Here is an 84,767-nt window from a genome sequence, read left to right as displayed (position 1 = left end):
GATTCTAACTCCATCAGACCTTACTTACAAAGGATTATCATTCAGCACCATTGAGGAGATCAGTAAAGGGAATGATATAGAAGATATTTATGAGCTTTCCCCGATGCAGCAGGGCTTGTATTACCATTGGCTGGTAGACCCTCACGGCTCAATTTACTATATGCAGACCTCCTATCGTATTAAATCATCTGAACTGAACTTATCTCTGGTAGAAAAAGCATTTGGAATGTTGCTCAACCGTCATTCCATTCTTCGTACTTCCTTTGAAAACCGTTATGGAGAAGTGCCTTTACAGATTGTTCATAAAAAAGCTCATGTAGACTTCAAACATTTGATATTAGAATCGGAACTTGAACTGGACAATATAAAGCAAGGGGATGTAAACCGAGGCTTTGTTTTAAGTGAACCTACACAAATGCGTTTGGTTATTGTGGAGTTACCGGATGGCTATTATGAATTCATCTGGAGTCACCATCATATCATTATGGACGGCTGGTGCCTCAGTATTCTGATCAATGATTTTTCCGCAATTTTAAGTTCTTTGGAACACGGAACAGAAATAAATCTGCCGGAAACCAAGAAATATTCGTCTTATATTGAGTGGTTAAGAGAAGTAGATGACCAGGAAACAATGAAATATTGGGAATCCTATCTTAGCGGTGTTAACGTGCCAGCAGTAATTCCGTTTGAACGAGACCGTGCTTCTGCCAACGAACCTAAGATAATTGTAAGCAATAAGATTAAAATTGAAGGAGATTCTTTCAAAGGAATTGAAAAATTATGCAAGAATATTGGAATTACGATCAACACGTATATTCAGGGAGTCTGGGGATATCTGCTTTCCAGATATAACGGATCAGAAGATGCTGTATTTGGAGCAGTAGTGTCTGGCCGCCCTCCTGCACTGGAAGATGTTGAAAATATTGTAGGACTATTTATCAATACCATTCCGATCAGAGTAAAATATAAAAAGGAAGATACAGTTAAAGAATTTTTCCTTGATTTACATACCAAGTCCATTCAAAGCAGTCCTTATCATTATTCTAAACTTTCAGATATCCAGACAATTTCGGGGTTAGGAAATAACATGATTAACAATATCATTGTTTTTGAAAATTACCCTGTTCAGGACTCTATCATGGACAACTATGTGGATAATGAAAGCAGCTCATCAATTGAAGAGATCAAAAACGTAGAAGTAGTTGATGAAACCAATTATTACTTTTTGATTACTGTATTCCCATCAGAAGACTCGGTAATGCTTGATATTAAATATGATGCTTCTGTCTTCAACAGAGTATTAATGGATAACATCGGAATGCATTTTACTAATTTGTTAAAAAATATATTCATTGATGGCGAAAGAAAAATTTTAGAAGCTGGTTATTTAGGCGAGAATGAGAAAAAACTTTTATTAGAAGATTTCAACAATACCACTTCTTTTTATCCTGAGAATCAAAGTATCGTTAGTTTATTTGAGGATCAGGTAAAGCAGACTCCTGATCATACTGCAATTATTTATGAGGATCTGAAATTAAGTTATGCCGAGTTAAATGATAGGGCGTCTAGCCTTGCCTGGGAATTGCAGAATACCCATGGAATAAAAAAAGGCGACCATGTAGGTGTGATGCTTAACCGTGGGGAAAATCAGGTCATTTCTATCCTGGGAATATTAAAACTGGGTGCAGTGTATGTGCCGATTGATGCCAACCTTCCTGAATCCAGAAAAGAAGTGATGACCTCCGGTTTGACTTTACTGATCACTGAATCTTACTACTTCTTTGATCTTGATTTTTATTCCGGTGGATCTTTTTCAATAGATTTAGAATTGACAGGAGAAATTAATTCAGAATTTAATTCTGAAGTTTTAGAAAAGGATGATATTGCCTATATCATTTATACATCAGGCTCTACTGGGGAACCAAAAGGTGTGATGAATACCCATGGAGGTATACTCAATATGACACAGTTTCAAAAGGAATTCTTTGGAGTCTCTGCTTACCACAATGTAGCGCAGTTTGCCTCTTTTTCTTTTGATGCATCTATTTTCGAGATTTTTATGACCTTACTTTGTGGAAAGTCCCTTCATATTCTTAGCGATGTAGTTAGAAAAGATTCCTTTGCCTTTGAAGAATATGTAGAGAAGCATTCTATTGATATAGTAACGCTGCCTCCTGCATTCTTCAACTTACTCAATGTAGAGAAGCTTCAAAACCTGAAAGCAGTAATTACAGCTGGAGAATCGGCAGTTATCGGGAAGACAAAAGAATTTCTTCAGCATGGTACTTTTTACAATGCTTACGGGCCTACTGAGACAAGTATTTGTGCTACTGTGCATAAAATAGAAAAAGGAAGTGATTTGGCATTATCAATCATACCCATTGGTAAGCCCATAGCAAATACGCAAATTTATATTCTGGATTCCGATAAAGACTTGGTGGCTGTGGGGGTAACAGGAGAAATTTATATCTCAGGAGCAGGTTTGGCAAAGGGATATGTTAATAATCCTGAACTTACCTCTGAGAAGTTTATAGAAAACCCATTTATACCGGGTACTAAAATGTATCGTAGCGGGGATACGGGAAGATGGCTTCCTGACGGGACTATTGAATATTCTGGCAGGATCGACCGCCAGGTAAAGGTTCGCGGACATCGTATTGAGTTGGGAGAGATCGACAGCCAGGTAATTTCTTACAGCCATGCCATTAAGACTGCCGTTACAGATGTGAAAGAGCATGAAGGTGATAAAAGCATTGTGGTATATTATGTAGCAGATACTGAGATTGACAAAGACGAATTAACCAAATATCTGGAGGAAAAATTACCACAGTATATGGTGCCGAGCTTTTATGTTGAGCTGGAAGATATTCCTTTAACCAGCAATGGGAAAATTGACCGTAAAAAACTGCCTGATGTTTCTTCTACCGACCTTATAAAGAATGAATATGTTGCTCCTGTTACACCAGCGCAATCTGCTTTGGTAGAAGTTTGTGAACAGATTCTGAAACACAGTCCTATCAGTATGAAGGATAATTATTATAATCTTGGAGGAGAATCCATCAAATCTATTCAGATTGTATCAAAATTAAGACAAAAAGGATATACCCTGAAAGTAGAGCATATTTTACAGTATCCTGTTTTGGAAGAAATGACTAAGCATATTACAAGCGAAGTCTCAGCAATAGAACAATCTGTCGTAAGTGGAGAGATCAGCCTGACACCTATTCAGCGTAGTTTTTTTGAGGATGAAAAGATTGTTAATAAAAATCATTTTAATCAATCCGTTGTATTAAAAAGCACTGAAAGACTCTCAGGTTCAATTTTAGAGAATTGTATAGAGCAGCTGGTCAATCATCATGATGCGATGAGGATGATGTATACTAATGAGGAAGGTAGTTGGAGACAATTCAATTCCGATATATCCGGTAAGCATTATCGATATGAGTATTTTGATATCACTTCAAGCACATCAGAAACAGAAGAACTTGAACGTTTAGAAGATATTGGAATAACACTTCAGACTTCAATAGACATCACTTCGGGGATTTTGTTCCATGTAGGACATGTGTCTATGAGTGACGGCGACAGAATTCTGTTAATCCTTCACCACCTGGTTGCGGATGGAATATCCTGGCGTATTCTGTTGGAAGATCTTAACAATCTGTATGATTCGGCTATATTAGGAAATGTATATATCCTTCCAGCTAAAACACATTCCTTCCAAAAATGGAGTAAAGTGTTGGAGGAATATAGTACCAGCTCTTCTCTAGGAAAAGAACGTGCTTACTGGGAGAGCATAGAATCCGTAGATTATCAAATGATTCCTACAGATTATCCTTTAGCAGAAAATCAGGTTTCTGATAGTAGTATGGGATTCTCTTTTGATCAAGAGCAGACTCATTTATTACAAACCAATGCAGGCAAGAAATATAATGCTGAAGTTAAAGATATTCTGTTAACAGCAATGGCTATGTCTCTGCAGGAACATTTTGGGATAAGCAAAACTAAGGTGCTGATGGAAGGACATGGTAGAGAGAACATTTCTGCTGATGTAGATGTAAGCAGGACAGTAGGTTGGTTTACAAGTGTTTATCCTTTTTCATTAGATATTGGTGATCAAACCAAACCTTTTATATTAAGTGTAAAAGAAGGCTTAAATAACATTCCCAAAAAAGGGATTGGATATGGAGTTCTTCACTACCTGAATGAAAAAATTAAATCCTCATCGGATCCGAGCATATGCTTTAATTTTATGGGAAGTTTTGATGATGCAGGAGGTGTTAACAACAAAAAAATGAGGCTTGATTTCTCATCAGAAAGCATAGGTACAGCGGTTTCTGCTGACAATTTGAAAACTTCTATTTTACTGGATGTTTCAGGGATCATAGTTTCCGGAGTGCTATCTGTAAATATCCTTTATTCAAAAAACATATTTCATGAATCTACAATCGAAAAACTATCTCAATTGTATAAGAAAAATATGATAAAGATTCTGGAAGAAAATGAAAATGAAAGCAGCAATGAATGGCAATATGGAGATACAATGACGTTGTCTCCTAACCAATATCATCTGTTCAGGAATAAATATTCATCAGTAAACTTTAATATAGACATACAAAGATTTGATGAAAATAATTTTGAACATACCCTTAGAAAGTGCTTTTCCAGATTTCCTTCTTTGATGACGAAATATGAGCAGGATCAGCTCCAGGTTTTACAACGATATATCTCCGAAACAGAAGTAGCTATAAAAATACATATTGAAAGCTTACAGGTGAGGTCAGAAGAGGATATTAAAGCTATTGGAAAAGAGTTTATATTCCAGCCGTACGACTTATTTGAGGGCGAACTGATAAGAGTTTTTGTTGTTAAAACCGAAACTTCCGGTACTCCACAAGCTTCGTTATTTTTCGGAATACACCACTCCTTATTGGATAATTATTCATCTAATTATTTAAAACATGAATTGGAGGCTTACTTTAATTCTGGTAAAGAAATTAGTATGCAACCTCACCATTTTACCTTTATTGATTCCCAGGAGAAATTTTTAAAATCCGATGACGGGATTGAACTTAGAAATAATCAGGTTAATTCCTTATTGACAACTCCTTTGTATGAAAATAAAGATTCCGGTAGTGACCATGTTTTCTTCCAGAATTTTATGATCAAGGAAGCTTTTATTAAAAATGAAGATTTCGTACATCTTAGGGTAGTATCTAAAAAAGCGTCTGTTCCTATGAATGCTCTATGCCTGTCGGTATTTTCCAGAATTATGACCGATTATAAAAGTCCAAACAAAAATTTATTCGGAATGCTAAGCAGTAATAGAGAAAGTTCGGAGTATGGTAATATGATGGGGGTATTAACTAATCTTGTTATGGTTTCACATGCTGATTCTGAAAATTATTCAATTGAGGAAATGATGAAGAACTATGTAAGAATGATTGAGTGCAGATCAGTGCAAAAAATTCCATATCAAGTCATTAGACAGGATATAGAATCCATGGAAAGTAAAGATATCGAAAAAAATATTTTTGGATTTTATAGCTATTTAAGCCAGAATGAAGAAAAAGAATATGATTATTTTAATGAATACATGGAAGAAATGACAGAATTTGACGGAATTAATCTGAAAGCCTTTGAATATTCTAATGGAGTCTTAATTCAATTATCACAACCCGCATCTACTGCCAGTATTGATTTTCCAAAGTATATTAAAGAATTCACAGACTTTTTAAAAACGCAGTAATTACATATTTATGAAAAACGTTAAACTACTACATCTTTTAATTTTACTATTTCCTGTTCTACTTTATTCGCAATATAAAATAGAAGGAAGGGTATTAAACAAAGAAAAAGAACCTGTAAAAAATGCAGAACTTCTTTTTAAAACTACTCCTTCAAATAATAACAGGAAAGTAATGACAAATGATGGAGGAAACTTTAGTATAGAGCTCATAAAAGGTAAATACATACTGACCGTTAAAAACTCCGAGTATACCTCTTTTGAAAAAGAAATAATCATTAATTCGGATACTAAATTGGCTGACATAGAGTTGGTAACCGTATCTAAATTAATAGAAGAGGTTAAACTGACTTCTTCACCCAAAATGATCACCCATAAACTGGACAGGACCGTGTTTAATGTTGAAAACAATGCTCTTGCGAACAAGGGGAATATTTTCGAGACGATGAAATCTGTACCGGGGCTTGTTTTGAAAAATGATCAGATATCAATGCTTGGAAGGGACGCTGTTAAAGTAATGATTGACGGGAGAATGATCAATTTAAGCGGAGATGATTTGAAAAACTTTTTAAAATCTATACCAAGCGAAAACATTAAATCTGTAGAAGTCATTAGTAACCCATCAGCCAGGTATGAAGCCGAAGGAAACAGTGGAATTGTGAATCTTGTTCTTAAAAAGACCAAAAAGAATTCATGGAATAACAATACTACTTTGACAACTGATGTTGCAAAAACAAAATATATCTTACAGACGGTAAATAACAATTTTACCTATCAGAAGAATAAACTCAGTTTTTTACTCAACACGGGATATAGCTACGGTGATACCTTTACAAAACAGATGTCGGATATTTTCTTTTCGGATCCCTATTTCTTAACGACAGAGCAAAAGTGGAATTATAATCAGTTCTCCGGGAGGTTTTTGATAGATTATGACATAATGCCCAAAACAAAGATTGGATTACAGTATCTGGGAGGAGTATACAACAATTACGTTGACGATAATGTAAATACAGCTGTAGTTAACAAAGCAAACGTGCCTCTTTATTTTCTGAAAGGAGATGGACATATCCGTGATAAAAATAATAATCACTCATTGAACCTTCATTTGGAACAGAAGTTAGATACCCTGGGAAAAAAGTTAAATATAGACTTGGATTATCTTAGCTATGTAACAGATAGGAATAATACCATCCTTTCCAATCAATATAATCCGGATTACAGTTTTGAGGGAATTAATTTCTTTAATAGAGGGATTTCAAACCAGGATATTAATAATTATAGTTTAAAATTTGATATTGAACATCCCGGAAAATTCATGAATCTTAACTATGGAGGTAAAGTAGGATTTACAGGAACCAATTATTTACTCAATAATTATGATCTTACTTCCAATAATACTCTAACTCAATCAGATCAGTTCAAATATGATGAAGCGATTCAGGCTCTCTATTTTAATGCAACAAAGAAGTTTTCTGATAAATGGGAGGGACAAATAGGATTGAGAACAGAATATACACAGACCAAAGGACATTCTGTCATCTTAGATCAGACTGATTATAATAAGTATTTGAAATTATTTCCGTCAGTATTTATCAAAAATACAATTAATGAAAATAATAGCTTATTATTAAACTATTCCAGAAGGATACAAAGACCATCTTATGGGCAGCTAAACCCGGCAAGATCCTATATCAACAGCCAGATTTCTTCTATGGGTAATCCATATCTGAAGCCATCTTATGTAGATAATATTGAACTTTCCCATACTTATAAGAGCCTGACTTCCAAATTGGCTTTTAATGTAAATTCAAATGCATATAATGTGTTCTTTAAAATGAATGATGAAACTAAAGAGCAGATCGTAACCTTTGATAATTATTTTAAAAGTTATGGCTATTCTTTATCGGAAACGTATGAATTTAATGCCCTTGCATGGTGGAAAAGTTATGTTACTCTTTTCCTGAATTATTCCCAGTCAAAAAAGACCCAGGATATTAATCTAGTTTTGAGGAACGGATTTGAGTTTTTTGGAGCCCTTAATAATTCATTGACTCTTAATCAATCAAAAACCTTGACCCTGGATATCAATTACTGGTACGGATCATCATCTAATCAAAATTTGTTTCATTACTCTGATGCCAATTCATTAGATATGGCTCTTTCTTACAAGACGCCCTATAAAGGATTAAATCTAAGCATTGCAGCGTACGATATATTTAATTCCAGTCCACGGACCATGCTGTCGGAAATTAACGGGATCGCACAGACTTATAAATCGTTCGCCAATAATAGATTCTTTAGATTTTCCATCAACTATAGTTTTGGAAATGATAAAATTTCCAAAGGAGAAAGAGCACTTGGAAATGAAAGTGAAAGAGAGAGAAGCAGATAACCATAAAAAACAATAACCTTATGAAAAAAATATTGGTTTATACGGATGCATTTAGAGGAAATATAATTCCTACGCTGGGAATCAGTGAAAAACTTCATCAGATGGGGGCCCATGTTCATTATATCGGTGTACCTGATGTGACAGAAATAATATCCGGGACATCATTTCCATACACATCTATTTTTGGGGATTATTATCCGAAAGGCAGCAAATATGAGTCTGGTAAAATCAATGCGGATGTTATTCGTACAATTATCGATGGTGGTCTTGATGAGCTGATGCAGGATTTTAATCCGTCAGCTATTCTTTTTACAGCCTATAATCCAATAGAAGCAGCCACTTTCTATTTGAAATATAAGATAAAAACATTCCTGGTATATTGCCACTTTCCTGTTGATAACGATTTCAGTAAAACATCATTTACAGAAAAGGTAAAAGAATGGAGCATCAATATGCTTATGGATGATGCCAACCTGGAATCTACTAATCTTCTGATTAATTACCTTATCGATAAAGGATATGCAATGAATTCTCTGAACGATGTTTTATGTGTTTTTGAAAACTTCTATAATGTAGTACCTGCCTCAAAAGAATTCTTAATAGAAAATGCAGTGGTTAATGGAAATGATATGTATGTAGGACCTTGTATCCCTGAGCAGAATATATTTCATTTACATTATGATATGGATAATCTTGAAAATGAGATTTCTAAACAGAAGAAATCTGGAAAAAAGTTGGTTTATTGTTCATTAGGTTCATGGGCCGAACAAATTGATAACGAAAAAGCACAATACATTACGCAAACACTTATCGATAGTTTTCGACAGGAATCTATGGAAGATTATATCCTTAATATATCGGTCGGAAACTTATTTGATAACTATAAATCTCAGGCTTCAGATAGCATAAGAATTCACCATTGGCTTCCTCAGGTGGCCATGCTTCAACATTCAGACCTTGCCATCATACATGGCGGAATGGGGGGGGTTAAAGAATGCATCATGCATGAAATTCCGATGGCTGTTATTCCATTAGGGCTTGACCAGTTTGAAAATGCAGATAGGATAGCTGCCCACCAATTAGGAATAAAAATAGAAACTCATTCGATAAATAATTCAGGAATCATTTCAGCAATCAACAAGCTTCAGAATGATACCATTATAAAAGATAGTTTATCTAAAATGAAATCCAGTTTTGAAAAAGCATCGCAAGATGATGCATGGACAAAGTTTAACCCCTAAACACCAACCCCTAAATAATGAATAAACAGCTTTTTTTGCTACATTTTGCAGGCGGAAATAAATATTCTTACAATTTTTTACAAAAAACAATAACCTCCGACATCGAATTTATTCCTATAGAACTGCCGGGTAGAGGAGAAAGATTTAGAGAAAGTTTAATAACCGGAAAAAAAGAAGCAATTGATGACCTTTTTCTGCAGATAAAAAAAAAGAGGAATGGTTCTCCTTTTATCGTATTAGGACATAGTATGGGAGCCTTGCTTGGCCTTTCTGTTACCCGGATGCTTGAAGAAGATCATGATTTCCCGGAGTTTTTAATGGTATTAGGAAATCCGGGGCCTTTAAAAAATCATAAAATTCCTATCAGATACAATTTAGATGATGATACTTTCAAAAAAAGAATATCAGAGATGGGTGGAATTCCAATCGAAATCCTTGAAAACCACGATGCATTTTCTTTTTTCGCTAAAATCATGAGGGCTGATTTCGAATGCATAGAAAAAGAACAGGGTTTTGAAAATGATGTCGTCATTAAAACACCCATTTATGCGATGATGGGCAGCGAAGAATCACTCAATACAAAAATTGAAAATTGGAGAGGATTTACAGAGTCTCAATTTCATCATTCAATATTGCCTGGAAATCACTTTTTTATTCATGATAACGGACCAGAAATAGGAAAACTCATTAACCATTGTTTTAAATTAAAAGAATCAAATTATGTTAAAAATAAAATCTAAACACATCATCTTAATATCTGTATATGCGGTTATAAGCAGTTTACTGAGTTTTGCTATTATTTATATAATAAACAATACACTGTCTAATCAGCTTTCGGCAAGCAGCTATATTTATATAACCTTTTTTGCTTTTGTTGTCTATGCTTATTTATTAAGTATCTTTTTTCAGAGAGAGCTCAATAAAATAACCTTTGAATTGCTTTCCCAATTAGAAAAGAAATTATTCCAGAAAATACTGGATACACCATTGATAAAAATCGAGAAATTAGGAACTCAGAGGTTTTATACAGCTGTGGAAGATACAAGAACATTTTATTCACTGCCGGCTGTGGTAACTGCAGCATTCTCCTCTTTACTGATGGTAATATTATGCCTTTTCTATCTCGTCAAATTATCTCCGGTATCTGCGGTAATTATTCTTGTTGCGATTTTGATAATTGCTGGAATCTATTATTTAGTAATGAATTCCTTATCAAAGTCGATAGAAAAGGTGAAAAAATATAATGAGCATTATTTCGGGTATGTACAGGACGTGATCAGTGGTTTTAAAGAATTAATGATCAGTGATAAAAGAAGAAAGAAACTGCTTGAAAACTATGTATATGAAAACAGGACTGCATCCTATGCGTTGGATTTTAAAATTAGTTTTTCCTTTTTATCAATAGGGCTTATCAGTCAGTATGGGATGTACATTATAATGGGTATTATTCTTTTTATATTACCTGAATTAGGATGGCTGAAAAGAGAATTTGTAATTCCATATGTACTGGTTTTATTATTTATTGCTGGTCCTATTAATAACCTGATCAATCTTCAGGATGTGGTCACCAGACTGTTTGTAGCGAACAAACGTCTTGAAACATTTTATGAGGATTTTAAAAATGAAAAGATTGTTAATGTACATAATAAAGAACTGGCTGCCGACTTTTCAAAATTAAATTTTAGGAATATTCATTTTAACTATAAAAATGATAATGCAGATGCTAATTTTGAGTTAGGGCCTATCAACCTTGAAATTAACAAAGGAGAAGTTATCTTTATTGTAGGAGGAAACGGAAGCGGTAAAAGTACTTTTATCAATATTCTTTCAGGTTTGTATGTTCCTGACCAGGGGGATATTTTTTTTGACGGTGAAAAAATAAATTCAGAGAAGGAAATCCAGAATCTTATTTCTGCTGTATTTACCAGCAATCACCTCTTTTCACAAAATTATGATGATTATATACTGGAAAATAATCCAAAATATAAAATATTACTTGAAACATTTAAACTTGAAAATATCGTAAAAGACGATTCAGAAGAATCTGCCAGAAGAAGTTTTTCAAAAGGTCAAAGCAAAAGGATGGCGTTGATATTTGCTTTATTGGAAGACAAACCGATCGTAGTACTGGACGAGTGGGCGGCAGATCAGGATCCGTATTTCAGAAAATATTTCTATGAAGAATTGATTCCCAAATTGAAATCACAAGGTAAAACCATCATTGCTGTTACTCATGACGATAGATATTTCCATTACTGTGATAAGCTTTTGAAATTTGATTACGGTAAAATCGTGAAAGAAGATATTCCTGCAAATTTTCAAAATGCTTACTTTTAATACCATAGGTTTATGAAACTGACACTTCCCCAACTGGATGTTTTCTTTGAACAACTGCTGTATCCCGATACTCCGATCTATAATATAGGGGCCAAAATAGAAATTAAAGGTGAAATTCAGATTGAAACTTTTAAGAAGGCCTATCGTGAGATGATCAATCAGCACGATGCCTATCGAAGTTTTTTCAGACAATCTGAAGATGAGGTAAAAAAGCATATAAAAGAAGAAGAACCAAGACATTTGGAATGGATCGATTTTTCAAATGAAACTGATGCTGTGAGTAGCGCTGAACACTTTATGGAGAGGGAGTTTTTAATACCTTTCAATGTGTTGGAAGATGATTGTCTGTATCGATTTGTTCTTATTAAATGCAGTAATGTTCACTATTACCTTTTCTCAGTATACCATCACATCATCACAGATGGATGGGGAACCTCTCTTATGTTCCAGAGATTGATTAAAAATTATAATGACATCCTGAAATTTGATATGGTTCAAGACCAATACCCTTACGAATATAGTACGTTTGTAACTCACGATCTGGCTTATCAGGATTCCGATGAATTTTATAAAGATAAGCAGTATTGGGCTGAAAGATATTCAACACTACCTCCGGTTGTTTTTAACAGGAAAGATAATAAAGAATACGCTGTTCATGAAAGCGACAGGAAAGAACTAATAGTTCGCAGGGAAGATTATAACAAACTCATAGAATTGGGTAAAAAGCATAATTTCTCTACATTTCACGGATTTTTAGGGTTGTTTTTCTTGTATTTTGGAAGAATTAATCAGAGTGATGATCTAGCTATTGGAATTCCTGTGCTGAACAGAAACACCAAAGTCTTCAAAAAAACAGTTGGATTATTTATGGGAGTTTCACCCTTAAGGATGAGACTGGATTATCAGGCTAATTTGTTGGATCTGATCAATAGTACAAAAAAGCAACTGATGTCCGACTACAGGCATCAAAGATATCCGTTGGGAAAAATTGTAAGTGACCTGAAACTTTTTAATGAAAAAAATAAGCTTTTTAATATTACCCTATCTTACGAGAAACATAATTATGCTGATCACTTTGAAGGTACTCAAACTACAGTGATTCCGCTTACCAATAAATCTGAGAGGTCTGCTTTAGCCTTGTTTGTAAGGGAATTCGATGATAATGAGGATATTAAAATAGATTTTGATTACAATACCGATTATTTTGATGACCAATATATTGAACAGTGCGTACGACATATTCACTATATGATCGTTAACATCGAAACATTAGCAGCTGAACCTCTGTATAAAATTTCATTTTTGTCTGAGGAAGAAAAAGAAAGTCTCTTCTTATTTAATGAAAGATTCTCATCTAAAGATGAAAATCAAGACCACAATAAAACATTCCTTGATCTATTCAATGAGAAGACTTTAGAATTTCCTGATAAAGTTGCAATTGCCGATGAAAACTTTTCTTTATCCTACACTGAGACTAATAAGATCTCTACACAGATAGCTGATTACCTTCTCCATCATCATAACGATGAAAAGACGGTTGCTGTTTTATTGAACCGGTCGGCTTATATGATTTGTGTTTTGCTGGGAATAATGAAAGCGGGGAAGGCTTATATACCTCTCGATCCTGAATTTCCTGTACAAAGATTGCAGTATATTTTACAGGATAGTAAGGCGCAGCTTTTAATATCTGAAGAAAATATTTCTCTTAATCTTACTGATATCGAGAGTATTTTAGTTTCAGATATTGTAAACAAAAGTCTTTGCAATAAAGAAGTATATGTTACTCCAACAGATACTGCATATATTATTTATACATCGGGATCTACAGGAAACCCTAAAGGGGTTGAAATTGGGCATGCTTCATTGTTAAACCTGTTAGAAAGTATAAGTGAAAAGCCGGGAATCGACGATCAAGACACAATGTATTCAGTAACTACTTATTCTTTTGATATTTCTATTCTGGAGTTTTTTACCCCTCTGATTAATGGTGCCACACTATACATTGCCAGTGAAAAGACCTTGAGAGATCCAGTGGCTACAATACAGGAAATTGTCGAGGTGAAACCCTCTGTTATTCAGGCGACCCCAAGTTTTTTCAAAAGACTTCTTAGTGTAGGCTGGGAACCAGATTCGGAATTAAAAATAATGTGTGGTGGTGATTTGATCAATAATGATCTTATTGAGGAATTGCTTGCATCATGCAAAGAACTTTGGAATATGTATGGACCCACAGAAACTACGATCTGGTCCTCAACAAAAAAGATTGAATCCGGAACGTTGCCTCAGAATATTGGTCAACCTATTAAAGAAACTTCTTTCTATATTTTAGATACAGATTTAAATTTACTTCCGGTAAATACTGTTGGTGATATTTATATTGGAGGTAAGGGGATTGCCAAAGGATATTATAATAATGAAGACTTGTCCCTTGAAAGGTTTATAAAAAATCCTTTCAGGAAGGAAGAATTAATGTATAAAACAGGTGATGTAGGCAAATGGAATGAACAAGGTGAAATCTTGTTCTTCGGAAGAAGTGATAACCAGGTTAAGGTAAAAGGATATAGAATAGAGTTAGGAGATATTGAAAACCATCTGAATACGGTGGAGAATATTGAAGATTCTGTTGTAGTGGCTAAAGAAGTGGAGGGCGAAAATCAACTGATAGCATACTTGAAAACTCATGCACCAATTGAGATCTCTTCTCTATATGAGAAATTGCATGAAAAGCTCCCCTATTATATGGTTCCCCAATTTATTTTTCCAATAGAGGAATTTCCCCTAACTCCCAATCAGAAAATAGACAGGAAATCTCTTTCAATGAAAGACTTTCCTTCTGAAGAACCTGCTACAATCCAGATCATTAAAGATGCAGAAATGATGCAGGAATTAAAGGATGTATGGCGGGAAATCTTAAACTATAAGAAAGATATTGAAGATAAAGACAATTTTTTTGAACTGGGAGGCCATTCTTTATTGATTTCCAGACTAGTGAATGTGTTAAACAAGAAGTTTTCTGTCCATCTGACTATGAAGGACGTATTTGAAAATCCTGATTTATCTTCTTTATGTCATACTATTTTAAAGAAAAATGACAGGAACAGTTTGATCTTAAAAGCACCAGATCAGGATCTATATTTGGCAACACCTACACAAAAGAATATCTGGTTGGCCTGCCAGAGAAAAGAAGTTTCTCCTTCGTATAATATGTTGATGGAGTTCGATGTAGCCGGAACCATTAATGTTGTAACATTTGAAAAAGCAGTCAGACAAATAATATCTGCTTCTGAAATTGTAAGAACAAATTTTATTCTGGAGGATGAAGCTGTGATTCAGAAAATCCACTCTTCTGAAGATATTCATTTTGCATTAGAAATTAATGAGGTTGCAAACGAATCCGGATACAGGAAAGCTATTGATGACTATAAAGGCTATTGTTTTGATCTTGAAAAAGAATTATTACTCAAAATGATGATTTTGAAAGTCAGGGGAAAGTACAAAGTTATTTTCCTTGTTCATCACATTATTTTTGATGGAATATCAACAGGAATATTTATAAAACAATTGATATCTCTTTATAATAATCATTCAAATCAAACAGCGGAACTGCGGCCTGAGATTCAGTTCCGGGATTATTCAAATTGGTATTACCAGAATGCAGATCTTGAAAAGAATGACATTTTTTGGAAAAACTATACAAAAGGATATCCATATGAAGCTTTTGTAAAAAAAGAAACTGTAACTGCTGATTCGTATCAGGGGAATATATTTACAATTCCTCTGGATCTGGAAGTAACACAAGGATTATCTGATTTAGCAAAAAAGATGAAAACAACACCTTATCTGCTTATGTTAACATCTTTGTTGATATTTTTACGTAATATTTCCGGGAAGACAGATATCTGTATTGCTACAATAGATTCAGGAAGGTCTGTACCTCAGGTACAATCGCTTTTAGGTGTTTTCATTAAAAGTCTCTTAGTACGGGTAACATTCGGAGAAGAAGAATTAGGTGAAGTGCTTCATAAAGTGACTCAAGAATTTTTAAAAGTCACAAAATATGAAGAAGTTTCAGACCATTCTTTCGTGAAAAATAATATTGATATCCTTTTTGTAACCCAAGATCCTGAATTAAGTTATAATACAATAAGTGATTTTGCGGACTTTTCTTTACAAAATGTTTCGCAGGATACCACCTACAATAAATTCCCGCTTATCATGAATATCATTAATGAACCGCAAGGCATTCAGCTTGAGATAAGCTATAACAAAAGTCTGTATAAAGAACATATCATTGCAGATTTTTCACAGGCCTACACAGATTTTGTGAAATACCTGTCAACATTGAGATCTGAAGCTGAGCTTGGGTATAAGGATTTTTTCCACAGCAATAATCCGGTAGACATTGATTTTGACTTTTAAAGTTCGAACATGTTGATACAGTGACTCTATAAATAATAAAAAAATAAAAATTAATAATTCTATATGAAGACCCAGAAAGTAATTTTTTTACTACTCATGATGTTATCCTCATTTTTGTTCGCTCAGAAATGGGAATACACAATTACAAAAACAAAACCATTTTTTGACGTTGAAAACCTCAAAGATGATCAATCGGTTGAATGGGGATACCTCTCAGTTCCTGAAAACTGGATCGCTCCGTCAAGCAAAATAAAAATAGCATATGTTGTTTTAAAGAAGAAAAAACAATCCATTCAGAAACCTCTGTTATATATAGAAGGGGGGCCAGGACAATCAGGCATAGGTGCATTCGGGTATTTTAGGAACCATCCATTGAGGGATTACTCAGATATTGTATTGGTGGATGCAAGGGGAGTCGGGAACTCTTTACCGAAATTATGCCCGGAACTTGGAACGGAAATATTTAATATTTTATCTTCAAACGAATCTTCAACAGCAGATGAAAAAAACAGGTCATTTGCCGCAATGAACTGTAAAAATGAACTCATAAGAAAAGGCATTGACCCAGCTAACTATAGCAGTATCAATATTGCCAATGATCTTCATGCGCTTAAAAAGGCTTTACATTATGACAAATGGAATGTACTTGGAGTTTCATATGGGACCTATATTTCGCAGGTATATGCGAACTCATTTCCTGAAGATTTCAATAAAATGATTCTGGATTCTCCGGTTGATAATATCTCTGAATATTACAATAAAATCAACGATCATTATGTGAAAGAACTAAACCTATTTTTTGCAAAATGTAAGCAAAACCCGGCTGTAAATAAAAAATTCCCAAATCTTGAAAAGACCTATTATGAAGTAATAGAAGATCTGGCTAAAAATCCATTAACGGTAGGAGTTCCTAAAGATCTTCTGGAAAAAGGTAGCTTTACTTTTAATAGCGAAGATTTTAAAATTGTAATTCACCAGGCTTTATACACGAAGCAATTAATAGAGGTATTACCCGTTATCATTACCTTATTTCATAAAAGAGATGCCGAAACACTCAGCTCAATTGTAGGTGTATTTTCTGGTGTTTTTAAAGCATTGGACTTTGGGACCTATTATAGTATGGTACTTAATGATGCGGTTCCTTATAATTCATTGAAGTATTATGATGAGGATGCAGCGAATTATCCCGGATTAAAAGGGGGATTATCATTTTACAGAGCCGACTTTCTTGTGAGCAGCCAGTGGAATAATAATAAACAGGTTCCGCAAAATATATTAGACTATGGAAAGATGTCTAAAATTCCAACGATGATCATAGGAGGAGAATTTGACCCCATTACTCCTGTTTCAAATGCACAATCTCTGGCAGGATTACTGAATGCCCAACTGATCATCTTCAAAAATGAAGGTCATGCTCTCTTATTTGGAAAAGAAGGAAGTGATTTTATCAATAATTTCATCAATGATAAAATGCCTTTAAATTCAGGAAGTACACGAGTTATTAATTCTCCGGAAGTGAGGTTTATCACAGATATTCATATTAACTCAGGGATTACCAAATTAGCCATGTTATTATTTGGTGGTTTTGATATCTTGAAAGTTGCTCCGTTGATTCTGGCTTATGGAATTTTATTAGTTGCTATTATTTTCTTTTCTGTAAGTATATGGAAAAGACGAAATGTAGACAAGCTGATCATGAAAACTTTCTACATAATACTAATTATTAATTGTATGATAGGAATAGTACTTATGGCAGGGCTTATCTATGCAATAGTTTATTCTAATAATACTAATTTTTTTATATGTGCTTTTGGTATTCCCGAAAAGTTTGTCAATTTATTTTATTTGTTAAAAGTATATATGATCGTATCCGGGTTATCATTTATATTATTTTTTGTGACCTACAGACGACTTAGATACAAAATCATTGTCATTTCAGTACTATTTTCATTTATTTTAATACTTTCCTATTTCTACTACTGGGGGTTCTTTAGTTAATATCATTTCTAGCCTCTAATTATTATCCTAATTATTATGAAAAAAATAGCATTTATAAATTGTTTTTTCGGGAAAGCATGGCCGGACTATTTTGATTATTTCCTGAAAGGCTGTGAGTATAATCCAACTATTGATTTTTACATTTTCACCAATATCGCTCCTCAATATAAAATAAAGAATGTCCATTTCATTAAGTTTGATTTACAAAAGTTTAATGAAATGGCAACGGAAAAATTAAAAATTCCAGTTAATATAAAAGATGCCTATAAATTATGTGATTTCAAGTCTTTGTATGGGGTGATACTGCAAGAATATATTTCAAAGTATGACTTTTGGGGATATTGTGATGTCGATTTAATGTTTGGGAACATTCGTGCTTTTATTACTAATGAAATGTTAAATCAATATGATGTCATTTCTCCTGTTGATAAATATCCTGCCGGATTCTTTACCTTATATAGAAATACTCCTTTTATAAATAAAATATTCAGGTTAAGTAAAGATTTTAAGAAAATAGTACAAAGTGACCGTCACTTCTGTTTCGATGAATGTAATTTTGAATTTAATACCGTTCAGACTCAAGACATACAGTATATTGATTCTGAAATAGAAAGTATGGCCTTTTTATTAAGGAAGTTGGAATTAAGTAATAAAATCAAATATTTTCATGTAGACATGGCTCAGGAATTTTTATACAGCAGAAATACTCATATATGGAGAGATGGAAACATATACGATTTTATTACAGAAAAGCCTTATTTATTAATTCATTTTATTAATATTAAAGGTTTGCCCACCTTCCATATAGAAAAATACACTAAGAAAGAGGTAAACAAAACAGAGGTATTTTATATATCGCCTCAATTTCTTGGCCGGGATTTAAAACGAAAATTTAATTTTCAATTATTTATTAATCCTTATCAACGAAGAATTAAAAATATAATAACAAAGGCCAAAGCCATTACATTCGGAAAATCATTTTCTTTTCCTTTTGTAGAAGACTCTCCCTATAAGTCAGCTAATCGGGAAGTGTTCTTCTATAAAAAATCAGATAGAAGTGTTATCATGCTTACTTCAACTGGTAGTATAGATAATTATATATACAATGAAATTTTTCTTTATCAAATAAAAGGAAATCATTACTTCTGTTGGAATAAGATTGATAATATTCAATATTTCGCTAAGTTTTATTACTTAAAAGGTGATGAAAAAGCTTATAAAATTGAGATAGAAGATCTCAAATTCACAGAAAAAGGAACAATGTATTTACTCAATAAATAAAACTAATAGAATGATACCTGCAGATTACAATAAAACAAAAACACAAGAAATTTTTAAGACCTTTTTTCAATATTATAAACCGCAAAAAAATATTCAGAATGTCGATTGTGAAAATTTGGATTTTATAACCTTACATTCTATTTTGTCATCGACTTTTAAAATAGAAAATGAAGTAGGAAAAATAAATCTTGATGATTTAATCAATAGCTCCCTGCCTGCAATTACATTTTTACATATAAATGGAGGTTGTTTTGCTGTAATAAAAGAAATAACAGATCAATATGTAACATGGAAGTCTCCACAATATGGGGAACAAAAAAACAGTATGAACTTATTTAAGAAAATCTATAGTGGTTTAGCATTACGTATTGTCTGATAAGAGAAAAAATAAATTCAAAAATTTGATGCTGATATTGAGAAAAAGATAAACTTTCATTAATTGATATCAATGAAAATGTAAACCTTACAATTATGGACTTATAAAAAATTATCTAAAGTATTTAATCCATATCTTGGATATGAAAAGACCGTACATGATCTTAAAAAATTATTTTAAATATCAAGCTGCTTGAAACGTACTTAATTAATCTAAAACTTATGTGCGAGTCTACAATTTAAATAAATCAGAGTAAATTTTTTTACTCTGATTTTTGCTTTTTTATAGATTTAATATTGTCTTAACGTTTAACAGTAAAAAGGCTTTTCAATTTTAAAAAAGAAAATTATCAAGTAGCTCTATCTTAAAAGAAAACATAGACGGGATTGTTATCAAATAATTTTAACGACAATTGACTCCGATTGAATGAGTTAAACCGGAATGGAAATGTAATAATCGTTTTATCAGATATTTTTATTGAAGATTAAATTTTCCGTAACTGTAATTTTGAATATTTGTAATCGTAATGTACTATTAAATAATATTAATTGAATATATTGACGATGTTGTAAAAAAATAGTTTCCCATAATGATTTTATAACTATATTTAACATAAAACAAAATATTAGTTAATGTTATGGGGAATTATCCAGTGCCTAATAATGAACAGGGGAGAGTAAAAAAACTGGAACTATTTGATCTTCTGAATCTGCCAAAGGATCCTCAATTAGATATTTTTGCAGAAACTGCTTGTCTGGTTACCGACTGTCCCAGCTCTCTTATTGCTATTATGGAAAGTGATGTCCAGATGATACAGAGCTGTATTGGGATTTCTTTGGATAGTGTGGAGCGTGAAAATACACTTTGCCAGTATTCTATTGCAAACGGAGATGTGTTGGTGATCCCTGATACGCTCGCTGACGACAGATCATCCGGGAATTCTATAATTCTGGAAAGTGGTATCCGTTTCTATGCAGGGGTACCGCTGATAGATGATGAAGGATTTGCATTAGGTACACTGTGCGTTATTGATTTTAAGCCTAAAAACCTCTCCGACAACCAAATAGATACTCTGAAAAAAATTGGAGAAGCTATCACCAATTTATATATCGGCAAAAAAAAGAATAAACAGGCTGAATATTTCCAACAGACCTTTGATATTTCCAATAACCTGATTTGCGTTCTTGATAACAAATTTATCCTTAAAGAAGCAAATCCCTCCTTTGAAAAAATATTCGGAATAGCTCCAAAAAAAGCAGTTAATCAGAGTTTTTTAACGATTATAAAAAAGCAGGATGACGATTGGCAACTCAAACTCGAAAACTTTCTTAAGACAGATGAGGAACTGGTTTTTACTACCTCCACAAAAACTGAAGACGCTGGTGCTATAATTATAGAATGGTACCTGAAGCAAAACCATGACCATTCTGAGATTTTTTGTTTCGGCATTAATATTACCCAGCATATCGAAGAAAAGCGCCAGCTTGAAAGTTCCGAACGCCGTTTTAGAAGCTTCTTCGAAAATGCAATCGGGTTGATGAGCATGCACGATATGGAAGGAAATATTCTTGAGGTGAATCAAAAAGGTAGAGAAACCCTGCATTATTCTGCGGAAGAAGTAAACGGATTAAATCTGAAAGATCTCGTTCCTGAACAAAATAGTTCTTTGCTGCAAAAATATTTAGAACGTATCAATCAGAATAAGGAAGATTTCGGAACAATGATCCTCAAGTCAAAAGAAGGTGAAGAACTGATCTGGATGTACCATAATCTTGTGGAAATTGATAAAGACGGAAAACCGTATGTGGTAAGTACAGCGTTGAACGTAACGGAAAGAATGAGCCTGGAAAGAGATCTTCTTTATGCCAAGAAAATGCTTGAGCAAACGAGCTCGGTCGCTCAGGTGGGTGGCTGGGAAGTCAACCTTAAAAATAAATCTGTAATCTGGTCCAAAACAGCAAAAGAAATCCATAAAATAGATCAGGAATTCCAGCCCGACTTTGAAAATGCAATCGGTTTTTATAAAGAAGAAGATAAACAAAAAGTTGAGTTCTTATTTAACCGGGCTGTTTCAGAAGGTATTCCTTATGATGCGGAATTTCAGCTTGTCCGCAATGATGGAGTTACGATCTGGGTAAGAGTAAAAGGAATTCCGGAGTTTGAAAACGGAGTATGTACCAGGGTGTACGGAATCATTCAGGATATTGATGCTTTTAAAAATATATATCTGGAACTGGAGAAGAAAGAAGCAATGATGCAGTCTTTTGCTACTTATGTTCCCGTTGCAGTAGCGATGTTTGATAAAGAACTTAATTATGTTTCGGTAAGTACAAGCTGGAAGGAAGAATTCAATATGAATAATATGGAGCTGATGGGAGAGAATATTTATACCATTTCTCCTAACGTTCCTGAAGAAAGAAAGGCCATCTACAAAAATGCTTTAGAAGGCAAGGTCTATAAAAATGATGATTTTGCCATTGAAGTTCCACATAAAGAAGGCATCCAACATTATAACCTGGAAGTAGGACCATGGTATCTTTCTGATGGCATAATAGGTGGAATAATTGTCTCTGTACAGAATATTACCGATATTGTAAAAACCAACGAAGAACTCAAAAATGCAAAGAAAATGGCGGATATTGCAAGCAAAGCAAAATCAGAATTTCTTGCCAACATGAGTCATGAGATCCGCACCCCTCTGAATGGAGTGATCGGATTTTCAGATCTTCTTTTGAAAACTCCTCTCAATGAAATACAGACTCAATATCTTAATTATATCAATGAATCGGGGGAAAATCTACTCAATATAATTAATGATATCCTGGATTTTTCGAAAATAGAATCTGGAAAAATGGAACTCCTTATCGAAAGATCGAATGTTTATGATTTAGTTAGCCAGGTAATCAATGTGATCCTTTATCAATCACAGAAAAAAAACATTGAGTTGCTACTCAATATTGAACAGGGATTGCCGAAAGTACTTTGGCTTGACGAATCCAGAATGAAACAGATTCTCATTAACCTGTTGGGTAATGCCGTTAAATTTACACATCGTGGCGAGATTGAGCTTAAAGTAGAAAAGCTGAATATCACAGGACAAAATATATCATTAAGATTTTCCGTACGAGATACCGGGATAGGTATTCCACTTGAAAAGCAGCAGCATATTTTTGATGCCTTTACCCAGGAAAACAGTTCCATCAGCAAGCATTACGGGGGAACAGGACTGGGACTAACGATATCCAATAATATTCTGGGCTATATGGGAAGCCATCTTTCCCTGAACAGTATACCGGAAAAAGGATCCGTATTTTTCTTTGACATTGAAGTTCCCTATGAGGAATCTGAAGGTATTGAAGAAGAAGAACTGAAAATAGAAAAAGTTCTTATTGTTGATGATAATGAGGCGAACAGGATCATTCTCCAGCACATGCTGGCCTATAAAAATATTGGGTCAAAATTAGCAGCCAACGGGATGGAAGCTTTGCAGATTTTATTGGATGGAGAACATTTTGATGTTATTTTGATGGATTATCATATGCCCATTATTTCAGGGTTGGAAACTATTGAGAAAATTAAGGAATTATTTGCTCAAAAAAATGAAACTTCACCCCTGGTTATTCTTCATACTTCTTCGGAAGAGCATGATGTGCTCAACTCTTTCCGGCAAGAAGAAAATTCCTACTTCCTGTTAAAACCTATAAAATCAGAAGAACTCTACCGAACTTTAAAACGTGTAGTACATGATAATGTAAAAGAAATACCGGCAGCTGATGAGCAGGAAGCAGAAAATTTTTTATTTCCACCACATATTAAGGTTTTACTTGTTGATGATAACCCTGTGAATATGGTTCTTAACAACAAAATGATGAAATCTTTGATTCCCGATGCTGAGCTTACAGAATCGGTAAATGGACTGGAAGCAGTGGAACAATGTAAAAACAAACATTTTTCGGTGATACTGATGGATGTCCAAATGCCCGTAATGGATGGTATTGAAGCTACTAAACAAATTCGTCTTCTTCCAGGATATCAGGATGTTCCGATCATTGGTGTAACAGCAGGAACCATCATCGGGGAAAAGGAAAAATGCATCATGTCCGGAATGAATGATTTTCTTCCGAAACCCCTGAGACAGTCGGATCTTTTGGAAATGCTAGAAAAATACATCTCCGTTCAAACAATAGAAACCGGAAATACTGTAAAAACTGAGAAATATCTTGATCTGAATCTTCTCAATGATCAAACGGGGGACGATGATGATTTTAGAGCGATTTTCCTGGATCTGGTAATCCAACAGCTCTCTGAGGCGGAAAATAATGTAAGAACTGCATCGGCTGAAGAAAACAGAGATGAGTTGAAGAAAGTTCTTCACAAGCTAAAAGGTACAGCCGGAACTGCCGGATTGATAAAGCTGGCAGAAACTGCTTTATACTGGGAAAAGAAAGCGGATGAAACTATGGATTTCACCTCTTTACAGCAGGAAATTATCAATGAAATAACAATCGGATTAAATTTAATAAAAGGTTTAATAAAATAAAAACAAAAGACTATGTTGATTCTGATCGCTGAAGACGATGAACTGATTCTAAAAACGATAGAACACAAATTATTAAAAGAAGGGCATGAAGTAATCCTTACCCGTAATGGTAAAGAAGCCATCGAAACCTTAAAAGAGAAAGATGTAGACCTTGCCATCACCGATATCATGATGCCTTTTGCTTCAGGAATAGAAATACTTTCTGCCATACAAACCATGGGAAAGGAGATTCCTGTCATTATGCTATCCAGTATGGGGCAGGAAGAGGTGGTACTAAACGCTTTTGATCTGGGAGCTTCTGATTTTATTGTAAAGCCGTTCAGTCCCAATGAATTGATGTTGAGGATAAAAAGATTTACCCCTAAATAATAGAACGATGCTGCTAACCACTTCTGTACATTTTCTGTTTCTTATCTTCCTTGGGATGTTGTCTCTCGTATTGTTATTGATTACAGGGATTCTTGTTTACAGTTTTTTTCGGTACAAAGAATCTGTGAGAATCTCGGGGTGGATGAAGGTTATTAATAAAAAAATATCGGAAGTTATTGTTTATGAAGATGAAGAAGTTGCTCTTGATCAGAATTTTGTACTTCTTTCCAGGAGTCCTTCATTTAGAAATCTATTCCTGCAAAAACTGGTAGATTCCGAAAAGAAATTTTCAGGGGCTGCAAAAATTAAAATTAAAAACCTGTTTAAAGAATACAATCTCCGGCAGGAAGCCGCTAAAAAGCTTGATCAGAAAAAAACATATCTTATTGCCGGGGGGATACAGGAACTTACGGTCATGAACGCAATGGAGGACCTTCCCAAAATTTCCTCTTTTTTATCCCATCCTTCCGCACAGGTCTACCAGGAAGCGCAATATGCCATGGTAAGCTTTAAAGGTTTTGAAGGATTGGATTTTTTGAGTACCGCTTCGGGGATAATTTCAGAATGGCAACAGCTCCGGCTGCTTCTCTCCATTACCAGCATACCTGAAAACTCAGGAGAAGCTATTGAAGGCTGGCTTAGAAGTTCAAATAGCTCAGTTATCATTTTTACTTTAAAATTGGTAAGGAAATTTCAATTGCTTTCTTTTTATCCGATGGTGGCCGATCTTCTGGAGCATTCATCAGTTGAGGTCAGAATACAGGCCGTGCATACGCTTTTGTCATTGGAAGATCCCTTGACCATTCAGTTCCTTACAAAAGTGTATCCCGACCAGCCTTATGAAGTCCAGCTTGAAATTCTTCGTGTGATGAAAGTCTCTAAGGATCAGTCCTGTATAGGCTTACTCAAAAAAGAATTATTGGAAAATATCAATACAGGGATTAAGTTGTATGCAGCGGAAGCTCTTGCTGCATTGGGATATAAGGAATACTTATCAAAACTTTCGGAAGATGAAACGTCGTCCGAAGAATTAATTCAAATTATAAAACACGCAGTCCAGGAAAAAGTATGTTAGAATTCTCACACATTATCTATGAAGTTGTTATATGGTTATTCCTGCTGTATGGGACGGCAGTAGTTATTATTTACGGCTGGGTCGGAATATATGCGTTAGGAGCTGTAATACGTTATAAAAAAGAAAATACATTTACCGATTACAGCATTATTGCCGCTAATCCCAATTCGCCTACCTTCAGCCTTCTCGCTCCCGCTTATAATGAGGGAATGACCATTGTAGAAAATGTAAGGTCCCTGTTATCTCTCTATTATCACAACCTGGAAATTATCATCATTAACGATGGAAGTAAAGATGATTCCATGCAGAAACTGATCGAAGCTTATGAGCTTGAAAGAGTGTCTTTTTTTGTACAAGGTACAATTGAAACCAATAAAATAAAAGGCATCTATAAGAGTAAAAACCAGGCTTTTAAAAAGCTTATTGTCGTAGATAAAGAAAACGGGGGTAAAGCTGATGCCCTAAATGTAGGAATTAATGTTTCTTCAGGAAATTATCTGGTGTGTATTGATGTGGATTGTATCCTGGAACAGGATGCCATTTTAAAACTGGCAAAACCGTTTCTGGAACAAACCGATAAAAAAATTATCGCCTGCGGAGGTGTGATCCGTCTCGCTAATAATTGCGTTATTGAAGATGGAAAAGTAGTAAGTGTAAATATGCCAAAAACGCTCCTCGGTAAAACCCAGGCGTTGGAATATATCCGTGCTTTCGTTCTTGGAAGAATGGCATGGGCGCGGGCATCGGGATTAATCCTGATATCCGGGGCCTTTGGAGTTTTCGACAGAAAAATAGTTTTGGAATGCGGTGGATATGATAAAACTACGGTAGGAGAGGATATGGAGCTGGTAGTCCGTATGAGAAAGTATATGGAAGAAAAGAATGAGCCTTATGAAGTTCTTACAATTCCTGATCCGCTTTGCTGGACGGAAGTTCCTGAAAGCAAAGATATCCTGAAAAAACAACGTAACCGGTGGATGCGGGGAACCATCGAAACTTTGTGGAAACATCGGAAAATGATGTTTAACCCAAAATACGGAAAGCTGGGCATGGTAAGTCTTCCTTATTGGTTTTTCTTTGAATTTCTGGGGCCTTTGGTTGAATTTTCTGGATATATAATCTTTATTATTTTCCTTTTATTAGGAATTATCAATTGGCCGTTTTTCGTGATTTTGTTTGCCCTGGTCGTATCGATGGGATTTCTTTACTCTATTTATGGGATTTTGGTGGATCTTGTTAGCTATCAGGTTTATACCAAAAGGAAAGATTTTCTAACCTTGATCGGTACTGCGTTTTCAGAACCGTTTTATTTCCATCCCATCGTGGTGAAAGCCGGGGTAAAAGGATTTATAGATTATTTTAAAAAATCCCACGGTTGGGGTGAGATGACAAGACAGGGGTTTAATCAGAATACCAAAAATTTACCTTTAAAAGAAAGAATATCCGCGATTCTTAATAATGGGTTGAAAAAACTCGGAATGGTATCAGCCGTTTTTTTGCTTTTATTTTTGGTAGGCATCACAGCAGAATGGCTTTGGTACAAATATTCTTTCCCAAGACTGAATCCTTCTTCAATTGCAGGAAATCTTTTTTTTGAAAATATTTTGTTTGCGTTTAAACTAATATTTGGCTTTGGAATTATTTATTTAATTATCAATTCCGTAAAAGAAAATTGGGCCAACTTATCAGCTCTTGTCCTATTCGGATTGGTGACTGTAGCACAGTATATTCTGTTCCTATATTTCTCTGAGACCCAAAATATGCTTGGGGCAGATCTTTTTTATTACAACAAAGATGAGATCAAACAGATTTTAAGAGCAAGCGGAATGCTTAATTTAAAAAATATTGCGCTATTGATCGTTTTGATTGCGATATGTATCACTCCATTATGGATGGCCGTAAAATCCGCTTTGAAGTCGAAATATATCGGGATCGCTTTTTTAAGCCTTGGTCTGATTGCTTTTTTTGTTCCCAATAGTATGTTTCAGTCAAAGGAATTAAACCAGACAAATAATACCTTCGGCCAGACAGCTTCAAAGAGTAAATGGAACTATTTCTTTATCTCCAATGAAGAGAATTTTATCAGCGATCACCCGGAAATCGGAGAAATAATTAATGGGGAAGAAAGCTTTACAGCCGATGCTGAAATGCTCGACAAGTCATTTCCTTTCTGGAGAAAAGAGAATACTCCCGATTTTTTGGGATCTTATTTCAACAGATCCGATGAGGTTCCGAATCTTGTATTTATCGTGATGGAAGGTTTTGGACATGCATACACCTCTCCTAAAGGTTATGTCGGAAACTTTACGCCGTTTCTGGATTCTTTGTCTAATAAAAGTTTGTATTGGGAGAATTGCCTTAGCTCTGCAGGAAGAACATTCGGAGCCTTACCTTCGCTTACAGGATCACTTCCTTTCGGAAAAAACGGATTCCTAGAAATTGAAAAAACACCGGAAAATTTTAACCTTTTTAATATACTGAAAGCCAACGGATTTGAAACGGGATTTCACTACGGCGGAAATTTGTTGTTTGACGGATACCGAAACTTCCTCGAGTACAGTAAAGTAGATCATATTGTAGACATTGGATCGTATGGAGGGGCTTACAAAAGACTGCCGGCAAACAATGGAGACAGTTGGGGATATGAAGACCAGGCCGTTTTCAGAAAGATGCTGGAAACCCAGAAATTACAGCAAAGGCCTTATTTTAAAATGCTTCTTACCCTTTCCACCCATAATCCGTTTCTGATTAATAACAAAGAATATTATGAAAAACTTTATAACGAAAGGTTGCAATCCAATCTTTTAAATCCGGAGCAGAAAAAATGGGCGGCGGGCTTTAAAAACCAATTGGTTGCTGTGCTTAATGCAGATGATGCTTTGAAAAACTTCTTTGAAAACTACAGTAAACGTCCGGATTTTCAACGTACGATTTTTGTTATTACAGGAGATCATAGTATGCCGGAGATCACACTGGAGTCTAAGATTGACAGGTTTCATGTGCCGTTACTGATTTATTCACCATTACTGAAGGAAACAAAACGTTTTCACAAAACGGCAAGTCACTTTGATGTTGCTCCTTCTATTGTAGCCTATTACAGAAATAATTATAAACTCCGAACGACATCTACTGTTACATGGGTAGGACGGGGCTTTTCTCCGGATCTTCAACCAGGAAAAGCGGGAATTCCTATGATGCAGAGTAAAAATATGATGGCTGATTTTGTTTCAGATCAATATTATCTTCACGACGGGGAGTTGTTTACCCTTGAAAACTCAGAGGAAGAACCTTCTAATGATGCTTCTGCCCTGAATATGATCAATGGGCGTTTTAACCAGTTTAAAAGGATGAATTCAAGTTTTTATACCACGAAGAAACTAATGCCTGATTCTGTAGTTATTAATTTTATGAAAAAAAATAAATAAAACAGTTTAAAATTTTCTTGTGTAGCCTAGAGTAATATCAAACTGGTTTCCTTTTGTATTCGGAAGGTATTCCTGGTTGTAATACATGGTTCCCACAGAGAATATATTAGATTGTACTGTAAAATTATATTCAGCACCTACTTTAAAAGTTTTAAGTTTAAAAGTTTCATTTTCAAGAAGGTTATTTCGGTTTTCTTCAGGGCTTATTCCCGTGCCGATCTGAAAGCCAATATAATCCTGAGCACTTTTCGTATAATAGCGTACTGTTCCGGTATAGGAATGCGAGATATTTTTGTTATCCGGCGTAATGTAGGTTCTTATATTAAACCAGAAATTCTTGTAATATTTTCCGATAGATGCTGTGTACATCCAGATGCTGTTGCTGAAATAAAGCTGCCTGTATCCGATTTCTCCTTCGAAACTCTTAGGAAGATTAGCATAAAGGGATACCCCTGTACGGTATTTCGGGAAAAGCCCGACATCATTGGAATAGGCACCTCCCACATACAAGTAAAATGTTTTTGATAACCGTGGATAAGCTTCCAGCTCAATCTGGGTACCGTCTTGAGCAAATTTGTTGGCATAATTCCCTCTGATAATCACGGCTCCAATAGGGGTAGCCCTTTTATAGCTGATCCCTACAACATGCCAGTCATCATCAAACTGCTTATCAAAATGGGAATAGTTATAAAGAATGCTTATAGCGTTTTTAGAAGTAAACTCTTTCACTTTTACGGCAAGGCTGTTGGCTTCCGTGTTTTTCGGATCGATGGCTAGAATGGATTTAATGGCCTTTTCGGATTCAATATAATCTTTGTCTGCATAATTTACTTTTGCTTTTAAAAGTAAAAGCGCTTCAGATTGCGGATGAAAAGACAACCCTTTGTCGAGGATCTCTTTGGCTTTACTATACTGGTCATTCCAATATTCTAAGGATGCGTAGGCAATAAAATAATCTTCATCCTGTATATTTTTTTTTCCAAGTGCTTCAAAAACTGTTCTTGCAGACTCCAGATCCTTATTCCATGTATAAACTCTTCCTAAAAAAATTGAAATATCGGTATAATCGGGGGCTTTTTCCAGGGCTTGTTTAGCCAATACAATAGAGTTGGTATAATCCTTATTTTCGAATGCAGCAGTTCTTGCTTTTGCAAATAATTCGTCGGCTGACAGATTTTGCTGCGCATGTATTTGTAACGGAAATAATATCAGAAGAACTAAATAGCCAAAATATATTCTCATTGAGGTGAAATTCTTAATCAATATAAAGACGAATTGTATCTTTAACAAATATATTAAACTTTTTTAAGTAATTCATTGTAATTATTTCCATTAAATAAGGAGCGTAAAGTTGATAGGAGCCCCTGTCTCTCCATCTTATTACTACTATGAGATCAAAGCATTCATAAGATTCTTGTAAAGAAAGTTAATACAGAGAAGTTACAATACATATTCAATAATGTATTTTAGTTAAAATTCAAAATAATTAGATTGTTTTCAAATACAGTTCCTTCAGTTCTTCGGCAGAAAACGCTTTGGATGGAATATTTTGCACCAGTTCTCCCTGTTTCATAATTCCGATATTGGTAGCGACACTTACGGCGTTGAAAATATCATGGGTGGCCATTAAAACAGTTCGTCCTTCTAGGCCTAGCATTCTTACAATTTCTGTAAATTCAGCGGTGGCAATCGGGTCGAGTCCGCTGGTCGGCTCATCAAGGAGCAGAACTTTGGCATCTTTAGCGAGAGCGATAGCAATTCCGACTTTCTGCCGCATTCCTTTTGAATAACCTCCCAAAGGTTTATTATGAGCAGTTTCCTGTAAACCGGTTTGTTGTAAAAGACCAGAAAGTTCTTCTTTATTATAATTAAATCCCGCAATTTTTGAAAAGAAATCAAGATTTTCAATTCCGGTAAGATTCGGATAAAGTAATACAGTTTCGGGAATGTATGCCAGTTGTTTTTTAATTTTTTCGGGATGCTCTTTTACAGAAATATTGTTAATGAATGCATCACCGGAAGTAGCTTTAATCAGGCCTAAAAGAATATTGATAGTTGTACTTTTACCGGCTCCGTTCTGTCCGAGAAGGGCAAAGATTTCCCCTTCCTGAATTTCAAGATCAAGAGATTTTAAAGCGGTAAAATCGTTGTATTTTTTATGAAGTTTGATAGTTTTTAACATAGCTTTCTGAATTTGTTTTGTGAAAGGATTAGCAATAAAAAAATTACAATGAAATAGGGAAGAAGTAAGCTGAAAAGATTAATTTTCTCAGAATCCGTAAAGATTTTTACAGTCTGTTTTTTCCAGTCAATCATTTTTCCGTTTATATTTTCAAAAATATAAGGATAGAAATACAGCCTTTGTTTCTCGTGGAAATTTTTCAGACTTTCTGCGTAATTTAGCTGATTTTCCATTCCTGTTCCGGCAACATTGCTCTGAATCCATTGTGTTTGAATATTCGGTAAAATATACCCTAAGTAAATGGCTGCATTGTTTCTGCTCTGCATTTTTTCATGATATTTCTTTGAAGAAGCTTCTGATTCCACATCCGCCATGTGCTGCATTGCGTAATACCAGGCGTAAGAAAAGTCGCTGTTTTCCGCAATCTCGTATTGGCTGAACTGGGGATAGATTTTATAGAATTTTTGCATTGTAGGAACTTTCGGTTCATCCCACTTGTTGTGATAACCTTCCCGTTGTTCGATTTGTGCCTGCAATCCTTCTTTTACAGGAATCAATTTTTGTATCATCATATTTGCAGTCATCGGAATTACAAAATTCATGCTCAGCCAGAAAATCACCAGGGTTAAAGCATTCCACGAAGAGGACTTCTGGTAACCAATAATCCATCGACATAAGGCAAACCAGAAAGCCAAATATAGAAAACCGGACAAAGCAAAAATAGTGAAGGCCAGGTCTACCGGAATTTTAATGTAAAAAAGGGCAGCAATTAACAATAAAACATAAACCGAGCTTACGCCCAGGAAACGGAACAGCAACTTAGCATCAATCAGCTTTCTTACATTTTGACTTTGTACCGAAAGTAATTTCCAGGTTCCTTTTTCCTGATCTTCGGAAATGATATTGTAGCACAAAGCAATAATCACGAGTGGAAAAAGAAATATCATCACAAAAGAGAAATCGAAATTTCCAACCGCCGCATTCGCAGGGTTGAAAAAATCGGAATTGTTTTTCTGTTCTTCCAGGTTTCGTATCGTAACGCCCTGAATGGAAGGATTCAAATCTCTCATACCGATATTTAAAGCAGCCAGTCTGGGTATTTCATTCACGAGATTAAATTTCACATAATAGAGTAAAAGACCGATGTTATCGCTGTGCAATTCCACATTTTTAGCGATGCTGTTTTTTTGATAGGTTGCACTTTTAGCCATAATTTCTTCATTCCTGTCCAGAAATTTTTTACCGGTGTACAAAGAGCATAAACCGGCAAAAAGAAGAATCAACAAAGAAATAATGTAGGCTTTGTTGCGGTAAAACTGTTTAAATAAATAATGATTCATTAGATTAATTTTAAATTTTTTGCACTTAATTCAATCATCAGAACACAGGCAAGGAGCCAGAAAAGAATAGCAACCAGAGGAAGAATCTGGTTACCCAGACTTTCTTTAACTGACGTAAACTCATACTGAAAATCAGGAAATTCCTGCCAGTTTTTTTTACTTACCATTGCCTGTTTTTCACCTTTTTTTGGTGGGGTGTTGCGGATATGTTCAATCTGTAAATCATTCATTCGCTGGGCGAGTGTATAGCGGTATTTCTCTGCCTGATTCTGAAATTGCCGGTACGCAAAATAATCTGTTCCCGAAGCGGTCATTGAAAGATTTTTAATCGCCATCACAGGATTGATGAAACCGAAAATTTCATTCAGTTTTTGTTGTTGATCGTATTGATCCTGAAGTCTTTTTAAACGATCAACATAGAGTTTTGCACTGATTCTTTCTCCCTCTTTCATCACAATTCCACCGTAATTAACCGGAAGTTCATCCGTTGTTTTCACATTGTATTTTGCCAGAAGCGAATCTTTAATGTTTTTAAAATGCGGATCGTTGGGGTTGTGGCTGTCGCCTACTTTCATAACATCCTCTTCTACCTGGGTTTCAAAGGCAATTCTTGATGGAGTAGGATAGAGATTCTGCGCTGCAAACTGAATTCCTTTAGGTAAAAAAATCGACAGAATCATCCATGAGCCAATTAAACTGATTAAAGCGGATGACGAAGCTTTGCTATTTGCAGAAATTAAAACGGTCAATGTACTGAAGAAAAAATAATAGATCATATACGCCGGGAAAAGGACCAGTATTCTTGATAAAATATCAGTAAAATGGCTTGATTCAACCATAAGTCCCGCCACTAAAACGATGGCAATCACAGGAATCAGAAACAATAAAGAAAACTGCCAGAGACCAAGGATTTTTCCCCATACAATAGCTCGTGATGATGCTCCCTGAACGGTAAGGATTTTCAGTGTGGCCTCTTCTCTTTCACGGACAATCAGGCTGAAACCGAGAAATAAAATAATCAAAGGAACTATTGCCTGCAGAATGAATGCTGCACTGAACGCTCCGAAACGTACGAGAATCCCTGAACTTCCGGCTTCCGAAAGGTTAGCGGTATTTTGTTTATGGGCTTCAAGGAAAATAACATTTCCAAGGTAATCGTCCAATCCGTTATCAAAAATACTTAACGGATGCCCGATTCTGAAAACGAGATAACCATAGTGGGCCATTCTGTGCGGATGCTTATCAGGCCTGTGCTCCCAGTTTTCACGGGTTTCTTTACGGTATTCCTTTATCTTTGAATAAGTTTCACCGTATTTTGTAAACCCTATTCCAATGCTTATAAAGCAGAACAGGAGAACAGTAATGGCAATGAGCAGGTTTTGTTTACTTTTAAATAAATCCTGCCGGGTTTTTCTTACAATGAGTTTCAGGTTTGAAAAAGCCATGGTTTAAAATTTATAAGTTGCTGTAAATAGATAATTTCTTGGGGCACCGGGGAACAGTCTCAGGTAATTCTGAGCTCCTACCCAGTACGTTGTATTGGTCATATTGTTCACATTCAAAGCCAGCTGAAGCTTAGTTTGCGGTACGGAATAATAAATTGCCGCATCCACGGTAGCATAAGCGGGAAGCTCGAAACTTCTGGTGAACCAGGGAATTTTTTTACTTTGATAGAGCATTCCCGCACCCATTCCGAAGTCTTTTAAAAGCTGAATGTTGGTAAAATTATACCTCGTCCAGATATTGACGGAATTTTTTGAGGTATTTTCTTTAGCTAAACCAATTAAAGCAGGATTGGAATCATCCAGAACCCTTGCGTCGATATAGCTGTAACCAGCATAAATGTGCCATTGCGGAAGAATATGACCCGTAAACTCAGCCTCAAAACCACGGCTTCTGTCTGCGCCACGCTGGATCAGTTGATCAGGCTCTGCAGGATTATTGGCGTTCATCAGGATATTTTTCTGATTGATTTCATAGATGGAAAATGTGGCATTAATTTTTCCAAAAAGCTTGGTTTTGACCCCGAATTCTTTCAGATCGGAAAGCAGGGGTTTGTACAATGAGGCGGAAATTGCACCTGTAAAATTTACTGTTTGCGGCATCAGGGTGACCGTATTGGATTGTGGCTGATACCCTGTAAGATATGTTGCGTATATGTTTGTATTTTCTGTGATGCTATACGTCAGGCCGATACGGTAAAGCATCTTCTTATTTCTGAAAGAACTTTCTTCCGCTTTCTTATAATGGGTAATATCCTGAAACCATTCCTTTCTGAGTCCCGCCAGAAGTTTAAACTTTTTCCACGTCAGTAAATGTTGTACATATGCTGCATGAGTAGTTGTTAAAGCCGTTGGTAACGGGTTTATGATATTCAAAACAGTATAGTTATTCCCCTGATGGTTTGCCGCTCCGGGCGTCAGGTCGAATGGGCTCACATTGGGGGTGGGAAATATAATGCCATTATAAACCGATGTCTGATATAAAGCAGCATTGGCCGGATTATAAGATGAGCTTACTGTTCCATCCTTCATCATGAAACCTCTTGCGGCATCTTGTTTTCCGCCGCTTTTTTTCTCCCAGATATGGCTGTCATATCCTACTAACGTCTGATGTTCAAGGGATCCTGTTCTGTAAGTAAAATTAAAATAGGCATTAATATTATCTACCGACCAATGTTGAATTCTTTCCATATACTGCATCATCACCAGGCTTGAAATCTGGTTATTGCTGATATCCGGCACAAAAGAATTTGTAGTCCTCGTTTCATGGATGTCTTCGTTCCAGAACTATTTCATATAAGAAGCATTAAAGCTGATGTTTTTATTGAAATGGTGGGCAAGACTTCCCATCAGAGTAAGGTCTTTTGTTTTAAAATAGTCACCCGGAGCCCCGAGATTTAAACTGACAGGAGTACTGTTGAGATCGGTTTTTCCGGCAACTGCTCCAAAGATAGGCTGTCCTCTGTCGAGGTTTCCGTTCATTTCGTTGTAAATCATTTCTACATTCACCGAAGTTCTATCATTAGGGATAAAGGAGATCGAGGGAGCTATTAAAATTCCGTTATTTTTTACATGATCACGAAACGATTTGGCATGCTGATGAGCACCGTTGAAACGGTATAAAAGCGTTTTACTGGTATTCAAAGGTCCGGTTACATCTGTGGAAAGGCGATAGGTATCAAAGCTTCCTCCCGACAAACTTACTTCGTAACGGGAATTTGCCAAAGGTTTTTTAGTTACCATGTTGATCGTTCCTCCTGGGTCTACGCTGGACATGGTAATACTTGCCGGACCTTTAAAAACCTCCACACGCTCGATGTGTGGGGTCATCGGCTGAAGAAAATAATATTGCCTGGTGCGCATTCCATTAATGATCTGGCCTTCTTCATTCTGACTGATTCCCCGGATGCTGTACTGATTATAAAAACTTACATTGGAAACACCTGCAACATTTTTCAGTACATCTCCCAGCCTGAACGCCTGCCTGTCGTTAATAAGTTCTTTGGTAACCGTATTGAGCGTGAGCGGAAGATCTTTGTTTTTCATCGCAATCTTAGTGGCCGCAAATGAATAATCGGAAATATAATCTTTGGATTTTCGTCCTGTAATTTCTACCGTCTGAATAGTGACGGGAATTGAATCTTTTTTAATTTTCTGAGCATGGATTACACCTGAGAATATGATACAACCTAAGCCTGCTAAATGAAAAGTTTTAGTGGGAATAAAATGTATGATTCCAGGATTATAAGCATTAAATGACATAAATAGAGAGTAAAATGGGTATAGTTAAATACCTGGTGAGTAAAGAATATCTTATTCTACTTTTAAAATAAAATATCCCAAAAAGACAGTTACTGCAGATAACAAATCTGTAGCTAAAAGAGTTTAGTTTGAAAAACTAGAAATCAGGAGAGAACGGGAGGCGCCCTGGAAGAGAAAAAATCAAGGAGGCAACGGTATGATACGGCCTTTGGCTGAGGTATTTCGTTATCATTTGAATCGTTTATGGCAAAATTTAGATTCTGAATTTCCGGAAGAAGACTTGTATTCATCTGCAAATGGAGTGCACATTGGCAGTCGTCCTGGGAAACTGTTGGGGCTTTTTCCTCTTTAGAATCTTTTTTGTTGTCAATTTTGGTTGTTACATGTTTCGCATGTTCAAGACATATGCTTATTCCACTGACGTTCGAAAGAAAGATCAGTAACAGAGAAAAGGTAAAAAAGATTTTCAATGTTTTTTGCATAAGAAGCGGTAAAAGTAAGGATAAAATTTTATAAAATGAAACTTTGTTGCAATATTGAATGTCGGCAGCCTGGAAATAACAAGCAAAACATAAACTCTATGTTCGAGTAGTTGCTTGTTGGATATAGGAAAAGACCTTCTTATAGCAGTATTAAATGCTATAGGGGATAATAGTTCTGAAGAAGGTAAGGCACAAAACTGTAGAGTAGAGCTTGCGAAAAAATAATATAAATGCTGCAATATCGGAGAATTGTAGCTATTTGGCTTAAAAAAATCCCAACGAAAGCTGGGATTTTTTTATTGAAGTTTTATTAAAGAATAATTCTTATCATCCGGTATTATTCGCTTTTAGGAATATCAGGTTTAATAAAAAAGACACATGCGCCGGCAGTCAGAAATAATATTCCGGAGACCATAATGGCTGAAGAAGGATTACTATTCAGAAAGAAATTAAAAATAGTCCCGAAAGACAGGGTCTGAATCAGCATGGGAATAACGATCATCATATTGATAACGCCCATGTAGATTCCCCTTTTCCGGTGAGGGATAGAAGGGGAAACGATGGAGTAGGGCAAGCCCATCATGGAAGCCCATCCAATTCCAAGAGCCACCATTGGGATAAGAATAGCATATTCATTCCTGATAAAAGGTAGCGTCATTATTCCCAATCCTGTAAGGAATAAGCAGAAAATATAGGTGTTTTTTGAGCTGAATTTTTTAGCAAAAGGTACCAGGAGTAATGCGGAAATCATGGTCACAATATTATAAGAGCCATTCATAAGTCCCGTTTGTCCTACTGCTACTTCTACCTGGTGCAATATGTTTTTTGCCCAAGTCAGGTCGGATGCTGCAATGGGTATTCCGCTTTTAGTGCTTTCCAGAAGATGATGGGCTTTCATTTCATCAGCTTCGGAAACTCCGTACAGTGACCATTTCAGCATGGGCGTGATAAACTGCCAGTATACAAAAAGGGCATACCACTGGAAAAGGTACACCAGGGCCAGTTGCCAGAGAATTTTCGGCATTTCTCTGATGGCAATGATTATTTCTATAAAAGGAGTAAAAAACGTGCTGCTTTCTTTGGCTTTTTTTATGTCCTTAAGCTCATCTTCGGTGGGCGGAATCTCCGGTGTCTTATACACAGACCAGGCTACCGATGCAATGGAGCAGAAGGAACCTAAGAAAAAAGAATAGTAAACCCAGACCGGAATACCGCCGTTCGTGGAATTTCCTGCGAGATATTTCTGAAAAACAAACAGTGAAAGATTTGCCAGAGTAATACCCGCTCCTACAAACAGGCTCTGCATCTGAAAGCCGAATGTCTGCTGGTCTTCAGGGAGCTTATCACCAATAAAAGCACGGTAAGGCTCCATAGCTGTATTATTCGCCGCATCCAGGATCCATAACAAACCTGCTGCCATCCAGATGGTAGAACTGAAAGGGAATAAAAATAGAGCAATGCTGCAAAATAGAGCACCGAGCAAAAAGAATGGCTTTCTTCTTCCCCACTTAGGACTCCAGGTTTTATCGCTGATGGCTCCTATCAGAGGCTGTATCAATAACCCTGTGATAGGCCCGGCCAGATTCAGGATAGGAAGCTGCTCAGCATGGGCACCCAAAAAAGAATAAATAGGATTTACGGCCGTCTGCTGAAGTCCGAAACTGTACTGAATACCAAAAAATCCAACATTCATGTTCCAGATCTGCCAGAAGCTCAGATGGGGAATGATTCTTTTTGCTTTCATAAACCGGTATTTAAAATTTCATAGTTTTTCCCCAGAATAAGATCTGCTTTATTTTTAAAATTTCTGATAATCTGATGTTCTATTTCCAATACTTTTTCTATAAAATCACTTTGTTCATCCCGGTTACGGTTCATCCGGTTTCTGTAAGTATCCTTATAATCCCTGTCTATGAAAATTTTAAAATCAAAAGCTTCAATTTCCAGGACGTAAGTGCCTTCTGCAATAATAATACTATATTCTGATGTATCCACTATTTCATTGCTTATAGTGTTCTCACCGTAGTTCACTAAAGGTTTTTCTATTTCCGGATCTCCATTTTTAAAGTCCCTTATATTTTGAGAAAGTGTATCGAGATAAACCTCATGTATGCCTACGTTGTCCAGAGATTTCAGACGGTTTTCGTGATTTGTTTTCGGGGGGAGTTTAAAGTAATCATCCATTTGCAGAACGATGCTCTTCAGGTTTTCCTGTTCCAGGATCTTCTGAACGGCAAAAGCTGTTACGGACTTTCCGCTTCCGCTTTCTCCTGCAATTCCTATCGCTATTTTCTGGTCTTTATGTAAAGTGAAACGTTTTTTCAGTATTTCTGTGATCTCTCTGGCGGTGGCCAGATGTTTTTCTTTCAGTTCGATAATATCTCCAATCATTTTTTTAATTTTTTGAACCTATCTTGGTTATTTGAAACAATGCTTTACAGCGACATGAAAAGATATCCGGATGCAGAAAAACAAAGCTGCCCGGTTCCCAGTGGCAAGAGCTTGTCTGTTGAATAATATTCTCTGAAATGCTCACCCTTTTCATGCATTGATGTTTCGTATTCCGTCATAATTTTTTCAGGAATTTCCCTGATTCCCTTTTTCTTAAGCCCCAGGCACAGCCATCCTAAAAATATAGGCCACGATCCTCCGTTATGAAAATGGTAGGGTTGGTTTTTAAAGCTGTAACTGTAGTTGTTTTCCAGTAAACGCCAATCGTCATCTCCAGGAAAAATAACCGGGTAAAAGACAGGAAGCATCCAGTGCTTAAACTCATCACGGATACCCTTTAGGAATTCTGAAAAAGCCTGCATATCCATTTCAAAATCTAAAAGTAGAGCCAGTGCATTCCCGGCCAGATCAAACCGTTCGTCGTATCCGTTTGCATTCAGTGACGCCCAGAAGTAGGGTTTTGCTGAAGCTTTTGCATAGGCTGTTTCATGATACCTGGCTACATTGGAATCATTTTTATAAAAATTCTGCTGGATGAGATCTTTTGTGTTTTCCGATACTGTTTTTAATTCGGGATCATTATAAACTTCTGAGGTGTTTTTCAATGCCCAGTATCTCAGTACATTATCATACAGTGTATATCCTGATGTCACATATTCATCTGCCCAGTTTCCTCCAAGGGGGCTGTAGACCAAACCTCTTTGATTGTATTCCCATGTCTTAAGGCATGAAAGCGCCTGATATATCTTCTCTTTCAGGCTGCTTTTAAGCGCATCATCTGATGTTGTTTTAAGGTATTCACAGGTCGTAACAATCCACCATGCCGTAGCATCCGTTCTTCCTACATGTGTTCCGTAACTCGCTTTGCCATTCACCACATTGGAAGGAATCTGTCCGTTTTCTGCCTGATGTTCGGCTAAGGTGAAAATAGATCTTTTAAGCCCGGAAATGATCTGCTCATCATGGATTAAAATTCCGGCATATCCTGTCATCATCGAATCCCTTGACCATACTCTTGCATAATTGTCTTTTTGCTGTGCAGAGGCCAGAATGCCTTCTTTTGTAATGGCTTTTCTGATGATCTCTATGGCTTCCTGTTTAAACATATTTTTTATTTTTTTTAAATACAGAGCGGATTAAAAAAAAGAGTCCGTCCATAACCAACTATTAAAAATCAAATTTCACACTTGCGCTGTAGCTGCTTCCCGGAAGTGTTCTGGCTCTTACAATTCCATTTCCGCCTGCGATGGATCCTTCTTCGGCCTCCGTAACTGCAATGGCGTTAAAGATATTATTGGCATTCACATTTACTGAAAGGTTTTTCATAATCTGATAAGAAATGTAAGGATTTACAATAGCATATCCCGGCATTACCAGCTTATTGGAATCCTGGGTGTATGCTTTTGTGGTTCCGATCAGATAAAACCCGACATTCACTTTACCCATATTGAAATTCGGGTTTACGGAATACATCAGCTTAGGGGTTCTTCTCGGCGTGTTCCCAATAATAGAAGGGTCAAGTGCATTTTTGATCTCAGCGTGGGTATAAGTAAGCCCTGCTTTTACTTCAAAACTTTTTGTAATTCTGTAATATCCATCCAGCTCTACTCCCAGAGATTGGTATTTATTTTCTGTTTTCCTCTGGGTGGTTGCTTCGTAATTCGCTTCTTTTGTTCCGGCGTAGAAAAGTGTGGTATTCAGGAAATATCCCGCTCCTCTCAGTTTGTATCCCGCTTCTATCTGGTTGACCTTATTTACTTTTACAGCATCCAGTGCAGGATCGTCATTATTAGTATAATTATATCCTGAAAACAGGATTCTGTCTGCAGAAGCGCTTCCACCCTGGCTTACCCTGGCAAATACAGCATTTTTATTGTTGAGCGCATAATTGGCCCCCACCGAATATCCGAAAATCCCGTATCTGTAGTTGACCGGAACATGGATATTATCATTGGATCCCACCATTTGTTCAGGAATATCAATGACGCCGTTTCCATTCATATCAAGGCTGGTATAGGTAACGGTGGCGCCTGAAAAAGTTCCCGTTACTTTTCCGATATCGTATCTTGCTCCGGCATCTATCGTCAGCTGATCTGTTGCATTGATTTCAATCTGGGCATGGGGTGCGGTGATATCATATTTGGTATTGTAATCCCTCTTCAGGTTTCCCCAGTCTTTCATTCCGTAATTCAGTAAACCATGGTCTGTGATCAATGCTCCGGACGTATCTTTTACATCAACCAACCGGGCATTGCTGTCATTGACTTCCTGAATGTAATTGTTCCACATCCAGGACATATTGATGTTTTGTGTAGATTTATATAAGCCTGCATTCAATTTTAATCTGTCCCATTTCTTGTTGATATTCAGGTCATTCACGAAGTTGTTGAAGTTGTTCAGCTTTACATTAAAAAGGGCCAGCTTCATATAATTGGCATTCATATCTACCGGAGTATTCGTCCCTGCATACACAGCACTTCCGAAATTGGTGAAATTAGCAGCAGTAAAGAAATCACTGCCTTTGCTTACACTGGCTGGAAAAGGGGCAATAAACTGTCCGCTGTTGGCTGCATAACGAATTTTTTCTTCCAGCTTCCAGCCTTCTCCAAGGTCATAATTAAACTCTGCCCCGATCACCTTTGAAAGGGAATGCATTCCATCCGAAACATCGCTGTTAAAAATATTTCCGTCATTTCCTAAGGTTCTGTCGTGTTGCAGATTGATGGTTTGTAAAGCACCTGTGAGAATATTGTAATTCGGCAGGGAAGACCATTTAGGATCTCCGTCGGTTCCTGTAACGCCTACCGGCATCGGCATATAAGCGGCTGTTCTGTCATCCAGGAGCTTTGCATATATTCTGAAGCTTCCTTTATCAAACTTTTTCAGTAAAGAAAGTCTGAACTGTCCGCCGTTATTGGAATTAAATCCGGTTTTTCTCGGTCCGTCCGATATCCTGTAAAACCCTCCTACTGCGATATAGGTATTTTCCGCTATGGATGTTCCGTAATCGAAATCTGTTCTGTAGTTTTTATAGTTAAGACCAATCTGCTGCGTAATGCTTCCACCTTCTTTTTCTCCTGTTTTTGTAATAAAATTGATGATCCCTGCCGGAGAATTGCTGGCAAAAACAGAAGCAGATCCACCTCGTAAGGCTTCTACTCTGGAAACAAAAGAATCAAATCGGGTAAACTGGTCCTGCGTTCCGAAAGCAATGTCTCCAAACTGCATCACCGGTAAACCATCTTCCTGGATCAGAAGGTATCTTGAACCTCCAGCCGAAACCGGAACTCCTCTTACCGTAATATTGGAATTTCCTTCTCCACCGGATGATTCCGAACGGATCCCAGGAATAGTACGGAAAATTTCCGCAGTTGTTCTTGGAGCAGCATTTTCTATATCTTTCATTTTTAATGTGGATATAGAAGTACTGGTTTTAATGGAAGCTTTAGGATTGGAATTTCCTGTGATCACCACTTCATCAATGGCCTTACTTTTTACAATCGTATCATTTTCTGTACTTTGGGAAAACATGAATGCAGCTGTATTCATCGTACCCAAAATAAGCAGTCTGGTAAAAATTTTTGATTCCATATCGTTTCGGAGTTTTTTTGTTATGATCCAAAAGTATTTTTTTTACCCTATGTAAAATGAGCTTTATCCCGTATGTTAAATGATAATTAAATTCAAACGTTTGCGCAATCGTTTGCGGTGGATAACTTATTTGAATTTTAACTTTTTAATAACATTTTTATGGTTAAAATTAACGTTTTTTTAACTTAGATTTGCTCCGAAAACAGTCCTGAATTAACCCAAAAATGGTCTCAATTAACTTATAATGAAAAGAGTCACAATAAAAGACATTGCCGAAATGCTGAACATTAGTGTATCTACAGTATCCCGGGCACTGAAGGATCATCCTGATATCAGCAATGCCGTAAAGCTTAAAGTAAAAGAGGCCGCAGAGACTTTTAATTACATCCCTAATGATTTCGCCATCAACTTCCGGAAGAAATCATCGAAAGTGATCGGGCTTATCATTCCTGAAATGTCAATGTTCTTTATTCCTTCTATTATTAAAGGAATATCTTCTGTGCTGCACAGAGAGGGGTACCATTTCTTTCTGCTCTCCTCGGAAGAGTCTTTGATGAGGGAAAAGGAAAATATTATAACCTGCATCAACTCCAGGGTAGACGGAATCCTGATTTCTCTTACGCGATATACGAAAGATCTTTCCCACCTGCAAAAAGCCAGAGACATTGAGCTTCCCGTTGTTATTTTTGATAAAACGATCTCGCAAAATCATTTCGATGAAATTATTTTCGATAATGGACTGAATGCCGGAATGGCTGCCGAAAAACTGATAGAAAGCCAATGTGAAAGCATATTGGCCGTTTTTGGGGATGAAAACCTGGAAATAACACAGACCAGAAGAGATTTCTTTCTTGAAAAACTAAAAGACAATCCGGATATACAGTGCAAAGTAATTTACTGTAAATCTGCCGATGAGGTAAAAGACAAGCTCAGTACCATTCTGGAGTATGAACATTTTGACGGCTATTTTGCCATGAGTGACGAAACTCTTGCAGGATTGCACAGTTCATTAGTTAAAAATAAATTACAGGCCTCTGCAGTAAAGGTAATTGCTATTACGGAAGGTATCCTTCCCAAGTATCTTGATGATTCTTATGAATGTATTATTAATGATGGATATAGCATGGGAACAATGGCAGCATCAAAAATTTTGGAGATAATAAAGGGGAGTTGAATTGGGAGTGTAAATGTTTTTTACTTACTGTAATTTTAATAAAAAGAAACGGTATTGAAGAATGGATTTTCAGCTGGGTGAAGTCTCCTGACTTTGAATTGGTAAACAATAAATTTATTTCAAAGTTAGGAGACTCGAAAGTGAAATTAAAATAAGCTCAGTTGTTCAAATTTTGACAAGTATTTAGGATTTGTTGTGAGATACCAGGCTTTAACTCCTATTTCCTCGCATTCCTTTTTTTCTACTTCCCACAGCTTCCCTGCTTTTTCTAGATGTCTTTTGTACCTACAAATATTCTTTTGAGGAATGCCTGTTGCTGTAGCTGTCATTGAAGCTGTTGCGATATTGTTTTGTAAATATTGAAATATTATTTTCAATTGATTTTCAAAATATAAATGCTGGTTACTCTTTTGATAAAATAAAACTTTTGGATTATCAAATTCTTTAGTTAGTCGCATTTCTGTTTTTTGGAAATGCTTAAATTTTAATGTTTTCATTGTACAAAGTATTTATTGTTTTATACTTTGCAATATTATAGGGGGCATTTAAGGGCAACAATATGGGCGTACTCCCTATTTTAATTCTTCATAGTCCCTTATTACTTTTTCTTTATGTTTAAAGGCTGTGTAACGTGTTTTGTTTTCGTTTGAACTTTTCAAAAGGCTATTAACATTACCTTTAATCGCTCTTCCTTCCTTATCACTATTAAACCATTTGGAAACTTCGATATGTAATCTATATTTAGTTTTAAAGTGGTTTCTCTCTAAATAGGTGAAATAATCTAAATAATCAAGCATAGCGACTACATAAGGTAATTTACTGTCACTTATCAATTGAACTAAAATATTCTGACTTTTTTCCGAAAGCTCTCTCAATTTTTCAAGTTCAAAAAAACCGTATTTATATAAGATGTCGTTCAAAATTTGCACTTTTGTTTTTAATTGTTCATCTTGTTTTGAATTGTAGTTTCTATCAAGATCTCTTTTCTTTAATCCTTCTAAAGTTTTTAAATGTATGTCTATATCAACTATTGACTTTTTATGAAACTCTTGTAATTCGTTGAACTTATTTTCAATAATAGAGCTACCTACACCTTCAATCGCACATCCTTTATCTATTTTCGAATTTAATGCAGTGGTAAAAATACTTTTTATCTGATTAAATTGGCGCTCTAATAAATCATATTCAGAGGTGTGCAATGGTTTCTTTGTCGCCGATAACATTTTTGAAACTAAATCTAAGAGTTGTTCTTCTTCATTTTTTAAATTCTTTTCATATCTCCGATAAATCGACTGGTTATGTATTTCACATTTCTTTTTCCGTGTATCCCAATCATCATCAATATTAAAATCATGAGGTGTAGAAAAATAACCAATGGTCTGCATGTTTTTTTTAAGGTAAATTTCTCTTTTTTCTTCTAACCATCCTTTATAAAGAAAGTACTTTGCATAGGTCAGTAAAGAATTGTTTTTTTGCCCATAGTTAAAGTATGTATAATAGCTATAGTATGGTAAATTAGCATTTTCATAATACCTATTTGCTAGTCGCAAGTATTCTAAATAATCTGATACATCTTTATTTTCAAAAGCGTCTAGAGTTGACAATTTATTTGCTTCTTCTATGAATTTGTATATGGGCTTTAGCTCATCTTCGATTATTTTTATATTTATGTTATTTCCATATTTCTGTGAAAAAATTTCTTTTAGATATTCAAATCTTTTCTGGGCATCATATTTTTTTAATCTCTCAATTGCTTCCTGTCTGTCTTTAGGTTCTGGAAGTTGAGAATATTCGTCATTGCTTTTTATTCCGATTTGTTTACCAAATGGAATTCTTTCAGTATCTTCTTTTGTTAGTTCTTTAAAAACTCTTTTCGAATGTTCATATTTCTGTGATTCTGACAAATTTTCAAATTCAATCGATTTTAATTTATTAATAGCATTTTGAATACCTTCTGTATCTAGGCTTTCAATAATAATTTTATGTCTATTAATCTGTATTTCTTTACTTTTCGCTATCTTCATTTTGTCATCTAAAGATAGGAATGGTTTAAAACAGTCAAATAAAGTTTCGTTAAAATCTTTAACCAAATCATAGGGTAAAAAATTATCTAAACTTAATTGTAGATTTTCAAAGATTGATATATACTTTTGTTTTGCTTCTAGGATTAATTGGACGTCTTCTTTATTATACTTTTGAGTTTCAACGAGTATTATTAATTCACCAATATTATAAAAGTGGTTATTGCCAATATTATTTAAATCGGTTATTTCTAGCTCATTTATTTTTGCATTAATTATATTTTTACATTCTTTACGAAAAATGTTGATAAGTTTATCTCCCTTTTCTACTATTGCTTCCCTTTCAAATTTGTGTTTATAGTCTATCTTAGGGTTTAAATCATTATATTCTCTTCTTAAATCAGCAATTTCATTGAGTAAAGACTTTTGTCTGTTGAAATTTTCAATATTTGAATATAAAAAATCGATAAAACAAAATATATGTTTAACCTTTTCTGTTATCATTTTCTTAGTTTTTACTGTTCAAATTTATCTAAAATATTATTTGCAATTAATTAAATATGTCAAATAGTGAATAATTAAGTACTTTAAATACCAAAATTAATTTACTGCCTTTTTAAAATAATAAATCCTAACTCTCGTTAGGATTTATTACTAAAATAAAATTTTTCAATAGGAAAATTTTCATTACTTTCCAAGATACTTTTGAACTGCAGCAGCAGAAACTCCAACTGCCTTAACAGCATTTTTCAATTGGTCTTTGGTAGTACCAAACTTTTTTGACCAATATTCTAGCTCCCAAGTCTCGTTCACATTCACTTTTGTTGCATCTTGTGGTCTTTTTTTACTTAAATCATCGCTCATAATAAATAATTTTGGGGTTAATGAGACCCAAAGGTAAATTGACATTAAGTCATATCCTTACGGATTTCCGTAAAAATAATAATCCCAACTTTCGTCAGTGTTTTCAGTTTTATTTTATTGAATATGATTTATTATCTTCTTCTCGGGGCACTTCTGGTATGTGGACTTACATAAGTTCCGTCTTTTCTTGTATAGCCTTTTACATGCACTGTTCCTCCGCTGCTTGTGTTAGGAGTGTAATTGTAGGAAGGAGTGGATGTATTGTAGCTTCTAGCCGATGTATAAGTGCTATAAGAAGTATAACTTGGATTATAGGCCAAGCCGTAATAATTTCCCCATTTTATTTTTTTGTAATTCTTCTTGTTTGCTTTATTGGAGATATAGACTTGAGTGTCCTTGGGGATTGTTGTTAAAAGATTTTCGGTATTGCTGCTAGCATATACACTGGTATCTTCAGTTAATAATACCGTATAGTAATTTGTACAAGACACCATTGACAATAGAATTATCAAAAAGAAAGTGATTTTTTTCATGGATTTATTATTTAGTTATAATTAAAATTATTTACTGTTTTATAGTACAAACTTATTTTATTATTTCTTTTGAATATTACGGTTTTCCGTAAAGTAAAAAATCCCAACTTTCGTCAGGATTCATTCATTTATAAGTTTAAAGAAATCGGATAAACTAAGTTTTCTTGCTTCACATATCCTGAAAAGAGTTTCAACAGGCACTCTGTAGGCTTCTTTACTTTTTATTTTTCTAATGGTACTTTCTTCTACACCATGATTTTTGGCAAAAGAAGTTTGTGACTTGCCTTCTTGAAGCCAAGGTATCAACCATTTTTTTGTAATGTATGAACAAATTTTTTCGTTTATATCTGTCATAGAAACAAATGAAATAATTTAATAATAAAAAATCACGGTCGATCGAACGTAATTGAATTTCTTTCATTACATTTATAAAAAAATACAAACAATGAAAAAGATAAAAGCACATTTCGATCCACAGTTTCGGGCAGACAAGAAGTCTTCCGGATTGCAGCTAATGGAAAATTTCTTTCAGTTCAATGAGCTGGATGTTTCCAAAGAAAGGCTCAGCAACTTGATGAATTATGCTGTAAAGAGAAATAGCTGGATCCATGAAGATCCGGCGGTCATCTTTGAGTTTTACCAGTCGATGAGGTCACTGATCCGGGCAGGTTATCTCATGATGCTGAAGGAAAGGAAATGGATGGTTGATACCCGGCCGGAAAAGATTTCCCCGTGGGTTCTTGGCCTGCTTTCGGAGAAGGAATACCGGAATCCGCTGCTGGTTTTCAAAACAGCATTCAGGGAATACACCCCAAAAGAATTTGATTATTTTATGTCCGGAATCGTCTATTTCTCAATGGGTGTCTATGAAAATCTACCGGAAAGGAATATCGTGATGCCATATATCCATACGGTTAAAATGCTGGATGCGGCACACCTTATCCTTGAAAGAAGGAGAGAAAAGAAAATGGCGGGTACAAATTCAGGATAAGAGGACTATGCTAAACTTCTGAAAATATCATTTGAGTATTTTCTTGATTATTTACATTTCAAAATTTAATGCGTCAATTTCTGTCGTTATACAGCAATACCTTTGCAGTATGCTAATCGTAACATTTTGTAAATGAATAATCAACATGATGTAATTCATATTAAATCTTTTTAAAGTGAAATTAACAAGTCATAAAAAGCGTTAAATTTGCACGCTTTTATATCAGACGGAATTCAACTAAAAAATATATACCATAAAGGATGAAAAAACTCTACTTCAGTGTACTTTCTATGTGCATTATTTCCGGGCTATCGGCCCAGGAAGTGGTTTGGCAAAAAGATATTAAATCTTCTACCCAGGATTTTCTGAGCCAGGTAACCACAACAATCGATCAGCAGTATTTGATAACAGGAAGTGTTATACAGTCAGGAAACCAGAAGAAGGATACTGGAAGCAATACCCAGCAAAATAATGGCTATGACTTTCATTTGGTGAAACTGAACCAACAGGGAGACCAGGTTTGGGAAAAATATTTCTCCGGAAATAATCATGATTATTTGTCTTCTACCGTAGCTACCCAGGAAGGAGGATTTTTAATTTCAGGAACCTCATATTCCGGAAAGGGAATAGATAAAAAAGATGACTCCAAAGGAGGGTCAGATATCTGGCTCATTAGAATTAATGAATTTGGAGATGAATTGTGGCAGAAGACCTTGGGAACAAGTGCTGATGAAGAAGCCAGGGCAGTTATCCAAACCACAGATTTAGGATTTGTTGTAGCCGGAAATGTTCAGAATGCATCCAAAGGTTACGGTTCAAAAGATATCCTGGTGATCAGACTCGATAAAAACGGAAAAGAACTCTCACAACTTATTTTAGGGGGAAGAGGATTAGACGAAGTGGAAAAGATGATACCCACAAGAGACGGTGGAGCACTTCTGGGAATCTATTCAAGAAGCTCTGAGTTTCGTGTTTCCGATTCCGGAAATCAAAACTCAGCTACAGGAACCTCAGATTCCGTATCCCGTTACGCAAAAAACACTGAAAACTTTGGCGAAGGAGATTACTGGATCATAAAACTAAACAAAGAAGGAAAGGTAGAATGGGAAAAGAACCTGGGAGGAAAAGGAGATGATCATCTAAGAACACTGGCTTTAACGTCAAACGGTTATATCATCGGAGGAGAATCCAGAAGTGAGAGATCCGGAAACAAAACAGTAGGAATAGAAGAAGGAACAGATTTGTGGCTGGTTTCTTTAAATGAAAGAGGAGATGAACAGTGGCAGAAGTCCTACAACTTCAAAAACAGGGATGTTTTGATGGGTATGAGTGTGATACAGAGCCAGGAATCAAGAGCCAGGAATCAAGAGGCTACTAAAGGAATTTTATTGGGTGGATATACTCAGGCAGAAGGAAAAATAGATAGAGACGATGAAACATTCTGGATGCTGTATCTGGACCATAATGGAAATGAACAGTGGAGAAAGCATGTAAGAGGAGAATCCAGAAAGAGAGAGGAAAGGTTATCAGATATTAAGCTGAACAGAGATGGTTCCATCATTTTAGCAGGAACCAGTGCAGAAGAATTAGGGAAGGAGAACTGGAAGATTGTGAAGCTGGGAGACAAGCAACTGGATCAGTTGATTGAAAAACAAGACATCAAGATCTATCCGAATCCGGTATCAGATTATGCTTATGTAGAAATAGGCTTTGATTTCAGGGAAGCTGATATTACTTTGTATGATATGGGCGGAAGACAGCTTCAGAATCTAAAAACCAAGAATAAGGTAACGAAGATTAATGCACAGCCGTTGATACAAGGTGCTTATCTGGTGGTGATCAAGACGGATACGAATAAAACGGCTAATGCTAAATTGATTAAGAAATAAACTAAGGATGAAAAGAAAAATTATACTTTTAGGGACATTGTTATTTTTAACCAATAAACTTGATGCCCAGTATGTTCCCAAAATACTTCCACCATCTCCAAATGCGACATCAATTGCAAAATTTGTAGAAAGTCCGGTTTCTTATTATAGAGGTTCAGCCAATATAGGTATTCCTTTAATTAGTGTTGATACTGGAGATATTCCTTTGAATGTATCCATACAATATGATACCAAAGGAATTCGTGTTGGTGAAGTAGCTTCATCTGTTGGGGCTGGTTGGAGTTTAAGTGCGGGAGGCTTAATAACCAGACAGGTAAGACAGCGTCCGGATGAATATACAAGAGGTTATCTGACTTATTCATATAATTCTACTTTTGAAACTAATGCAACCGTACGCCAACAATTAAATAATGAAAATGCAAGTAATGGAGACTCGGATACGCCTGTTGATGAAGATCCTGATTTATTTTTCATCAATTTTTTAGGAAGGTCTGCAAAATTCGTTATTGACAATGTAACTAAAAAAGCAGTTGTTCAAAGTTTTGATGATTGGAAAATAGACATAGATTATGAAGATGCGAGTGCAGGAAATTTTAGAATTAATAGAATTATAATCACAGACGAATCAGGAAATAAATATTATTTTGGAAAAGATTCTACAGGAACTAATTCTGCGTATGATGTAGTAACTTCTGTGAGTTCAGGAATAATCACAGATACTCCTAAAAATGAGGAAAATGGGTATAAAACGGCTTGGCATTTAAAAGAAGTTAAAACTCAAAAAGATACCTATGTATTTAATTATGCTTCTGAACAGGTGGTTACTTATTCAAAATCAGACCTTAACAAGGGTGATAATATGGGTTCTATTTCATTAAGTACGACAACAACAACCCAACAAATCCTTCAGACTATTTCTTTTCCTAATGGAACAGTTGAATTTATATTTAACCAGTCAGAGCGTGAAGACTTAAAAGGGGGCAAAGCTCTTAATAATATTATATTAAAGGATAAAATAGGAACGCAGATAAGAAAGGTATCTCTTGTTCAAAACTACCGTTTAGGAAACGGAGATAATAACAATATTCATCCTGTAGTGCTTAGTAAGGATACGAAATCCGATAAACGGCTATTTTTAAATCAAATCAATGAAGTTGGCAGGGATGAAAGTATAATTTCTACCTATAAGCTGGAATATAATCCAGGGGAACTTCCCAACCGACACTCTAATTCAATTGATTACTGGGGCTATTTTAACGGAAAACCCAATAAAATGAACATTTTTACTGATGTGGTAGAGGCAAACAGGGATGTTTACGGAAACTTTGCTGAAGCAGGCATTTTGACTAAAATTATCTATCCTACAGGAGGAAGTGAGAATTTTTACTATGAAGATAATCAAGTTTTAGTTCCAAACTATTTTTCACTTTTCATGCTATCTAATCCTTCTAGAATTGTATATGATGAAAAATCAACAGCAGTTGCTAAGACTTCAAATATTTTTGTATTAAACAATGGAAGTCCAACACTTGGTAAATATATAAAGGAATTTGAAATTCCTTCCATGTATGGAAGTAAGCTTTCTTTCAATGCAATGCTGGGAGTAGGATGTACTTCTGTAGAGACCGCAGACTGTAAAACGAAGGTAAGGCTTTATAGATATAATAAAGATACACGAGCTATATTAGCGACATATGTTATTACCCAGGGAAATAACGTTGATCTTATCAATCCACCTATTGAAAGTGGAAGCTATCGCCTGGAAGTATCGAACCCAAGTTTTACGCTAAGTGACTCTGAGAATTTTGAAACCAATCCATTTTCTATTGTACTGCGTTGGAAAGAACAAAAACCCAATATTCCGATCAATAGTTTTGTTGGTGGGGGACGAAGAATTTCAAGAATTGAAGTTAACGAAAATGGTAGAATTACAAAAAGAAAGTTTACTTATACTTTGGATGATGGAACAACTTCAGGAAAATTGCTAGGTATTCCTGATTATATGTGTGTCATAAAAAAATATGGTAATGTTCCTTTGGTGGCAGGGCAGTTATCAAACAGGATACAACCAATGTCGAGCTTTAATAATGCAGGACAAGTAGGTTATTCTCAGGTAACGGAGTCCTTTTTATCTGCCGATGATTCTGTATTATGGACTAAGAAATATACCTTTTCCAATTATTCTGATGGGGGAGAATATTACAGATTCCCATACCATCTTCCTGATGATACAGATTGGGCTAGAGGTTTAAATCTAAAAACTATAAGCTATGATTATTCTGGAAAAATAGTTGAGACATTGGAAAATAAATATAATTTTTGGGGTGAAGAATTTTCTCCATACAGGTTTTTTAAAACATATGACGGTACATTGACTACAAATGCACCATCGACTGAGTTGATCCCAACACCTCCCACCCAAGCTCCTTCCAGCTATATCTTATCTCATGCTATAAAAAGTGTCCCAATGTATAAATGGGGAAAATATCTTAGTGATCCTACTGATCCTAATCCTGCTGGTTCTAGTGATGTATACAGAACCGCTTTTTTCTATGGTGGAATGATCAGAAATTATCAGAAAATAAAGACTGAATATGTTAATGGATCTCCTATTCTAGTTACGTATGTAAATACTGTACAAGATAGTAACAGTCATCATCAGGTGACATCTCAAAAAACAACCTACCCAGATCAAACAATTGAGGAAACCATTTACCAGTATGCTCACGAAAAAGGGAATCAATTAATGATTGATAAAAATATGGTTAGTATACCTTTAGAGACCACAACTACCCAGACTACAGGAAGTGTAAATAAAGTAGTAGATAAAACAGAGACTATATATCCAACTGCTTTACCTCATGCAGTGACAGGAAATTTAGTATTACCATTATCAGTAAATTCATTTGATATAGTGAATAATACCCCATCCATAGAGATTACTTATAACAAATATGACTCAAAGGGAAACATTCAACAATACACAACAAAAGAAGGTGTTCCAACGACAATTATCTGGGGATATAACCAGACACAGCCAATAGCTAAAATAGAGGGTGCAAAACTATCCGATATATCACAATCATTGATTGACTCTATTGTAAATCCTTCCAATACGGACGCAGCAGCGGGTGTAAATAATGATGAAACATCATTTTTACTCGCTTTAGATAATTTTAGAAAAAATTCTGCTTTAACGAATTATCAGGTTACTACATATACTTATGATCCACTAGTTGGAGTACGAAGTATTACTCAACCATCAGGAATAAGAGAGGTTTATGTATACGATACTGCAAACCGGTTAAAGGAAGTAAGAATAAGAGAAAAAGACAGTACAGGCAATTATGTTTTAAAAACAGTAAAAGAGTTTAAATACAACTACAAACCATAAAAACACAACGTATGAATAGATATTTAATAACAAAAAAGTGGTTATTGCTGGGGTTAGTGTTTGTAGCTGGAACGCTTTATGCACAGAGTAATTCAGAAAACTATGTGTATTCTAAAACTTATTTAGCAGATCCCACAACTACAAATGCAAAAACATCAGAAACGGTTACTTACTTTGATGGATTAGGAAGAGCCAAACAAATAGTTAGCATTAAAGCAACTCCTTCTGGCAAAGATATGGTTACTCCAGTCACGTATGATGGATTTGGAAGACAGACAAAAAATATTTTACCTACTCCAATTAATACATTGAATGGGAATATTCATTCTGGAGTTACCAATGAAAATACCGCTAACTCTTATTACGGAGTATCCAATGCATACAGTGAGAAAGAGCTTGAAAAATCCCCTTTAGACCGGGTTTTACAACAGGCAAATCCTGGTGATGCCTGGAAACTTGGAGCAGGACATACGCAAACATTCAGCTATGGCACTAATGCTGCAAATGAAGTTATAAAGTTTGTCACTACTACTTCAACAAGCACAGTTAGTAATGTTACAACTATTTCAACTGCATTACCTGTAGGTAGCCTTGGATTCTATGGACTGGGTAGTTTTTATAAAAATACAATAACGGATGAAGATGGAAATCCTGTAACTCAATTTACCAATGGTCGCGGACAAACGATTCTTATCCGAAGAACAGATGGAACACAAAATATTGATACCTATTATGTGTACAATGAATATGGGCAAAAAGCGTTTGTCATCCCTCCAAAAGCAGTACAACAAATTGTGCAAAATGCAAATAAAGTTACTGCTGATATTTTAAATACACTGTGCTACCAATACCGCTATGACGGGCAAGGAAGGGAAGTTGAAAAAAAGCTTCCTGGGAAAGGCTGGGAATTGACCATTTATGACAAACAAGACAGAGCAGTACTTTACCAGGATGCTGTTTTAGGGACTGTAAACAATAACTTTGGCAGTAAAGGCTGGATATTTACTAAGTATGATGAGTTTAATAGGGTTGTTTATACTGGATTCTTTTCCAGCACTGCAACAAGGCAGTCTTTACAGAATACGCTAAATACTTTAACCACAAATACTTCCAATAATGAAAAAAGGACTTCAACCTTTTTTAATCAACAGGGAATTGATATTTACTATGATAAGCTGGCCTATCCAACATCGAATTTTGTTGTTTTATCAGTAAACTATTATGATTCTTATCCGCGTGATGCTCCTTCCGTTATTCCTGAAAAAATTCTTGACCAGTATGTTTTATTAGCAACATTTGGAACCGGTAATACAACTTCTACCAAAAGTTTGAAAACAGCTTCTTATCTAAAAAATATAGAAGATGATAAATGGACCAAAACATATCATTATTATGATTTCAAAGGAAGGCAGATTGCTACAAAAACTACTAATCATTTAGAAGGTTACACCAATAAGGAGTCTAAACTTGATTTTTCAGGATTAGCAACAGAAAGTTATACTTATCATAAAAGAACTCCAACTGAAACAGAAGTCAAAATAAAAGAACGTTTTGTTTATGATAATGGAAACAGGCTAAAACAACATTTCCATCAGGTAGATAGCAACCCCGAAGAATTATTAACGGACAATACCTATAATGAACTTTCACAGTTAAGCAATAAAAAAGTAGGAAACAATCTCCAAAGCATCGATTACAATTACAATATCAGAGGTTGGCTGACAGAAATCAATAAAAACCAGATGTCTGTAGCTGATTTAGGAGGGAAACTTTTTGCTTATAGAATCAAATACAATCAGAAAGAAGGAATCACTAATCCGGATCCAGTCTTATTCTCCGGAAAAAATGTTGAGGCAAAATACAATGGTAATATCGCAGAAGTAGATTGGAGGGCAGTGGAAACAATCGGAGCCAATCCTTCTCTTACTCCTAAGAGATATGGATATGTTTATGATAAGCTGAACAGATTAACAGCAGGATATTATCAAAATCCAAATAACCCCAACAGCAAAGAAAATACAGAATCTTTAACGTATGATTTGAATGGAAATATCACCAATCTTTATAGAACCTCAGTTCTGCAAGGGACAATTGCCACAAAAATTGATGATTTAGAATATACTTATTCAGGAAACCGGGCCACTACCATAAAAGATAACAGTGGTAACAAGACTGGTTATGAAGGGACATCAGGACTTCCTATAGGATATGATACTAATGGGAATATGATCAATATGGCGGATAAACAAATCAATGGAATAGTGTATAATTATTTAAATCTGCCCAATGCAATATCTGTTGGTTCTAGTCAGGCATATACTGATATTACTACAAAGTACGGATCAGATGGGACAAAGCTGAGAAAACAAGTAGTAAAAACACTTGTTGGAATAACGGGCACAACTTCTTCTACGGAAACTACAGATTATCTTGATGGATTTCAATATATAAATATAACAGGATCCGGAAATAATGGAGGAGGTTCAGAAATGTTTGCTGCCAGTCTGGAAACGAGCAGGGCTTTGGAAATGGAGGCCTATTCTGCAGAGACTTTAAATGTTGTTCCCGGTTTAGGGGCAAAGAATCCTGAGCTTCAGTTTTTCCCAACCGCAGAAGGATTTTATGATTATGGAAAAGATCAGTATATTTACCAGTATAAAGATCATTTAGGAAATGTAAGGATAAGTTTCGCAAGAAACAGCACAGGCGCTCTTGAGATTACAGATGCTAATGATTATTATCCATTTGGGATGAACCATTTAAAAACGGGATTCTCCTTTTTTAGTCCAAGTGCTTATAAGAACTACAAGTACAACGGCAAGGAATTGCAGGAGACTGGGATGTATGATTACGGGGCAAGGATGTATATGCCGGATATTGGAAGATGGGGTGTGGTAGATCCTTTAGCGGAAATGATGCGTCGTCATAGTCCTTATAATTATGCTTTTAATAATCCGATTAGGTTTATAGATCCAGATGGTAGAGCTCCTCTTACTGATTACTACAATTTGAAAGGGCAACTCACAAAACATGTTGAAGATGGTAAAACGGATAAGAAAATAGTATTAACTACTAGTAAAAAGGAAGCTGATACAGATGCTGCAATAAACAATGGTTATGTTGTTAATCAGATAACTAATGACCAGATTAAACAGATCGATGATATATATGCTTTTGGTAAAACAGACAAAACAGGTACTGAGAAAGGGTTTTATTTTGGGCAGAATGGAAAATCATCAAAAACTATAACAGGTGAAAAGACTGGAGAAGTAGGACCAAAAGCATGGGCCGAAGCTAAAAAAGATTTACGAGACAAAGGTGATACTGTTGCTTCTGATGCGCACTTACACCCTCTTGATTATGACAGTGAAGGTAATGTGGTTGCTTACGGAAAACCAACACCTTCAATGGGAGCAGGCAAAGATACAGATCCTAAAAATATGCAGGGAAATCAGCCATCTATGGTTTTGGGTTGGACGGAAATCCCAGGATCATTGCCTCCAGGTCAAATAGGAGGAACACCTTCTCCTAATACATATTCTCCTACAGTAGGATTTTATAATTCAGGAGGTTCTATTATTACAATAGATTATTCAGCATTTAAAAAAGCAATGGAAAAAGTAAATAAATAATTATGAAATATTCAATCTGTGTTTTATTGGTTTTGTTGATGAGTTCTTGTGTATCTTATATAGATGTGTCAAAAAATAGTATCAATAATAATAGTATGGTATTCGATTATGGTAGCAATGAAAATAAACTTAAATATATTAATAAAGTTAATGCTTCAGCTGATCAAGACATATATTACACAACGCACTTTTCAATAACGTTACCTAAAAATATTGTTAACTGGAATGTAAAAAGTAATAATTTTTTCTTTGAATATGATGACAAGCAGATATTTTATATTTACTCTTCTTATAAAAATGAAGGACAGGAATCTGAGAATTGGGAATTAAAAGATATTGATTATAATGAAGTTTTAAAATATATAGGAGAATATTGGGATAAAAGAAAATATAACGAAAATTATCTCTATGAAGGACATAATGGAAGAGTATCGAAGTTATACACAAATGGAAAATATAAAATATTGTTTTATAATATAAAAAAAGATAATCTTCAAACATTTATTGAGAGTGCAAAAACATTTAATACAAACTTATAAACCTCTCTCCCGCACGATTGCATTGTGTGGTGGATAATAAGTAACCTCGTATTTTATGAGGTTACTTATTATTATAAGTACAATGGAAAGGAACTTCAGGAGACGGGTATGTATGATTATGGGGCGAGGATGTATATGCCTGACTTGGGAAGATGGGGAGTGGTGGATCCGTTGGTGGAAAAAGCTAGGCGTTGGAGTCCTTATACTTATGCATTTAACAATCCACTGAGATTTATTGATCCCGACGGAAAGCAAGGAAAAGATATTATTATTTTAACAGCCAATGGATCTTTTAAAGCTTCAAAAGAAATACTTTATAAGACAGCAGAAGGCAGAAGGTTATGGGATAAATATGGAACCAGTAAAACAGAAGATATTTATATAAATTCTAAAAACTTTGGTTTTAGCTCATCTACAGTAGCAGAAGCAATTAATGATATAAAATCAATGGGGCTTGCTAAGGATGGGAAAGTATCAATACCTGAAGGTTATTCTAATTCTTCGGAATTTAACAATTTAGACATATCCAAATCAGGAGATAAAAAAGTTCATTTAGTTTCTTTAAATGAAAATTATTTTAAAGAAAATAGTAGTGATTCAAGATACAGTGCAACACATATGGATGATGAAGGAAATTCAAAAACTATTGGATATAATAATTATGATTTAGCAGAAACTATTTATCATGAAATAAAGTCTCACATAGAAGATGCTACAGGAGATGTTGATCAAGATCATACAAAATATGGATCTTCTGCTTTTAGATTAACAGCTCCAACTACTCCAGGGTCTCCTGCAGAGACAATTATAAACCAACTTGTTAAAGTAAGAGAAGATGCAAAAAAAGATAAAAATGAGAAAAAAAATTAATCTTATTCCTTTGTGTATAATAATTCTGAGCTTTGCTATCCCCGTAAAAGCTCAAATTTTAGAATTTTATAGACCTATTATTGTAACATATAAATCGGGAATATTAAATAATGAAAAAGTTAATTTAGGAGTATTTGATTATTTTAAGCAAGATATTTCTAAAATGAAATATGAATATTTGAAATATGATTCTGAAAAAGAAAGTTTATTTAAATATGATGATATAAATAAAGTTTTTCAAAAAATAATATGCTTAAAATCTGAAAATTTTAAATCTCAAGAAAAAGTCAAATTAGGAATATTTGATGAATTTAATTTATCAAAAGAAAATTCCAAAAGTTTTATTGCTTCTTCTCCTTATGGAAAATACCCTTCACACCATAAAATAATTAATTCTATTGAAGTTCTTCAAAAAACAAAAAAAACATTAATATTAAGGATTAATTATCAAGATGAGTTTGAATGGAAGTATTTTGGAATTTTAGTTTTAACAGACTATAAATATGAAAATTTAGAAGATGATGAATAACAAGATATAAGTTCAAGATAAAAAGCCAGCTTTAAAGTTGGCTTTTATGTATACTGATGCTTATAAGAACTAAAAGTACAACAGGAAAGAACTCCAAGAGACTGGTATGTATGATTATGGAGCGAGGATGTATATGCCGGATATTGGAAGATGGGGTGTGGTGGATCCTCTTGCCGAAAAGATGACAATGCATAGTCCTTATAATTATGCGTTTAATAATCCTATGAGGTTTATCGACCCCGACGGAAGAGCTCCTGTTGATGATCACTTTAATAAATTTGGTCGTTATATTGGAACTGATAATAAAAAAACGAATAATGTTGTTGTGCATACTAATAGTTCTGCTACAAAATTATCTCAATTAAATGGTAATACAGGAGCTGCAAGTCTTTCACAATTAGATTAACGCAAAATTTACTATCGAATTAGGAAAGAGAGTTGCAAGAAATACTGAGAATGGAGTTACTTTTGTTAATGGAGAAACAGTCCCTGATGGAAACATATATTATGGAACTGTAAAGTCTAAGGATAGCCCAAGAACTTTAGCTCATGAATTAGGACATAAGGCAGGTCTCCCACATATTTTTGATACAGAAAGTAAGGTTGAGAATACTCCAAAAAACAAAAAAAATCTAATGAATTCTGGAGCAAATACTATTGAGCCTTTGCAAGATCCAACTGGAACTGATTTAACTCCTTCACAAACAACTGATATTGTAAATCACATTAATATTACTAATGAAAATAGAGAAAGAAAAGAAAAAGAAAAAGAACAACAAAAACTAAATCAAAATCAAAATGCAAATCCTTAATAAATTATTTTTTTTATCAATTTTATTAGCTCTAAATTTTGTCTCATGTCAAAGTAAGATGGTTGTCGATTCGACTTCATATAAAAATTTAGACTCAGAAAAGAAACAGGACGTTGATGAATATCTTACAGATGCTAAAAAGATGATACCAAAAAAAGAAACTGAAATTATATTGATGTTTCAATACAATTGTTTTTTTCAAAAGAAAATAACTATTAACAACAGATATACTAAAGAATTTCCAAAAACTGACAAAATTCACTATGGGCAAAGTACTGTGAATTTTTCGAAGAAATTAGGTAAAATCAAAATAAAATTATCCAACGGGAAATATTTTACAATATTACAGAAAAAAGGATATGATTATATAACAATTTGTTACAACGAACAGTATGAAACTATATATATTCATTACTACGATTTTCCAAAAATTTTGATTGAAGAATAAGGCATGATAGGTTCCTTATAAATAGATTGACATATATTCGTAATAAATCAAAATGCAACTCCATAATAAATTATTTTTTTTATCAATTTTATTAAGCCTAAACTTTGTCTCATGTCAAAGTAAAAAGTTTTATTACTCCAAATATGGAGATTTATCTATTGAAAAGAAACAAGAAGTTAATGAATATTTAGAAGATTTAAAAAAAGATTATCCTAAAAAAGACAATGAAATATTATTGATGTTAGGTTACAATTGTTTTTTGAATCAATCTATTCTAATTAATAATAGTATTAAAAAAGATTTTCCAAAAACAAATAGTAATACTGATGGTAGAACTGTAATGGTTTTGGTAGAGAAAAAAAGAATAATATTATAGAATTTGAAATTTTGAATGGTAAAAAGGTTAAGATTATAACTAAAGAACATTATGATTATATTTCAATTTGTTATAATAAAAATTTTAAAGAATGGTACATAGAGTATTATGATTATCCTCATTTAAACATTACTGAATAATTCCATTCATAATTTTTTAGATGAAGATTAACTAGATGTTTTTATTAGAATATTTTAAACAGCATCATTTATAAAGTAAATGAAACGCCTTTATCCAATTCGGTAAAGGTGTTTTTTGTTATATTGTTAGTATGAAAATCGATTTAGAAGAACCCAAATAGATTACTCCTCAGATCACACTTGACAAAAACAATAGCTACTTGATATTTTATCCCTGTTTTATTAATTATTTTAAATTAAAAGATCGACTTAGTAAACAAGATTTGATTTGTGGTGCGTTTATGATCTATGGTTGGATGCCAACGATCTTAAAAAACATAGATTGTACTGATATAGATAAGATTGTTGATTTGTTTAATAAAGCAAAGTCAAGTGATAATATCCTGACCGAAATTGAGATTGAAAGCTTGAAACCTTTTACAAATAATTCTTTAGTTGGATTATCTAAACTTCTTCACTTTATCAATCCTAATGTTTATCCTATCTGGGACAGTAAGGTATGCAAATACCCCCCTGCTGGCGCGAGCGTCACGCTCGTGCCCGGATAAAGATTAACAATCTATATATAAAATATAAATCCGAGAAGGTACACTTTCTCGGATTTTTATTTTTAGTATTTAAGATTAATGGGCCTGAAAGTAGCTTTGTAGAGAAATATACAAATGGAAATATGGTAGTGTAATAAACTACTGTAATGACGGCCAGAAAATTCTGGAAATAGATTTAAATTTGTGATGTGAATGGCAACGAGTGTGACGCTCGCGCCAGCGGAGGGGGGCTTGAGGGCTAAACCAATAAATGATACAACAATTGAATGGAGGGTTAAAATTGATAATAAATATGGACGTGACTATAGCAAAACTCTTTTAGAAGATGCAGCGGGTATCTTGAGCCAAAATGGAGTAACTTATAAAATTATTGAGGATCCTAAGGCATTGTTTACAATAGAATTAGCTCCAGCAAAAGTTACCGAAGATCCAATTACAAAAGACCCGATTACAACAAATGGATATACTATACCTGATGGTAATACTTATGATGGAAAGGTAGTGTCAAAAACAACTCCAGATTTTAAAAACTTGATAAATAATAATTATAAAGATGTAAAAAATGGTTCAACAGGAAACGGAGGTTATTAACATGAAAAATAAACTATATCTATTAGTTTTATTACTACTTACAATTTGTTGTAGTAATAACAAAAATGAAAATATTTATTCTATAAATATTCATTACCAATATGTAATTTTTAAAATGAATAGCTTGAATACTTACGACATGTATGTTGAGAATTTTTTAAATATTAAAAATAATACCAAAGATACTTTGATTATTCCACATAAAGACATTAAAAGTCTTTTAAAAATGGTTTACAAAAATGATTCTATATCATTGAAATTTATGTCAAATAGCGATATTAAAATAGCTCCATTGGATTCTATTGATTTGAATTGCGCTGTAAATTTGAATGATGCCATAAAAAAAATCCCTACTACGGTAGATAAAGAAAATTATAAAATTTATAACAAATATTTAAAAAAATATTTGTCAAATAGTGATGATTATGAAATAATTAGAACTACAAAATTTGGAATTTTTAAGGAAAAATATTTGAAATAAATTTAAAAACAGACAAGATGTATTTCCCCTTGGCTGGCGCGAGCGTCACGCTCGTGCCCGAATAAAGATTAACAATCTATATATAAATCCGAGAAGGTACACTTTCTCGGATTTATATTTTTAGTATTTAAGATTAATGGGCCTGAAAGTAGCTTTGTAACAGAAATATACAAATGGAAATATGGCAGTGTAAGAAACTACTGTAATAATGATGACCAGAAAATTCTGAAAATAGATTTAAATTTGTGATGTGAATGGCAACGAGTGTGACGCTCGCGCCAGCGGAGGCAAGCTCGTTTACAAATGAAGCTGTTGCAGAATCAGTTATTAAATCGACAATAAGAAGTAATCGAGCTGCAATTAAATCGTGGTTAAATTCGGAAGCTACGACCAATCTTAGATTAGAATATAATGGAGTAAATAATATAGGTTGAGGAATAATGAGAAGTACTGGTGTTGTTAATGATTTGAGTAATGCTAGAATAATTCTTAAAGCAAATGGAAATGGTAATTATTTTATATTAACAGCATTCCCAAAATAAAATAAAAAAAATAATAAAGAATATGGACTTTAAAAAAAAATTTCCAAATTTATATCAGTTTTTTGGAGCATACTTTCCAGATGCAGATTTTGAAGATCTTACGGATGAACAAATTGTCTCAAATTATGTTTTAAAACACAAAGAGTTAAATAATCATCAAAAGATTGATAGTCTAAAAATAGATATTGACGGGTTAATTGGTGATATACTTTCTTACTGGCAAGAAGTTGGAGATGAAGCTAATCGTTATTTTGAAAACTCTAATGATGCTTTAGAATGGTTAATGATGATAAAAAAAGAATTGAATGGCTAATTTTGACTTTTATCACTAAAGAATAAATAGATCCGAGAAGGTATACTTTCTCGGATTTTTGTTTTAGTATTTAAAAGACTGAAAGTATTTTTTTGTGGAATCTTATAATTGAAATTTAATACTACAAAAAAATTACTATAAAGATGATCAGGGAATTTTTGAAGTACGTTTAAATTTGTAATGTATGAATGGGCAACGAGCGTGACGCTCGCGCCAGCGGAGGGAAGCACCAAGGCCAATTTATGGGTAAAACTAATTTTAGTTTTTATCCAGTAGGAAATAATGTTGTTGTCATGGCTTTTGATTCCAAATCTGTTTCTTCTTATTCACTTAATAAGGGGAGAGGGAGTAAATATTCCGAGAGTTAATGGCGTTGGTCCTAGTCAAATCACAACAAGACAAACGTACTTTTGGTGAGTATATAAAAATAATATGATTAATAATAATGAAACAAATGGTATTTTCTTTTTTAGTAAGTTCAGTAGTGGCAGTTAGTTGTACTGTAGGTAAAAAAGATGTAATCGGTAAATACTCCTATAAAGGAGATCAAGTTGTAGATTCGTTAATTTTGAAAGATGACGTCTATATACATAAAATTTTTGATAAAAATTCTCAGTTAATGTATGAAGGACGCGATAAATGGGTCTTGGAAAAAGATAGAATCACACTCTTTGGGTTTTATAATAATGAGAATAGCTCGTTGGAGGAACCTTTGTCGAATGAAGATGCAAAAAAATTCGTGATGATTGTGTCTTTTCCTGTCTTTAAACAAGATAAAGATGTAATAATTGAAGTAAATTCGGATGAAAATATATTATATAAAATGAATAAATAATTGTATGTAGCTCAAAGAAATGAGCACTTAATTTTGTACAAAAATCTAATTAATTCTCCTACATTTAAGAAAAATAGTTCAATGGATGTAAATTGTATAACAAATTTGAAACAAAAGGTTTCAAAATATCCTGAAGAACAACAGGCTGATAGTTTAGAATTTAATATATATAATATAAATGATAATAAACCATTGAAAGAACTGTGGATTATGAAATACGAAATACTAAAAACTTTATGATCTTTAAGGATGCTTCAGAACAAAGTGATTCTGCAAAAAACACTTTGTAATAGATAATCTTCCTCAGCTTGCTTTCTACCGCTGGCGCGAGCATCGCGCTCGTGTCGATAGACAAAAACAAACCCTCCCAATTTGCGAGGGTTTTGTGTTATAATGAGTAATATTTTTAATTTTGAGTGCTTGAATAAGCCATTTACAATAGAATGCAGATGTTTTCATTTTCGGAATCAAGTTTTTTGATGTCGCTAAAACGGTTGAGCATTGCCGGATTTTTAAAGATGTTTATTTCCTCAGTTTTTCCTAGAAGATAACCGATAATGGTTCCTAAAATCTTAGCAATATTTTGGCTACTTCCATATAAGGATAAGGAAGCTTTTTGCCATTGAATTTACTAATGCCATATTTTTTCTATATTAGGAGAAGTATATAGTAAAGATAATGCTGATAAACCCAATACCTCCGGATGGAGGCATGTTATACAAAGAAACCGATATGGCTCAGCTATTTCCTGAGCCTTTCAATGCAATAACTGCTGTATTTTTTTTAGTCATAGCCATTTTCTGGACCATTAAATTGAAGGGTCGTTTTAAAGAATATCCTTTTTTAACCTACTGTTTAGTTTTATTGTACATTGGTGCCATAGGCGGAACTATTTACCATTCTTTCAGGCAATGGCCGGTATTTATCATGATAGATTGGATGCCCATTATGCTGCTGTGTCTGTCTGCCGGATTTTATTTTATAGCAAAGAGCACCAAATGGTACTATGCTGTTGTAATGGTTATTGTCTATGTGATCCTTATGTTGGGTTTGAGAAATTGGATTTTGGTCGATAACGTTGCTCTCTTTATCAATATCAATTATGCGATCATGGCTTCATTTGTGCTTTTTTCGGTAGTAAGGTACTTGATGTATACAAAGTGGAAAGCCGGAAAATGGGTGGGTTTTGCTTTATTGTCGTTTGTTTTCGCACTTATTTTCCGTATCGCTGATCAGTGGGGGTGGTTGAGTTTCGGAACCCACTTTTTATGGCATACTTTCGGAGCGGCAGCCACATTTTGCATGTTTAATTATATTTATCTTACGCAGAATACAATGAGAAAAAAATAAAGAGTTTACATTTTCTTTGAATTCTAATTCATTCATAAGTGTGTTTAAACTTAACCACAAAATCACAAAAGTTTTATCATTTAAACCTCTTCGGTTTGTGGTTTAATAAAAATTTAAACATTTTTTTGTGAAATTCACAGTGTGATTCTTTTACGTTTGCAAGAAAGATGATTTACTTATATTTGTCGCAAAGCAAATTTAAATGTTCAAAAAAGTAAGCGCTGTATTTATTCTTGGCTTTTATACGGTTTTTTGTTCGGCCCAACAGGTTCGACCTTCCCAATCATCTGAAATTTACCGTGAACTCAAAACACTTAAACAGCTGCCTAAAGTTTTATACCTTGCGGCTCATCCCGATGATGAAAATACAGGATTGCTTTCCTGGCTAATCAACGATCAGAATGTTGAAACGGGCTATCTGTCTTTGACAAGAGGTGATGGGGGTCAGAATCTATTAGGCACAGAGCAGGGAGCTGCATTGGGTTTAATCAGAACGCATGAGCTTTTGGAGGCAAGAAGGTTAGATGGGGCCCAACAGTTTTTTACCCGGGCCATTGATTTCGGGTTTTCTAAAAATACGACCGATACTTTCAAACAATGGGATGAAAATAGCATTATAGCGGATGTAGTTTGGGTCATCCGTCAATTCCGTCCGGATGTTATTATTTGTCGATTTCCTCCAACTGCAGCGGCAGGCCACGGACAACATGCGGCTTCGGCCGTGGTTGCGGAAAAAGCCTTCAGGCTGGCAGGTGATAAAACTGCTTTTCCTGATCAATTAAAATATGTGAATGTATGGCAACCTAAACGCGTATTGTGGAATACTTTCCGGTTTGGTGGGGTTAATACAACTTCTGAAAATCAACTGAAAATTACCGTTGGGCAATATGATCCGCTGCTGGGAATGGGCTATGGTGAACTGGCAGGATTAAGCAGAAGCCTACATAAGAGCCAGGGAGCAGGAACACAGTCTGTAGCCGGAATCAAAACTGAATATTTTTCTCATGTTATCGGAGAGCCTGCAAAAGCAACACTTTTTGACGGAGTCGTTAAAACCTGGACCTCAAAAGGAAACGCTGACATTGACCGGGCATTAGATCAAATTATTTCCACCTTCAATTTCAATAATCCTGATCTGAGTCTACCTGCTTTGCTTGCCTTACGAAAAAAGGTTATGGCACTTCAGGATGCAGAGCTGAAAAAGGATAAAATTACATCTCTCGACCATATCATTCTGAGCTGTGCCGGATTTATGGGCGAGGTGGTGACGAATCAGGCCGAGGCCGTAGCCGGGGACCATTATAATTTCAGGTTAAATCTGATTTCAAGAGCTGCTGATCCTGTTGTTTTAGAAAATGTACAATGGTTACATCAATCAGAAAGCTTCAATAGAAAACTGTCAAAAGATTCTTTAATTACCATTCAGCATAACATTCAGATTCCTGCAGATGCGGCACTTACAGAACCTTACTGGTTGGCAAAACCTCCCGCCAACGCAGCAACTTTCTCTGTTCCGAATGATACTTTAATTGGTTTGCCTGAGGCGGAGTCATCCCTGAATGTGTTGCTTGGTTTAAAAATAGGCTCGGAAAAGTTTCGGGTTAAACTTCCTTTATCTTTTAAGAAATTAGATCCGGTACGTGGTGATGTGGTCGAAGGCCTGCGTATTGTTCCAGCATTGGAACTGAAATTTATACAACCCCTGTATGTGGTTAAAGAAAATGAAGATTTGCATTTGAGTTTAAATGTTAAGGTGAATTCCAGCAAAAACTTCAATAAAGGTATCCTCAATCTCATGTATAACGGAGAGCGAGTAGGTAACGCGGATATTAGTTCGCTCAATGGAAAAGATACTACCATCGATTATGTTATTCCAAAAACGAAACTGGCTTCAATTAATTCATCCCGCTTGCAACTGGAAGCCAATTTTGTTGCAGATGGAGTTACGTATAATAAAAAGCAAATATTAATTCAGTATCCGCATTTACCTTCCTTACAATATTTTGCACCTGCCACTGTAACCGTCATGAAAGGCGATATTCAGGCGAAGGTTAAAAAAGTGGGGTATATAGAAGGTGCAGGTGATTTCATTCCTGACTTCCTACGCATTGCAGGTATCCAGGTAGACGTCCTGAAAGATGAAGATTTTTATGGCAATATAGATGAGTCTGCCGGAAACGGGAGTCAGAGCAAGCTGTCGCAATACGATGCCATCGTACTTGGGGTTCGCGCTAATAACACAGAGAAAAAACTGGGTCGCTGGATGCCTTTTCTATGGTCTTATGTAAAAACAGGAGGTAATCTGGTGATGCAGTATAACACCAACCAGGATACAACCGTTGATAAATTGGGGATATACAATTTCAGTATTGCCAATAAACGGGTTACCGAAGAAAATGCTGCGGTTACGTTTTTAAACCCTGATCATAAGTTACTGAACTTTCCAAACAAAATTACTCCGGATGATTTTAAAGGCTGGGTGCAGGAGCGTGGTGCCTATTTCCCTGCACAATGGGATGCAGCGTATGAACCGCTTTTTGAAATGCACGATACCGATGAAGAGCCTCTTCAGGGATCTACTTTATATGCCAAATACGGTAAGGGTAATTTTATCTATACGCCGTTGGCATTTTTCAGACAGCTGCCTTCAGGGAATGTGGGGGCGGCACGTTTATTTTTTAATTTTTTAAGTGCACAGAAAAACTGATGAACAAACAACTTAAAAACTGGAATATCTGGTACATACTATTAGCAGTAGCATTAGTATTCCAGATCGCATTTTATTATTGGTTTACTAAATTCTGGGCATGAGTAATATAGATTGGACAGTTCTCATTTTTACACTGGTTGCAGTGGTGGTTTACGGCGTATTCATCGGCCGGGGCCAAAAAAACAACGAATCCTACCTGAAGGCAGATAATAAAATGCCGTGGTACATTGTGCTGATAGGTATTATGGCTACGCAGGCTAGTGCCATTACATTTCTTTCAGCACCGGGCCAGGCCTATACTGACGGTATGCGTTTCGTTCAGTATTACTTTGGTTTGCCTTTGGCGATGATCGTTATCTGTATTACCTTCATCCCTATTTTTCAGCGCCTGAATGTGTATACGGCCTATGAATATTTAGAAAACCGTTTTGATAAGAAAACAAGGGTACTCACTTCATTGCTTTTTCTTTTTTCCAGGGGTTTGTCAACAGGAATCAGCATTTACGCGCCGAGTATCATCTTATCAAGCGTTTTAAACTGGAATATTTATTTGACCAATGTTTTAACGGGCGGCATTCTGTTGATTTATACCTATGTTGGCGGTGCAAAAGCGATCGCTCACACCCAAAAATTGCAGTTTCTCATTATTTTGGGAACAATGGCTTTTGCTGGGTATCTGCTTATCGAGAATATGCCGAACGGAATCGGTTTTAAGGATGCGTTGTATCTGGCGGGGAAATCAGGCAAGCTCAATGTCATTACCACAGAATTCGACTGGAAAGACAAATACAATATCTGGAGTGGATTGATTGGCGGTTTTTTCCTGGCTCTTTCTTACTTCGGGACGGACCAGAGTCAGGTCGGGAGGTATATTACGGCCAAAGACAATACCAATGCAAAAATGGGTTTGCTGTTGAACGGATTGGTTAAAATTCCGATGCAGTTTGCCATTCTCCTGATCGGTGCCCTGCTTTTCGCGTTCTTTTCTCTGAAACCGGCTCCGATTTATTTTAATGAACGTTCTTATCAGTATTTAAAGGAAACAAAACCTGAACAGGCTGCGGTTTTTGAAAAAGAACATCAGGATTTGCAAATAAAATTTAACGCAGAATCAAAAGAAATTTTAAAGCTAAAAGAAACTCATTCTCCCCGGCTCAACAAAACAATTCAGGATTTTAAAAATACGCAAACTGAGGTAAAAGCATTGCACGGAAGGGTAGAGGAAGCAATTAATAAATCAAATTATAATGCAGAGAAAACGGATACGAATTACATTTTCCTGTATTTCGTAAAAAATAACCTGCCTGTAGGAATGATCGGTTTACTGTTTGCCGTCATTTTTCTGGCAAGCTGGGGTTCCATTTCGGCAGCACTGAACTCCCTCGCCGCCTGCTCATTAAAAGATGTTCATCTGATATTCAGAAAAGATATTCCTGATGAGAAAACCGAATTGAAATACAGTCGCCTGCACACTTTGGCCTGGGGCATTTTCTCCATCGGGGTAGCCATGTTTGCCACGCAAATGGGTTCGCTTATCGAAGCGGTGAATGTATTGGGTTCACTTTTCTACGGCCCGATTTTAGGGATTTTTCTGGTTGCATTTTATTATAAGAAAATCAACGGCGCGAATGTATTTATTTCTGCCATTGTATCAGAAATTACAGTAATTGCCGTTTACCAGTTGGATATCATTTCTTTCCTCTGGCTTAATGTAATCGGCGCAGCGGCAGTCGTTATATTTTCTGCAATTGGTTTAGTATTTTATAAGCCGAAAGATGTAAATTCGTAAACAACAAATAAACAAACAAATTATTATGAAAACAATGATTAAATCTGTTACTGTAGTTTTTGCTGCAATGACGCTTTCAGTAAATGCTTTTGCACAGGACACTAAAAAGCCTGCCAGCCCTCCGGCTACTGCTACAGGAAAAATTAAAGATGCCACCATTACCATAAACTATAGCAGTCCTTCTGTTAAAGGGCGTACCATCTGGGGTGGTTTAGAAGCTTACGATAAAGTTTGGCGTGCGGGAGCTAATGAAGCAACTACTTTTGAAACGGATAAAAATATTACCGTTCAGGGTAAACCGCTGCCTGCAGGGAAATACAGCTTCTTCCTGATTCCTAAAGAAAGTGGAACATGGACTGCTATTTTCAATAAAGAGCCTAAACAATGGGGTGCTTACAAATACGAACAAGCAAAAGATGCTTTACGTGTTGATGTAAAAACAAAAGCTTTACCGGCAACACAGGAAAATTTAGTGTATAAAATCAACAGTAATGGATTCACAATGGATTGGGATAAAATCTCAGTTCCTGTGGAGATCAAATAAATTGAGATACAAGAACAAAAAATCCCGGATCATCCGGGATTTTTTTTGTTTAAATTGATCTTATAACAAACATCACTATTATAAATTTCAGTGATATAGTCCTTCTTGTTTTGCAATAACTTTATAATGTGATCAATTACTTTAATTATTTTTTGGGATTACTTCAAGACCGTTTATTTTTCCAACAGGGGCAATCTTAATATGTTTATCTCCTTTGGTCACATAAAAATAATAGGTACTGTTAATATCGATCATATAGATTTCAGTTGGTCCTTCAGATTCTGAAGTGATGGTATAATTGTATTTCAGGTTTTGAGTGTCAATTCTTTTTTTTATCATACGACCCTGGCCTATTCCAAGACCGACAAACAATGCGAGGAGTTCAATGGAGACAAGTATTGAAAAAATCGGGATCATGATTTTTTTCAGCTCCTTCTTATCTGTTTCAGGGTTTATTTTATAATTTCCTAACAGCTTTTTGCTCCAGCTTTTCTCTCTATTCTTTACAAGGATTACCTGCAATAAAAAGAAAATGAGCACAACAGAAAAAATAACGATTATCAAAATCGGACTGGAGGCCATGTCAGCAATCGGACTTATAAGAATATCTGTTATGGACGAGTATTTCAAAATATTAATATCTAATTGATAAAAAAGGATACTTTCCTTTAAAAGTCCAAGAATAATAAGATATAAATATCCCAATGGCAATAATCCCTGAATTTTTTCTAAATATTTCATGCAACTAAGATATTGTTTTTATGACTACAGAATGTGTAATACTTAATTAATTTTTATGTTGATGATTAAACCTCACGGAAATATTATTGATTATGTTTCTACTTATGGGATGATCAAAAATACAATTTAAACAAATGATATAATTTTGCTTTCTGATGCCTGTTTTTTGAGTTATACTGAAATACGAAATCGGCGAGTTTGAGGTTGGGTTTGTAAAAAATCTATCAAAGTTTAATTTGATAGATTTTATCCTTAATTTTTTTACTTTTAATAAGCTATCCCCAATATCCACCGAACCCCAAAAAGATCTGTTATTTCGATGAACCGTTGTTTTTCCACCTCCGGAGAAGAACTTTCTTTATCTTTAGCAAGCCGCATTATAAGCCTAGACCGTTCGGATGCATCCTGACAGGGAAAATAAATTGCAAGTTGGTTGCCCGTTTGGTAACCTTCATCATGAACAAGATCGGAACCATGAAGAACGATGCGTTCAGAAATTAGAGAACCACTAATCACCGGTTTATTGTAATATTGATTCAGAGGTATTTCCAGTAATTCAAAAAAAAGTTCTCCTCCAAAACAGGATTGATAAAAGGTAAATGCTTCTTTACAGTTTCCCGTTAACGTTATGAATACTCCAAATCTTGCAGATTCATTTTGATGGTTAAGCATATAGTTACGTTAAGCATCCGGAATTTCAGGCTCCACAAGCCTTTTTAATTTTTCAAGAGACTCCTGCCAGCCCAGATAGCACATTTCTGCAGGTATTTGTTCAGGAATACCGGTTTGTTCAATTCTGATTTCTGTTCCGCACGATACTTTGCCGAATGAGACTGTAGTAGTCATTTCTCCCTGCAAAGCCGGATTATCAAAATGCTCAATATATTTAAGAAACTGCCCTTCTCTGATCTCAGTATAGGTACCACCGAAAGAATGTCCGTTACCGGTGCTGAAATTAATAAAAGTCATTTTAAACTGTCCGCCTTCTTTAAAATCTGCCTGCTGAACAGTGCATATAAATCCATAGGGTGGAATCCAGGAAGCATAAGCTGTTACATCGGCAAATGCGCGGAAAACTTTTTCCGGAGCTGCCTGGATTATTCTGTGTAATGAAACGCTGTTGTTTGTCATTTTTTCTGATTTTAGAGGTTTGAATATATTTTTGTTTTTTTTTAATTATCCAAAGATTTATTGTACTGAGGGGATTTTATCATAGGAAGCGGCTAATTCTTCTTTTCGGACATTCCATTTCCGGAAGCGATAAGAGACCATCAGTACTACCAAAAATACAAGTGGCATCAACATATATCCCGGATTACCGTCAACACATGCATGGCTTATAAAAGCAAATATCAGGTTAAAAGCCAGACCGGCATAGGCCCATTCTTTTATTTTATCAGGTACCTTATTAAATGATATGGCCACAATTCCTAATATCTTACAGATAATTAATGCGTAGGCAAAATAGTCCGGATACCCCAGGGCTTTTGTTCCTGCATTTACATATTCGGGTGCAAACAATAAAGTTGCAGCAGGCATAACGCCTTCCCAAAGGATCAGTACAATGGTAGCTGCCCAGAAAATTATTTTATTCTTTTTCATGTTTAAGGATTTAGTAATTATTAATTATTTGATGATTCTGCATATTTTACAAAATTGTCCAGAATAGCCTGCCAGCCCTGTTTCTGAAATTCGGGATCATTCTCGGTTTCAGGATCAAAGCTTGTTGTTATCAATGTTTTTTCGTTTTGTATATCGAAGATGGTAGAGGCTGTTCTTCCATCAGCCATGGTATAACTTATTTCCCTGTTTGGGTCAACCTTATCGTAAGTACCGGAGAAATCGAAACCGAAACTTCCATCCCTGGCTTCCATTCTGTTTGTAAATGTACCTCCGACTCTGAGATCATTATTACTACTGGGACAATGCCAGCTTGGGTGTGCCGAATTCCAGTTCATAATATCTTCCGGTGAATTCCACATTTTCCATACTTTTTCCACAGGAGCATTAACTTCGGCCTGTACCTGAATTTTTTGTTCGTTTTTCATTGTTTTAATTTTTTGTTGTTATTGTTATGACAAAGATCGAACAGATAATAAAAAAACGGGTGTTGTAAAAACGACAACCTAAGGGGTGGATTACGACAAAAATTATAAGTATCTTTATCACAAAATAAAAGGTATGCAGATATCAGTTTTTGTTCCTCAATATGGTACCATAGAAGCCATAACCCCGGCATTCAGGACTTTTCATACTGCGAATGAGTTTCTTTCCGTATTTGGGAAAAAGCCAATCTTTAAAGTAGAATATGTAGGATTAAATGAGTATGTTCCTGCTAATAGCGGAGAGTATACGATAAAGACAAACAGGCTCCTTCAGAACGTTACCCATACGGATCTGCTTATCATTCCTCCTACCTTTGGGGATATGGAGGAAGGCATAGCGGCAAATGCAGATGCAATTCCCTATTTCAGGAAACTTTATTTCGAAGGAACAAGCCTTGCCAGTTTATGTGTCGGAGCCTTCCTTCTTGCAGAAACAGGTCTTCTGGACGGCAGTAAATGCTCTACCCATTGGGCTTATATTAACGAGTTTAAAAATAGGTATCCGCAGATAGAAGTAGAAGACGGGGCCATTATAACAGAACATGATAATATTTACAGCAGTGGTGGAGCGAGCAGCTTATGGAACCTGATACTATATCTTGTAGAAAAATATTCCGACAGGGAAACTGCTATTATGATCTCAAAATATTTTGCCCTGGACATAAGCAGGGATAACCAGTCGCAATTTGCCATTTTCCGTGGTCAAAGAAGCCATACGGATGAACAGATTAAAAGTGTCCAGGATTTTATAGAAGATCATTATGAAGAGAAAATGACGGTTGAAGATCTTGCTGCCTATGCCGGTATAGGACGCCGTACCTTTGAAAGAAGGTTTAAGGATGCCACAAACAATACTCCTGTAGAATACATACAGCGGGTACGCATAGAGGCTGCTAAAAAGTTTTTTGAAGCATCCCGGAAAAATGTTTCGGAAGTAATGTACGATGTAGGCTATACGGATACGAAGGCATTTCGTGATATTTTCAGAAAAATCACCGGACTTACCCCCATTGAATACCGGAATAAGTTTGCCAAAGTTTATTAGGCCATAGCATCAGGTTTTTTTACAATAAGCCTGCAAAAGGTATTGATTATAGATACAATTTCAAAAGAGATTAATTTTTGCTCAACGAGAAAGTTACTAGTAAGGAGTTTAAGATTATAATATGAAATAACACTATCAGATTGAATATCTTTATGATAATACACTTAATAATGAAAAAGTCTTGGTAATGTCATATAATGTTATTAGCTTTATAATGAATTCTGAATTCTGAATGACAATATTATTACACCTCACTAAATTTATTTAATCATGAAAGAGCAAATCTTTATCGTTGCGTTGTCTCTGGGAGCAACTGCCTTAGGAACCCACCGGGTTATGGCACAAAATTCAGAGCAGGTGAGTACATCAGTCAATATTATTTTATCAGACGTTATTGCAATGGATATTGGCTCTGCTGCTTCAGAAGGTGCCGTAGATTTTAATTATTGGAGCACAAAAGATTATAATTCATCAAAAAATGTGACCGTTCCCAATAGTTTAGTCATTATTTCCTCTAAAAATTTTGATGTAAAAGTAAAATCTGAAGGGGCACACTTTGTAAATGGCGCAAACGTTATTCCTGTAGATATATTACAAGTAAAAGCGATACCAGGCGGAAGTTTGGTGGGAACTCTGAATGAGGTCACTTTATCTCCAAATGATCAGGTATTGGTGAGTAATGCAAGTTTGGGTACCAAACAGTCTTTAAATATTGCTTACTCTATTTCTGCGGAAAATGCATCCAAGGTACTTTTAGGAAAACCACAAGGAACTTATACACAAAAAATAACTTATACTGCCACTGCATTGTAAGTAAATATCAATTTTAAATAGAAAAGCCCTCGATACTACAAAAGTATCGAGGGCTTTTCATTTATCATATGAGTAAATCTTGTAGTTATTTTACTACATGAACTTCCGTTTTCCACTACAAAGAAACTTTTAGCACCACTATAAATTTGCAGTATACAAAAGATAACAATTAAGTAAAAAATAACAATAAAATATTACCACCATGAAAAAACAAATCGTAATCACAGCCTTAACTTTTGGAGCAATCATATTTGGAACTAACAATGTTCAAGCTCAAAATACAACTGCAACTACAACCGTAAACATTACCCTGAACGACGTAATATCTATTGACGCGGGAAGTACAGCCATTGGTAATACGGTTGATTTTAACTATGTTACTGCAGCAGACTATAATTCTGATCAGACGATTACTAAAGCCAACTCTTTAAAAGTAACTTCAACGAAGAACTTTAATGTTAAAGTAAAAGCAGGGGGTGCTAATTTCATGAATGGAACGAACTTAATCCCTGTCAATGTTTTGACCATCAAAGCAGCTACAGCTGCCGGAACCATGGGGGGAACAAAAAATGCTGTAGTTTTATCTGCAACTGATCAGAATTTAGTTACAAATGCCCCACTGGGAAGCGCATTAACACTGAATTTGGATTACACTATTCCAGCTGCAAAATCATCATCATCTGATATTTTAGGTAAACCGGCCGGAACTTATACTCAAACAGTAACTTATACTGCAACAGCTTTATAAATTAATTTTTCATATTAATATTTTGTGATTTGGTGTTTCGAAGGCTTCCTCAGGAGGCCTTTGATTTTATATATATTGTACCGGTATAAATACAATTCAAAATCCGGGAATAAGTATCTGTCAGATGTAAGGTAGAATCTTTGTTTTAAATAACAATGATAACACATTTACCAACCTATAAATATTTTTTGTGAAAACCTAAATAAAAATTATACGCAAACGGTAGTTTATATTGCGACAGCCTTATAATAGAAATTACAGGAATTTATATACTCCCTCAACAATTAGAAAGTGTTGAGGGCTTTACTATTTAAGTTAAATGAATAAACCTTGTAGTTATTTTACTACATGAACTTCCGTTTTCCACTACAAGGAAACTTTTAGCACCACTATAAATTTGCAGTATACAAAAGATAACAATTAAGTAAAAAATAACAATAAAATATTACTATCATGACAAAACAAATCGTAATCACAGCCTTAACTTTTGGAGCAATCATATTTGGAACTAACAATGTTCAAGCTCAAAATACAACTGCAACTACAACCGTAAACATTACCCTGAACGACGTAATATCTATCGACGCAGGAAGTACAGCCATTGGTAACACGGTTGATTTTAACTATGTTACTGCAGCAGACTATAATTCTGATCAGACGATTACTAAGGCTAACTCTTTAAAAGTAACTTCAACGAAGAACTTTAATGTTAAAGTAAAAGCAGGAGGTGCTAATTTCATGAATGGAACGAACTTAATCCCTGTCAATGTTTTGACCATCAAAGCAGCTACAGCTGCCGGAACCATGGGGGGAACAAAAAATGCTGTAGTTTTATCTGCAACTGATCAGAATTTAGTTACAAATGCCCCACTAGGAAGCGCATTAACACTGAATTTGGATTACACTATTCCAGCTGCAAAATCATCATCTTCTGATATTTTAGGTAAACCGGCCGGAACTTATACTCAAACAGTAACTTATACTGCGACTGCTTTATAATAAAAACACATTTATATATAAATATGCCCTCAATACCGGTAAAGTGTTGAGGGTTTTCTATTTAAACCAGATGAATAATACTGTAGTTATTTTACTACATCAACTTCCTCTTTCCACTACAAAGAAACTTTTATCGCCACTGTAGATTTGTAGTGTTCAAAGAGAGCAAATAAACAAGAATAAAAATTAATAATACTACCATGACAAAACAAATCGCAATCGCAGCCTTAACTATTGGAGCAATCATGTTAGGATCTAACAATGTTCAAGCTCAAAATACAACCGCAACCACAACCGTAAACATTACCCTGAACGATGTAATCTCTATTGATGCAGGAAGTACTGCAATAGGAGGGACAGTTGCCTTTAACTATGTTACTGCAATGGACTATAATTCGGAAAAAACAGTGGCTCAGGCCTCGGCTTTGAAAATCACCTCAACGAAGAACTTTAATGTAAAGGTAAAAGCAGGTGGCCCGACTTTCGTCAATGGTTCAAACTCCATCCCTGTAGATGTTTTGACAATTAAAGCCGCAGCAGCTCCTGGAAATATGGGCGGAACAAAAACTGATGTGATTTTATCAGCAGGAGAAAAAACTTTAGTAGCAAACGCTCCTCTCGGAAGCGCATTAACACTGAATCTGGACTATACCATTCCAGCTGCAAAATCATCATCTTCTGATATTTTAGGTAAACCGGCCGGAACTTATACGCAAACAGTAACTTATACAGCGACTGCTTTATAATAAAATTTTTAGTTTGTAAAGGTCCATTTTGATGCGTTTTCAGTAGTTTTGGGAATCTTTATTATTAAACTATTTACACCATGCACAAGTTCATTTATCTTTTCATTTTCTTTATCCTCGCGGGATATTCCTCACTTCTGGCACAAAGTATTTCTATGTCGCCTACACGGTTGTTTTTTACAGGTAATCCAGGTGAAAAAGTAACAAAGACAGTCACGCTTCAAAACAGCTCCGATAAGGATTATGTTTTTAATCTCAACTATAAAGATTGGGTTCGAGAAGAAGACGGAAATAAGGTTTATCTTGAAGCAGGCAGTTCAAAAACTTCCAATGCGTCCTGGATATCTACCTTAGAAAATACTGTAACAGTTCCTGCAAAAAGTACAAAGGAAATTGTAGTAACCATGCAGATTCCTGCAAATGCATCAAAGTCTGCCGTCACAAACAGTATGTTGTTTTTCACCCAACTTCCTCAGCAGGCTGATAAGGCACGTATTCAGAATGGTATTGGTATTATCACCTTATTTGAGGTGGGACTCCACATCTTTTATACTCCACCGGGTAACCACGTAAAAAGTTTGGATATTACCAATATTTCAGAAGCTAGTAATGAGAATGCAGCGAACAGAAAAGTCGCAGTAAGTATCCATAATGATGGAAACACCATCAATGATGCCACCGTTGAGTTTGAACTCACCAATACAGACAGTGGTAAGGAAATAAAATTACCCGCAATTTCCATCTCTATGCTTCCCGATACCAATCAGGTCGTTCAATTTTCCTTGCCAGAGAACATTTCAGGGAACTTCCTTGGCGTGGTTATTATCAAAATGGCAGAATCAAATGATTTACGCGTAGGAGAAAAAAACTTTAAATTTTAAAATTAAGTCTTGAAACCACAGAATGGAATACCGATATCATTGCTAAGAAGAACAATCTTATTTTTTGTAATTGTTTTTCTGCACTTTTCGTTGGCCTTTGCGCAGGAAAAAAAGGATATTCAAATCCATTTTGAAAATGACAGCGTAGCTGTTGAGAAAGGTTCTACTTTTAGCAATTTCCTGGTTATTGAGAATAAAAGTTCTGAAGAGATTACCATTCAGAATATTATACCCAAGGAAAAATATCCGGGATTGCTTTTCTATCCTAAAAATGATTTTATCTTAGGTGCGGGCCAGTCTAAAAATCTTCCTGTGAAACTGATCGCCAACGTGGATTTTATGAAACTTCGGTCCGATGAGATCCAATTCCAGATTTCGTACGTTACCCCGACGATCACCAGAACTGAAAATGCCTCTTTCTTCGTTACCAAAGGCGAGAACAAAAATATTGCAATTTATACAGCTACATATGAAAATTTCATTAACCCTGCTGTGCCCGAATCCTCAATCCTGCTGACTGTAGAAAACCAAGGGTACAGTAAACGAACCGTTAAGATTGATTTGCAATCCATTCCCGATGGTTTGGAAATGATGCCAAAACAACAAACCGTATCTCTGGAGGGCTTAGAAAAACAAACGATTGAGATCAAAATTGCGGTCAGAAAACAGAATACAATTTATCCCGAATTTAATATTAATGCAATAGTCACAGATCTGCTTGATAATAAAATAGTAGGAAGCAACACGCTCTATCTGGTCGTTTTATCGCACAACAGACAAATTGCCCGGGGAAACGAAGCGATGGGCGGAAGTAATTTTGCGGAAATTAGTTATAATGAAAACAGTTCAGGTTTCAATTATTTTCAATTGAGAGGGAATACAGCGTTTCGGGTGACAGATAATTTGAGATCGCGTTTCAATATTAGTGCAGATTACTATCATGAAGATGGCCGTTATAACTTCTATGATACCTGGCTGGAATTGGAGAGAAAAAATACGGTATTACGGGTGGGAAATGTTAATAGCAATGATTACGATTACCCGATTTTCGGTAGAGGAGGGAAAGTTTCTACGAAATTTGGTAAAAACAATCAGATTGAAATTCTTGCGCTTGAAAATAATTATAATTTGTATGGTACTTATTTCCAACAAACAAAAGGATCTACCATGGTGGGTGCAAAATATGGTTTTGGGAATGCTAAATCTTTCAACGGGAAAGTATCCTATATTTTCGACCATGATCCGCGTTTTAACATAGATACACAGGTAGCGAATGCAGTAACTTCATTGCTAATTAATGACAAACACACCATCCGCATGGAGATGGGCCTGAGCCACGAAGAAGGTCTTTCGAATAAAGATGAAAATGCTGGAGCTTTAATGGGAGCCAATTATGAGGGGAAAATAGGGAGATGGGATATACAATCTTTCAATTCCTTTGCCACTAAAAGCTATGCAGGGATCAAGCGGGGATCTTTTTTCTCAAATCAGCGAATCGGTCACCAATTTTCCGCCTCTCAACGCGCTTTTGTACAATATCAGAATTCGCAGGTAGAACCTGAGTTCCTAAGTTTCCAAAGTGAGCCAATCCAACCGGGGAATACCGCTAATTTGCGCTATTATTTCAACAGTACAGAAGCTTTGGGGCTAGGCTATCAGTTTTCTTTAAAGAAGTGGAATTTTCTACTTTTTCCAAAGGTTGAAAACCAGAAAACAGCTAATTTTTATACATCACAGGAGCTTTTTTCATACAAGTTGGAAGCCAATATAAGCACGACATTAGGTGCTCATGGATTCAACCTAACGGCGGAATATTCTTATTCAAAAGAGAACAATAAACAGGACTGGTTCAATAGTCTGAAAACAACTTTATCTTACAGATATAAATCATTTTCCCTTAACGGAACAGCCCAATGGAATGCTACCAGTGTCTTTGATTTAACTTCTTATTACAATGCAGACCATAATTTTGCCAACTACAATGTATACGCCTCGTATAATTTCCAGATGCTCAATCATAATCTGACCGGATCTTTTTCTGCCGGAGCATTCTATTCGGAACTTTATAAAAATTTAAACAGCAATATTACCGGTAATCTGGAATATAAGATTTCGCCTTCCTGGTCCACCACAGGTTATTTTAATCTTTCCGGCTATAAATCTACGGCTGAATATGCAAGCAGCGGCAGTTATTACCAGTTCAGGGTGGGAATTAAAAAATATTTTACCACCGCTACGGCTCTAGGAAATCATAAAGTGGCATTCCAATTCTTTGAAGATAAAAACTATAATGGACTTCTGGAATCCGGTGAATCGGTACTTGCTAATGAAATTGTAAAACTGGATAATTATGTAGCGATGACGGATAAGAATGGAAAAGTTGTTTTTCAGAATGTTCCTGAAGGTACTTATACACTGAAGGTGAACGAAAGTGCGGGCTCCCGGTTGATGACGGATCCTGTCATTATGGTGCACAATAATATCAACCGCAAAATGGGCTTGGTAAAAAACATCAGAGTAACTGGGAAATTAACGGAGATTAAACAAGCTTACGATACTGTAGAAACAGATGTAACAGGGATTGTAGTATATGCAAAAGGGGAAGATGGTAAAATTTATACCGCAGTGGTTAATCCAAAGAATGAGTTTGAGTTTTTCCTCAAAGACGGCAAGTATGATCTCTATATTGAAAATGACAAATACAGCTATACACAACCCACCCAAACCATTTTGGTGACAAAAGAAGGTTACTCAAAAACCGTGGTTTTTGAATACAAGAAGAAAGACACCATCATTAAGGTGAAAAAGTTTTAAATTTAAAAGTATGAAAAAGAAGAGGGCTTTTTTAATAGGAATTTTTACTGTACTTTGCGGATCTACAGCTACGAAAGCTCAGGATGTGTACCTTTCGGTTCCTGAAAATAATATTTTTAACAGGAGCGAATTTACCTCAGTACCTACAAGAGTAATGACGAACGCCAACAGAACAAACTGGGATTATGCCTTTTTAGGGATACTCCCGACAGCTCCTACATTTACCTCTGTTTCGGGACCAACTTTTACCCACTCTTCTTCCTCGCTTACTTTACCCGCTTCCATTCTTCTGTGGCAGTTGGAAAGTATGGGTGGGCAGCTGCCATATACCGGATTAACAGGTTATTTACCAGGTTTTCAGTCGTTCAGTACAAGCGCCATAAAATGGTTTGAACCACCATCGACCAGTCTTGGGGGAGGGTTCAATCGGGGAAATATCAATTTTACATTTAAAATTCCTGCTTCACAATTTACTGCCAATACCTTTCGGGCTGGGAATTACTCCATGGAAATTACTCAAAATTATAATGACTTTACACCACGTAATTTTAAAACTATTTTAGTGATTCCTTCATCTATACGATGGATTACAAACGCTTTAACAAAATACATAGAAATATCTTCTTTGAATGACTATCGCAATACGGGCACGCGGGTATGGGATTTGGGGAATACGGAAATCGCGCATACGGTCGATTTTAATTTTTGGGCAAAAGCTGCTTCCACTAACGTTCAGTTCACTTCCTCTAAAGGTGTTTCAGGAACCAGAAATATAGCAAGCATTAAATTGGGTAGCAATGGCTCAGCTCTCACGACCAAAGCCTTATCTGCCGATTTTCAGAATTTTTCCACGGCTAATTTCAGTGTTGTAGCGGGAAACAGAAATAGCTTCATTCCAGAGCTTCATGTGTCTGCGGAAGATTTTAAGAACTATTTTTTTGAAGCTGGAACTTATACGTTTGAATTGAATTTCAATGCCAGAAGCACAGATAGCTCAATCAATAGTTTACAAAATACGGCTGTTCAGATAAAGGTGCTCCCTCTGTCGGAGATTACCATTCCCAGTTCCGGCCGAAATGTAAATTTCAATTTTAATACCGCTGCCCATTACACCAATGGTCAGTCACAAATGGTTCCAAACCAAATTATGCTTTCCAACAATGAAAATTTCGAGCTCTATGTTAAATCGGACGAAAATTATTTCAAGAAAGGTGGCCTCCAGACCGATATCAATTCCAACATATTACAAATAGGCATAGATGGAAGTTCTGTAAATGTTCCCTTATCCAAAACTCCTCAAAAAATACTTTTTAACGGAGCACCGGTTTTGGACCGGGGACTGAACATAAGATACACCATACCACCTGCAGGTGCTCAAAGTTTGGTAGGAAAGGAAAATACCACTTACTCTATTAATGTTTATTATAGCTTTACGGCAATTTAACAATACTTTAGAGTAGTCAATATTTTAGAATTTCAACTTCAATTTCATCTCTTGTTTTCAATGCCGGCGGAATTCCTTAAAAAGCTCCATAGGCACAAATAAGCTTTATACCTTCAAATAATTCTTTTTGTAAGTATTTCATTCCAATATTTCATGGCTGAGGGTCAATTATAGCGGTTGGTCCAAACACAAAACTGTCCAGGATTCCTAATATATTTTGGTGTCTGGCTATCAATTATTACCGCTTCAGGCACCTATTTTTAATTTGCATCATTGAGCCAGATTCGATCAGTAATCTGATGATATTGTCGCATGCTCCATCTTTTACCTTTTCCGGTAGTGCCGGTAAACGGTTTTACAGAATAGAAACTCTGCCGAAATTTCACGTCATGCAAAGTAAGTTTTAGTTAATAAAATAATGCATTTATTGTTTCCAAATAGATACCATTTCATTTTTCTTTTTACTAATATGATATTTTTTATAACTTGCTAACTCCTGGAAGAAAGGGCTGAACTGTATTTTTTAATCATATTGAAACAATTTACCTTTCTGCCTTCTTCAAAAAAATAATTCAAAAGCTTCTAAAACTGTGATACTTAATTTATGAATGATTTTATCAACGAACTACAATTGAAAATTGAAAGACTCGAAAACGAAATCAATTTTAAGAACGGACTGATCTCGATATTGTCTCATGACTCAAAAGAACTGTTTGGAACCTTTCTGTGGCTGATAGAGGAGCTAGAGCAGAAGACCATAAGTGAGGAAGATTTTTTTAAGTTGTTGCCGCAGGTAAAAAAAGATGCCCAGAAGAATCTGCAAACTATCCAGGACAGCGTTGCCTGGCTAAAAACACAATACGGGGAGTTTAAGATTAGACCCATTAAAATTATGGTGATAGATCTTTTTCACTATTTAAAAGAAAAATATGCTGCTAAATTAAAAGAAAAAAATATTCAATTTTATTTTAAGGGAGATCATAACGAGTTTCTTACAAGCGACCGCCTGTTGATCGAATACGTTTTAGATAAAATTTTTAACAATGCGGTAAAATATTCCTTTCCGGGACAGGATGTTTATTTACAGGTAATTACAGAGAGTGATCAGGTTGTGCTTTCTGTAATTGATTCCGGAATGGGAATCAATGAAAAGTATTTACCTGCGATCTATACGTATGGTAATCCTATATTCCTGGGGACTGCTGGCGAGAAAGGAGCTGGGTTAGGTTTGAAAATTGTAAAAAATTTTATATCCTTGCTGCATGGAAACATCCAAATCATTTCCACTGAAGATAATGGCACTACGGTTTCCCTTTTTTTACATAAATTTATAGAATAATGGGTTTAAAAGTAAACATTCGTATTGTAGTAGCAGATGATCATGGTATCGTTCGGATGGGCTTGATACAAACGATCAAACGATTGATACCCGATGCCATCATTTCAGAAGTAGAGGATTATAAATCGCTGTACAAATTAATTCTGAATGAAAAGCTGGATCTGG

The 84,767-nt window shown here is 35.3% G+C and carries 63 protein-coding genes and 2 pseudogenes (1 of these 65 only partly in view); 44 read left to right on the top strand and 21 right to left on the bottom strand.

The annotated features are described in order from the left end of the window. The 13 genes from AC0INN_RS09290 to AC0INN_RS09230 all read left to right on the top strand — a co-directional run. Positions 1–5,749, top strand: a 5,749-nt coding sequence (locus AC0INN_RS09290; protein WP_306612884.1) for a non-ribosomal peptide synthetase, incomplete at its 5' end; no start/stop codon positions are given. Positions 5,750–5,759: 10 nt separating this feature from the next. Continuing rightward, a complete protein-coding gene (locus tag AC0INN_RS09285; protein ID WP_306612882.1) occupies positions 5,760–8,141 on the top strand; it encodes a TonB-dependent receptor domain-containing protein in 2,382 nt (793 codons plus the stop codon). A gap of 20 nt (positions 8,142–8,161) precedes the next feature. Next, positions 8,162–9,382: a glycosyltransferase gene (locus AC0INN_RS09280; protein WP_306612880.1), complete on the top strand. Its 1,221-nt coding sequence runs from the start codon at positions 8,162–8,164 to the stop codon at positions 9,380–9,382. A 17-nt stretch (positions 9,383–9,399) separates the two neighbouring features. Then, the gene (locus AC0INN_RS09275) at positions 9,400–10,122 is read left to right on the top strand and encodes a thioesterase II family protein (RefSeq protein WP_306612879.1); all 723 of its coding nucleotides are present in this window, start codon (positions 9,400–9,402) and stop codon (positions 10,120–10,122) included. Further along, positions 10,103–11,719, top strand: coding sequence for a cyclic peptide export ABC transporter (locus tag AC0INN_RS09270; protein ID WP_273648442.1), 1,617 nt, complete (start codon positions 10,103–10,105; stop codon positions 11,717–11,719). The genes AC0INN_RS09275 and AC0INN_RS09270 overlap by 20 nt, the downstream gene beginning before the upstream one ends. 12 nt (positions 11,720–11,731) lie before the next feature. Further along, positions 11,732–16,138: an amino acid adenylation domain-containing protein gene (locus AC0INN_RS09265; protein ID WP_306612876.1), complete on the top strand. Its 4,407-nt coding sequence runs from the start codon at positions 11,732–11,734 to the stop codon at positions 16,136–16,138. Positions 16,139–16,201: 63 nt separating this feature from the next. After that, on the top strand, positions 16,202–18,136 hold the full coding sequence (locus AC0INN_RS09260; RefSeq protein WP_273648440.1) for an alpha/beta fold hydrolase: 1,935 nt from the start codon (positions 16,202–16,204) through the stop codon (positions 18,134–18,136). Positions 18,137–18,172: 36 nt separating this feature from the next. After that, positions 18,173–19,417, top strand: a complete 1,245-nt coding sequence (locus tag AC0INN_RS09255; protein ID WP_273648439.1) for a DUF6625 family protein — start codon at positions 18,173–18,175, stop codon at positions 19,415–19,417. Between the two features lie 10 nt (positions 19,418–19,427). Continuing rightward, positions 19,428–19,793, top strand: a complete 366-nt coding sequence (locus AC0INN_RS09250) for a cysteine peptidase family C39 domain-containing protein (RefSeq protein WP_273648438.1) — start codon at positions 19,428–19,430, stop codon at positions 19,791–19,793. A gap of 637 nt (positions 19,794–20,430) precedes the next feature. After that, on the top strand, positions 20,431–24,333 hold the full coding sequence (locus AC0INN_RS09245; protein ID WP_306612872.1) for a PAS domain S-box protein: 3,903 nt from the start codon (positions 20,431–20,433) through the stop codon (positions 24,331–24,333). Positions 24,334–24,345: 12 nt separating this feature from the next. Further along, positions 24,346–24,702 (top strand): response regulator transcription factor, encoded by a 357-nt coding sequence (locus AC0INN_RS09240; RefSeq protein WP_172279099.1) that lies wholly within the window; start codon positions 24,346–24,348, stop codon positions 24,700–24,702. Positions 24,703–24,709: 7 nt separating this feature from the next. Further along, on the top strand, positions 24,710–25,777 hold the full coding sequence (locus tag AC0INN_RS09235; RefSeq protein WP_306612867.1) for a HEAT repeat domain-containing protein: 1,068 nt from the start codon (positions 24,710–24,712) through the stop codon (positions 25,775–25,777). Further along, positions 25,771–29,202: a sulfatase-like hydrolase/transferase gene (locus AC0INN_RS09230; protein ID WP_306612865.1), complete on the top strand. Its 3,432-nt coding sequence runs from the start codon at positions 25,771–25,773 to the stop codon at positions 29,200–29,202. The genes AC0INN_RS09235 and AC0INN_RS09230 overlap by 7 nt, the downstream gene beginning before the upstream one ends. Positions 29,203–29,208: 6 nt before the next feature. Here AC0INN_RS09230 and AC0INN_RS09225 read toward each other — a convergent pair whose 3' ends face one another. The 11 genes from AC0INN_RS09225 to AC0INN_RS09175 form a co-directional block, all read right to left on the bottom strand. Continuing rightward, positions 29,209–30,444 carry a YaiO family outer membrane beta-barrel protein gene (locus tag AC0INN_RS09225; protein ID WP_306612863.1) on the bottom strand — a complete coding sequence of 412 codons (1,236 nt, stop codon included), beginning with the start codon at positions 30,442–30,444 and terminating at the stop codon, positions 29,209–29,211. 244 nt (positions 30,445–30,688) lie between these two features. Further along, complete coding sequence (locus AC0INN_RS09220) at positions 30,689–31,384, bottom strand: ABC transporter ATP-binding protein (RefSeq protein WP_306612861.1); 696 nt, start codon at positions 31,382–31,384, stop codon at positions 30,689–30,691. Beyond that, positions 31,378–32,724, bottom strand: coding sequence for a DUF3526 domain-containing protein (locus AC0INN_RS09215; protein WP_306612859.1), 1,347 nt, complete (start codon positions 32,722–32,724; stop codon positions 31,378–31,380). The genes AC0INN_RS09220 and AC0INN_RS09215 overlap by 7 nt, the downstream gene beginning before the upstream one ends. Beyond that, complete coding sequence (locus AC0INN_RS09210) at positions 32,724–34,169, bottom strand: ABC transporter permease (RefSeq protein ID WP_306612857.1); 1,446 nt, start codon at positions 34,167–34,169, stop codon at positions 32,724–32,726. The genes AC0INN_RS09215 and AC0INN_RS09210 overlap by 1 nt, the downstream gene beginning before the upstream one ends. 3 nt (positions 34,170–34,172) lie before the next feature. Further along, a complete protein-coding gene (locus AC0INN_RS09205; protein WP_306612854.1) occupies positions 34,173–35,468 on the bottom strand; it encodes a TonB-dependent siderophore receptor in 1,296 nt (431 codons plus the stop codon). Between the two features lie 45 nt (positions 35,469–35,513). Beyond that, positions 35,514–36,488 carry a TonB-dependent siderophore receptor gene (locus AC0INN_RS09200; RefSeq protein ID WP_306612852.1) on the bottom strand — a complete coding sequence of 325 codons (975 nt, stop codon included), beginning with the start codon at positions 36,486–36,488 and terminating at the stop codon, positions 35,514–35,516. A 143-nt stretch (positions 36,489–36,631) separates the two neighbouring features. Further along, entirely contained in the window at positions 36,632–36,958 is a 327-nt protein-coding gene (locus AC0INN_RS09195; RefSeq protein WP_306612850.1) for a hypothetical protein, read from the bottom strand. A 349-nt stretch (positions 36,959–37,307) separates the two neighbouring features. Beyond that, positions 37,308–38,714, bottom strand: coding sequence for an MFS transporter (locus tag AC0INN_RS09190; RefSeq protein WP_306612848.1), 1,407 nt, complete (start codon positions 38,712–38,714; stop codon positions 37,308–37,310). Then, positions 38,711–39,361 carry a uridine kinase family protein gene (locus tag AC0INN_RS09185; protein WP_306612847.1) on the bottom strand — a complete coding sequence of 217 codons (651 nt, stop codon included), beginning with the start codon at positions 39,359–39,361 and terminating at the stop codon, positions 38,711–38,713. Before AC0INN_RS09185 ends, AC0INN_RS09190 begins: the two co-directional genes overlap by 4 nt. 44 nt (positions 39,362–39,405) lie before the next feature. Further along, entirely contained in the window at positions 39,406–40,527 is a 1,122-nt protein-coding gene (locus tag AC0INN_RS09180; RefSeq protein WP_306612845.1) for a glycoside hydrolase 100 family protein, read from the bottom strand. Between the two features lie 61 nt (positions 40,528–40,588). Beyond that, a complete protein-coding gene (locus AC0INN_RS09175) occupies positions 40,589–43,012 on the bottom strand; it encodes a TonB-dependent receptor (RefSeq protein WP_306612843.1) in 2,424 nt (807 codons plus the stop codon). A gap of 244 nt (positions 43,013–43,256) precedes the next feature. Here AC0INN_RS09175 and AC0INN_RS09170 point away from each other — a divergent pair, with 244 nt between their 5' ends. After that, positions 43,257–44,186 carry a LacI family DNA-binding transcriptional regulator gene (locus AC0INN_RS09170; RefSeq protein ID WP_273648425.1) on the top strand — a complete coding sequence of 310 codons (930 nt, stop codon included), beginning with the start codon at positions 43,257–43,259 and terminating at the stop codon, positions 44,184–44,186. Between the two features lie 146 nt (positions 44,187–44,332). On the opposite strand, the gene AC0INN_RS09165 is transcribed toward AC0INN_RS09170, so the two are convergent. From AC0INN_RS09165 to AC0INN_RS09145, 5 genes are all read right to left on the bottom strand, one after another. Further along, entirely contained in the window at positions 44,333–44,683 is a 351-nt protein-coding gene (locus tag AC0INN_RS09165; protein ID WP_306612840.1) for a hypothetical protein, read from the bottom strand. Between the two features lie 75 nt (positions 44,684–44,758). After that, entirely contained in the window at positions 44,759–46,711 is a 1,953-nt protein-coding gene (locus tag AC0INN_RS09160; RefSeq protein WP_273648423.1) for a hypothetical protein, read from the bottom strand. Between the two features lie 183 nt (positions 46,712–46,894). Beyond that, positions 46,895–47,071, bottom strand: coding sequence for a DUF3606 domain-containing protein (locus AC0INN_RS09155; RefSeq protein ID WP_273648422.1), 177 nt, complete (start codon positions 47,069–47,071; stop codon positions 46,895–46,897). Between the two features lie 131 nt (positions 47,072–47,202). Further along, complete coding sequence (locus AC0INN_RS09150) at positions 47,203–47,604, bottom strand: hypothetical protein (protein ID WP_273648421.1); 402 nt, start codon at positions 47,602–47,604, stop codon at positions 47,203–47,205. Positions 47,605–47,724: 120 nt separating this feature from the next. Next, complete coding sequence (locus tag AC0INN_RS09145) at positions 47,725–47,958, bottom strand: helix-turn-helix domain-containing protein (protein ID WP_273648420.1); 234 nt, start codon at positions 47,956–47,958, stop codon at positions 47,725–47,727. 91 nt (positions 47,959–48,049) lie between these two features. Between AC0INN_RS09145 and AC0INN_RS09140 the strand changes: the two genes are divergently transcribed. From AC0INN_RS09140 to AC0INN_RS09045, 20 genes and pseudogenes are all read left to right on the top strand, one after another. Continuing rightward, positions 48,050–48,595, top strand: a complete 546-nt coding sequence (locus AC0INN_RS09140) for a hypothetical protein (RefSeq protein ID WP_273648419.1) — start codon at positions 48,050–48,052, stop codon at positions 48,593–48,595. Positions 48,596–48,855: 260 nt separating this feature from the next. Beyond that, entirely contained in the window at positions 48,856–50,484 is a 1,629-nt protein-coding gene (locus tag AC0INN_RS09135; RefSeq protein WP_273648418.1) for a T9SS type A sorting domain-containing protein, read from the top strand. 7 nt (positions 50,485–50,491) lie between these two features. Next, positions 50,492–53,878 (top strand): hypothetical protein, encoded by a 3,387-nt coding sequence (locus AC0INN_RS09130; protein WP_306612835.1) that lies wholly within the window; start codon positions 50,492–50,494, stop codon positions 53,876–53,878. An 11-nt stretch (positions 53,879–53,889) separates the two neighbouring features. Beyond that, the gene (locus tag AC0INN_RS09125; RefSeq protein ID WP_306612833.1) at positions 53,890–57,510 is read left to right on the top strand and encodes a DUF6443 domain-containing protein; all 3,621 of its coding nucleotides are present in this window, start codon (positions 53,890–53,892) and stop codon (positions 57,508–57,510) included. 2 nt (positions 57,511–57,512) lie between these two features. After that, positions 57,513–58,049, top strand: coding sequence for a hypothetical protein (locus tag AC0INN_RS09120; RefSeq protein WP_273648415.1), 537 nt, complete (start codon positions 57,513–57,515; stop codon positions 58,047–58,049). Positions 58,050–58,115: 66 nt separating this feature from the next. Next, positions 58,116–58,301: pseudogene (locus AC0INN_RS09115) on the top strand (RHS repeat-associated core domain-containing protein); the annotation flags it as partial. Positions 58,302–58,902: 601 nt separating this feature from the next. Next, positions 58,903–59,448, top strand: coding sequence for a hypothetical protein (locus AC0INN_RS09110; RefSeq protein ID WP_273648413.1), 546 nt, complete (start codon positions 58,903–58,905; stop codon positions 59,446–59,448). Between the two features lie 73 nt (positions 59,449–59,521). Further along, positions 59,522–59,702, top strand: a pseudogene (locus AC0INN_RS09105) (RHS repeat domain-containing protein); the annotation flags it as partial. 381 nt (positions 59,703–60,083) lie between these two features. Further along, on the top strand, positions 60,084–60,260 hold the full coding sequence (locus tag AC0INN_RS09100; protein WP_306612828.1) for a hypothetical protein: 177 nt from the start codon (positions 60,084–60,086) through the stop codon (positions 60,258–60,260). Next, the gene (locus tag AC0INN_RS09095) at positions 60,247–60,708 is read left to right on the top strand and encodes a hypothetical protein (RefSeq protein ID WP_306612826.1); all 462 of its coding nucleotides are present in this window, start codon (positions 60,247–60,249) and stop codon (positions 60,706–60,708) included. The genes AC0INN_RS09100 and AC0INN_RS09095 overlap by 14 nt, the downstream gene beginning before the upstream one ends. Positions 60,709–60,760: 52 nt before the next feature. Beyond that, positions 60,761–61,084 (top strand): hypothetical protein, encoded by a 324-nt coding sequence (locus AC0INN_RS09090; protein ID WP_306612824.1) that lies wholly within the window; start codon positions 60,761–60,763, stop codon positions 61,082–61,084. An 880-nt stretch (positions 61,085–61,964) separates the two neighbouring features. Then, entirely contained in the window at positions 61,965–62,363 is a 399-nt protein-coding gene (locus AC0INN_RS09085) for a hypothetical protein (protein ID WP_306612822.1), read from the top strand. Further along, positions 62,335–62,844 carry a hypothetical protein gene (locus AC0INN_RS09080; RefSeq protein ID WP_306612821.1) on the top strand — a complete coding sequence of 170 codons (510 nt, stop codon included), beginning with the start codon at positions 62,335–62,337 and terminating at the stop codon, positions 62,842–62,844. Before AC0INN_RS09085 ends, AC0INN_RS09080 begins: the two co-directional genes overlap by 29 nt. Positions 62,845–63,098: 254 nt before the next feature. Then, positions 63,099–63,278, top strand: a complete 180-nt coding sequence (locus AC0INN_RS09075) for an RNase A-like domain-containing protein (protein WP_373428009.1) — start codon at positions 63,099–63,101, stop codon at positions 63,276–63,278. 130 nt (positions 63,279–63,408) lie between these two features. Further along, positions 63,409–63,699 carry a hypothetical protein gene (locus AC0INN_RS09070; protein ID WP_306612819.1) on the top strand — a complete coding sequence of 97 codons (291 nt, stop codon included), beginning with the start codon at positions 63,409–63,411 and terminating at the stop codon, positions 63,697–63,699. A gap of 445 nt (positions 63,700–64,144) precedes the next feature. Continuing rightward, on the top strand, positions 64,145–64,534 hold the full coding sequence (locus AC0INN_RS09065; RefSeq protein ID WP_306612817.1) for a hypothetical protein: 390 nt from the start codon (positions 64,145–64,147) through the stop codon (positions 64,532–64,534). Positions 64,535–65,212: 678 nt separating this feature from the next. Then, positions 65,213–65,884, top strand: a complete 672-nt coding sequence (locus tag AC0INN_RS09060; RefSeq protein ID WP_306612815.1) for a hypothetical protein — start codon at positions 65,213–65,215, stop codon at positions 65,882–65,884. A gap of 202 nt (positions 65,885–66,086) precedes the next feature. Beyond that, positions 66,087–68,591 carry a PIG-L family deacetylase gene (locus AC0INN_RS09055; protein WP_306612814.1) on the top strand — a complete coding sequence of 835 codons (2,505 nt, stop codon included), beginning with the start codon at positions 66,087–66,089 and terminating at the stop codon, positions 68,589–68,591. A 100-nt stretch (positions 68,592–68,691) separates the two neighbouring features. After that, positions 68,692–70,383: a sodium:solute symporter family protein gene (locus AC0INN_RS09050; RefSeq protein ID WP_306612811.1), complete on the top strand. Its 1,692-nt coding sequence runs from the start codon at positions 68,692–68,694 to the stop codon at positions 70,381–70,383. Positions 70,384–70,408: 25 nt separating this feature from the next. Next, positions 70,409–70,927: a DUF2911 domain-containing protein gene (locus AC0INN_RS09045; RefSeq protein ID WP_172279045.1), complete on the top strand. Its 519-nt coding sequence runs from the start codon at positions 70,409–70,411 to the stop codon at positions 70,925–70,927. A 141-nt stretch (positions 70,928–71,068) separates the two neighbouring features. Here AC0INN_RS09045 and AC0INN_RS09040 read toward each other — a convergent pair whose 3' ends face one another. The 5 genes from AC0INN_RS09040 to AC0INN_RS09020 all read right to left on the bottom strand — a co-directional run bounded on the left by AC0INN_RS09040 (position 71,069) and on the right by AC0INN_RS09020 (position 73,716). Then, positions 71,069–71,668, bottom strand: a complete 600-nt coding sequence (locus AC0INN_RS09040) for a hypothetical protein (protein WP_306612809.1) — start codon at positions 71,666–71,668, stop codon at positions 71,069–71,071. A gap of 267 nt (positions 71,669–71,935) precedes the next feature. Further along, positions 71,936–72,340 carry a VOC family protein gene (locus tag AC0INN_RS09035; RefSeq protein ID WP_306612808.1) on the bottom strand — a complete coding sequence of 135 codons (405 nt, stop codon included), beginning with the start codon at positions 72,338–72,340 and terminating at the stop codon, positions 71,936–71,938. 9 nt (positions 72,341–72,349) lie between these two features. Next, positions 72,350–72,799 carry an SRPBCC family protein gene (locus AC0INN_RS09030; RefSeq protein WP_273648396.1) on the bottom strand — a complete coding sequence of 150 codons (450 nt, stop codon included), beginning with the start codon at positions 72,797–72,799 and terminating at the stop codon, positions 72,350–72,352. Positions 72,800–72,856: 57 nt separating this feature from the next. After that, complete coding sequence (locus AC0INN_RS09025; protein ID WP_306612805.1) at positions 72,857–73,270, bottom strand: DoxX family protein; 414 nt, start codon at positions 73,268–73,270, stop codon at positions 72,857–72,859. A 20-nt stretch (positions 73,271–73,290) separates the two neighbouring features. After that, complete coding sequence (locus AC0INN_RS09020) at positions 73,291–73,716, bottom strand: SRPBCC family protein (RefSeq protein ID WP_306612803.1); 426 nt, start codon at positions 73,714–73,716, stop codon at positions 73,291–73,293. Between the two features lie 133 nt (positions 73,717–73,849). Here AC0INN_RS09020 and AC0INN_RS09015 point away from each other — a divergent pair, with 133 nt between their 5' ends. From AC0INN_RS09015 to AC0INN_RS08970, 10 genes are all read left to right on the top strand, one after another. Then, the gene (locus AC0INN_RS09015; RefSeq protein ID WP_306612801.1) at positions 73,850–74,818 is read left to right on the top strand and encodes a GlxA family transcriptional regulator; all 969 of its coding nucleotides are present in this window, start codon (positions 73,850–73,852) and stop codon (positions 74,816–74,818) included. A gap of 270 nt (positions 74,819–75,088) precedes the next feature. Continuing rightward, complete coding sequence (locus AC0INN_RS09010; protein WP_306612799.1) at positions 75,089–75,631, top strand: peptidoglycan-binding protein LysM; 543 nt, start codon at positions 75,089–75,091, stop codon at positions 75,629–75,631. A gap of 202 nt (positions 75,632–75,833) precedes the next feature. Further along, positions 75,834–76,379: a peptidoglycan-binding protein LysM gene (locus AC0INN_RS09005; protein ID WP_172279031.1), complete on the top strand. Its 546-nt coding sequence runs from the start codon at positions 75,834–75,836 to the stop codon at positions 76,377–76,379. A gap of 453 nt (positions 76,380–76,832) precedes the next feature. Continuing rightward, positions 76,833–77,378 (top strand): peptidoglycan-binding protein LysM, encoded by a 546-nt coding sequence (locus AC0INN_RS09000; protein ID WP_306612797.1) that lies wholly within the window; start codon positions 76,833–76,835, stop codon positions 77,376–77,378. A 200-nt stretch (positions 77,379–77,578) separates the two neighbouring features. Continuing rightward, positions 77,579–78,124: a peptidoglycan-binding protein LysM gene (locus AC0INN_RS08995; RefSeq protein WP_306612795.1), complete on the top strand. Its 546-nt coding sequence runs from the start codon at positions 77,579–77,581 to the stop codon at positions 78,122–78,124. A gap of 80 nt (positions 78,125–78,204) precedes the next feature. Beyond that, a complete protein-coding gene (locus AC0INN_RS08990) occupies positions 78,205–79,005 on the top strand; it encodes a fimbrial biogenesis chaperone (protein WP_228456961.1) in 801 nt (266 codons plus the stop codon). A gap of 9 nt (positions 79,006–79,014) precedes the next feature. After that, positions 79,015–81,819 carry a hypothetical protein gene (locus AC0INN_RS08985; protein WP_306612793.1) on the top strand — a complete coding sequence of 935 codons (2,805 nt, stop codon included), beginning with the start codon at positions 79,015–79,017 and terminating at the stop codon, positions 81,817–81,819. Positions 81,820–81,829: 10 nt separating this feature from the next. Next, complete coding sequence (locus AC0INN_RS08980; protein WP_306612791.1) at positions 81,830–83,263, top strand: hypothetical protein; 1,434 nt, start codon at positions 81,830–81,832, stop codon at positions 83,261–83,263. 604 nt (positions 83,264–83,867) lie between these two features. Further along, entirely contained in the window at positions 83,868–84,602 is a 735-nt protein-coding gene (locus AC0INN_RS08975) for a sensor histidine kinase (protein WP_306612789.1), read from the top strand. Beyond that, positions 84,602–84,767: the 5' end (the start) of a response regulator gene (locus AC0INN_RS08970; RefSeq protein ID WP_306612787.1), read on the top strand. It continues 479 nt past the right edge of the window; the window shows 166 of its 645 coding nt (coding positions 1–166); the start codon lies at positions 84,602–84,604; the stop codon falls past the right edge of the window. The genes AC0INN_RS08975 and AC0INN_RS08970 overlap by 1 nt, the downstream gene beginning before the upstream one ends.

This window comes from Chryseobacterium subflavum (assembly GCF_055762745.1).
The sequence above is the reverse complement of the archived record's forward strand: the minus strand, read 5'-3'. Positions and strand labels throughout refer to the sequence as shown.

What these genes read in the sequence shown, in the direction of transcription:
- AC0INN_RS09285 (WP_306612882.1), top strand. Translation starts at nt 5,760, where the DNA reads ATGAAAAACGTTAAACTACTACATCTTTTAATTTTACTATTTCCTGTT.
- AC0INN_RS09280 (WP_306612880.1), top strand. Translation starts at nt 8,162, where the DNA reads ATGAAAAAAATATTGGTTTATACGGATGCATTTAGAGGAAATATAATT.
- AC0INN_RS09275 (WP_306612879.1), top strand. Translation starts at nt 9,400, where the DNA reads ATGAATAAACAGCTTTTTTTGCTACATTTTGCAGGCGGAAATAAATAT.
- AC0INN_RS09270 (WP_273648442.1), top strand. Translation starts at nt 10,103, where the DNA reads ATGTTAAAAATAAAATCTAAACACATCATCTTAATATCTGTATATGCG.
- AC0INN_RS09265 (WP_306612876.1), top strand. Translation starts at nt 11,732, where the DNA reads ATGAAACTGACACTTCCCCAACTGGATGTTTTCTTTGAACAACTGCTG.
- AC0INN_RS09260 (WP_273648440.1), top strand. Translation starts at nt 16,202, where the DNA reads ATGAAGACCCAGAAAGTAATTTTTTTACTACTCATGATGTTATCCTCA.
- AC0INN_RS09255 (WP_273648439.1), top strand. Translation starts at nt 18,173, where the DNA reads ATGAAAAAAATAGCATTTATAAATTGTTTTTTCGGGAAAGCATGGCCG.
- AC0INN_RS09250 (WP_273648438.1), top strand. Translation starts at nt 19,428, where the DNA reads ATGATACCTGCAGATTACAATAAAACAAAAACACAAGAAATTTTTAAG.
- AC0INN_RS09245 (WP_306612872.1), top strand. Translation starts at nt 20,431, where the DNA reads ATGGGGAATTATCCAGTGCCTAATAATGAACAGGGGAGAGTAAAAAAA.
- AC0INN_RS09240 (WP_172279099.1), top strand. Translation starts at nt 24,346, where the DNA reads ATGTTGATTCTGATCGCTGAAGACGATGAACTGATTCTAAAAACGATA.
- AC0INN_RS09235 (WP_306612867.1), top strand. Translation starts at nt 24,710, where the DNA reads ATGCTGCTAACCACTTCTGTACATTTTCTGTTTCTTATCTTCCTTGGG.
- AC0INN_RS09230 (WP_306612865.1), top strand. Translation starts at nt 25,771, where the DNA reads ATGTTAGAATTCTCACACATTATCTATGAAGTTGTTATATGGTTATTC.
- AC0INN_RS09225 (WP_306612863.1), bottom strand. Translation starts at nt 30,444, where the DNA reads ATGAGAATATATTTTGGCTATTTAGTTCTTCTGATATTATTTCCGTTA.
- AC0INN_RS09220 (WP_306612861.1), bottom strand. Translation starts at nt 31,384, where the DNA reads ATGTTAAAAACTATCAAACTTCATAAAAAATACAACGATTTTACCGCT.
- AC0INN_RS09215 (WP_306612859.1), bottom strand. Translation starts at nt 32,724, where the DNA reads ATGAATCATTATTTATTTAAACAGTTTTACCGCAACAAAGCCTACATT.
- AC0INN_RS09210 (WP_306612857.1), bottom strand. Translation starts at nt 34,169, where the DNA reads ATGGCTTTTTCAAACCTGAAACTCATTGTAAGAAAAACCCGGCAGGAT.
- AC0INN_RS09200 (WP_306612852.1), bottom strand. Translation starts at nt 36,488, where the DNA reads ATGTCATTTAATGCTTATAATCCTGGAATCATACATTTTATTCCCACT.
- AC0INN_RS09190 (WP_306612848.1), bottom strand. Translation starts at nt 38,714, where the DNA reads ATGAAAGCAAAAAGAATCATTCCCCATCTGAGCTTCTGGCAGATCTGG.
- AC0INN_RS09185 (WP_306612847.1), bottom strand. Translation starts at nt 39,361, where the DNA reads ATGATTGGAGATATTATCGAACTGAAAGAAAAACATCTGGCCACCGCC.
- AC0INN_RS09180 (WP_306612845.1), bottom strand. Translation starts at nt 40,527, where the DNA reads ATGTTTAAACAGGAAGCCATAGAGATCATCAGAAAAGCCATTACAAAA.
- AC0INN_RS09175 (WP_306612843.1), bottom strand. Translation starts at nt 43,012, where the DNA reads ATGGAATCAAAAATTTTTACCAGACTGCTTATTTTGGGTACGATGAAT.
- AC0INN_RS09170 (WP_273648425.1), top strand. Translation starts at nt 43,257, where the DNA reads ATGAAAAGAGTCACAATAAAAGACATTGCCGAAATGCTGAACATTAGT.
- AC0INN_RS09165 (WP_306612840.1), bottom strand. Translation starts at nt 44,683, where the DNA reads ATGAAAACATTAAAATTTAAGCATTTCCAAAAAACAGAAATGCGACTA.
- AC0INN_RS09160 (WP_273648423.1), bottom strand. Translation starts at nt 46,711, where the DNA reads ATGATAACAGAAAAGGTTAAACATATATTTTGTTTTATCGATTTTTTA.
- AC0INN_RS09155 (WP_273648422.1), bottom strand. Translation starts at nt 47,071, where the DNA reads ATGAGCGATGATTTAAGTAAAAAAAGACCACAAGATGCAACAAAAGTG.
- AC0INN_RS09150 (WP_273648421.1), bottom strand. Translation starts at nt 47,604, where the DNA reads ATGAAAAAAATCACTTTCTTTTTGATAATTCTATTGTCAATGGTGTCT.
- AC0INN_RS09145 (WP_273648420.1), bottom strand. Translation starts at nt 47,958, where the DNA reads ATGACAGATATAAACGAAAAAATTTGTTCATACATTACAAAAAAATGG.
- AC0INN_RS09140 (WP_273648419.1), top strand. Translation starts at nt 48,050, where the DNA reads ATGAAAAAGATAAAAGCACATTTCGATCCACAGTTTCGGGCAGACAAG.
- AC0INN_RS09135 (WP_273648418.1), top strand. Translation starts at nt 48,856, where the DNA reads ATGAAAAAACTCTACTTCAGTGTACTTTCTATGTGCATTATTTCCGGG.
- AC0INN_RS09130 (WP_306612835.1), top strand. Translation starts at nt 50,492, where the DNA reads ATGAAAAGAAAAATTATACTTTTAGGGACATTGTTATTTTTAACCAAT.
- AC0INN_RS09125 (WP_306612833.1), top strand. Translation starts at nt 53,890, where the DNA reads ATGAATAGATATTTAATAACAAAAAAGTGGTTATTGCTGGGGTTAGTG.
- AC0INN_RS09120 (WP_273648415.1), top strand. Translation starts at nt 57,513, where the DNA reads ATGAAATATTCAATCTGTGTTTTATTGGTTTTGTTGATGAGTTCTTGT.
- AC0INN_RS09110 (WP_273648413.1), top strand. Translation starts at nt 58,903, where the DNA reads ATGAGAAAAAAAATTAATCTTATTCCTTTGTGTATAATAATTCTGAGC.
- AC0INN_RS09100 (WP_306612828.1), top strand. Translation starts at nt 60,084, where the DNA reads ATGAATTCTGGAGCAAATACTATTGAGCCTTTGCAAGATCCAACTGGA.
- AC0INN_RS09095 (WP_306612826.1), top strand. Translation starts at nt 60,247, where the DNA reads ATGCAAATCCTTAATAAATTATTTTTTTTATCAATTTTATTAGCTCTA.
- AC0INN_RS09090 (WP_306612824.1), top strand. Translation starts at nt 60,761, where the DNA reads ATGCAACTCCATAATAAATTATTTTTTTTATCAATTTTATTAAGCCTA.
- AC0INN_RS09085 (WP_306612822.1), top strand. Translation starts at nt 61,965, where the DNA reads ATGGCAACGAGTGTGACGCTCGCGCCAGCGGAGGGGGGCTTGAGGGCT.
- AC0INN_RS09080 (WP_306612821.1), top strand. Translation starts at nt 62,335, where the DNA reads ATGGTTCAACAGGAAACGGAGGTTATTAACATGAAAAATAAACTATAT.
- AC0INN_RS09075 (WP_373428009.1), top strand. Translation starts at nt 63,099, where the DNA reads ATGGCAACGAGTGTGACGCTCGCGCCAGCGGAGGCAAGCTCGTTTACA.
- AC0INN_RS09070 (WP_306612819.1), top strand. Translation starts at nt 63,409, where the DNA reads ATGGACTTTAAAAAAAAATTTCCAAATTTATATCAGTTTTTTGGAGCA.
- AC0INN_RS09065 (WP_306612817.1), top strand. Translation starts at nt 64,145, where the DNA reads ATGAAACAAATGGTATTTTCTTTTTTAGTAAGTTCAGTAGTGGCAGTT.
- AC0INN_RS09060 (WP_306612815.1), top strand. Translation starts at nt 65,213, where the DNA reads ATGCTGATAAACCCAATACCTCCGGATGGAGGCATGTTATACAAAGAA.
- AC0INN_RS09055 (WP_306612814.1), top strand. Translation starts at nt 66,087, where the DNA reads ATGTTCAAAAAAGTAAGCGCTGTATTTATTCTTGGCTTTTATACGGTT.
- AC0INN_RS09050 (WP_306612811.1), top strand. Translation starts at nt 68,692, where the DNA reads ATGAGTAATATAGATTGGACAGTTCTCATTTTTACACTGGTTGCAGTG.
- AC0INN_RS09045 (WP_172279045.1), top strand. Translation starts at nt 70,409, where the DNA reads ATGAAAACAATGATTAAATCTGTTACTGTAGTTTTTGCTGCAATGACG.
- AC0INN_RS09040 (WP_306612809.1), bottom strand. Translation starts at nt 71,668, where the DNA reads ATGAAATATTTAGAAAAAATTCAGGGATTATTGCCATTGGGATATTTA.
- AC0INN_RS09035 (WP_306612808.1), bottom strand. Translation starts at nt 72,340, where the DNA reads ATGCTTAACCATCAAAATGAATCTGCAAGATTTGGAGTATTCATAACG.
- AC0INN_RS09030 (WP_273648396.1), bottom strand. Translation starts at nt 72,799, where the DNA reads ATGACAAACAACAGCGTTTCATTACACAGAATAATCCAGGCAGCTCCG.
- AC0INN_RS09025 (WP_306612805.1), bottom strand. Translation starts at nt 73,270, where the DNA reads ATGAAAAAGAATAAAATAATTTTCTGGGCAGCTACCATTGTACTGATC.
- AC0INN_RS09020 (WP_306612803.1), bottom strand. Translation starts at nt 73,716, where the DNA reads ATGAAAAACGAACAAAAAATTCAGGTACAGGCCGAAGTTAATGCTCCT.
- AC0INN_RS09015 (WP_306612801.1), top strand. Translation starts at nt 73,850, where the DNA reads ATGCAGATATCAGTTTTTGTTCCTCAATATGGTACCATAGAAGCCATA.
- AC0INN_RS09010 (WP_306612799.1), top strand. Translation starts at nt 75,089, where the DNA reads ATGAAAGAGCAAATCTTTATCGTTGCGTTGTCTCTGGGAGCAACTGCC.
- AC0INN_RS09005 (WP_172279031.1), top strand. Translation starts at nt 75,834, where the DNA reads ATGAAAAAACAAATCGTAATCACAGCCTTAACTTTTGGAGCAATCATA.
- AC0INN_RS09000 (WP_306612797.1), top strand. Translation starts at nt 76,833, where the DNA reads ATGACAAAACAAATCGTAATCACAGCCTTAACTTTTGGAGCAATCATA.
- AC0INN_RS08995 (WP_306612795.1), top strand. Translation starts at nt 77,579, where the DNA reads ATGACAAAACAAATCGCAATCGCAGCCTTAACTATTGGAGCAATCATG.
- AC0INN_RS08990 (WP_228456961.1), top strand. Translation starts at nt 78,205, where the DNA reads ATGCACAAGTTCATTTATCTTTTCATTTTCTTTATCCTCGCGGGATAT.
- AC0INN_RS08980 (WP_306612791.1), top strand. Translation starts at nt 81,830, where the DNA reads ATGAAAAAGAAGAGGGCTTTTTTAATAGGAATTTTTACTGTACTTTGC.
- AC0INN_RS08975 (WP_306612789.1), top strand. Translation starts at nt 83,868, where the DNA reads ATGAATGATTTTATCAACGAACTACAATTGAAAATTGAAAGACTCGAA.